102 protein-coding genes are annotated in these 115,343 nt (G+C 50.3%); 22 read left to right on the top strand and 80 right to left on the bottom strand.

Features of this window, described 5'->3' with window-relative positions:
- Positions 1 to 237: 237 nt before the first annotated feature.
- Entirely contained in the window at positions 238 to 1,422 is a 1,185-nt protein-coding gene (locus JW814_03360; GenBank protein ID MBN2070473.1) for a hypothetical protein, read from the top strand.
- Between the two features lie 10 nt (positions 1,423 to 1,432).
- Here the strand turns inward: JW814_03360 and JW814_03355 are convergent, their stop codons facing one another.
- From JW814_03355 to JW814_03140, 44 genes are all read right to left on the bottom strand, one after another.
- Positions 1,433 to 2,914 (bottom strand): hypothetical protein, encoded by a 1,482-nt coding sequence (locus JW814_03355; GenBank protein ID MBN2070472.1) that lies wholly within the window; start codon positions 2,912 to 2,914, stop codon positions 1,433 to 1,435.
- Positions 2,898 to 3,944 (bottom strand): zf-HC2 domain-containing protein, encoded by a 1,047-nt coding sequence (locus tag JW814_03350; protein ID MBN2070471.1) that lies wholly within the window; start codon positions 3,942 to 3,944, stop codon positions 2,898 to 2,900. The genes JW814_03355 and JW814_03350 overlap by 17 nt, the downstream gene beginning before the upstream one ends.
- A complete protein-coding gene (locus JW814_03345; protein ID MBN2070470.1) occupies positions 3,931 to 4,557 on the bottom strand; it encodes a sigma-70 family RNA polymerase sigma factor in 627 nt (208 codons plus the stop codon). The genes JW814_03350 and JW814_03345 overlap by 14 nt, the downstream gene beginning before the upstream one ends.
- 254 nt (positions 4,558 to 4,811) lie before the next feature.
- Positions 4,812 to 6,605, bottom strand: a complete 1,794-nt coding sequence (bamA, locus tag JW814_03340; protein ID MBN2070469.1) for an outer membrane protein assembly factor BamA — start codon at positions 6,603 to 6,605, stop codon at positions 4,812 to 4,814.
- Positions 6,602 to 10,678 carry a translocation/assembly module TamB domain-containing protein gene (locus tag JW814_03335; GenBank protein ID MBN2070468.1) on the bottom strand — a complete coding sequence of 1,359 codons (4,077 nt, stop codon included), beginning with the start codon at positions 10,676 to 10,678 and terminating at the stop codon, positions 6,602 to 6,604. Before JW814_03335 ends, bamA begins: the two co-directional genes overlap by 4 nt.
- A gap of 106 nt (positions 10,679 to 10,784) precedes the next feature.
- Positions 10,785 to 11,849: a magnesium/cobalt transporter CorA gene (gene corA / locus JW814_03330; GenBank protein MBN2070467.1), complete on the bottom strand. Its 1,065-nt coding sequence runs from the start codon at positions 11,847 to 11,849 to the stop codon at positions 10,785 to 10,787.
- Between the two features lie 113 nt (positions 11,850 to 11,962).
- Positions 11,963 to 12,313, bottom strand: coding sequence for a DUF1622 domain-containing protein (locus tag JW814_03325; GenBank protein MBN2070466.1), 351 nt, complete (start codon positions 12,311 to 12,313; stop codon positions 11,963 to 11,965).
- Positions 12,314 to 12,338: 25 nt separating this feature from the next.
- A complete protein-coding gene (locus tag JW814_03320) occupies positions 12,339 to 12,914 on the bottom strand; it encodes a YeeE/YedE family protein (GenBank protein MBN2070465.1) in 576 nt (191 codons plus the stop codon).
- 12 nt (positions 12,915 to 12,926) lie between these two features.
- Positions 12,927 to 13,445, bottom strand: a complete 519-nt coding sequence (locus tag JW814_03315) for a YeeE/YedE family protein (protein ID MBN2070464.1) — start codon at positions 13,443 to 13,445, stop codon at positions 12,927 to 12,929.
- Positions 13,446 to 13,457: 12 nt separating this feature from the next.
- Entirely contained in the window at positions 13,458 to 14,912 is a 1,455-nt protein-coding gene (locus JW814_03310) for an MBL fold metallo-hydrolase (GenBank protein MBN2070463.1), read from the bottom strand.
- Positions 14,913 to 15,046: 134 nt separating this feature from the next.
- Positions 15,047 to 16,837: an SLC13 family permease gene (locus JW814_03305; protein ID MBN2070462.1), complete on the bottom strand. Its 1,791-nt coding sequence runs from the start codon at positions 16,835 to 16,837 to the stop codon at positions 15,047 to 15,049.
- A gap of 193 nt (positions 16,838 to 17,030) precedes the next feature.
- Positions 17,031 to 18,083 (bottom strand): methylated-DNA--[protein]-cysteine S-methyltransferase, encoded by a 1,053-nt coding sequence (locus JW814_03300; GenBank protein ID MBN2070461.1) that lies wholly within the window; start codon positions 18,081 to 18,083, stop codon positions 17,031 to 17,033.
- 193 nt (positions 18,084 to 18,276) lie between these two features.
- Entirely contained in the window at positions 18,277 to 18,732 is a 456-nt protein-coding gene (locus JW814_03295) for a nuclear transport factor 2 family protein (GenBank protein ID MBN2070460.1), read from the bottom strand.
- Positions 18,729 to 19,475, bottom strand: coding sequence for a DUF1722 domain-containing protein (locus tag JW814_03290; GenBank protein ID MBN2070459.1), 747 nt, complete (start codon positions 19,473 to 19,475; stop codon positions 18,729 to 18,731). Before JW814_03290 ends, JW814_03295 begins: the two co-directional genes overlap by 4 nt.
- Before the next feature lie 63 nt (positions 19,476 to 19,538).
- Entirely contained in the window at positions 19,539 to 20,174 is a 636-nt protein-coding gene (locus JW814_03285; protein MBN2070458.1) for a class I SAM-dependent methyltransferase, read from the bottom strand.
- A gap of 54 nt (positions 20,175 to 20,228) precedes the next feature.
- Positions 20,229 to 21,413: an aminotransferase class I/II-fold pyridoxal phosphate-dependent enzyme gene (locus JW814_03280; GenBank protein ID MBN2070457.1), complete on the bottom strand. Its 1,185-nt coding sequence runs from the start codon at positions 21,411 to 21,413 to the stop codon at positions 20,229 to 20,231.
- Between the two features lie 93 nt (positions 21,414 to 21,506).
- Positions 21,507 to 22,757: a P-loop NTPase gene (locus JW814_03275; GenBank protein MBN2070456.1), complete on the bottom strand. Its 1,251-nt coding sequence runs from the start codon at positions 22,755 to 22,757 to the stop codon at positions 21,507 to 21,509.
- On the bottom strand, positions 22,757 to 23,635 hold the full coding sequence (locus JW814_03270) for an ATP-binding protein (GenBank protein MBN2070455.1): 879 nt from the start codon (positions 23,633 to 23,635) through the stop codon (positions 22,757 to 22,759). Before JW814_03270 ends, JW814_03275 begins: the two co-directional genes overlap by 1 nt.
- Complete coding sequence (locus tag JW814_03265) at positions 23,635 to 24,513, bottom strand: ATP-binding protein (GenBank protein MBN2070454.1); 879 nt, start codon at positions 24,511 to 24,513, stop codon at positions 23,635 to 23,637. The genes JW814_03270 and JW814_03265 overlap by 1 nt, the downstream gene beginning before the upstream one ends.
- Before the next feature lie 11 nt (positions 24,514 to 24,524).
- The gene (locus tag JW814_03260; protein MBN2070453.1) at positions 24,525 to 24,881 is read right to left on the bottom strand and encodes a DUF5320 domain-containing protein; all 357 of its coding nucleotides are present in this window, start codon (positions 24,879 to 24,881) and stop codon (positions 24,525 to 24,527) included.
- Between the two features lie 17 nt (positions 24,882 to 24,898).
- Positions 24,899 to 25,261 carry a NifB/NifX family molybdenum-iron cluster-binding protein gene (locus JW814_03255; protein MBN2070452.1) on the bottom strand — a complete coding sequence of 121 codons (363 nt, stop codon included), beginning with the start codon at positions 25,259 to 25,261 and terminating at the stop codon, positions 24,899 to 24,901.
- Position 25,262: 1 nt separating this feature from the next.
- A complete protein-coding gene (locus tag JW814_03250; protein ID MBN2070451.1) occupies positions 25,263 to 25,664 on the bottom strand; it encodes a NifB/NifX family molybdenum-iron cluster-binding protein in 402 nt (133 codons plus the stop codon).
- Between the two features lie 259 nt (positions 25,665 to 25,923).
- On the bottom strand, positions 25,924 to 27,276 hold the full coding sequence (locus tag JW814_03245; GenBank protein ID MBN2070450.1) for a sigma 54-interacting transcriptional regulator: 1,353 nt from the start codon (positions 27,274 to 27,276) through the stop codon (positions 25,924 to 25,926).
- Between the two features lie 162 nt (positions 27,277 to 27,438).
- Entirely contained in the window at positions 27,439 to 28,686 is a 1,248-nt protein-coding gene (locus JW814_03240; GenBank protein ID MBN2070449.1) for an ABC transporter permease, read from the bottom strand.
- A gap of 60 nt (positions 28,687 to 28,746) precedes the next feature.
- Positions 28,747 to 29,985 (bottom strand): ABC transporter permease, encoded by a 1,239-nt coding sequence (locus JW814_03235; GenBank protein ID MBN2070448.1) that lies wholly within the window; start codon positions 29,983 to 29,985, stop codon positions 28,747 to 28,749.
- A 5-nt stretch (positions 29,986 to 29,990) separates the two neighbouring features.
- On the bottom strand, positions 29,991 to 31,262 hold the full coding sequence (locus JW814_03230) for an efflux RND transporter periplasmic adaptor subunit (protein ID MBN2070447.1): 1,272 nt from the start codon (positions 31,260 to 31,262) through the stop codon (positions 29,991 to 29,993).
- Positions 31,263 to 31,459: 197 nt separating this feature from the next.
- A complete protein-coding gene (locus tag JW814_03225) occupies positions 31,460 to 32,854 on the bottom strand; it encodes an O-acetylhomoserine aminocarboxypropyltransferase/cysteine synthase (GenBank protein ID MBN2070446.1) in 1,395 nt (464 codons plus the stop codon).
- Between the two features lie 190 nt (positions 32,855 to 33,044).
- The gene (locus JW814_03220; protein ID MBN2070445.1) at positions 33,045 to 34,208 is read right to left on the bottom strand and encodes a 4Fe-4S dicluster domain-containing protein; all 1,164 of its coding nucleotides are present in this window, start codon (positions 34,206 to 34,208) and stop codon (positions 33,045 to 33,047) included.
- A gap of 4 nt (positions 34,209 to 34,212) precedes the next feature.
- On the bottom strand, positions 34,213 to 34,491 hold the full coding sequence (locus tag JW814_03215) for an ArsR family transcriptional regulator (GenBank protein ID MBN2070444.1): 279 nt from the start codon (positions 34,489 to 34,491) through the stop codon (positions 34,213 to 34,215).
- A 17-nt stretch (positions 34,492 to 34,508) separates the two neighbouring features.
- The gene (locus JW814_03210; protein ID MBN2070443.1) at positions 34,509 to 36,500 is read right to left on the bottom strand and encodes a CoB--CoM heterodisulfide reductase iron-sulfur subunit A family protein; all 1,992 of its coding nucleotides are present in this window, start codon (positions 36,498 to 36,500) and stop codon (positions 34,509 to 34,511) included.
- The gene (locus JW814_03205) at positions 36,497 to 37,792 is read right to left on the bottom strand and encodes a CoB--CoM heterodisulfide reductase iron-sulfur subunit A family protein (GenBank protein MBN2070442.1); all 1,296 of its coding nucleotides are present in this window, start codon (positions 37,790 to 37,792) and stop codon (positions 36,497 to 36,499) included. The genes JW814_03210 and JW814_03205 overlap by 4 nt, the downstream gene beginning before the upstream one ends.
- A gap of 6 nt (positions 37,793 to 37,798) precedes the next feature.
- Positions 37,799 to 38,179: a hydrogenase iron-sulfur subunit gene (locus tag JW814_03200; protein ID MBN2070441.1), complete on the bottom strand. Its 381-nt coding sequence runs from the start codon at positions 38,177 to 38,179 to the stop codon at positions 37,799 to 37,801.
- 16 nt (positions 38,180 to 38,195) lie between these two features.
- Complete coding sequence (locus tag JW814_03195; GenBank protein ID MBN2070440.1) at positions 38,196 to 38,447, bottom strand: sulfurtransferase TusA family protein; 252 nt, start codon at positions 38,445 to 38,447, stop codon at positions 38,196 to 38,198.
- Between the two features lie 16 nt (positions 38,448 to 38,463).
- Entirely contained in the window at positions 38,464 to 38,889 is a 426-nt protein-coding gene (locus JW814_03190) for a DsrE family protein (GenBank protein ID MBN2070439.1), read from the bottom strand.
- A 165-nt stretch (positions 38,890 to 39,054) separates the two neighbouring features.
- Positions 39,055 to 41,157 (bottom strand): response regulator, encoded by a 2,103-nt coding sequence (locus JW814_03185; protein ID MBN2070438.1) that lies wholly within the window; start codon positions 41,155 to 41,157, stop codon positions 39,055 to 39,057.
- Entirely contained in the window at positions 41,158 to 42,039 is an 882-nt protein-coding gene (gene phnD / locus JW814_03180; protein MBN2070437.1) for a phosphate/phosphite/phosphonate ABC transporter substrate-binding protein, read from the bottom strand. It abuts the gene before it with no gap.
- A 113-nt stretch (positions 42,040 to 42,152) separates the two neighbouring features.
- Positions 42,153 to 42,491 carry a cupin domain-containing protein gene (locus tag JW814_03175; protein MBN2070436.1) on the bottom strand — a complete coding sequence of 113 codons (339 nt, stop codon included), beginning with the start codon at positions 42,489 to 42,491 and terminating at the stop codon, positions 42,153 to 42,155.
- A gap of 14 nt (positions 42,492 to 42,505) precedes the next feature.
- Positions 42,506 to 42,925, bottom strand: a complete 420-nt coding sequence (locus JW814_03170) for a nuclear transport factor 2 family protein (protein ID MBN2070435.1) — start codon at positions 42,923 to 42,925, stop codon at positions 42,506 to 42,508.
- A 25-nt stretch (positions 42,926 to 42,950) separates the two neighbouring features.
- Positions 42,951 to 44,078, bottom strand: a complete 1,128-nt coding sequence (locus JW814_03165) for a Fic family protein (GenBank protein MBN2070434.1) — start codon at positions 44,076 to 44,078, stop codon at positions 42,951 to 42,953.
- 397 nt (positions 44,079 to 44,475) lie between these two features.
- Positions 44,476 to 45,225, bottom strand: a complete 750-nt coding sequence (locus tag JW814_03160) for a tetratricopeptide repeat protein (protein MBN2070433.1) — start codon at positions 45,223 to 45,225, stop codon at positions 44,476 to 44,478.
- Positions 45,225 to 46,457 carry a nickel pincer cofactor biosynthesis protein LarC gene (gene larC / locus JW814_03155; GenBank protein MBN2070432.1) on the bottom strand — a complete coding sequence of 411 codons (1,233 nt, stop codon included), beginning with the start codon at positions 46,455 to 46,457 and terminating at the stop codon, positions 45,225 to 45,227. The genes JW814_03160 and larC overlap by 1 nt, the downstream gene beginning before the upstream one ends.
- A 99-nt stretch (positions 46,458 to 46,556) precedes the next feature.
- On the bottom strand, positions 46,557 to 47,333 hold the full coding sequence (larB, locus tag JW814_03150) for a nickel pincer cofactor biosynthesis protein LarB (GenBank protein MBN2070431.1): 777 nt from the start codon (positions 47,331 to 47,333) through the stop codon (positions 46,557 to 46,559).
- Positions 47,315 to 48,316 (bottom strand): tRNA dihydrouridine synthase DusB, encoded by a 1,002-nt coding sequence (gene dusB, locus JW814_03145; GenBank protein ID MBN2070430.1) that lies wholly within the window; start codon positions 48,314 to 48,316, stop codon positions 47,315 to 47,317. The genes larB and dusB overlap by 19 nt, the downstream gene beginning before the upstream one ends.
- A gap of 15 nt (positions 48,317 to 48,331) precedes the next feature.
- Positions 48,332 to 49,165, bottom strand: coding sequence for a hypothetical protein (locus tag JW814_03140; GenBank protein MBN2070429.1), 834 nt, complete (start codon positions 49,163 to 49,165; stop codon positions 48,332 to 48,334).
- A 128-nt stretch (positions 49,166 to 49,293) separates the two neighbouring features.
- Between JW814_03140 and JW814_03135 the strand changes: the two genes are divergently transcribed.
- Complete coding sequence (locus tag JW814_03135; GenBank protein MBN2070428.1) at positions 49,294 to 50,157, top strand: alpha/beta fold hydrolase; 864 nt, start codon at positions 49,294 to 49,296, stop codon at positions 50,155 to 50,157.
- A gap of 22 nt (positions 50,158 to 50,179) precedes the next feature.
- On the top strand, positions 50,180 to 50,566 hold the full coding sequence (locus tag JW814_03130) for a hypothetical protein (protein MBN2070427.1): 387 nt from the start codon (positions 50,180 to 50,182) through the stop codon (positions 50,564 to 50,566).
- A 13-nt stretch (positions 50,567 to 50,579) separates the two neighbouring features.
- Here the strand turns inward: JW814_03130 and JW814_03125 are convergent, their stop codons facing one another.
- The 12 genes from JW814_03125 to JW814_03070 form a co-directional block, all read right to left on the bottom strand.
- Positions 50,580 to 51,245 (bottom strand): MtnX-like HAD-IB family phosphatase, encoded by a 666-nt coding sequence (locus tag JW814_03125; GenBank protein ID MBN2070426.1) that lies wholly within the window; start codon positions 51,243 to 51,245, stop codon positions 50,580 to 50,582.
- On the bottom strand, positions 51,242 to 52,807 hold the full coding sequence (locus JW814_03120) for a S41 family peptidase (protein MBN2070425.1): 1,566 nt from the start codon (positions 52,805 to 52,807) through the stop codon (positions 51,242 to 51,244). The genes JW814_03125 and JW814_03120 overlap by 4 nt, the downstream gene beginning before the upstream one ends.
- Positions 52,808 to 53,002: 195 nt before the next feature.
- Positions 53,003 to 53,650, bottom strand: a complete 648-nt coding sequence (locus JW814_03115) for a dTMP kinase (protein ID MBN2070424.1) — start codon at positions 53,648 to 53,650, stop codon at positions 53,003 to 53,005.
- 98 nt (positions 53,651 to 53,748) lie between these two features.
- A complete protein-coding gene (locus tag JW814_03110; GenBank protein ID MBN2070423.1) occupies positions 53,749 to 55,134 on the bottom strand; it encodes an MATE family efflux transporter in 1,386 nt (461 codons plus the stop codon).
- A gap of 110 nt (positions 55,135 to 55,244) precedes the next feature.
- Positions 55,245 to 55,856 (bottom strand): CDP-alcohol phosphatidyltransferase family protein, encoded by a 612-nt coding sequence (locus tag JW814_03105; GenBank protein ID MBN2070422.1) that lies wholly within the window; start codon positions 55,854 to 55,856, stop codon positions 55,245 to 55,247.
- A gap of 110 nt (positions 55,857 to 55,966) precedes the next feature.
- Positions 55,967 to 56,665 carry a 16S rRNA (cytidine(1402)-2'-O)-methyltransferase gene (rsmI, locus tag JW814_03100; GenBank protein MBN2070421.1) on the bottom strand — a complete coding sequence of 233 codons (699 nt, stop codon included), beginning with the start codon at positions 56,663 to 56,665 and terminating at the stop codon, positions 55,967 to 55,969.
- A 60-nt stretch (positions 56,666 to 56,725) separates the two neighbouring features.
- Positions 56,726 to 57,757: a low-specificity L-threonine aldolase gene (ltaE, locus tag JW814_03095; GenBank protein ID MBN2070420.1), complete on the bottom strand. Its 1,032-nt coding sequence runs from the start codon at positions 57,755 to 57,757 to the stop codon at positions 56,726 to 56,728.
- A gap of 98 nt (positions 57,758 to 57,855) precedes the next feature.
- Positions 57,856 to 58,134 (bottom strand): integration host factor subunit beta, encoded by a 279-nt coding sequence (locus tag JW814_03090; protein MBN2070419.1) that lies wholly within the window; start codon positions 58,132 to 58,134, stop codon positions 57,856 to 57,858.
- A 468-nt stretch (positions 58,135 to 58,602) separates the two neighbouring features.
- Positions 58,603 to 59,355, bottom strand: a complete 753-nt coding sequence (locus JW814_03085; GenBank protein ID MBN2070418.1) for a 7-carboxy-7-deazaguanine synthase QueE — start codon at positions 59,353 to 59,355, stop codon at positions 58,603 to 58,605.
- Positions 59,352 to 59,930 (bottom strand): DUF366 family protein, encoded by a 579-nt coding sequence (locus JW814_03080; protein ID MBN2070417.1) that lies wholly within the window; start codon positions 59,928 to 59,930, stop codon positions 59,352 to 59,354. Before JW814_03080 ends, JW814_03085 begins: the two co-directional genes overlap by 4 nt.
- A gap of 1 nt (position 59,931) precedes the next feature.
- Positions 59,932 to 60,660 (bottom strand): 7-cyano-7-deazaguanine synthase QueC, encoded by a 729-nt coding sequence (gene queC / locus JW814_03075; protein MBN2070416.1) that lies wholly within the window; start codon positions 60,658 to 60,660, stop codon positions 59,932 to 59,934.
- On the bottom strand, positions 60,653 to 61,033 hold the full coding sequence (locus JW814_03070; GenBank protein ID MBN2070415.1) for a 6-carboxytetrahydropterin synthase: 381 nt from the start codon (positions 61,031 to 61,033) through the stop codon (positions 60,653 to 60,655). The genes queC and JW814_03070 overlap by 8 nt, the downstream gene beginning before the upstream one ends.
- A gap of 247 nt (positions 61,034 to 61,280) precedes the next feature.
- Here JW814_03070 and JW814_03065 point away from each other — a divergent pair, with 247 nt between their 5' ends.
- Together JW814_03065 and JW814_03060 are read left to right on the top strand one after the other, a co-directional pair.
- The gene (locus JW814_03065; protein MBN2070414.1) at positions 61,281 to 65,168 is read left to right on the top strand and encodes a hypothetical protein; all 3,888 of its coding nucleotides are present in this window, start codon (positions 61,281 to 61,283) and stop codon (positions 65,166 to 65,168) included.
- Positions 65,165 to 66,445, top strand: coding sequence for a tetratricopeptide repeat protein (locus JW814_03060; protein MBN2070413.1), 1,281 nt, complete (start codon positions 65,165 to 65,167; stop codon positions 66,443 to 66,445). Before JW814_03065 ends, JW814_03060 begins: the two co-directional genes overlap by 4 nt.
- A gap of 87 nt (positions 66,446 to 66,532) precedes the next feature.
- On the opposite strand, the gene JW814_03055 is transcribed toward JW814_03060, so the two are convergent.
- On the bottom strand, positions 66,533 to 66,739 hold the full coding sequence (locus JW814_03055) for a cold shock domain-containing protein (GenBank protein ID MBN2070412.1): 207 nt from the start codon (positions 66,737 to 66,739) through the stop codon (positions 66,533 to 66,535).
- A gap of 352 nt (positions 66,740 to 67,091) precedes the next feature.
- Here JW814_03055 and JW814_03050 point away from each other — a divergent pair, with 352 nt between their 5' ends.
- Genes JW814_03050 through JW814_03040 form a run of 3 tightly spaced genes read left to right on the top strand, consistent with a single transcriptional unit; the run spans position 67,092 to position 70,920 of the window.
- The gene (locus JW814_03050) at positions 67,092 to 68,435 is read left to right on the top strand and encodes an FHA domain-containing protein (GenBank protein MBN2070411.1); all 1,344 of its coding nucleotides are present in this window, start codon (positions 67,092 to 67,094) and stop codon (positions 68,433 to 68,435) included.
- A gap of 5 nt (positions 68,436 to 68,440) precedes the next feature.
- Complete coding sequence (locus JW814_03045) at positions 68,441 to 69,169, top strand: metallophosphoesterase family protein (GenBank protein ID MBN2070410.1); 729 nt, start codon at positions 68,441 to 68,443, stop codon at positions 69,167 to 69,169.
- A gap of 5 nt (positions 69,170 to 69,174) precedes the next feature.
- The gene (locus JW814_03040; protein MBN2070409.1) at positions 69,175 to 70,920 is read left to right on the top strand and encodes a serine/threonine protein kinase; all 1,746 of its coding nucleotides are present in this window, start codon (positions 69,175 to 69,177) and stop codon (positions 70,918 to 70,920) included.
- Here JW814_03040 and JW814_03035 read toward each other — a convergent pair.
- Together JW814_03035 and rsgA are read right to left on the bottom strand one after the other, a co-directional pair.
- Complete coding sequence (locus JW814_03035) at positions 70,892 to 72,025, bottom strand: glycosyltransferase family 9 protein (protein MBN2070408.1); 1,134 nt, start codon at positions 72,023 to 72,025, stop codon at positions 70,892 to 70,894. The two genes, JW814_03040 and JW814_03035, sit on opposite strands and share 29 nt — an antisense overlap.
- Positions 72,026 to 72,150: 125 nt before the next feature.
- On the bottom strand, positions 72,151 to 73,080 hold the full coding sequence (gene rsgA, locus JW814_03030) for a ribosome small subunit-dependent GTPase A (protein MBN2070407.1): 930 nt from the start codon (positions 73,078 to 73,080) through the stop codon (positions 72,151 to 72,153).
- Between the two features lie 174 nt (positions 73,081 to 73,254).
- On the opposite strand from rsgA, the gene JW814_03025 reads away from it, so the two are divergent.
- The 6 genes from JW814_03025 (at position 73,255) to JW814_03000 (ending at position 80,628) form a co-directional block, all read left to right on the top strand.
- Positions 73,255 to 73,719, top strand: a complete 465-nt coding sequence (locus tag JW814_03025; GenBank protein ID MBN2070406.1) for a PTS sugar transporter subunit IIA — start codon at positions 73,255 to 73,257, stop codon at positions 73,717 to 73,719.
- Positions 73,716 to 74,060: a hypothetical protein gene (locus tag JW814_03020; GenBank protein ID MBN2070405.1), complete on the top strand. Its 345-nt coding sequence runs from the start codon at positions 73,716 to 73,718 to the stop codon at positions 74,058 to 74,060. Before JW814_03025 ends, JW814_03020 begins: the two co-directional genes overlap by 4 nt.
- Positions 74,061 to 74,200: 140 nt before the next feature.
- On the top strand, positions 74,201 to 78,847 hold the full coding sequence (locus JW814_03015; GenBank protein ID MBN2070404.1) for a sigma 54-interacting transcriptional regulator: 4,647 nt from the start codon (positions 74,201 to 74,203) through the stop codon (positions 78,845 to 78,847).
- The gene (locus JW814_03010; GenBank protein ID MBN2070403.1) at positions 78,840 to 79,037 is read left to right on the top strand and encodes a hypothetical protein; all 198 of its coding nucleotides are present in this window, start codon (positions 78,840 to 78,842) and stop codon (positions 79,035 to 79,037) included. The genes JW814_03015 and JW814_03010 overlap by 8 nt, the downstream gene beginning before the upstream one ends.
- A 21-nt stretch (positions 79,038 to 79,058) precedes the next feature.
- Positions 79,059 to 79,886 (top strand): hypothetical protein, encoded by an 828-nt coding sequence (locus JW814_03005; GenBank protein MBN2070402.1) that lies wholly within the window; start codon positions 79,059 to 79,061, stop codon positions 79,884 to 79,886.
- A complete protein-coding gene (locus tag JW814_03000; GenBank protein MBN2070401.1) occupies positions 79,873 to 80,628 on the top strand; it encodes a Nif3-like dinuclear metal center hexameric protein in 756 nt (251 codons plus the stop codon). Before JW814_03005 ends, JW814_03000 begins: the two co-directional genes overlap by 14 nt.
- Positions 80,629 to 80,724: 96 nt before the next feature.
- On the opposite strand, the gene JW814_02995 is transcribed toward JW814_03000, so the two are convergent.
- Positions 80,725 to 83,970, bottom strand: a complete 3,246-nt coding sequence (locus JW814_02995; GenBank protein ID MBN2070400.1) for a PD40 domain-containing protein — start codon at positions 83,968 to 83,970, stop codon at positions 80,725 to 80,727.
- A 432-nt stretch (positions 83,971 to 84,402) separates the two neighbouring features.
- On the opposite strand from JW814_02995, the gene JW814_02990 reads away from it, so the two are divergent.
- Both JW814_02990 and JW814_02985 read left to right on the top strand, forming a co-directional pair.
- On the top strand, positions 84,403 to 85,353 hold the full coding sequence (locus JW814_02990) for a FecR domain-containing protein (GenBank protein ID MBN2070399.1): 951 nt from the start codon (positions 84,403 to 84,405) through the stop codon (positions 85,351 to 85,353).
- Between the two features lie 35 nt (positions 85,354 to 85,388).
- Positions 85,389 to 87,032 (top strand): protein kinase, encoded by a 1,644-nt coding sequence (locus JW814_02985; GenBank protein MBN2070398.1) that lies wholly within the window; start codon positions 85,389 to 85,391, stop codon positions 87,030 to 87,032.
- Between the two features lie 10 nt (positions 87,033 to 87,042).
- On the opposite strand, the gene JW814_02980 is transcribed toward JW814_02985, so the two are convergent.
- On the bottom strand, positions 87,043 to 88,131 hold the full coding sequence (locus JW814_02980; protein MBN2070397.1) for a ketoacyl-ACP synthase III: 1,089 nt from the start codon (positions 88,129 to 88,131) through the stop codon (positions 87,043 to 87,045).
- A gap of 466 nt (positions 88,132 to 88,597) precedes the next feature.
- Between JW814_02980 and JW814_02975 the strand changes: the two genes are divergently transcribed.
- Positions 88,598 to 88,900 (top strand): RNA-binding protein, encoded by a 303-nt coding sequence (locus JW814_02975; protein MBN2070396.1) that lies wholly within the window; start codon positions 88,598 to 88,600, stop codon positions 88,898 to 88,900.
- Between the two features lie 163 nt (positions 88,901 to 89,063).
- Here JW814_02975 and phoU read toward each other — a convergent pair whose 3' ends face one another.
- The 10 genes from phoU to JW814_02925 form a co-directional block, all read right to left on the bottom strand.
- On the bottom strand, positions 89,064 to 89,741 hold the full coding sequence (phoU, locus tag JW814_02970; protein MBN2070395.1) for a phosphate signaling complex protein PhoU: 678 nt from the start codon (positions 89,739 to 89,741) through the stop codon (positions 89,064 to 89,066).
- A gap of 21 nt (positions 89,742 to 89,762) precedes the next feature.
- On the bottom strand, positions 89,763 to 90,545 hold the full coding sequence (locus JW814_02965) for a phosphate ABC transporter ATP-binding protein (protein ID MBN2070394.1): 783 nt from the start codon (positions 90,543 to 90,545) through the stop codon (positions 89,763 to 89,765).
- Entirely contained in the window at positions 90,542 to 91,888 is a 1,347-nt protein-coding gene (gene pstA, locus JW814_02960) for a phosphate ABC transporter permease PstA (protein ID MBN2070393.1), read from the bottom strand. The genes JW814_02965 and pstA overlap by 4 nt, the downstream gene beginning before the upstream one ends.
- Positions 91,889 to 93,049 carry a phosphate ABC transporter permease subunit PstC gene (locus JW814_02955; GenBank protein ID MBN2070392.1) on the bottom strand — a complete coding sequence of 387 codons (1,161 nt, stop codon included), beginning with the start codon at positions 93,047 to 93,049 and terminating at the stop codon, positions 91,889 to 91,891. It abuts the gene before it with no gap.
- A gap of 42 nt (positions 93,050 to 93,091) precedes the next feature.
- The gene (locus JW814_02950) at positions 93,092 to 93,934 is read right to left on the bottom strand and encodes a phosphate ABC transporter substrate-binding protein (GenBank protein MBN2070391.1); all 843 of its coding nucleotides are present in this window, start codon (positions 93,932 to 93,934) and stop codon (positions 93,092 to 93,094) included.
- Positions 93,935 to 94,028: 94 nt separating this feature from the next.
- Positions 94,029 to 95,129 (bottom strand): putative porin, encoded by a 1,101-nt coding sequence (locus JW814_02945; protein MBN2070390.1) that lies wholly within the window; start codon positions 95,127 to 95,129, stop codon positions 94,029 to 94,031.
- A 202-nt stretch (positions 95,130 to 95,331) separates the two neighbouring features.
- Positions 95,332 to 97,110, bottom strand: coding sequence for a HAMP domain-containing protein (locus JW814_02940; GenBank protein ID MBN2070389.1), 1,779 nt, complete (start codon positions 97,108 to 97,110; stop codon positions 95,332 to 95,334).
- Position 97,111: 1 nt separating this feature from the next.
- A complete protein-coding gene (locus JW814_02935) occupies positions 97,112 to 97,801 on the bottom strand; it encodes a response regulator transcription factor (protein MBN2070388.1) in 690 nt (229 codons plus the stop codon).
- Between the two features lie 184 nt (positions 97,802 to 97,985).
- Entirely contained in the window at positions 97,986 to 98,414 is a 429-nt protein-coding gene (locus JW814_02930) for a prepilin-type N-terminal cleavage/methylation domain-containing protein (protein MBN2070387.1), read from the bottom strand.
- A 191-nt stretch (positions 98,415 to 98,605) separates the two neighbouring features.
- A complete protein-coding gene (locus JW814_02925) occupies positions 98,606 to 99,913 on the bottom strand; it encodes a hypothetical protein (GenBank protein ID MBN2070386.1) in 1,308 nt (435 codons plus the stop codon).
- Between the two features lie 232 nt (positions 99,914 to 100,145).
- On the opposite strand from JW814_02925, the gene JW814_02920 reads away from it, so the two are divergent.
- Complete coding sequence (locus JW814_02920; GenBank protein MBN2070385.1) at positions 100,146 to 101,039, top strand: EamA family transporter; 894 nt, start codon at positions 100,146 to 100,148, stop codon at positions 101,037 to 101,039.
- A gap of 83 nt (positions 101,040 to 101,122) precedes the next feature.
- On the opposite strand, the gene JW814_02915 is transcribed toward JW814_02920, so the two are convergent.
- Genes JW814_02915 through JW814_02895 form a run of 5 tightly spaced genes read right to left on the bottom strand, consistent with a single transcriptional unit; the run spans position 101,123 to position 105,421 of the window.
- Entirely contained in the window at positions 101,123 to 102,412 is a 1,290-nt protein-coding gene (locus JW814_02915; GenBank protein MBN2070384.1) for an alanine racemase, read from the bottom strand.
- 34 nt (positions 102,413 to 102,446) lie between these two features.
- Positions 102,447 to 103,754, bottom strand: a complete 1,308-nt coding sequence (locus tag JW814_02910) for an ATP-grasp domain-containing protein (protein MBN2070383.1) — start codon at positions 103,752 to 103,754, stop codon at positions 102,447 to 102,449.
- Complete coding sequence (locus JW814_02905; protein MBN2070382.1) at positions 103,747 to 104,742, bottom strand: GNAT family N-acetyltransferase; 996 nt, start codon at positions 104,740 to 104,742, stop codon at positions 103,747 to 103,749. Before JW814_02905 ends, JW814_02910 begins: the two co-directional genes overlap by 8 nt.
- Positions 104,723 to 105,127, bottom strand: a complete 405-nt coding sequence (locus tag JW814_02900) for an S-adenosylmethionine decarboxylase (protein MBN2070381.1) — start codon at positions 105,125 to 105,127, stop codon at positions 104,723 to 104,725. Before JW814_02900 ends, JW814_02905 begins: the two co-directional genes overlap by 20 nt.
- A 39-nt stretch (positions 105,128 to 105,166) precedes the next feature.
- Positions 105,167 to 105,421 carry a hypothetical protein gene (locus JW814_02895; protein MBN2070380.1) on the bottom strand — a complete coding sequence of 85 codons (255 nt, stop codon included), beginning with the start codon at positions 105,419 to 105,421 and terminating at the stop codon, positions 105,167 to 105,169.
- Between the two features lie 478 nt (positions 105,422 to 105,899).
- Here JW814_02895 and JW814_02890 point away from each other — a divergent pair, with 478 nt between their 5' ends.
- Both JW814_02890 and JW814_02885 read left to right on the top strand, forming a co-directional pair.
- Complete coding sequence (locus tag JW814_02890) at positions 105,900 to 107,339, top strand: sigma-54-dependent Fis family transcriptional regulator (protein MBN2070379.1); 1,440 nt, start codon at positions 105,900 to 105,902, stop codon at positions 107,337 to 107,339.
- A gap of 215 nt (positions 107,340 to 107,554) precedes the next feature.
- Positions 107,555 to 108,931, top strand: coding sequence for a B12-binding domain-containing radical SAM protein (locus tag JW814_02885; GenBank protein MBN2070378.1), 1,377 nt, complete (start codon positions 107,555 to 107,557; stop codon positions 108,929 to 108,931).
- Positions 108,932 to 108,979: 48 nt separating this feature from the next.
- Here JW814_02885 and bcp read toward each other — a convergent pair whose 3' ends face one another.
- A complete protein-coding gene (gene bcp / locus JW814_02880; protein MBN2070377.1) occupies positions 108,980 to 109,450 on the bottom strand; it encodes a thioredoxin-dependent thiol peroxidase in 471 nt (156 codons plus the stop codon).
- Positions 109,451 to 109,492: 42 nt separating this feature from the next.
- A complete protein-coding gene (locus JW814_02875; GenBank protein MBN2070376.1) occupies positions 109,493 to 110,089 on the bottom strand; it encodes a hypothetical protein in 597 nt (198 codons plus the stop codon).
- A gap of 251 nt (positions 110,090 to 110,340) precedes the next feature.
- On the opposite strand from JW814_02875, the gene JW814_02870 reads away from it, so the two are divergent.
- The gene (locus JW814_02870) at positions 110,341 to 111,975 is read left to right on the top strand and encodes a hypothetical protein (GenBank protein ID MBN2070375.1); all 1,635 of its coding nucleotides are present in this window, start codon (positions 110,341 to 110,343) and stop codon (positions 111,973 to 111,975) included.
- Between the two features lie 87 nt (positions 111,976 to 112,062).
- Here JW814_02870 and JW814_02865 read toward each other — a convergent pair whose 3' ends face one another.
- Complete coding sequence (locus JW814_02865) at positions 112,063 to 113,532, bottom strand: RNB domain-containing ribonuclease (GenBank protein MBN2070374.1); 1,470 nt, start codon at positions 113,530 to 113,532, stop codon at positions 112,063 to 112,065.
- 109 nt (positions 113,533 to 113,641) lie between these two features.
- Positions 113,642 to 114,253, bottom strand: coding sequence for a CPBP family intramembrane metalloprotease (locus JW814_02860; GenBank protein ID MBN2070373.1), 612 nt, complete (start codon positions 114,251 to 114,253; stop codon positions 113,642 to 113,644).
- Between the two features lie 403 nt (positions 114,254 to 114,656).
- Between JW814_02860 and JW814_02855 the strand changes: the two genes are divergently transcribed.
- Entirely contained in the window at positions 114,657 to 115,283 is a 627-nt protein-coding gene (locus JW814_02855; GenBank protein ID MBN2070372.1) for a hypothetical protein, read from the top strand.
- Positions 115,284 to 115,343: the final 60 nt, after the last annotated feature.

Raw genomic sequence — 115,343 nt, 5'->3', positions numbered from 1 at the left:
TGACCAGTATAAATGACAGCGCTAGGGAAGAAGAATATCTACAAATATCCACTCCCCCGCTTGAGCGCAGAGAGTACCAGATTACGACAGGAATGGCAAGAAGATGAAAGATGGAGAACTTGACCGTCAAACACGATATAGCTATTTTATAATCGGCTGGCGGGGAGGAGAGTTTCCCGCCTCAAGCGTCTTTCCTCGATCCTGATTTTTGGCATTCACACTGGAAGGACCAAAGACATGAAAAGATCTCCCGGTCCGATAGATGTTTTCCTCCTCCTTCTTTTTTTCATTCTCCACACTGACTCATGCCTGTCACGCACGTGGTATGTCACTATCCCTGGAGGCGGCGACGCACCGACAATTCAGGCCGCGATAGACAGCGCTATCGCGGGAGATATCATCCTCGTCGGACCCGGGACTTACACCTGGACCAACCAGGGGACGGGTGATTACAGGGGGATGGTGAGATTTCTCGAAAGAGACCAGCACCTGACTCTTAAAAGCGAGATGGGCGCCGAAGTGACGATTATCGACGCGGAATACCAGAACAGGGTCATCTACTGCCACGGACTTGCCAACATCACTGTCGATGGCTTCACACTGACGCGGGGCGATGCTCCCGACTTCGGTGACTACGTCGGCGGAGGGTTCTTTACACATAAAGCGGCCGAAGTGGTAAAAAACTGCATATTTTACAGGAACAGGGCTGAATGGGGAGCTGGTATTTCCTGCGTCGTTAATGAAGGCTTCTTCAGGGCCGAGAACTGCGTATTTATCGAAAACGACGCCTCACGTTTCGGAGGAGGCTTGGCTCTCGCCAACGGGGATGGTACGATAGATGTCTCCGACTGTGTATTCATCCGCAATACCGCTCTCAATGAAGGGGGCGGCCTGGTGATGTTCAACTGCAGGGCCGACGCGTTCGACCTGACATTCTACGGAAACGAAGCGGAAAACGGCGGCAGCGCGATCTGCATACGCGAAGAGGCATATCTCGATCTGGTCAACGCGACGATCTGCCATAACCGCTCGACGGGCGGTGGAACTGTCTCCTGCTGGTACACAGGTGAGATCGATCTTTCCATGACGATCATCGCTTTCAATTTCGACCCGCCATTCAGCTTTGAATCAGGGTCGGCCGGCAGTATAGGTTGTTCAGATATCTACGGCAATCTCGAGAACAACAATATTCCGGCAGAATTGATCGACGAAGGAACAAATATCAGCTTGAACCCGCTTTTTTGCGGTTCATCCGGATCGGGCAATTATTATCTCCGGAGCGATTCTCCATGCTTTCCACTTAACAGGCCTGATGGTCTTTTCTGCCCGGTGATCGGAGCATGGCCGGTCGGGTGCGGATCGATATCTGCCGAAAAGGCTTCATGGGGGAAAATCAAGAATATTATCCACCGTCAGCGATAGGGTCGCATGGTCATCGATCGATTATCCTAAAAACTTCGAAATCTTCATTGATATAGACTCTCTTGAGGTTTTGCCCCCCACTGTTGATGATGGGAAGCAGGATATCGCTGTCGCGTTCAAATGGGCCTTTTATCAGATAACCTGCTTTTACCTCGGAGGCGAGGGCGAGCAATTCTTCGATCGATTCCATATCATGATACACCGTCGCGGTTCTGCCCGTATAAAGAGAAAGTACCCGTGGCTTGCCGATAATAAAGATATCCCCTGTGTCAGTCTCACCTCGGATAAAATCAAAAAGCTCAACCGATGCGCGGCAGTACGGGCCTTCTTCGATGGGACCGAAATCTGCTTTGGAAAAAGCGCCGGAGTACGTGATCAGCAGGACAGTTGCTATCAACATTACGCCTGTTCTCTCTCTTCCAGTTATCCGCAGAAGAACGCGGAATGCGGAAAGAGCATAAAAAATATAGATCGGGATCAGTGGCATCATATACCTGGATCCCCCATATCCCGGAAAGATCAGAATCGGACAAAGATAGAGAAAGAGAAATATCTCGATCGTCCATCGATCGTGACGAGGTCTCCCTTCCATATCCCTGCCTGCCTCTGTAAAGAAAAGATTCATGATGAACCCCGCCACAGCCGCCAGCAGAAAAACAAGGGAGATAATCGAAGCGGATAGATCGGAGTATCCATTGACCCAGAGTTCTCCAAAGGATCTGGCGTATCTTGCCGCGTTAGCCGTTAACGCGGCAAGATCGAACGACATCTGTCTGAAATACGAGGAATCGCTATGGAAAATATGCGCCTGAAATACCATAAGAGTAAAAAAGAAAACAATCGATATGACAGATGATACCGTTATCTTCCTGCCATTGACAAGGTTAAGGATCAGAAGCGAAGGGATCAGGACTATCCCTATGCTTCTTGTTCCGTAAGCGAGATAGCATACCAATCCAGTAAGAAGAGCAAGGGGCACCATCTTCCCTGCTGAACGGCTGAAACGCCCCCTTGACGAGACAAGCAGCAGAGCCAGGTAGGTAAAAAAAAGAAACGGGATCTCGGTAAGGACATTATCCTTGAATTCCCAGAAATACCTGTTGAAAGCGATAAGGGCTACAAGGACTGCCGAAGAGGCGAATGAAAGTCTTCTGTTGAAGAACAGGTATAGAACAGCAAGAAAGAGAAGAAACACCGCAATGTTCAGCATCTTCATCGCTCGCAGATCGATCCTTCCGCTCACGCAGAATGGAGCAAGCATGGCGGGATAGACAGGCGGGTATGTTTCCGGAGCAAACAATCTCAGCGAGGGATTCTGGATATATCCGGTGTCATTATAATCCCTGCCTCCGGCGATATTCATCGCGTGATGTATGTACATGCTGAAATCACCGCCCCAGTCATGCCCGTCCCTGATCGTAGCGGTATAGAAGATGCCCGTGACGATTATCAATCCCGCTATTATCACCGACTTTTTACCGGTTTTTAACATCCTCTGTCACTCTATTCCCTGAAATGTCATCCACCTTTATCCGCACTGTCAGAAATCCTCCCCCTGCCTCTGTCACCACTGTCGATATCTTTTTGCCTTCCCTTAATTTCTCAATCTCAACGAGTAGCAGCTCATAGTTTTTCTCCGGGACCCTGGCGATAAGATACACCGCCGCGCCGGCGCTGTCAGGAGAGCTGACCCCATCCGGGGGCCGGACCTCGATGAGTTTTCCTTCTACCGAACCTATCATTTTGCGCCAGCTTTCAACGTCAAACCTTCGGGGCTGTCTTACCATCCTGCTACCCGACGACAGACTTCTTGTCGGTGATTTTACCTTTTCAACCGATTCTTCTTCAGTCGAAGCTGATCCGGCGTCTTTTTCAGACGATCTAATTCCTTCATTCAGGGGATCCTTCCCGCTGACCTGAGATCTATCGTCCGTATGAGCCATCTTCAGTTCGGACTTCTTCCCCTTATCCTGAGCTATCTGATCCGGTACCGTAGCTTGTCCGCCTTCGATTTTTTCGAATGTATCCTCTTTATCGTGGTCAGCAGGCTGCGCGGCGGTATTTTTTTCCCTCCGGGCCTCCTTCTGAGTACTCCCCTTTTCCGATCCACCTGTCCGCGTCTCCGCGCCCGTCACTGCCTCGATCGCGGCTGAAGAACCTCGATCATCGACCGGCTCTTCTTTCTGACTAAATTGAGAGACATAGAAGATCAATATCACCGCTGCAGCCACCCCGGCGAGTTCCAGAGGCAATTTGATCCTGACTGGCGAAAACATCCGGCGAAGCGCTCCACCGAAAGAAGGTCGCCTGGTAAGCCTGTTGTTTATGCTTTCAATAAAATGAGCGGGTGGGTCGACCCTTTCCATCTCAGCCATTATCCCGGCGATCTCCACCATCGAATCGTGGATATCCCTGCAGCCGGAGCAACCTGAAAGATGGGATTCGATCTCTTTCATCTCCTCTTCTGACAAGACCTTATCAATATACTCCGACAGTTTTTTCTCTATTTCACCGCATCTCATCGCTTATCATTCCTTTTATTACTTCCCTGAGCTTGAGCCTCGCTCTTGAGAGGCTGGATTTGACGGTGCCGGCTTTCAGTCCGGTGATATCACTGATCTCCTGGTACGATGCTCCCTCCATATCCTTAAGTACAACGACAAGCTTCTGCGATCCGGAAAGAGTATTGATCGCGTTTTCGATCATTTTCGCCATTTCTTTTCTTCCGATCAGGGACAGAGGAGAAGGAGAATTGTCCCTGATTACTTCTTCGGATCCTACCCCCGTTCCATCCCTGTCTTCTATACTCACCTTTTTCATCCTTGACCTGTATTCCCGCGACGCTAACCGGTTTTTACACGTATTGACCGTGATCCTGTAAAGCCATGTCCTGAAACTCGATTCGAATCTGAATTTCCCAAGATATCTATGGACTTTTATGAATACTTCCTGGGCACAGTCATCCGCATCATCATAATCGCCAAGCAGCCTGAGACAGAGGCTGAAGACGACGCGCTGGTGAAGTATTATCAGCCTGTCGAAAGCGCCCTGTTCTCCGTCCAGAAAAGCCAGAGCAAATCTCCTGCTTTCATTTTCTATGTCAGCATCCTGATGCTCTCTGTCATAACCTGGCAATCGCTTCGCACCTCAGCGCCGCGCCATCTCAAGCCGGCATATTTTATCGTTCTGCCTTTTCAGACCTGGAACTTTTCATACCCTTTTGATTCTACCTGATAAGAAACATTTTGAAAACGGGCATCTTCTCATGTTCCTGTTCCATTCTTTTGACAGTATAAACCTCTAAAAGGTTCCCCTCCATGACCAGTCACAGACCGAATGATCCGGTTGTTGGAAAGGGCTGGATCCTCTGAAACCGAGTCTCCAGCCGCTTAAAATGCCTGTCCTATGCTGAAGTAGATCCTGCCTGCCGGTTCACCATCGCGTCGATCGAGATTGACGCCGTAATCACACCGGACGATTCCCAGCGGCGTGTTGGCACGAATACCGATTCCTGTATTATAGCGGATATCGGCTGTTCGAAAATCATCTATCCTGTTCCAAAGATTACCCGCGTCGACGAAGATCACACCCCCGAGCATCCTGTAGATTACCCTGCGAATCTCAATCAGGTTGAACGCGAGAAGAAATTTACCTCCAAGGGGATCCTTTTCTTTATCAAGAGGCCCGACCATTCGATAGTCGAACCCTCGCATTACGTTTGGACCGCCCAGATAAAACCTTTCGTTCAAAGGGATCGACAAGGATTGCCCGAACACACCCATCCATCCGGTCTCAATTGAAGTGGCTATGACTGTCGACGCGCCTGCCGGGTAAAAATATTTAAAGCGGCCAAGCAGTTTCCAGAAATCCTCGGTACCGCCGAGAAAAGAACCGGCGATTTCGCTGCTTGATTCTAGATAGACACCCTTATTCGGATTAAACATATTACTGCGCGTATCATAACTTAACGACAGTTTGAGGCTTCTGATGTCATTCTGAAGCTTGTCACGATCATATGTCACATCGACATTCGACAGGTTTGATTTCTCATATCTATAAGCTAGAGAAAAAAGGGAACGGTTGAGGATCTTCCTGCCGACAACGAGGCGGCCTCCGGTCCGTTCGATATCATATGCCGGTTCTTTTCGATACTCGTACAGCAGGTTGAGATCGGTCTTCCACCGCAGCCCCAATATCCTTGGTTCACTGAATGACAGAACCGCTCCATAGCTTATAAAACTCAGATAAGTCGATATTCCGGTTTTGCGCCCTGTGCCGGCTATATTGTTATTATTGAACTCGATTCTTGTCCTTCCCTGTTCGACAGACCCATACCCAAGATAAAGATTCAACTCGACCGATTCGCTCTCTTTCAAATCTATAATAACATCCTTTAACATCGAGTCCTGATCAGCTGCCGGTACGGGATGGATGAAAACTGACTGGAAGAGACCTGTAAGGTAAAGCTGCCTCTGGGATCGAAGAAAGTCAGAGCGGCTGGCGAGATCACCTTTCTTGAACGACAGTTCTCTCGTTACTGTTTTTCGTTCAGTTTTTTTCAGATTTTCGATGCGCAGATCATTTACACGCGATTGGAAATGCTCCTTGATCGTAAGATCTATCAGAGCTCTGTGAGATTCGACATTGATCCTGATATCAGGATGGACCTGCGCGTCCAGATATCCGTGATCGGCGTAAAAGGACAGGATCGAAAGGATTCCATCGTTGATACGCCCTCGCCTGAATGGATCGCCTTTCTGGACAAGCGCTTTATTAAGCAGGAGAGTATCACTGAAAGCTTTTGAACCGAAAATACTAATACCTTCAATATGTGTCAATTCTCCCTCGAAGACCTCTATCCTTATATTCACCGTTCCCGCCGTCGAATCGGCGACTACCTGGAAATCGGAGATCGCTGCTTCCAGAAACCCGCTCTGCCTGTAAAACAGGAGCAGATTTTCCATGTCGCCCTGCAAAATTTCCGGATAATAATAGGAACGTGAATAAAAATGATGGGGACGAGTCAGGATCAGGCGCATGAGTCTTTTATCGCTGTATACCTCGTTTCCAGCGAATTCCACCGATCGTACCTTAAATTTCTTCGCGGCTTCCACACTACCGGTCTGAATAACAATCACCAGAAGCCCGATCGACACGCACAATATCAATTTCTTTTGTCTCATTTAAAATGCAACCTGTATTTGAAATCCAGACCAGATCTGCCCAACTGATCGGTCTCCCCCTGCAGCGACAAACGCCCGGTGAAGTGATAATCAAGCCGGATGCTCTGTTCGTTCAAATGTCCTATGTTCGTCCGATAAGTGACTTCCGCCTTTCCTGTCAGTTTCTTGGACGCCAGCAGTTCAGGACCCCACGAATTATCGAAACGAAAAAGATTACCATCGATTGTCACCTGATCGAGTCCGAGCATTCCTCCGATATTCCTTGATATATAACCGGTCATCCGCTTGCTTGAGAGTTCCTGAGCCCGCTCGAGAAGGACACCTTTCAATGTCGTCGGTTCGTTTCCTACACCAGGATCGGTAAGCTGGGTCCTTGTCACGCCCAGAGTAAGAAGTGAAACAATATCGGTCCTATCGAGAGGCGGGTCAGAGGTCAGTTCCACCTTCGTCTCATCGAGGGTCCCGGAGACTGAAAGCGTCACATCATAAGTAGTGACTTCCATCGCCCGGTAACTCTTGATTGTCGTTCCCGCGACAAGGTCGATCACGGGGTTAAGTCTGTCCGGGTCGGAAAAATCGAGTATGCCTCTTGATATCGTCAATTTTCTGTCCAGAAAAAGAAGATATCCCCTGGCCACCGAAACCCGTCCGTTGATAAGCGGTCTCTCGATATTTCCGATCAGGCCGACCTCGGCACTCATGCGCAGACGCGCCAGATTATTATCTATCCAGATCTGATCACTACCTCGCACACGGATATTAAACCGGGTCTTATCAATAAAGTCGGGAAATTCCCGATCTGGTCTTTCAATCGATCTGGCGAATGGCAGGATCGACTTCGGTTTGAAATTCGCCAGGAACTGCGTCTCACCCAGTATTATATCACCTTCAAGTTTATGATACCCTGCTTCCGTCCTTAAGGTCAGATCGGCAGTTTTTATTTTCGCCTTAATGGAGCGCGGCCGATCGATCCCCAGATCGCGGATTCCGGACTTCAGGTCCAGGGAGACAGGCACACCTTTTTCATGCGATATTTCACCTGTGGCATAGATCTCACCCCCGTTCAGCCAGATCGAAAAAGTGTCGATAAAGACCGTGTTCTGCCGGAACGAAAGATATATCTGGCCCTTTGTGAGTGTCTCCTCCAGCCACACTGGCTTCACAGTCAACTCGCGGCAGGAGATCCTCCCGTTTATTACCGGGTATGATGTCTGTCCACCGATGGAAAGAGCGGCATGGAGATTTCCTGACAGCCGGTCAAATAGAGGAATAAAGGGCCTGATAAGTGAAAGATCGATATTTGATATATCCATTTTCATCTGGATCGAGTCGCTGTTTATAACTCCATGCCCTTCAGCCGTTCCATGATCTGACAGGGAAAGAGAGAGTTTCGTCGCCATATCGTGCTTCCCCGCATAGACGGCGGAACCGAGCAACCGGAACGGGACTTCCATGACTCTTCCGCTCAGATCATTTATGGTAAATGTCGAATCGACGATCGACGCATCAAGGCTTAAAGAATCGATCTCCGGATTATCATTCCTCAGCCGCAACGATCCCTGGCTGACCGCTATCTTTCCATGGGGTCGTGGAGACCCTAGAGTACCATCCCATCCAATATCGACCGCGCATCTGCCCTGAGCGCTGATGGATGGCATTACCGCCATCATCAGCAGACTGAGATCGATATCATCGACGATAAATACGCCCTTAAATGGGCTTCCATGCAGAAGAGAAGGTCTGCCACTTTCAGTGGGCAGTAATCCAGCCGTCGCCCGTATCGACGCGCGATGAATCGACTGGCGTAATTCAAAATCCCTCAACTCCAACTGATCGCGGTCGAGTTTTATCGTCCCATAGAGGGAATCGACAGTCACATCCCTGAATCGAGGGTGGAGTAGCTTAAGCTTCAGGGATGCTTCCGGTTCAAAAAGGTTTCCCGATGCTTCAAGTTCAAATCCGAGATCCCCGGCGATCCTGTCTCTTTCACCAAGCAGTATATCGATTATTTCCAGATCGATCTGGTCTCCCACTGCGCTCACCGAGTAGCGGCCTTTCTCCTGAATCTCGAAGGAAGCGTTCAAAGTTCCAGAGATCCGCCCGGCATCTTCTGCGCCATCTGCCCCGAGTAAAGCTCCCGAACTGTCAGGAGTATCCTCGATCGTCAGCCCGATATCGCAAAGTCCTTTCCTGTCCTCTATGAAATATTTACAATTTCCCCACCCCTCCAGACCATCCCTGCGCAAGACCATCGATGATACATCGATCTCCCGCCCGGTCATCGAAGCTATGAGCATCAGGCTATCGAGTCTCACGTTATTGAACCCCGGATGATAGAGTTGTACACTGGTCTCACCCGTGGTGTTATCGGGATAATCGCGTAAATGGCCGCTGTAAGATAACCCTCCCGAAAGGGACAAGATCCCGAAAGGTGGAGACAGTGTATCTATCTCACTCGAAATACCGCTAAAATACAACTGTGACACCCGCAATCCTTTTTCTCCGTAAAAGATCGAACCTGATAGAGTATCGATCGGAAAATTTCTGAATAAGAGATTTCGCGCGGCGATATCAGCGCTTATATCGGGAGATTTGAATCGGCCTTCGATAAGGCCATGCATTTTAAATTCACCGGAAAGGTCTGAGATATTGAAAAGAGCAACGATCGGTTCTATACGCTTTACATCAGCAATGAACCTCCCACTCACCTTTTCATCAAGCAGTTCAAGTTTCGCTGACAGGTCTGCTCCGTCCTGCTTTAATTCCAACTCGGCTTTCCCCTTACCTATAGTCCCTTTAACGCGAATATCGTCCTGGGGGATCGATCTGTAACTTAAATGGCTCAGGCTCAGACTGACGCTGGAATGCCATGAACCCGGATCGCCAGGAAGACCGGTTGCAGATAACGCCCCTCCCACCTTTCCACCGTATGGTAGAGGATCCGAGTATATGACCAGAGCTATCTGATGAAGATCCAGTCCGGTAAAAAGAAGATCAATCCCCGCGCTTGACAGAGAATCGGTCCTGATACTTCCTTTGCATGACGCGTTTCCTCCGAATATTTCCATTTCCATATTATCGAGGCATAGCGAATCGGCGCAGACGCGGGCTTCCACCTTTATATCAGGCACTTTCATACCAGCAGTCTCAAGATCCGATATATCCAGAGAACACCTTATCCGGGGCATCGGCAGCGACCCGTCGACTCTGGCAGTGACGAAAAGATCACCCTTCATGGAGCGGTACTTCTCCGGCAGGAATCCAACCAGGAGCGGTGATATATTGCCTAGATCAGCGGCAAGATGAAGATCCGCTGCAACGGCAGTCACCCCATCATCGATCTCAATGGCCCCCGATCCGGAAATATCAGCACCAGCAAATTCCACGCTGAGAGAATCCAGTCTTGCTTTCCCGGCACCCGCGTTACCATCAAGAAAGAGACGGTTGAAGGGAATCGAGATCCCGCCGCGCTCGATCGCGCCATCATGACATCTAAGATTAATATTATAATTTTTCCCGTCTCTCCGTTTTGCCGTAATACTGATATTGCTTGCGAGTGTATTAAACCCATTTTGAGTCTCGTCGCGGTACCTGATCCGTCCATCCAGAATATTCAATTCCCCAAGATCGACTTCAAACACATGAGTGGACGCTCCGTTTTTCTTCCTATCAACCTTAATCGCCTCTGGCAGATTGTCGCGCCCCGTGCTATCGCGGTGGACAAAAAGATTAACGCCATCAAGTTTCACGTCCTCGATCAGCAATTTTCGTTTGAACAGGCTACGCATCGTGTATGAGACGAGAAGTTCATCGATATTCAGAAAAGTGACCGTATCGCCCTTTTCCACATGAAATATCCTGGCGTTATTGAGCCTCAGACGCGAGATCAGGTTTGTCTCAAGGCTCCCGATACTAACCTCGCTTCCCAAGGCACCTTTCAAACGGGAGACAGCGATGCGCCGGACTACACTTTCACCCGGGTGGATTGTCATAAAGAAGAACAATGCTGCTGGAATTGAGAAGAGAAGGAGCACTGCTACCGATACTTTTTGCCAGGCTTTCAGATGCGGCATTTCATATGATCCCGTTGAGATTCAATCGAGCATTCATCACGCTCCAACCCCAACCTAAGAGGCATGTAGCGGAGAGGCTTATAAAGGTCTTTACTACCGGAAACTGTCAGAGCCATTTTTTCTTCTTGAAGTATACCACCATCCCCGCGATCACGGCAATTATTACCCCCCACACAGCCGGATAGGCCCATGATATTTTAAGTTCCGGCATCGATTCGAAGTTCATTCCGTAGATCCCGGCTATGAAAGTTATGGGTATAAAGATCGTCGCGATGATCGTCAACACCTTCATCACTTCATTCATCCTGTTACTGACGCTTGACATATAAATGTCAAGAAGGCCTGATATCATATCGCGAAGAGACTCTACCGTGTCTATGACCTGTATGGTATGGTCATATACATCGCGAAGATATATATGTGTCGAATGTCTTATCAATTTCGATTCAAGCCGTTCAAGGCCGCTTATCACTTCTCTCAGGGGCCAGATCGATTTTCTGATAAATATCATCTCGTGTTTGATCGCCTGTATTTCCTGAAGGTTTTCGGGATCAGGATTCTCGACGATGACCTCGTCCATCGCCTCCATCCTGTCGCCGACTTTTTCCAGTATGGTAAAGTAATTGTCTACCACGATATCGAGAAGGGTATAGGCGAGATAATCAGCTCCCTGTTTGATTATACGGCCCTTTTTACCGCGTAATCTTTCCCTGATCGGTTCAAAGACATCACCTTCGCGCTCCTGAAACGAGATGACGAAATTTGCCCCGAGTATCAGGCTGACCTGCTCGGAAAGAAGTTCGTCATTTTTATCATCATAGGAAAGCATCCTTAAAACGATGAAAATATAATTGTCGAAATCGTCGAGTTTTGGACGTTGCCCCACGCTGATGATATCTTCGAGTACAAGAGGATGTATATCGAAACGCTCCCCGAGCTTTTCCAGCATCTCGACGTCATGGAGCCCATCGATATTGATCCAGGTCACTGTCGGTTCATCCTTGAATGGAAAGCAATCCTCGATCTTTTCGATCTTCTTTTCCTGGAATTGATTTTCGTCATAATCGATCAACGATATTTTTACTTTATCTATTTTTTTATCGCCATGAAAAACGAGAGTCCCGGGGGGAAGACCCGCTTTTTTATGCGTTTTATTGAACAGTCTTGGCATCGATAATTCCTTCCTTTCTTTTTATCAGCCCCGACACTTGCTATATCTGAATGATCAGCGAACAGATTCCCGTATTTTCCTGTCAATCCGCTTTATTCAATCATCAAGAGTCTTTATTGCTGCTTTCCGTTGTTTGACGGGGAAAATTCGGCGACTTCTCTCTCAAGAAAATAACTTATCACGGTACGGATCAGGACTATACTTCCCAGGACCGCCATGTCATTGAGAGTGGGATGGGTGATCGTGCCGATGATATCCGCGGCAATCATGAATTCGAGTCCAAGAAGCAGATAAGAACCCAATTGATGTCTCAGTTTCTCTCTCTCATGATAGATCGATCTCTGCCTGAAACGTCTGATCTCAAGCCTGATTAGACGGAATATTATCAGGATAACTCCCCAGGCTATTATAGCGACTCCGAACATGCCGATGATCATGGATGTGATATGTATGATTTCATTCATTTATCCACCCTCCACACGAAAAGATTCACAAGCCTGCCGACTCTATCCAGACCATGACAAGAGTCAATAAAACTGCCATCGGAATGACGACGATCCAGTCATTGACCTTGAATAATCCAGGCAGGGTGACAGTTCCAAAATCGCCCTTCTTAAGGATCCCCTCTTTAACTCTGGGATATATTGACGCGAATATTCCGGCACCAAGCCAGATACCGGTCAAACCGCCTGCCGCCGCGTCCAGGTATCCGTTGCCGACAGCTCCCGCTATCGTTCCGGGACAGTACCCCAGCACTGCAAATCCAACACCGAAGATCAGCCCCCCGATGGCACTCATCCCTATCGAACCTGGTTTTGGTTGCAGCCTTACCCACCCAAGATTTTTCATGGTATAAATCCCGATCATCCCGGTCGCTACGGCGGACAACATTATTTTTATTACTGTGAAATCCTCAAGAAGCAACTGACCGATAATCACATCATATTTTGTGGCCCCTCCTTTTTGAAGGAGAAACCCGAATATCATACCGAAAAGGAGCCCCCACAAGAGCTGGGACCGGCCTACTCTGTTCTTCCCCGGCTTATCCTGTTTGTTTTTTTCCATCCTGCCCCCCTGTCATCCGATAAGATTGAAAAGTAAGAAAGCAGCGGCAATCCCGCCCACAAAGAAACAGACTGCTGATATCCAGCTGGAGAGAGCAAGCTGCAGTGTTCCACTGATTCCGTGTCCGCTGGTGCAACCACCCGCCCATCTGGCGCCGAATCCCAGGAAAATGCCACCGATTACCGCCATAATCACTCTCGGCACGGGCGCCGGGCCAAATACAGAGATCCATCGCGAGGGGACCCATCGCAACTGAAAATCTCCTGATAACAGGGACGAGAGAAATGCGCCGAATACGATCCCTAGAACCAGCATCCATTCCCAGTCGATCACCGGCTTGACTTCCTGATAATACAATTTTTGCTCTACTTTTTCTCCTCTGAAGACCTTTTCTATCATCCCGCTTGTCCTGGCAAAAGCGGTTGAACATCCGACCGGTTTTTTAGAGATCACAAAGGTCAACCAGCTCAGGACACCTATACCGATGCCGACCGCGTAGGGCGACCATCTCGTTTCAGTCAACCATTCCATCTCTCCCTCCGATCACTTTGGAACATTCCAGTGTTGACTGGTACCCATGTACCCGGTGAAAAAGCGCGATCCGTGCGGATTTTCGCAGACTCCGCAACGTTTTGTATGACCAGCGGCGCTGTACCCGGTCATGCCGCCCGCCACATTATAGATCGACTTGAATCCCTTCTGACCCAGTATGCTTGCTCCAAGACTGGATCGATGCCCTGTACTGCATATAAGGACAGTCGGTTTTTCCGGGTGAAGTTCCCTGAACCTGGTCCGCAATTCCGGAGCGGGGATATTTACAGCTCCTTCTATGTGATTATCCTCAAATTCCCTGGGAGAACGCACATCAAGCAGGACGATGTTGGAAGTCCCCGTCGCCATATCGTGAAGGTCCTCAGCGGAGATCAGGTGAAGATCGCTCGTGCGAAGCCCGGCGACAGCCCAGGCGAACATGCTGCCATTCAGATACCCGACGATACGGTCGACTCCCACGCGCCGGGCCCATGTATTCGCATGAACCGCTTCAGAATATGACGCTGCGACCAGGAGAATATTCTTGTCGGTCGGCAGCACCCATCCGGCAAAGGTCGGAAAATTCCCGCCGAAATCAATATGCCATGAACCTGGAATATGCTGGCTGCCAAAGGAATCATAACTTCGGGCGTCGAGGACAATAATGCCCGGGTCCTGCATTTTTTTGTGAAACTGGGCGGGATCGAGTTCCCGAAGAACTGGAAGTTCAGAGATCATGGCTGGTCCCTGCCGGTTGATGTCGCTGCATCGGCTGAAATGATCCGGCGCGGGAGGCATGTCGGTGGTGAGAGATCTTACGAAATCGGACTTGTCAACGATCTGCAGCGCCGCGTTGTACAGGCGTTCGTAACCGATAGTAGTACGCCATTTGGCCCCCATCGCGCGTCCACACAGCGAACCGGCACCGTGGGCCGGATAGACTTCGCAGTAATCGGGGAGTCTCATCAGTTTTTCGTGAAGGCTATGAAACAGTTTCCCGGCGAGTTCCTCGGCTATATCGGGAAAGAGATCCGGGCGGCCTACATCACCGACAAAGAGCGTATCCCCCGTAAAAACGCCCAGAGGTCCGTCGCCGCGAGACTTGTCGGTTACAACGTAACTGATATGCTCCGGCGTATGCCCGGGAGTCTCCAGGACCTTAAGTTCCATATCCTCCAGTTCGATTATATCCCCTTCCGACAACCCGACGTGATCGAACCTGCATTTTCCCGATTTTGGCGCGTATATCTTCGCTCCCGTCCTCTCGGCAAGATCGATATGCCCCGATATAAAATCGGCATGAAGATGCGTTTCCAGGATATGAGTGATATCCACCCCGAGAAGCCGCGCTTCGTCGATATAAAAATCCACGTCGCGCTGCGGATCTATGACGGCGCATATTTCCTTGCCGGCGAGAATATACGAGCTGTGGGCTATCTTGCCGATGAAATAGTGTTTTAGCAGCATTTTTCCTCCCTTTGCCCGGGCCACATCCGGTATATAATTTTTCTTCTACGAACCGAAGACAGGGGATTCTTCCCCTCGGATCCATCTGGTTCATCGATACCGCTATTACTCCACCACCCTTTTTTCGCGTTTATCTACATGTATAACAGATAAAAAACACTGACCACAACCACCAGGAAAAGAATCGTCATTCCGCCACCTGCTTTGAAATAATCAGAGTTTTTGTATCCCCCCGGTGTCAGAAGCATGGCATTTACCTGATGGGTCGGAAGCACGAAGGAATTGGCCGCGCATACGGCGACAAGAAGCACGAGCGGCCTTGGATCGAGACCGCCGATCCTTGCCATATTGATCACCAGCGGCGCGAGGACGACCGTGGAAGCGACATTGGACATGAACAGTGAAAAAAGAGTCGAAAGTACCGCTATCGTAGCGAGAAGAAAAACCGGATGTCCTCCCTGGACTACTCCCATTACTTTTATCGCGAGAAATTCCGCCGCGCCTGTTTTCTGCATCGCCATTCCGAGAGGTATCAGCCCTGCGATGAGAAAAACGACTTTCCATTCAACGGCTTTATATAATTCATCGATACGGATGACCCGGGTCAGAACCATCGCGACAGCCCCGGAAAAGAGGGAAAATGATATTGGAAATCCGGCAATCGTCAGACTGATCGAACCGGCGAAACAGAGTCCGGCTATCCATGCTTTGCCTTTTCTTTTTTCCTCGATCTCGAAAGGTGTAATAACTACAAAATCATCCTGCATCTTCAATCTCTGCACATTCTCCCACAGGCCATGGACGACGAGCGTGTCACCCGCTTTGAATTTCTGGTCGGAGAAATCACCTTTCACCTCGTTATCTGAACGAAAAAACAGGACCGGCTCTACGGAATACTGTTTCCTCAGAGCTACCTCCCGGAGAGTCCTTCCTATCAGGGAAGATCTCGGCGGTATGATGATCTCCGCGAAACCTACAGACTCTGAATCGCTTAACCGCTCGAATCCATCGAGCTTTTCATGAAACCGAAGCTGAAAGTCGGCGGCAAAACGTTCTATATCGACTATATCGCCGAGAAGCGCCAGTTCATGTCCAGTTTCAAATCGCGTATTTCTCCATGGAGCATATTCGACATCCTCTTTTTTTGATACTGCCAGGATATGAAGCGAATATCTGCTCCAAACGCCTGAACTTTCATTTGTCAGTCCCACGAGCAGGCTATTTTCAGGAATCGAATATCTGCAGACAGTAAAAGGCAGATGCCATGTATCGATAAGTTTTTTCTGGTGCGACACGCTCTCTTTTCCCGACCCACGATGTGGAAGGACTCTGCTGCCGAACAGGAAAAAAAAGAGGATCCCTGTCGCCAGGAGGATCAACCCGGCCGGAGTCACTCCGAAAAGGCCGTATGGCTGAAGTCCCGCGCTTCGAAGAAGGTCATTTAACAGGATCAGTGGCCCCGAAGCGACCATGGTCAATGTGCCTCCCAGGATAGCGGCAAAACCGAGAGGCATGATCAGTTCTGAAGCCGGGATCTTTTCCCGTTTTGAAATATGCAGTACCGCCGGTAAAAAAAGCGCGGCAGCCCCTACGTTCTGCATGAACGCGGATAAAAGCCCGACTGAAAGAGATACAAGCCCGATGAGCTTTCGCTTGCTGCTGCCCACCAGACGCAGTATGAACGCCGAGAAACTGTTCATGATACCGGTTTTTGCCAGGCCATTTCCCATTATCATGACAGCCATCATGGCGATCACCGCGTTACTTGAAAACCCTGAAAGTGCTTCCCCCGGAGTGAGGATACCGGTCCATCCAAGCGCTAGCATGCACAGTATCGCTATAAAATCTATTCGAAAAACTTCGAAAATGAGCAGAACGACCGTGGCAGTCAGGATAGCCAGAACGGTCAGTATCTCAATCTCCATCTTTTATTTCCCGCTGATGACGCTTTCCGGAATAATGAAACACAGTATAAACTCCAGAGATCGATTCATTCCCCAATTGCTTGATTTGCGGCTTAATACCCCTTTATGATTGACAGTATTCCCGTAAATGTTACTGCTGTCCAGTGAAAAAACTTATTGTCCGGCTGGATAACATGCGGCTGTTATGACAAAATCATCTCCCCATATTGGATCTTTCGAAATCAAGAAGCCATTTTTTCCTGTGCAACCCTCCTCCATACCCTGTAAGACTTCCGTCGGAACCGATGACCCGGTGGCAGGGAATCACGATACTTATGCGGTTGTGGCCATTGGCTGAGGCTACAGCTCTGACAGCCCTGGGATTTCCGATCGCTATCGCCTGTTCCCTGTATGACCGTGTTTCTCCATAGGGGATCTCCCGCAGGGCGTTCCAGACCGATTTCTGGAATTCTGTCCCGGGGGCATCGATAGCGACTGTGAATTCCTTTCTGTTTCCGGAGAAGTATTCCTTTATCTCGACAATAAGCTGGTCGAGGTGATGGTTTTTCCCGGGAAGGATTACGGCATCAAGTCTCTTTCGCAACTCTATAAATTCCGTCTCCAGCATCTTCCGGTCTGTAAAGTCCAGTAGGGATACTCCCCTTTCACTTGCGCAGGCGAACATCGGGCTGATCGGAGTGGTAAAGCGTACAATATTCAAAATCGATTTTTCTTTTACACTTGTGGGAGAGCCTCCGAATATCGAACGATAGCTTTCGTTAAAGCCGCTAAGCGACTCATACCCGCTGTCGAATGCTGAATTGGTCACTGTCTCCCCCATTTTTATGCTGTTGAAGGCGGTGTTTATTCGAAGCATCCTCTGGTAGGAGTGAAAAGTGATATTATGATACCTCTTGAACCATCTTCTGATCCTGGCCGGATCGATGCCTCTCTTCCTCAGATCGATATCCCTTATCCGCAGATATGGATTTTCCCGCAGGTCGCTTATTATTTCGCTGATATATGCCGGAGTCGCTCCGAGTCTCTCGATCGGATTGCAGATCTTGCACGGTCTGAATCCATTCTGAAGGGCTTCCTCCGCGGTATCGTAAAAGTCGACATTCTCCGGCAGAGGTTTCCTTGCCCTGCAGGATGGCCTGCAGAATATCCCTGTCGTTTTTACCGCGGTAAAAAATATTCCTTCATAGGTAGATTCTTTTCTGCCTATCGCGTCATATTTTTCCTGAAATGTAAGATTTTTCGTCATCTTTGTTTCCTTTAGCGCGCCGCGCCGTCAAATCTCCCGGTCTGTGATACACCGGTTTGCAATCTAACATCACTCTTTGACAGCTGCTACCGGAAACTTGACAAGTATATTCGCCCGCGCCCACCGCAGGGGAGAAAGAGATCATTGAGCAGGCGGAGAAAGGATCAAAGCTCATGAATCCGCAGATCTGCAGCTAATCCCATACATACAACCACCGGCCGTCCACCTGGCGTTTCCAGACGGTGTGAAAGATCCCTTCGCTTACCGTCATATCTCCATCCTGACCGGTCTCCTCATACCGATACCTCCCAAAAGTATACCCAAGGTCCCCCGAGACCGAGACATCGGTAAAATCAGGTTCCCATGAAAGTGTCACTTCGCGCTCACCCTGACTTTCAAAATATTCCTCTATCGCCTTTTTGCCTTTGATAATTCTGCCTCCACGATTCAGTACGGCGCTATCTGCGGCGAAAGCAAGAAAAGCCTCTTTCACTCCCTTTTCTCTGGCCATTGCGGCAAATGCCTTTTCCGCCGCGACTATCTCTTTCTTATATCTTTCCACTTCGCCTCCATTATTTTCCAGACCGCACGACGCGACTGACATAAAGATCACTACGAGCGACAAAGCCGAAACAAAATGATTTTTCATTTTTCTCCTTTGAATAAAACAGGCGCTTTGAGACCTGCGCCCCGCTGATCGATCCACGCCCCGAGCTCACCGAGCGCCGTTGAAGAGATCAGATACTTCTTGTTCCCGCTGACAGCCAGCCTGCGTATCTTACCAAGAAGACCCTTCATCGACCATCTACTGATCCCGGACGCGTCACCGTCATATATATCGGAGACATACCCCCACATATGCTCAAGAGCGTTTCTTATGCCTCCCTGCCCGGGTCTTTCTCTCAAAATCAAAACGAGTTCTCTGGCCAGGATCCGATGACGGGCGCTGGTATTTCCAGCAGCGACCTTTCTTCCGATCTCCCTGTATAAATCTATATTTCTGGCCATGACAGAATATTTATGATGAGACCACAGCATGCCGGCTGACCGGGGAAGCTCTATCCTCCCGCCGCCTGCCTCCTGATACTTTTTCATGAGAATAAGATATTGATCGAAAGGTTCATCTATAAAGACCGGTGGCCAGATACCCTTGTTGCTTCTTGTCCTGACCGGAGTCTTCTCCCTGAAACCTCTCAGCTGCATCTCCGATGACAGGAGCCCGTGCCTGGACCGAAGTGCCCAGCCATAACGATTCCAGCGAAGCGTCTCCGGATGCTTTGAATAGCCCTTTTTCCCGTTTACGATTATAGATACTATTGCATGAAGTTCCCTGTGTTCACCAAGGAGGCTCTGGCGGCTTAAGTACCCGGGATCGATATCCCATATTCTCATTCCTGCCTCCGTAAGGAGGCTGGGTTCCTGGCCATGATAGATGCCCTTCCCGCACGGAACGGACTATCTTTTTTCGGCGATCATCAGGTACTGATGGAATCTTGAATCGCGTATCGTGCACTTAAGGCTGTACTTTCCAAGTTTACTCGAGATCGTATCGACAGTCTCTTCGGTGTTTTTCTTGTGGGTCCTTCCCTCTTCACCCAAAATACCGTCGAGTATGGAAAATCCTGTCTCGGTAAAATCGGATATCAGAAGTTTTCCGCCTCTCCTCAATACTCTCGATATCTCGGGAAGCGCCGCATCAGGGTCATCGAGATGATGTAGTACGTTGACCATCGTGACCAGGTTGAAAGAATCATCTTCAAACGGAAGCGTCCTGTTATCGACGACCTGGAACTCAAGTCTTGAATCGACACCCGCGGCGATCGCGTTCATGTGAGCATCACAGAGTTCTTTCTCGGAAATATCGACCGTAATCACTCGATGTCCACGGCTGGCTATCTCTATCGCGGTGAGACCCTGGCCTGTACCAAGATCAAGGACAGGTCCGATAAATGGCTCGGCGGCATCTATGACAAACTTGGCCATCCCTTTTTTGTCGATACCATGATCGAGGTATATCCGATCTCTTTCGGCCTGATATTTTTTATACTCTTCTATCGCTTCAGGCGCGGGTTGCGCCAGTCTCCATATCATCCCATCTCCATTTGCGTAAACAGTTCAGGCCTTCGATATAACAGTATCCGCGCATTATATCTTTTCCAGGCCCTGCGTAAGATCGGCCAGTATCTCATCGACATCCTCGATCCCTATCGATATCCTGACCAGTCCATCGGTGATCCCCGCCTGTTTCCTTATCTCCGGCGCCATGCTCGCGTGGGTCATCGCCGCCGGATGCTGGATAAGTGTCTCAACGCCGCCGAGACTGACAGCCAGTACGCAGAGATGAAGTGAATCCATAAGGATCTTTCCTGCCTTGATCCCTCCCTTGAGCTCAAAACTTATCAGCGCCCCGGGACCATCGGACTGTCTCTTATGTATCTCATATTGAGGATGGGATTTCAAGCCCGGATACATGACCCTGTCGACTTTCGGGTGTGAATCGAGGAATCCGGCCACTTTTTCCGCGCTTCTGCTCTGGTGCTTCACTCTGAGCGAAAGTGTTTTGATACCTCTGGCGACGAGGAAAGAATTGAATGGATCTATCGTGCCGCCAAATGCGTTGGACATTCGCCTTATATGCCTGTAGCTCTCCTCATCTTTCGCCACGACCATCCCCGCCACTACGTCGGCGTGTCCATTGATGAATTTTGTCATCGAATGGATCACTATATCAGCTCCATGTTTGAACGGCCTCTGGAGGATAGGGCTCATGAAGGTATTATCGACTGTCAGCCTGGCATCATTTGAGTGCGCGATATCGGCGATCGCCGCGATGTCTGAGACAGCCATTGTCGGATTGCCAGGAGTCTCGATATGAATCAACGATGTCTCCGGCCTGATCGCGTCTTTGATGGCATTCAAATCGGTAGTATCAACAAAAGTGGCGGATATGCCGAAGTTGCCGAACTGTTCTTTCAACAGGCCCACGACTGGACCGTAGACCGATTCGCTGCAGATCACATGGTCACCCGAATGAAGGATCGAAGCAAAGGCAAGGTGGAGCGCTGCCATACCGCTTCCGCATCCGATACCTCCGAATCCACCCTCAAGGATCGCTACAGACTGTTCTACCGATTCGACAGTGGGATTAGCCAGTCTCGTGTAGATATATCCCTTCTCCCTGCCGGCAAAGAGGTCTGCTCCATGATCAGCGTTGCGAAAACTGAATGTCGAAGTCTGGTATATGGGAGTAACTACTGTTCCCGTCTTGTCTGGAATAAGGCTCGAATGCACACACTGCGTATCCTTCGACTTCTCTCTGATATCCTTCATCGGTAAATCTCCTTTCACGGGATCGATCAACTCGATCAAATTTTCCAGTCTATCTCCAGACCAGGCGCAAAATCCCATTAATCCTTTTAGAAATCAGTGCCCTCCGCATCCTCCCCCGCTTCCGCATCCTCCCCCATCCTCATGCCCGCAGGCGTTAGCCGACGTACTAAGATCTCCATTGAGGTAAAGGCCGACGACCCTGGCCGGTTCTTCCTGCGGAGCTCCCGTCACGACATCGATGCCGTACTGATCGAACAACTGCCTCGCTTTTGCTCCAAGACCACCGGTGATAAGCAGGTTCGCTTCCTCACCTTTAAGCCACTTCGGAATCACGCCCTCCTCATGCGGAGGGGGCACCTTTTCGAGAGCCGATACTATGCTGTTGTCGGAACAATCTATCTCGTAAAACATGAATTTCTGCGCGTGCCCGAAATGCGCGCTTACCGCTCCGTTATCCACCGGTACAGCTATCTTCATCCTCCCTTTGCCATCATCGCATGACGTGCAGCTTCCGCATGTCGAAGGTTTCCCCGTCATAACTCTTTTTTTAAGCAAAAGCAGAGGAGTTATCAGGGCGGAAAAAAGCTTTCCCGTCTCGGTCTCCGGATGGCTTAGAATAAAGGGCTGGCCGCTGTCTCCGGCGAGAGTGACTTCAGGGTCCACCGGCACCGAGCCAAGAAACGGGATACCCATATCCTCTGCCATTTCCTTACCACCACCGCTGGTGAAGATATCGGTGTGTTCGCCACAGTGCGGGCAGACGAAACCGCTCATATTCTCTACCACACCAAGGACCGGCAGATTCAACTGCCTGCAGAAAGTCACGCATTTCCTTACATCTATCAGGGCAACGCTCTGAGGTGTAGTCACGATCACCGCTCCATCGGCGTCAGGAATCAGCTGCGCTACCGACAGAGGTTCATCTCCGGTCCCCGGAGGAGAATCGATCACGAGATAATCAAGTTCACCCCATTCGACGTCGGAAAGAAACTGGCTTATTACACCCATCTTCATCGGCCCTCTCCATATCACCGCTTCATCGGAATGCCTGAGAAGAAAACCAAGAGACATGACACGCAGATTATCTCCTACTTCGAAAGGTCTTATCGCCTCTTTACTCCCCTCAAGGCTCATATTCTCGATTCCAAGCATCTTCGGGATGCTCGGTCCATGAATGTCGACATCGAGAAGTCCTACTTTCTTTCCGGCGGAAGCAAGGGCGACCGCAATATTTACCGCGACCGTGCTCTTTCCGACTCCACCCTTGCCCGAAAGAACAAGGACCTTGTGTCTGATAAGGCCCATTCTTTTATTCAATTTTTCCTGATCGGGTTTCCCGCTCATCATTCCTCCAGTTCCAAAGCTAAGGCTATATTGGTCCACATTTCTCTGATATCGGAAGCTGCCTGGCCATCGGAGAATTCCACGACGCTTTTCCCCGCTATCTGCGCCAGTGTGACATCGATATCATAATGTACCCTGCCGGCAAGTTCCAGTTCCTCGTCTTTAATAAAGCCAAGTATTTCATCGGTCATATCAAGGTTAATATCATATTTGTTTATCGCGACCAGCACCCTGGCCCCAAAATGCCTGCCGATACTTACGACTCTTTTAAGATCATGAAGTCCCGACATCGATGGTTCAGTCACCACAAGAACAGCGTCGGCACCCGTTATCGACGCTATCACCGGGCACCCGATCCCGGGGGAACCGTCCACCAGTATCGTCTCCGTTTTATTTTTCTTCGCTATCTGTCTTGCCTGGTTACGTACCAGAGTGACCAGTTTCCCGGAATTCTCCCCGCCGGCGCCGAGCCTCGCATGTACCATCGGTCCATACGGTGTATCAGAGATGTACCATTCTCCATTCTCATCGTCGACCATCTCGATAGCCTTTGCGGGACAGAAATATGCACATACTCCACATCCTTCACAAGCGATTTTATCGATTGCGTATGATCCATTCTCTTCTGTTATCGCGTCATACCGGCAGAGATCGAGACATTTTCCGCATCCGGCGCAGATCTCAGGCGAAATAAGAGCTATTTTGCCGCCGCTGAACCGGGTGGTCTCCCTGGTGACCGGAGCCATGACAAGATGCATGTTCGCCGCGTCGACATCGCAATCAGCGATCACTACTCTGCCGGCAAGGCCGGCAAAGGAAGCGGCCACGCTTGTCTTCCCTGTCCCACCCTTTCCACTTATGATAACCAGTTCTTTTATCATCGAGCCGACCCTGTCCTTTCTTCGAGCTTTTTCAAGAGTCCATCGATGACAGAGGCAAATTGACCTGATTCATTTACGATGATATCCCCTCTAGAATATATCCTCGCTACTTCCATCGATTCGGGAATAGCAGCGAGGATCTCGATCCCTTCTCTCGCGCAGAACTCACTTACTCCGGTGTATCCCGTCCCCGACCTGTTGATCACCACTCCGACCGGGACATCGAGTTCTTTTACAGTCCTGCAAGCCAGCTCGAGATCATTCAATCCGAAAGGAGTCTGTTCAGTAACGAGCAACGCGTAATCGCTTCCCCGGACCGTTTCTACCATCGAGCAGGCATTTCCAGGAGGAGCATCTATAACGACCCATTTCTTTTCCGGAATCATCTTTCGTATGTCCCTTATTACAGGCACAGGCATCGCTTCATTGAGATTGAGTACCCCATGAATGAATTCGACGACCTTCCTGCCATCGGGAGCGTCAATATACGCCTTTCCACTTTCAATCTTTCCTACATCCCTCGGAGATTCCGTTATCGCCCCTGTCGGGCAGGCATGGAAACATCCTCCACAACCATGGCATAACTCTGGAAAAAGCAGGACCTTGTCGAGGATCATCGCGATCGCGTTAAAATGGCATATTTTCCCGCATTCGCCGCAACTGTTGCACTTTTCATCCTCTATCACCGGAACAGGGATCTCCACCCTCCGGATCTCTTCAATCTCCGGTTTTAAAAAGAGATGCCCGTTCGGTTCCTCGACATCGCAGTCCACATATATGGCGCTTTCGCCGCGAAGACCTGCCCTCGCGGCAAGGTTCACCGCGACAGTAGTCTTCCCGGTCCCTCCCTTGCCACTGGCCACAGCAATTTTCATCTATAGCACCTTTATTTCTTTTTATCGTTCAATGATTCCAGGCGCTTTTTGATAGCATCGAGTTCCTTCTGCAGGATCTCAGCCTCCGCGCTCAGCATCGACTTCTCATCACCGGCAGTCTCTTCAGTATATCGATATCCGCGCGGCCCGGGATATCCTCCATACCTGCCCGATCTTCTTCCCCCTGGTGTTCTCTGACCGGCGTTAAAACGATTCATCCTTCCTGCTCCAGGACCACCACCTCTTCGCAGTCCCATGCCTGACCCCGCGCTCATGAATCCAGGCTGATCATTACCGCTGCAATATCCAGCTCCGCGTCCTGTCATCGGGCCTTCCCCGGCAGGTCCTTTTCTATCTCCTCTAGGCATACTGATCATCTCCTTTTTCAGGTCCAGTGGCTTTGGACATCCGGACCATCTGTCTCGTCCAATTCTCCGGCAAGGTATCTGCCGACGACTTCATTGACTTTCCCCTGGGCACTTAAAACAACTTTTATCTTCGCCGCAGCAAGTGTCGAGAAAGCTTTCGGTCCGCAGTGCCCGGTGATGACTGTCTCAACGCCTTCTTTTGAAAGCATCTCCGATGTCTTTATCCCCGCGCCCTGCGCCGCGGAAGCAGATGAGAGGTTTGAGATCGATTTATATCCACCGGTCTCAGTGTCATAGACCATGAAATATTGCGCCCTGCCGAACCTCTGGTCCATTTCGCTCTTCTCGCTCTGCCCCACGGAGGTAATTGCTATCTTCATTTTACTCCTTTCTTCTCCTTCTCCCCGCGAAGGAATCTGCTCGGCCCCTTCTCTGGCAGCGACCCCTTCGCCGGCATCCCGGCATAAGAAAATCCATCTCTCCGATAGAACCGCTCGAAAGTGCGGTAACTACCTCGCTGATACCTGCCGAAACCCATGGGATTATCGAGATCCCGAGAGATTCGATCAATTGTGCCTGCCTGTTTGATATCGCACCGCAGACAAGGATATCTATCCCCAGCGCTTCGAGCTGCCCTTTCCTTTCAGCAAGGGAGAGAGTACTTACATCGAATTCCCTGCTTGAAATATCGCCCTTTTCGCCTATATCCATTACAGCCAACCTGCAGGCTGAATCGAATACAGGTGAGACACGACCATTCCATATTGTAATTGCTACTTTCATTGCATTTTCGCTCCATCGTTATTATACGCACAATGTATGCCACTAAATTGTATTTCTAAATTGTTCGTCTAACAAAATTAATTACAAAGTGTTATACATTTATGAGTTTATGGCATGGTTGATCTATAGTTGCATTATTGCAATAATATGCGCTCGTTTACAGTTGCACCAACGCAACTGTAGATCGGTTTGGACATTATGCCAGAATCTGTCTATACAGGTGATGATCCCTCTCAGCTCCGGGACTGCTGCCGAGTTTCTACTTATCGGCGGCCTTATTGCTTCGCCCATCCCCTGGAGGAAGTTCGATCCCGAGACGCTTTATCTTTCTCCAAAGGGTCGTCTTATGGATTCCCAGTTCTTCCGCTGCAGCGGAGCGGTTCCATCCGTTGCGCCTCAACGCATCGACAAGAAATCTTCCCTCCAGTTCTCGAAGATCATCTATCGTCCCGCTGCCGCCTGCGCCTGTCAGGGGCCGTAGATATTCAGGGAGTGCATCGACCTTGATAGTCCCCTGCCTGCATAGTATAAAGGAATGCTCTATGATATTCTCGAGTTCCCTGACATTTCCGGGAAAATCGTGCTGCATCAGAATCGCCATGACCCTCGCCGAGACTCCCGAGATGTTCCTGTTTCTCAACCTGTTGAAACGGCAGATGAAATGATCCGTCAGAAGGGGAATATCCTCTCGCCTCTTTTTCAGTGGAGGTATATCGAGTTTCACGACATTTATCCTGTAGTAAAGATCCTCCCTGAAAGTCCCCTTTCTTACCATAGATTCAAGATCGCGGTTTGTCGCAGTTATCACCCTTATATCGGCTTTTACCGTAACGGTGCTTCCCAGCGGCTCATAGACCTTCTCCTGCAGGACCCTGAGAAGCTTCACCTGCGTCGCGGGCGAAAGATCTCCTATCTCGTCGAGAAAGACAGTGCCTCCCTCGGCTACGGCGAACCTGCCCGGTCTGTCTTTTTTCGCGTCGGTAAATGCCCCCGCCTTATAACCGAAAAGCTCCGCTTCAAGAAGCGAGTCGGGAAGGGCTCCGCAGTTTACCGTTACAATAGGTTTTTTCTTCCTTTCGCTCAGATCATGTATCGCTCTCGCGAAAAGCTCTTTACCCGTACCGCTCGCTCCGGTTATAAGCACGGTGCTTTCGCTCTCCGCTATCTCCGGCATGATATCAAAGAGCCTGCGCATCAGGTGGCTCCTGCTGATTATATCCTGAAAACTGTGCTGTCCCTCAAGGGCGCTTCTCAACTCCTTGATGACCGAAAGATCCCTGAAAGTCTCGACCCCTCCGATCACCTTGCCGCCACGGTCCCTGAGAAGCGCTGTTGAAACACTGACAGTAACGGTCTCTCCGTCAGAGCGTACGATCACGATCTCCTCGTCGATGACCGGCTGTCCGTTTTCCATCGTCCTTCGCATGACGCAGTTGCTCTCGCAGACTGTCGTTTTGAAGACCTCGGCGCAGAACTTGCCGATAGCATCGTCGCGGCTGATCCCGGTAATCCTTTCCGCGGCAGCGTTAAAAGAGGTCACCCTCCAGTCAAGCCCCACGGTAAAGACTCCGTCTGTTATACTGTCAAGTATGATATCTGTATTTGATGTCATGGCACTGTAAATATATCGCCGATTCAGAATTTCCGCAATGACTATGATTGCAATATTGCTACTATACTGGATGACGGTGAGGCAGGTGTACCTTCAGGATCAGCGACCGGCGGGATCAGGATACCGGACCGATCAACTCACGTAAACCGGGCGGATCATCTTCTATTCATAATGCAGAGCATCGATCGGATCGAGCTTTGAAGCGCGCATCGCCGGCCAGAATCCGAAACCGACCCCGACTGCTGTACAGAAGATTATACCGACGATAGTCCATTCGAAAGGTATATGGGCGGAAAAATCGGTCACGACACTTATGATATTCCCCAGTGCAAATCCCAGGGCGACTCCTATAATACCTCCTATATTGCAGAGGATGACAGCTTCCATAAGAAACTGAAGCAATATATTGCGGCGGCGGGCTCCAAGCGCTTTCCTGATCCCGATCTCTCTCGTCCGCTCGGTCACCGAGACAAGCATGATATTCATTATTCCTATACCGGCGACGATCAGCGCGATGATCCCTATCATGAAAGAGCCCGCCTTGATACTTGCCGTTGTATCATTAAAAGTCTTTATATTGCTATCATTTGTAAAGATCGTAAAATCATCCTCCTCGTGAGGTCTCAGGCCTCTCTCCTTTCTCATCACTACTCTCGTCTCATCGAGGGCCTGCTGCAACAGATCAGGAGTCCTCGCCCTGACCGTTATATTGACCGAACGCTCCATCCCGTCAGGAGCACGCAGTCCATATGTCTTAACGAACCTCGATATCGGGATTATCAGGTACTGGTTGAAACGGCCGCCTATAGCCGAACTCTTGTCCTCGAGGACCCCGACGACCCTGAATTTGCGTCCGTCGATCTTGATTGTCTTGTTCAGGGGATCGGTCCAGGGAAAAAGCTCCTGCGCGACACCAAAGCCGAGCAGAACAACATTTCTTCCCACCTTGACATCTTCCTGGGACAGATTTCTCCCGAATTCGACGTAGTGCGTATTGTTAGTCGTATATTCGGGGGACCCGCCACAGATCATAAGATTATTGTTCGTCTTTTTATCCCTGTAAGACGCTATATGATTATATCCCCAGAGTTCAGGCCCTACCAGATCGACGCTTTTCACCTGTTCGCGGATCGCGTTGGCATGTTCTATCGTCGTGGGGCGGCGTTGCTGGATCTTCCGTCTCTCCGCTTCGCTGATAGCCCCGGCGGCAGCCTGCTTCTGCACCTGAAATGTCTGTGTGCCAAGGACACTGATCTCTTTTTCGATCGACGTCTGAACAACCGAGATACCTGTCATCACCGCTATAATCGAAGCGACGCCGGCGATTATCCCGACCATCGTCAGAAGCGATCTGAACTTGTGAGCTTTTATCGCCGACAGTGCCATTTTCAACGCTTCAAAGACAAACATTCTCAAATCACCTTTTTCATCCGGCCTCCGCCGGCCCGGAGCAGTTTCCTCTTCCCGCCCTTATTCGTACTGCAGCGCGTCGATCGGATTAAGCTTCGACGCTCTCATCGCCGGCATGATTCCCGACACGATTCCCACTATGAACGAGATCGCTATCGCGGCCATTATGACAGGAAGAGAAACTGACGCCGGCATGACGAGGCTGTCAATCAGAGCGGCGACAACGTAGGACAAAAGCAGGCCTATCCCCCCACCTATCAGGCAGATAAAACATGATTCGAACAGAAACTCTGTAAGGATTATCTTCCTACGCGCTCCGAGCGCTTTCCTTATCCCGATTTCCCGCGTTCTTTCCGTCACAGAGACAAGCATGATATTCATCACCCCTATCCCGCCGACGAAGAGGGAAAAACTTGTTATTATGAAACCTATAAGGATAACGACGCCCATCACATTGTTATAGGCGTTCATCAGGCTGTCCATGCTGTTGATTGAAAAATCATCTTCGTCTGTCGGCCCGAGCTTGCGGACCTTTCTCATCTCTCCCGTAAGTTCATATCTGAACTCCTCGATCCCCTCCTGGCTTGAAGCCTTGACAGCTATAGTGAATCCGCGGTTCCTGTTTCCATATGCTTTCGCGAAGCTTGTGATAGGAACGAATATCTGTCTGTCGAAATTGGGGCCGCCGAAAAATCCTCCGGATCCCTGCTTTTCCATAACTCCGATAACGGAAAAACTGTGCCTTCCGATCTTGATATCCTTGTGAAGCGGATCGGCCTCCCCGAAGAGGTGTTCGCGGATCTCCCGCCCTATCACGCATACGGATTTTTTGTTATGAACATCGGTGGCGCTGAAGAACCGGCCGAATTCCGGCACACCGCTCGCGACAAGCATCTGCTTGTCTGTCGTGCCGATAATCGTAACGTCTTCCAGTACGTTCGATCTGAATTTGACGTTCCTGGCCGTTCCGGTCGATGGATTTACAGCTTTCGATCCGGTCAACCTGCGGGCGAGCAGTTCGCTCTCTTTATATGTGATCCGGGGCCTGTTGCGATATCTGAAAAAATCTCCCGTTATTATCCATGGCATCCTCGAGACATATAATACGTCAGAACCTACTGCAGCAATCGATTCTCTGAAGTTGTTACCAAGCCCGTTAGATACCGTCATAGTCGTAGCCACGGCGAGGATACCTATTACGACTCCGAGAGTAGTAAGGATCGCCCTGCTTTTATTGGCCATTAAAGCCCTGACAGCGACACCTAACGATTCGGCAAGTATAAAACGGAAGATCTTCATAGTTTTTATTCCCGTTCGCCGCCGGTCTCTTCCTCTACCTTGACTGCCATCCCGTTTCCAAGCGTCTGGCTTATCGCCCTGTAACTTCCAGTGACTACCTTGTCCCCCTCAGATATCCCCGCAAGGATCTCGATATGAGTCTCGCTCTGGATACCCGTTTCAACCTGCACCGCCCTGGCTGTCCCCTCTTCTATGATAAAGACGACAGAGACGAATCCATCCCTGTCCGGCGTATATTTCACGGCAAGAGTGCTGTCTGCCGCTTCCTTGTCATTATTGCCTTTTTCCTTAAGCTGGTCCGGAGTCCTGACAGTGACGCACTGGATCGGTACGCATAGAGCGTCATCACGCGTCTCGACAATTATATCGGCGCTTGCCGTCATGCCGGGCCTCAGCTGATCGACCGAATCAGTTATTGTCAGTTTTACTTCGAATTCCGTCTTCTGTTCAGTCGTCCCCGCGGCATTTATCCTGGCGCTGCTCGCTATCTCCCTGACGATTCCATGAAAGATCCTGCCGGGAAAAGCGTCTATTTCAATATTCGCGCTATCTCCAAGAGCCACGTTAACGATATCGTTCTCATCTACATCGACGAGAGCCTCCATGATCGCAAGGTTGGAGACGATCATGATTACATCTTCCTGAAACTGCGATCCGAGGGCTATTTCCCCGACTTCCTTGTTCAACGTACTTATTGTCCCGGCCATAGGGGCGTATATAGTCGTCTTGGAAAGATTGTCTTCAGTCTGTTTTACAGCTGCCTGAGCCTGGTCTACAAGTTCGAGAGCGGATTGATACCTCGCTTTCTCGATCTGTACACTTGACCATGCCTGGTCATAGACCGCCTGAGACTCGAGATTCTGGCTTACAAGGCTTTCTATCCGCTTGAAATCGACCTGCGCTTTGGCCAGGTTTTCTTTCGCGAGGTTGGCGTTCGCCTTCACCGAACGCAGGTTCGCTTCAGTCTGTTCGAGAGCTGCTACATACCTTTCCTGGTCGAGCCTGACAAGGAGGTCTCCCTTCTCGACCCAGTCACCTTCCATCACTCCGAGATATGTTATCTTCGCCGCGACATCAGCGCTGATCTTCACCTGGGTCCTTGGTTCTATCTTCCCCGTCGCCGTCACAGTCTCGACCATATTCTCTCTTCCAGTCTCAGTCACCTGGACCGATGTCATCTTTTCGCCGTTTCTCCCAGCGGCGATTATAATGACAGCTACTACTATGACAGCGATAATCGCCAGCCAGATAATGCTTTTCTTTCTCGACAGAGCCATAACCCGTTACTCCTTTATAAGTGATGTTTGCCAGAATCGATTCCGCGACGCCCTTTACGGTCTCGCCAGACACCGATCACATATTGTTATACGCTGGCCCGGGAAGATATGTTGCATCGTAAAAAACAGCCGGGAGCAGATCGCACCCGGCTGCATGGCAGGTATCGTACTGAAGATCAGAGAGACCCCGTCCAGCCCTAGATCTTGGCAAGGGCCTGATCAAGATCGGAGATAACATCATCGACGTCCTCGATACCGAGCGCCAGACGACAGGTCGAGGGCTTGATCGAGGCAAGAGCCCTTCCTTCCTCACCCTGCTGCTGGTGCGTAGAGATCGCGTTCAGCGTGGCGACAGTCTTGACCCGCCCGAGATCAGTAGCACGCCAGATCATTTCAAGCGCGTCATAGAATCTCCTGGCGTTCGCGGAACCGTCCGGAGTCTTCTCGGCTATCTCGAATGCGAGCATGAATCCGTACATATTCTCATCCGTGTCGGCAAGTTTCATATATTTCTTTGCCACTTTATGCGCCGGATAACTGATCAACCCGGGATAGTGAGCAGCGTCGACCTTTGGATGCGCTTCGAGATATTTGGCGACCTTCAAGGCGCTTCGGCTCATATGGGCCATCCGCATACGGAGATACCTCAGGTCGCTTAAAGCCATTATCGCGTTCATCGGACTCAGCGCCGGCCCATTATCCCTGTACGGCCAAAGTTTTGTCCATGTCGCGAAATCTGCCTTCATCTCATCACAACCGACCTTGCTGACTATATTCTTCTTTGAGGTAAGCGTCCCCGCTATCCCGAACCCGCTGCTGCATATGACCTTCGTAGCAGACTGGACCACAATGTCGGCACCATGCTCGAGAGGACGGGTCAGAGCGGGCGAAGCGCATGTCGCGTCGACTATAAGTGGCACGCCGTTCGCGTGGGCGATCTTCGCGACTTCGGCTATATCGAATATGGCGACCTGAGGATTGGAGGGGAACTCGCCGTAAAGGAATCTCGTCCCCTCGTCGACGTTCGATTTCCACTCCTCAAGATCGAATGGATCACGGATCCATCTTACGTCGATACCCTGTTCGACTCCCCTTCGAAGAGCAAACTGCTGAAAGGTCCCTCCGTAAACCTTGGCCGACGCGACGAAGTTCGCGGGAGGGAGAGAGTCGTCTTTTTCGAGAAATGGTTCCGTCGCCGTACGTATCGCCGCCATCCCTGAGGAAATCGCGCAGCAGCTCGCTTCCAGATCGGTCCCGTACGTCTCGAGCAGGGCTATCGTTTCCTCTAGAAAATAATTCGACGGATTCGCTATCCTCGTATAGCACCAGGTAGGGATCTCATAGGCCAGAGCGGCTTCCATCTCGGCACTGTTATAATATGCCTGCGCCGTGCTCATGTAGATCGGTTCTATGATCGACGCGCTGTTATATGTATGAGACGTGTCCGGGTCATACAATCCATGAGTCGCGACAGTATCGAATTTCTTCGTCTTGGCGATCCTGATCTTCTCCGATCTTTCTTCCATCAGTTTTTTGCCGTATTCGAGCCACTCTTCTCTGGAATAAGACCAGAGTTTGCATCCCTCTTTCATGGAAACCCCTTTCCCTGTATCCTCGTTTATAAAATCAACTACTATCGACTATACCATCAGGCGGGAAAGTATATCAACTCTGCTCCCGCGTGTAAAGATTTTGATGCCAGTAAACAGACTCGCCTCATAAGATCAAAGTGGATGATCAGCGATCAGCCGCTGATTGATTACAAAAACATATGCAGCCGGATCACCCGCCGTTTTTTTGACGATCGGCAGCAAGGTTTACGAGGTTGGTAAAATAAATGGCAAGTGGACGGTAAGCCAGATGCGACCATTTTGAAAATGGGACTTCGACAAGAAGCATCGGCACAAGAACCGCCAGGTGGATGACGTAAGTGTAATAAGAAGCGTGTACATAACCGCTTATCCTGAAGATGTGCAGCATGATCCCTGTCAGGGTCGTGAAGAAAAGCATTATAAGGAAGACCCAGTCGGTTTTATGGGAATACTTGTGTATCTCGCCGCTCTTGCGCAACCTGTTGACAGACCATACGATAATAGCGAGCAAAATGCCGAAGGTCGCATAATATCCAAAGAAACGCTGTGGATGATAAAAGGGGTGTATCTTCTCCGTCTGGAACCATGGGAGAAAGAGGACGATCATCGTGAACATGATCGTGTACCCCGACATCAGCAACCAGTGAAGGACCCAATACGATCTTCCCTCGCATTTTGAGAACCTGAACTGCGTGCCAAAATGAAAGAAGAGGTTCCATGCCTCCCTGATATACAGGTGAAAGGGGACCCGGACCTTTTTTCTGTTCCTTATCACGATCTTCAGGTACATATTGAAAATATTCGATATCAGGAAGAACGATATTATTCCCGCCATTACCCAGTCGCCGGTCTCGATCACCCTTACGAAAGTCTCCCCGTTCATCCCGCTGACGAAATTATTTATCATCACTCCACCCTCTTCATTTATCAATGTGGCCGGATCAGCGGTAAATGGCAGGAAAAAAGCAAAAAGCATGATCACCATGGCGGATATCAGGGCCAGGGAACCGATTCCCCATGCTTTTGAGGTATAGAATCTTCTCGACAATCCCGTCCAGTCGTAACTGGCCGTAAGGTATCTTCTCAAGGCCATCATTATCTCGCCGGGATTCGCCTGGCGCGGGCAGGTCTCGCTGCAATCGCCGCAATAATAACAGAGCCAGGGATCAGAAGACTTATGTATCTCTTCTTCCATTCCAAGGACTGTGTACCTGAGCAGCCGTCTTGGAAATGTGTTGTCATTTTCAGACAAGGGGCAGACAGCTGTGCAACTGCCACAGTTGTAGCACGCGTTGAAATCGACGCCGCCGAACTTCTTTATCTCATCGGAGAATTCCGGCCTGATCATCACCATCTCGCTATCCCTCTGTCTTTCTGTACAAATAATATTCGTCCATATCATCCATGCTTTCAACCTCGATCTCGTTGAATTTTCTCATCGTCATCAGGTGATATGTGACTTCTGCCTGCTTGAGACCGGTCTCGGAAGCTATCGCGGGGATCGTCTTAGGTTCCGAACCAAGAGATGTCAGGATCTTTTTTCTGATCCCGCGCATCTCTTTCAGCCCCGCGTTGAGCCCGTCCGGAACCTTCCTGGTTTTTTTCATCTCGTCCACGGTAGATCTCTTGTCGTTCATTACTGACGATCCTCCGGTCACTCCGACAACGCGTCTATCATCGAAATGATTTCACTGTCGCTGAATCCTGTCAGCTGGATAGCGTTCACCGGACATACCGGCAGGCACATACCGCAACCTTTGCAGGTCGAGGTGTTTACCACGGCTACCGTCTTACCCTCGTATTCTTCCCTGTCGATCGCGTTGAACGGGCAGGAATCTAAACAATTGCCGCACCACTCGCAGAGTTTTCTGTCTATCTTCGCCATCGTTGGTTCCAGTTCGATCTCGCCGGAACTGACCAGCGCGTGCGCCTTGATAGCTGCAGAGTTGGAAGCATTAAGAGTCTCAGTGATATTTTTAGGGCCTTGCGAGGTTCCGGCGAGGAATATACCATCCATCACCGTTTCGACAGGTTTAAGTTTCGGGTGTACTTCGTTAAAAAATCTGTCTCTCCCGACAGGCACCTTCATTATCTCGGCTATGGAAGTATCGGAACGCGGCACCATCCCGGTAACAAGGACGACAAGATCGGCTTCCACTTCCATCTCCCTGTCCTCGGTCAGTACATCCCTGACCTTTACCGTGGTGACGCCTTTTTCCTGTGCTACCACGGGAGGCGCGTCATCGAACGACTGCAGATAGATATCCCCGGCGATCGACGATTCCTCGTACAGGATCTCTAGCTTGCCATACGTCCTGACGCCCCTGGTGAAATGAATATTATTGATTCCGTCAAATTTCTCACGGGTGAGGATAGAAGCGTGGATGGCAGATGCGCAACAGTACCTCGAGCAATATTTGTTGTCTCCTTCAAGCGCTCCCGTCTGGCGGCTGCCGACGCAGAAGATCCAGGCGATATTCCTGATCTTCCTGCCATTGTATAACAGCGTGCCTTTCCTGACACATCTGGCGCCTTCTTCCTTTCCATCACATTCTATCTCCAGCAAACGCCTCATCTGTTGAAAAGTGATCACGTTTTCTATTTCGCCGTATCCAAATTCGCCCTTCGAAGGCTGATATGGATCGAACCCTGTCGCCACAATCACCGAACCGGCTTTTATATCCTGAAATGTTTCTTCAGCATGAATATCGATTTCGGGACATATCTTCACGCATTCGCCGCATCCGGTACAGTTTCTCCTGTCCAAAACAGGTACTGCCGGCATCCGGCCGGCACTCCTGTAGATGGCTTTTCTCCTGGTCAGCCCAAAATTGAAATCATCCTCGACGAAGACCGGACAGATATCTATCGCCTTCGATAACCTTTCCTCGAAATCGCCTGACAGTCCCGCGCCCGATCCCGGTACTATTCCACGGGGTTTGATCTTCAACCTTATATCAAAATTGCCCACGCTACCCGCCCTGGAGACAACGTCACACCCGGTATGGAGCGTGATATTATCGTTTTTCACTATTTCCCCGTAGAAATCACCGATTACTTCCCGCCCTTTTTCATCGGTAGGAAAGATCTCCCCCCACTGGGATACTCTTCCACCGACAAAGTGGTCTTTTTCCACAAGATATACCCTGGTGCCTGTCTTGGCGAGATCGAGAGCGGCTCTCATCCCCGCTATGCCCGCCCCGACGACAAGAACCACGTTTTCCGACGAGATCACCGGCGAGATGAGAGGTTCTGAGAGCTTTGTCCGCGCGATTGCCGCCTTAACGCTCTTTATCGCCTTTTCAGTGGCCTCCGCCGGTTTGTCCGAGTGGGCCCAGGAGCCTTGTTCCCTGATATTGGCCTGTACATAGTTATACTTGTTCATGCCCGCTCGTTCGGCAACATTCCTGAACGTGAAGAGATGCAGCTTTGGTGAACATGACGCTACTACCAACCCGTCGAGGTTCTGATCTTCTATATCGCGGATCATTTCCTGCTGCGTTGAATCGGCACAGGCAAACATGGTTATCTTCGCCAGAGCTACGCCGTCGACATCCTTTACCGCGTCGCGCACCTTCTCGACATCGACATAATCGGAGATATTCGAACCGCACTGGCAGATATATACGCCTATCCTTTTATTCATGATCTCCTCTTGAGATACCCGAGAGCCTCGGAGGCAGCCGCGCCGGATGAGATTATCGAATCGGGTATATCCATCGGCCCCGATGCGGTGCCTGCGACAAATACACCCTCTATGCTCGTACAGGCCGGATTCCTGAGCATGTCGACCTGCTTGACATAACCGAATTCATCGAGTTCCAGCGCTTTATTATTGAAAAGGTCGCCCGCTTCCGGGTTGGGGAGCATTCCGACCGAAAGTACGACGAGATCATGGGTAGCTTCCTTGACCCTGCCTTCTCTCATATCCTCATACCTGAGAACCAGGTCGCCGTTCTCCTTTTCCTCAATAGTCCCTACCTTGCCTTTCACATACTCGACACCCATCCCGATGCTCTGCTGGTAAAACTCCTCGAATCCCTTTCCAAAGGCCCTGATATGCAGATAGTAGACGGTGATATCTGCCATCGGCAAGGCACCCATCAGAAGTTGACCCTGTTTTGCCGAATACATGCAGCAGACCTGTGAACAGATGGGATTGTTCATTGTCCTGTCACGCGATCCGACGCACAGGAGATACGCTATGTTGTCAGGTATCTTCCCGTCTTTCGGCCTCAGTACGTTATTGAACGGCCTTGTAGGCACAAGTTGTCTTTCCATCTGCATCGAGGTAATGACGTTTTTGTACCTGCCAAGCCCGTACTTTTCGATGATATCCGGGTCGAAAAGCCTGAAACCGGTGGCAATAATCACAGCCCCCGCTTTCACTCCCGTCTTCCGAGTCTTTTGCGTAAAATCTATCGCGTCCGCGGGACAGGCTCTTTCGCAGGCTCCGCAGAGTATACAGTTTTCCAGATCTATCGCTGCTATTCTCGGATTAGCTATGCTGAAAGGGACATACGCCGCTTTTCTTCCAACGAAACCATACTGATACTGGTCTGCCGTTATCGACGGGCAGGCTTCCTCGCAATCCTGACAACCTGTACACTTCTGTTCGATGACATACCTTGGATGCCTTGTCAGTATACCGGAAAAAGTGCCGTCAGAAAGCCTTTCGATTCCGGTGAACTCGCTGAAGGTGCTTATTGTGATATTCGGATGCCTGGCTGTCTCCGATACCTTTGGGGTCGTTATGCACGCGGCGCAATCCAGAGTCGGGAAGACCTTGCTCAGGTGGATCATCTTTCCGCCAATCGAGAGGTCTTTCTCCACGAGGAGTACCCTCTGCCCTGAATTGGCAAGATTCAGAGCCGACTCCTGTCCGGCGATTCCGCCACCGATCACCACTACATCGTATTCTTTCGCATCCGGAGCCATCGAGTATTATTCCAATCCTTCCAGGTATTTCGAAAAGCCTGATACCTGCTTGACGAATGCCTCGGAACAGACGGAGCAGATCGCCGCCATTCTCAATCTCGCTTTGTCTATCCCTTTCTCCTCCATCAGATCGTGGGTCCTTGCCACTATCGCCGCCGTCTTTTCAGTACAGGTCTCACTGAAGGGACAATCTGTCCCATCGGCGGCTATAAATACCCCGTCGAAACCCCGTTCGAACCCTCGCATGATCCAGGCGGGTTTTATGCCGCTGGAGCAAGGCACACTGATAGTATGGACGGTAGGCGGGTAATGCTGCTTCAGCAACCCGGCAAGGTCGATAGCGGGGTCTGATATCTTTTCAGTCGAAAAGACCAGGATACTGGCCATATCTCGCTCCTGTACCTTATCCTTTTCTCATGAATATGCTGAAATATCCTGAATCTTCTATGGAACCAAGATATTCATGTCCTTTTTTCTGAGCCCACTTGGGGATATCTCTCTGTGTAGCTTCGTCTGAAGAGAGTATTTCCAATATCTCTCCCGAAGCGATCTCTCCCACAGCTTTCTTGGCGGCGAGCAGAGGCCCGGGGCACGCTGTCGCTCTGGCATCAACGACCTTTTTTACAGACAGGTTTTTCAGTTCTTCCTTTTCCATCTCTGGCTCCTTCGCACTAAATGAACAGATGTATATCCGATTCTTCCATTGAAGTGATACATTCTCCTATTCCAACGATTCCGTCGACGATATTGTCGAAATCTTCAAGCTTCTCTCCACCCCATATTTTACCGGCAAGACCGCAGACATAGATCTTGACGTTGGCAAGTTCTTTCGCCGCTTTGAAAAATTCCATCCATGGCATCACATTGAGTCTTTCGAGAGACTTGAGGAAATCATCCCTCATCGCCTCATTTTCGGCCATGCCGATCTTTTCCGGCGTATCACTCATACCTTTGATAAAAACCCTCGCTCCCTGGAGCAGGACAAAGATATCGATATCCATATCATCGGCGGCGGCACCACTGACTATCACTCCCGCGGCTGTGAGCCTGTCGATGCTCCCCGAAAACAGCCCTATCGTCATCTTCTTGTTTTCCAAATGATTCTCCCTTCCCCATTAGATACGAAACCGAAGAAATCCTCTATTAACTAACACATCAATCTTCATTTGTCAAATATCGCCATCAATCCATGACTGCCGGGGAAGGAACAGCCCAAGGGAGGGGACCGTTAATGAGGAATCATCATAAAGATATACCGGACCCTATCCCTGTCCCGTATCCAGCAGAGTCGACAGTGACCGCTCCTTGTCGAGGACCTCTCTTACTTTAATCGCCAGATCGACCGGTCTGAACGGTTTCTGAATAAATCCGGCGTTCAGTTCGGCGATCTCACTTCCTGTAATATGTCTTTGCGTGTATCCGGAACAGAAAAGGATAGCTGTTTCGGGAAATCTCTCTTTCATGATCCCGACCAGTTCCACCCCACCCATCACCGGCATGACGACATCTGTCAGGATCAGGTCGATACCGCCGGCAAGCGAATCGACGATCTCCAGAGCCGTTTTACCATCTTGCGCCTCAAGCACTTCATATCCGTAATGCCTGAGAGAGATCGTAGCGACCCTGCGGACATCCTTGTCATCCTCGACTACGAGGATCCTCTCATCGCCTCCCGTGATCTCTATCTTATCAGCTGAGACACTGCCTCCTTTTTCCGAAGATTCGAGCGAAGGCCAGAGGATCCTGATGACAGTACCTCTGGCCGGCTCACTGTATGCTGATATCTCTCCGCCATTCTGTTTTACGATTCCATAGACAGTCGATAACCCGAGACCGGTCCCTTCTCCCGTCTTTTTCGTCGTGAAGAAAGGATCGAATATTTTCGATCTTGTCTCCCGGTCCATCCCCACTCCATTATCGCTCACTGATATCATAAGATATTCGCCCGGCCTCTGTTCGTGTGAGATCGATTGACGATCTGAATCGAAGACCTGTCTGGCCGTCTCGATTATTATCCTTTTCCTCCCTCCCGAAAAGGCTCCATCATTAAGAGCATATTGCGAGTTCATTATCAGGTTGAGTAATATCTGTTCGATCTGGCCCGGATCGGCCTTGATCGGTGATATACCACCTTCCAGTCCAAGTTCTATCGATATATCGTCGCCGAGGATCCTGGTGAACATCTTCTCCATTTTTTCTATAAGCCTGTTTATGTTGATCGTCCGGGGCTCGATTATCTGCTGCCTGCTGAAAGCGAGAAGCTGGCGGGTCAGGTCGGCTGCGTTACCGGCGGCGTGGGCGATCTGCACAAGGTCCTGAAATCCCGTATCCCTTTCATCCATATCTTCCATCGCCAGCTCGCAATGACCTATGATCACAGAGAGAAGATTGTTGAAGTCGTGAGCGACTCCCCCCGCCAACCTCCCTATCCCTTCAAGCCTCTGGGACTGGTTCAATTGCTCCCTCAATGATTTTTCTTCGGTAATATCTTCGTTGAATCCGATAAAGTGAGTTATTTCTCCATCTTTATCGGTTATCGGGCCGATCGTTGAATATTCACAGATCCATTCTCCGGTTTTCTTTCTGTTAAGGAACTCTCCCTGCCAGATCTCCCCCTTCGAGATTGTATCGACAAGCCTTCTGAATTCTTCAGGGGATGTCTTCTCGGAAAGAAAGGTCGAAGCTTCCCTGCCTATCGATTCCTCATTACTGAACCCTGTCTGTTCGCTGAATCGTGGATTGACGTACTCTATTATCCTTTCCCTGTCGGTGATCAGAATGGAAATCGGGCTCTGTTCGATGGCATTCGACAGGACATTCAGCCTTTCAGCCTGTTTTCGAAGCCTTACCGCGGCCGATCGCTGCTTGACGGCGAGCCATGCTATGAAGAATATAGCCGCTGTCGAGATAAGGACGATCGCTCCGAGAGCCCTGTAATAACCGGCAGCCTCACTATATACTGAAGAGAGGTCGATCACCAGATGCAGGGTGGCCGACCTGTCATATGAGTATTCGATTCTCTTCGATACTATCTGCGTTCTGGCCGGATTTTCTCTCTTTTTGAAATCGCTTATCAGAAATCCCGTCCCGCCGGCCAGCCTCATTTCTGAAAAATCTTCCCTGTTGAATCTGGCCCATTGGCTGAGAAAAGCATCCGCTCCGGTATAATCGTATTTCTGAAGGTGGTGTCTTACATGCTCGGTCAGAAACTCGATCTCCGAATTGACCCGTTTCATTTTGGCCGACATCAACGAATCTTTCCTGTTGATAGCAAATGACAGGGAGATTGTAATAATTGCGACGAGATACCCGGCAAGGCTGAGAGCGAAAAAGAGTCCTTTTTTATCCGATAATCCGGATCTCATCTAGTCGCCGTTCTTTTCGAGGAAATTTATGATCGCGCGAAGCTCGTCATAATCCGAGTCATCGACTCCCGAGATATCTGTCATCCCGCCATGGATTGAAGTCATGACGGAGACTCCCCGCGGCGTATCCTTCATGGTGGAAAGAAGATCACGCAGATCGGAAATCAATTCCGGCGAAAGGCCTTTCCTGGCTATAAAAAGATGCTCATGGATCGGAGGCGTCGTCCCTATCGCTCTTAGACTTTTTCCCATTAAAGATAGGTAGACCTCTTCCTTGACGGCGCCGGCGTCGAAATCACCTGCCAGCACTCCCCTTGCCACGTTGACATGGCTGCCCGCAAAAACAGCATTGCTCATGAAATCGTCTCTTTTCAGATGTTGCAGTATCAGGTAGAGGGGCACCACATACCCCATCGTTGAATTTCTATCGGCAAAAGCTATCCTTTTCCCTTTCAGCTCGCTGATATCCTTGACAGGGCTTTCTTCCCTGACGATGATCCTTCCCGTGAAAAAATCCGTACCTGATGTCTCTATCGCGCCAAGAAGAGGATGTCTCCCGAATTTATCTACGAGTTTTATATACGAGTTCGGACCGATATAGGCGATATCGACCTTTCCATCGCCTATACTGCGAATATGGTCCTCGTAATCCATTCCTATCTGTAAAACCACCTCGGTTTCCAGTTCTGATTCGAGATACCGGGCGAGAGGAGTGAATCGTTCCCTGGTCTCTTTAAAAGAAAGATAGGGGTGTACGCCCAGGACGAGCCTTTCCGCCGCCAGCGGCCTGGAAAATGACGTAATTGTGAGGGCAAAAAAGATTATAAAGGCAGAAAGACTGATCTTTATAAAGACCGAGGGTGATCCAATCTGGCTCTTCATACTATCCTTCATTCTGATAGTGATGTCATCAGCCTGTCTGGCCCGGCAAAAAGAATAGCAGCATGTGAGCGCTATATCAACAGATAATAGCCGCGGGCCACCATTCCTTATATTCACAGTAGTTTTGTCGCTGAATCCGGCCTTGGGACCTTTATCACGAGGACTCTGAGTAATTCAGCGCTTTCGTTATACCAGCAATGCGGGATCCCCGCGGGACTGTCTATCAGGGTATCAGGACCGAACTCTTTCTTCTCCCCTCCGATCTCCACTACGCCCCTGCCCTCGAGAACATAAAAGATCGCGTCTACCGGAGTGATATGTCTTTTTAACGCTTCTCCGGGCCCCAGAGTCATGTGGACTACCTGGGCGTGTTGAGTGTCATATAATCTGCTGGCTTTGATACCATGAGGATTCTCCATTCCCGGCGCTGCCAACGCGTCAACGGTATTCATTTCCTCTCCTTTGTTTAACGCTCCGATTTCAGTGTTTTCCCATCTATCTCGATCATTGTCTTTGAGTATGATGATTTCTCAACGATCCTGCCGCTTTTAAAAACCAGAATATCGATACCTTTTCTGACTTCCTCCCCGCCCCGGTAGCGGTCGCTGAACGCCGGTCCCCTGTAGGTCCATCTGAAAAGTGCTTTCTGCGCAGTCTCATCGATGAATATCTCTTCCTTAACGAATTTAAACCCGCCGTTATCATCGAACCATTTTCTCCATGCCAGAAGAAGCTGCTTCTTCCCCTTTATTCTTTTTCCGTCCCAGTGCTCGAAGACGATCTTTTCAGCGAACGGTTCGATCACACCGGAAAGATCGTACCTGTCCCAGGCATCGAGCCACCTGTCGAGGATCGCTTCGATATCCCCCCTTGAAAGCCTGTCCATATATCTCCTTTCACGCCACTGAAGGCTATCGAGGGAAGCCTCCACATTTTCTCAGTAATTCTTTCCTTGCTCTGAGAATTCCTCGTGATCGTTCAATAAGCCCCAAATCGACGAGCCTTTTCAGGTCCCTCGCAATAGTCTTCTCACCTGTCCCTTCATAAGCTTTCGCGACCCGGCGCGTCAGATATCTGATTGATGAGGAAGATACCGGCCCTTGCTCTCTCGATATCTCTATCACCAGTATCTTTTGCCTTTCCGCCTTTTTACCTTTCTCCCGACTGAACTTTTGCCGGATATGATCCTCCCACACTGTCTGCTCACTGTTAAGGAACAATCGTTCCAGATATCTGCCAGTCACAGATATAAGCCCCCCGATGGAATATGTCATAAAAGGTATCAGGTCACCCGAAGGCAGGGGATCCGAGTAGAGGTTGGCCTGATAATCCCTCTGTGTCCTGAAATAGTACTCGTTCAGAAGGTACAAAACAGATTCAGGTATCCCCGAGGCGGAGAGTATCTGGAATTCGACGATCCTGGCGGTGCGTCCGTTTCCCTCACTGAACGGCAGGATCCACGAAAGATATATATGTGCCAGCATACCTGTCAGGAGAGCGCTTATGATCCCCTCCCCGAGAGGAAAAGATTCTCTTATCGATGATAATCCCGAACATAACCTTTCGAGAAGATACCGGCAATCTCGTGCCGGAACACCCTGGTAGCCGGACAGATCTATCTTCCCCTTCCTGATACCTGTCTCTCTTCCAACGTATCCTTTCCCGGAATCATTTTTATCGACTTTTTCAAAAAGAGACCGATTAAAAGCTATAATATCCTCGGGGGTTATATCCCATCGTCTGCCTGGACTGCCGTTTCTCTCCTCCACCGATGCGAATGTTTTTCCAAGGGAGGCCAGTTCATCCCTCTGCTTCTGGTTCCCGATACCGGTCAGTGCTGAGCGATCCGTGAGATTGCGGATTTCATCAAGCGAAAGGCTGCTCCCGTCGAGAGAAGCGCATCCAAAGAGTCCCCGCGCTCTGGCATCCGAGACAATCGCGGAGACCTCGTCCGGATCAGCGGGAATAGACCGGATGACAGATGATCCGTACTCAGCCTTTCCGAGCATCTCCCAGAGGTGTGGAGGCATCTTTCGCATATCAACCTCAAATTTGATCCAGGGATGAGTTGAAAGGTAATCAAAAGTCATTTTTGTCCATATCTTAGGGTTTTATTATGTCTATATATATCTTTTATTATTAAACAGTTATTCTATTTTAGAATATATATTGTACTAATTATTGGGTGAGTTTATGTCTTTTACTTGAAGATGTCAATAAAAAAACGCGGACAGGCACGATTTCCCCCGATTGTTGCAAATCTCTGTTCCATTAGCATCGGTCGGCCAGCCCGCGTGAAATCATTATTTTTTTATATGGGTCCGTCTTTCTTCAGAGAACCCCTCTGAGTAACGGATTTCTTCGGTCGCGTTATTGATAATCGTCTGGAATGGAAAATACTTTACGTATTTAATGATTGGTTCGTGATCGATCCGGTCATCTCATGTCGCGAAGCGACTGCAGACGCGATTTCGCCTCTTCCATCCACTGTCCTTCTTCGCTTGCCCCGATATATTTTTCCCAGCATTTTTCCGCGTCCTGGTAATCGCCCGATTTCTCATAAACGACCGCGAGGGAAAAGAGCGATTTGAGGTGAACCCCATCAATAACAAGGGCATCCTGGAATGATCGTTTTGCTTTTACATAATCTTTCATATGAAAATATGAAGCCCCCAGAGCATAAAAATATTCCGGATTACCTTTTTCCCTGGTAACAAGGGTTTCAAGAACCTCGGCGGCATCTTTATAGAGGGAGAGTCTCTGGTATGTAACGGCGAGGTTGAACGATGCGTCGGGAAAGGAAGGATTGATCCTGAGCGCTTCCTGGAATATTCCGACAGCTTCCCTGAACCTGCCCTCCGAGACAAGACCGATACCATCATTATACTTTCTGACCGCTTCCAGCCTCCTGTCGAACTGGGCCAGATCGCTCCGGCTCATAGGGATCTTCACACCGGAACCGTTTTCAGGCGGCGCAAGATCACCGGCCCCGTTATATCCGGCAAGCTGCTCCGCCCGATCCCTGTCACCATAGTATGATTCAGCTATCGATCCCCATGTATCATCGGCACCGACCTTGTGGGTAATCACTTTCTCATAGACCTTCCCCGTCCTCAGTTGTCTGGTCGAAGAGCAGGAGAGGAAAAAAACAAGGCATATCGCCGATATCATGGTGGCCGTCCTCATCACTTCACCCTTTTTCCTATCCTGACCGGAACCTTTTCGCCTTTTCCTGACAGACCCTGACATGCTTTAGCCGATTCGTATATCGCGCCTATCGGCTCACCACTACTGATCGCCGCAACCCTGCACGATTCATACTCAGGCGATACGCGGACCGTACCATCGGGCAGACGGGCGCATTTCAGTTCGATCGTCCCATAAGGCGTTTCTACTTTCCCTTTCCACCTTTCCAGTTCCGCTCTCTGCTCGATACTGATCCTCATCCCTATCGTCGAACTCTCTGAGAATATTATAGAGACGATCTTCTCTCTTTCTTCCGGTTCACAGAGCACGGTCAGAAGAGTCCCCGGCCTGTTTTTCTTCATAACGACCTGGGTCAGATATACATCAAGAGCATTCGCGTTAAAAAGTCTCTCCTGAAGATATCCGAATATCTCCGGATTCATATCATCGATCGTCGTTCTAATGACCGCCACCGAAGCTCCCTTTGCGGTTCTTTCAGCCTCCATTATCCTCAACCTGCCAGGTCCATCGATTGATTCTCTCGTACCGACCGAGTACACTGTCCTCCCGATCAAAAAAGACTCCGTGGGAGATAATTCCGAGGCAAGGGCTTTCATGATCGCAGCTCCCGTGGGAGTCACTATCTCCCCTTTCTCGCCGGTCATCGTGACAGTCCGGCCGCTGAGAAGTTCGACAGTCGCAGGCGCGGGCAGCGGCAAGAGCCCGTGGGATATCGATATCATGCCTCCTCCAAGCCTGAACGGCCTGTGGTACAGTTCGGGGCTTCCGAGTTGATCAAGCGCGACAGCAGCTCCTACTATATCGACGATCGAATCTACCGCGCCCACCTCGTGGAAATGCACCTTTTCCATCGGTACTCCATGAATCTTTCCCTCAGCTTCCCCGAGAACCCGGAAGATCCTTGAAGCTTTTTCCTTGATATCAGCGTCGAGGCCGCTTCTCTTGATCATTGAAAGTATCTTTCTGAGATCTCTCGATCCTGCCGAATCGGCGCAGACGACCCTTGCCCTGACGGCTGATATCCCCTGCCGTTTTACCCTGCCATAGACGATCTTGAAAGGCTCAAGCCCCGGCAGGCTCGAAACTGCCTCCGCAACTTTTTTGGGATCAGCTCCGAGGGCAAAGAGACATCCAAGAAACATGTCGCCGCTTAATCCGGCCGCGGGGTCTACCAGAAGTATCCCCGGATTTTTTTTGATTTTACTTTTCAATTCATCCCCCATGTTAGAATCCCCGCTCCCGCCACCGCTTACCGGATCGATCTCCTACCATCGGTCGGGAACATGCAAGTCATTGCGATCAGGTCAGGATCATTCTCCTTTTTCCGTCCGGTCTCCCATGCAGATCTTCCTGCATATCATCGCGGCGGCGTATGCCGCGCCGAAACCGTTATCGATATTTACGACTGTGACTCCACCCGCGCAACTGTTCAGCATCGCAAGCAGAGCGGCAAGCCCTCCGAAACTCGCTCCATATCCCACGCTTGTCGGTACAGCGATGATTGGTGATTCGGCTATACCTGCCACCACGCTCGCAAGCGCCCCTTCCATGCCGGCGACGACGATTATCACATCCGCCTTCCTGATATCCTCCCAGCATGAAAAAAGACGATGGATCCCGGCCACGCCGACATCGTTGAACCGATCGACCTGACAACCGAAATAATAAGCGGTGAAAGCAGCCTCTTCAGCAACGGAAAGGTCTGAAGTCCCGGCGCTTACAATCGCGACTCTGCCTTTCCTGCCGATCTCCTTCTGAACAACGGCAAAAAGAGAGGCTTCACTGTGAAAGACCGCTCCCGGAATCTTTTTTCCTATCCTCGAGAACGTTGAGGCATCGCATCTCGTCGCCAGAAGATCTGCTCCCTGGTCGATGATCTTTCCCGCTATTCCGATTATCTGCTCGTCAGTCTTGCCCTGGCAGAAGATGACTTCAGGCACTCCCCGCCTCAGAGCCCTGTGGTGATCGACCTTGGCATATTTTATATCCTCGTATGGTAGGATCCTTAACCTGTCCACCGCTTCTTCGGCAGTCATTTTGCCAGATGCGACCTCTTCGAGCAGTCTCTTTATCCGGTTCTCTTCCATCTTTTTTTAATATCCTCCCTGAGATCTGAAAATATTTCCAATACCTCTTCGGCAAGTCCCGCTACGGCGAGTCTCCGCCTGTAATCCTTCATTCCCTCATGACCCCTGAGAAACCACCGGTAGAACTTCCTCATCTCGAGAAGCCCGAGCCGGTCACCTTTCCATTCTATCTCCATTCTGAACAATCGTTCAAGCAGATCGACCGTTTCGTCCATGGAGACTTCCCGTGCCTCGCTCCCCCGAAGCCTCTCCTTTATCTGGCGGAATATCGATGGCGCGCCAAGAGCTCCCCTTCCTATCATGACAAGAGCGCAACCCGTCGATTCCACGATCTCAAAGTAATCATCAACACTTTTTACGTCGCCGTTCGCTATCACCGGAATCGATACAGTTTCTTTCAATCTTGCTATAAGCTCCCAGTCCGCCTTCCCCGAAAATCCCTGGCTTCGGTACCTTGGATGCATCACTATCGCTTTCACTCCGGCATCTTCGACGACCTTGCCCGCTTCCATATAATTCTCTTCCATACGGTTCCAACCGCTCCGTATCTTTGCCGTGACAGGAAGATCGACAGTTTCGACAACTGCTGCACATATCTTTTCCATCAGGCCAAGATCGCGCATGATCGCCGATCCACCGTTTTTTTTAATTACTTTTTTTACCGGACAACCGAAATTCAGATCTATAAAAGCGAAATCCCCGCCCGCCACGACCGCCGCGGCTTCGGCAAAAACTTCCGGTTTCGATCCGAAAAGCTGGATCCCCAGGGGAACTTCACCGTTCATCCTGTCGATGATCCTTTCCGTTTTATCCCCACCCCTGGCCAGGCCATCGGCGCTTACCATCTCCGTCACGCAGAAATCAGCCCCAGCTTCCCCACAGAGCAGCCTGTAAGGCGCGTCGGAATAACCGGCCAGCGGAGCCAGGCAGACCCTGCTTACCGTGAAAAGGTCGTCCATTTTTCCCGGGCTCTCAGGAACCAACTTGCTTCTCCCTGATCAAAGGCTGTGAGGAATAAGAAAGATCACCAGGCTCAAGGAAAAACCGGCCAGCACGGATACAGCGAAACCTTTCCTGCCGATCCTGTCGGCGTCCTCACCTTTTCCTATAAAACTGCTCCAGGAAAGGATTGTCACGACAGCCCATAACAGAAACATTATCTGCGTTTTATTGTCGGTTATATCATATCCGAAGGGGAACCCTTCCCATACCGGTCCGAACCTCTGCCTGTTGAGAATAAAACCAAGGGGCCATCCACCGATGAATGTAAAGAAGATCAGCCACCTTACCATCAAGATCGTCATCTTCTTACTCTCTCCCGCGGATAAGATTCCGATAGCCGAGAGAGCCGCTTCTATCATGAAGAAAAAAGCCCCGAACATGAAAATCACATGAAAGACCAGTACGGCCGAAGAGACTTCCCCCTTGTATTTTATAAGAAGCCCGGCACTCTTTTCTTCCGGGATCCTAATCACTTCCCCATCAGAGGCGAGAGCTTCAAAATAGTACCGGAGCCTTTTCCCTTTGGACATTCCGGGAAGTACTCCTACCCAGTCACCATCGCTTGATCTTTCCATATTTTTTCTGATCCCGTCCTCCTCACCAGGCAGCGAATACACGATTTCCAGGCCCCGTATCTCAGCGTGTCCCGAAATTGTCTCGACGATCAGGACAGGCGTACCCTCTCCGACCTGCTCGAATACGCTCGTGTGACTCAGAGTCACTTCACCGGCGCTTACCTCAAGCATATCGGGTCGGTTCGTCGATATTCTCCTCGCCACAAAGAGAAGCACAACCGTCAGTAATATCCCTGTTATTATTCTTTTTCTCAAAAGCCGACCTCCATTATAGTATCACTTAAGAGATAATACTTTACCACCGCGTTCTTTGCAAGGATGGCATTTGAAAGCCCGATAAGGTATATTGCCATTTGAACGGTTTTTCGAAAGGACGATATCCGGTGCAGGGCAAGCAAGAAAAGATACGACTGTACGAGAAAGAGATAAGGATCAGCGCTCCGGGAGGGACCACCCTCTTTGCCGACCTGAGAAGCTGCGCACCCGAAGAACCAATGCCACTTATAATAATCTCACATGGATTTCTCGGATACAGCCGCTGGGGGTTTTTCCCTGTTGTCTCGAAACGCCTCTCATCCGATCGATTTCACACGCTTATATTCGATTTCTCCCATAACGGCACGGACCGGGCGACAGGCATGATCACAAGACCGGAAGAGTTCGCGGCAAACACCGTGTCGAGTGAAATAGCCGATCTCGAGGCTGTCTGCCGTTTCGCGGCCTCCGGTCTGCTGCCTGTCAATATAGACAGGAACCGTATCGGACTGCTTGGTCACAGCCGGGGAGGCGCCGTTTCCCTTCTCGTCTGTTCCTCGATTCCCGGTATAAGATCCCTCGTCACCTGGTCGTCGCCATCCAATCTCGACAGATATTCACAGAGGCGCAAGGAAGAATGGAAACGGACCGGCAGGCTCACTTTCAGGGATCTCAGGGCTGAAGGGGAACTCTGGCTCGACTATTCATATTATGAAGATATAGACAGACGAAAAAAATTATATGATCTTCCGGAAAGAGCTTCCAGGCTCTCAATCCCGTATCTTATTATTCATGGCAGGCGGGACGCGGCAGTGACTCTGCGGGAGGCTCAAAGATTTATCTCGCGGGAAGGATCGAATAATATAAGAATGGAGATCATAGAAGGCTGCGGACACACTTTCGGTGTTAGAAACAGCCCGGGCACCCTGGTGACGGAAGGTCTGGAAAAGGCTATTTCCCTTACGACAGCCTGGTTCATGAAGACCTTATGATATATTTCGAGGAGGAAAGAGAATGTCGACGCGCGTTACGGTGATAATATTGATCGCTCTGGTCATCTTGGCCATAGCGGCCCTTTTCATGCTGAGAGGCGATATTTCCAGAAAGGTCTATTACCGCCAGGGAGAGGCGATCTCCTCGGCGCTTACTCCCCAGTTGAATGAAAAATATGGAGAGGATCTTTCATATACGCTCGATAAATTCTGGAGTTGTTACAAGAGCGGGATCGTCACGCAAAATGACCTGACCGATGTAATGGAGAGGATGAAAGATCTTCGATCGGAAGAAGAGATCAGCGATCGCGCCATCTTCGATCTTATAGGATATATAAGCAGGCTGTACACTGACGCCATGAGAAAGCACCACGAAGACATTATGGATGAGACCGAGCCGGGCGCGTGAACAGGATGTTTCATTATTCCCGGTAAAGGTGGCTGGTAAGTTCCCGCTCGACATCCCGGAAATTACTGAATTTTACGTGATCGAGTTTCTTCTGCCTGCAGTGGGAAAGAAGATCATCCTTTGCGAAAATGATGTCGGCGTGTTCAGCCGGGCACCGGTCGCTATAACCGTTTCCTATATATACTGTCTTGTATCCCTTCTTTTTAAGCTGATCAAGATGAAATTTCTTGCAGTTGCCGCACAGGGTACAATCGCAGGTATTGAAATATGGGAATTCGATATTCGATATCTTCCCCTCGTCGAAGACGACATGGTTCGCCCTGTAGTCAAGATATCCAAAACCCCTGTCCATCAGCATCGAATCTATATAATAATCGAGTCCGTCGCTTAGAATAACGAACTCAAAATCGTTTCTGTCGCAGAAATCGATGAAATCCTTGAAGTAAGGATCGAAACTCTCCTTCTCTATGAACCGGTCGAGATCTTCCCTTCCGGCATCGATCAGTTCGAGTTCCTTCAACAGGCACTCTCTTGATGAGATCAACCCGATCTTCCATTTTTCGAGAGTGTCTTCCCAGAGGGCCCTGTCGCGCACAAACTTTCCGAAAAAATGATGGCCCACATCCCTGACCGTGATCGTACCGTCAAAGTCGCAGACGATTGCTGTTTTTTCGTTCACTTATCCTCCGTTGCGGCTGCTTTCCGGTGTTCGGCAACATAGGAGAACATCTTGTCGAGAGTTCCGGCCTGCCTGAACATTTCGAGGACCTTTACGACTTCCTCATCCCTGTCGAGGGTCGCTATATATGCTCCCTTTGTGCCATAGAGCTTGCGGAATATCTCGCGTCTGATCGCCCTCCTTATATAATCGGAATTCTCATCGGTCCATTCTTCAGATGTATTTTCTATTTCCTTTTCCGCAAGGTGAGCCTTGAACTCCTCTACCACGCTGTCATCGACCACGAAATCCTCTCCCACTACGTTATATGCCGTATAATGGACCGCGAAGCTGAAGAAAACCGACCTGATCTCGAGTTTTCTCTGGAATTCAGTGAACTCGGGGAGCTCTATCTTCCAGTCGGGAGATATCCCGCCGCCGCCGTATACCACCCTGCCAGATGCGGTGTAATATTCCTTTTCAGAATCTTCGTTCTTTATGACATCACCGTTCTCATCGTAATCTTTGTGTATGCATCTGCCGCTTGGCGTAAAATACTTCTGCGTCGTCAGCTTTAACGCGTCGTGTTCTCCCACCTTGAAGACTGTCTGGACCGATCCCTTTCCAAAAGAGGTCTGGCCGACGATGACTGCTCGATCCCAGTCCTGGAGAGCTCCGGCAACGATCTCGGACGCCGAAGCACTACCTCCGTTGATCAATATGACGATCGGGTAGCTGCCATGGAGATTTCTAGCGTTTGAATTAAATTTCTGGTTGCTCTCGGGAATACGGCTTTCCGTATAGACGATAAGCTTGTTCCTGTCGAGGAAGAGATCCGAAACCTCGAATGCCGCCGAAAGAAGCCCGCCGGGATTACCGCGAAGATCGAGAATAACCCCTTTGGTATTCTCTTTCTCGAACTCTCTTAGAATACTGCTCAGTTCGGCGGCGGTCTTTTTGGCGAAACGTGCTATCCTTACGTATCCGACATCATCGAGTATCGTCGAATATGTAATACTCGGGACCTTGATTATCTCGCGGGTGATCGTAAACGGAATAGACTCATCAAGCCCCTCGCGCCCTATCTTTATGTTGACCTGGGTACCCGGCCTTCCCCTGAGTTTTTTGACAGCATCCTCGGAACTCCACCCCTTGGTCGATTCCCCCTCTATATCGACAATCTTGTCTCCCCCCTGAATGCCGAGTCTCGAAGCGGGAGTATCGTCTATGGGGGAGATCACCGTGGGATAATCTTCCCTTACGACGATCTGAATACCCAGACCGCCGAATTCACCTTCCGTATCGATCATAAGGTTTTCGTACTCCTGCTGATCGAGATAGACGGAATGGACGTCAAGTTCTTCGAGCATGCCCGCTATAGCGGCGTCTATGAGCTCCTTGAATTCCTTTTCCTCGACATAGTAGTCAAGAATCCTGACCATTACGTCCCGGAAGCGATTAAGATGTTCATATTCAAGTTCCTCGTTCTTTTCCCGCTGATCGGAGGCCCACACGAAGAATGAGCCGGCAGCTATTACGATCAGGAAAACCAGTGTGATGATGACTTTTTTATTAAACTTCAAAATAGAGACCTCCATTATGTCGTTCGGATGTCACTGTCATATCCTGATCAGAGCGATCGCCATCCCGGACCGATCCGTTTTAATCCCTTTTTCAGGACTGCTGAATAAAAATATATACCCCGGCCGCGGGTTGAACAACCATTTTAATACTCCCCGCCGACGTATGCTTCTTTTCCGGGTTTTTCCTCAACCCTTCTATGATTGTACGTCCATGCGAGCCCTGATGTTCCGGAAAACAGAGTCGACGACTGAATCAAGGGGAAGAATAGCGTCGATGACTACGATCCTTTGTTTCTCTCTGCCCGCGATCCTCAGATAACCTTCCCTGACCTTCTCGTGGAATGCTATATCCTCTCTCTCGAGCCTGTCTCGTTTTCGAACCCCGTTCGATTCTCTCTTGTCCGGACCCCTTCTGAACCCTTCTTCGACGCCCAGATCGAACAGAAATGTCAGGTCGGGAACGGCCTGGCCGACGGCGAACCTGTTAAGTTCGATTACAAGTTCCTCCCCAAGTCCTCTCGCCCAACCCTGGTATGCTACGGACGCATCCATAAATCTGTCACAGATAACTATCCGGCCTTCTTTTAAAGCCGGTTCGATGACCTGTTCGACAAGTTGAACCCTGCTGGCAAGGTATAAAAGCAGTTCAGTCCTCGCCGATATCTCTTCCCTGTCCGGATCGAGAAGGATACTCCTGATATCTTCAGATGTGACAGTACCTCCAGGTTCCCTGGTCAGTACTATTTCTACCCCGTCGTCAGCGAAGAGTTTCTCGATCCTCGCGGCAACGGTGGATTTTCCAGAGCCTTCGATACCTTCGAACGTTATGAAAAGGCCTCTCATTTTCTTCTCCAGGTCTGAAAGATCCTCTCTCCCTTTTTTTTGTGACCCTCGACCCACCCTCCCGCGCTGATCGCTCCGGGGACTCTGGCCTATCTTTATCAGGTGGTATTTCCCGCTATCAGCGATTTAATTCTGACGCGAAAGCGCCTGGCACTGAGAAGCACTTTCAACACTTCATCGATGATCGCGGCGATCCATAATCCCGCGAGAGACAGGCCAAAGACAAAAGCAAGATTGAATCCAAGGAGCACTTCGATCAGAAACACGCCTCCGAATGCCAGGTACATCGGGTAGCGGTTTTCCCCGACGCCTCTAAGGCTGAAAGAGAGAATATATGACATCGCCTTGGGAATCTGTACGATAGCAATTATCTTCAGGATCTCAATACACAACGGAATGACATCAGGGTCGGTAGTAAAGAGTATCGCTAAGTATTTTGCCCTGAAAAAGATCACTGCCGCGAGAAAAATCACAACGCAGAGGACGATCCCCTGAAAGGTATGAGCCATCTGTCTCGCGCGTATATACTCCTTCGCTCCGTACCGCTGCCCGACAAGCGTCAGGGCTCCCATACCGAAGGCGAGGTACATGACGGCAAAAAGCCTGTGAAATGTCAGAGCAACGATGTGGGCCGCCGCCGCGGTTGGACCAAGACGATTGCTGAAACCTATTACTATCGTTATTCCGGTCATCCAGGCAAGCTGCTCAAGAGTGCTCGGAGTCCCGGTCTTTATGATCCTCCAGATGCTGCTTCGTTTTATAGATCGAAAATCATATGATTTGAAGGTCAACACGCTTTTTCCCCTGAGAATGACACTGTAGGTAAAGAAGAAGCCTGTCGTATGGCCTATAGCCGCCGCGTACGCCGCTCCCCGCACGCCGAGTCCGGGAAAGAACCAGACGCCATATATCAGACAGACGGCGAGAACGAGATGAATACCGTTGACCAGAAGGCCTACGATCATCGAAAGATGGGTATCTCCAGCTCCACGGACAATTCCTATCGCCACGAAATTCATCAGGATGAAAGGAGCGAACCAGGAAAGCACCCTGAAATAATCGACGCTGATCGCCGTAACGGCCGGGGAGGCTCCCAGTAGCGTCCTGAATATGACCGGAGAGAGATAATACCATATCAGGGCTATACCGAAGGCGGGGAACATCGCCGTAAAAAGTGTCTGTCCGAGAAAATGATCAGCCTCTTCTCTCTTTTTTTCGCCGAGGAGCCTGTTGATAAGGATCGTCGCGCCAAAGACGAAAGTAAGAAGGATCGTGCAGGTGAAGAGAATCACCTGGACTACTCCTCCCACGGCGGTAAGAGCGTCTACTCCGGTAGCTCCTAGCCCCGGGTAGTAGCGTTGCATCGACCGTATGGCAAGGTGGCCGACGAGCATCGGTTCGATCGTCCACATGACGACCTGCGCGCCGAAATCTACAATAATTGGAACTGATGTCTTGAGGATCGACCAGAATCTCGGTTTCATTTATAAGCTCTGCCTTACCGGCCTGCTGCCTTTAACTTGATTGTCCGATCGGTCAAAACACATTACCGGTGAAACAGGCGCGGAGACAGGGAGAACCGATTCAACCCGTGTCAATAGGTACCGCTTTCACCGGGGGTCGTAAGATCCCTGACATGCTTTACTCTCTGAATGAATGTCAGGACACTTAATACGGCAAGGACTACAATTATCACTTCCAGGACGATTCCGCCGAAGATCAGCCCGGTAATGAGCAGGGCGACCCTTTCCGGCCTCTCGAGTAAGCCGACCGAGCAATCGAGCCCGAGGCCCTCTGCTCTCGCCCTGGCGTAACTTGTAAGGAAAGAACCGGCAAGAGCGATCAGGGAAAAGAAGATCATAAGGTTATTGACAGGCGTCTTTCCAAAATAATAGAAGACGATACCGATGAAATATACAAGTTCGCTTACCCTGTCCCCCGTAGAATCGATAAAAGCGCCAAAAAGTGTTGTTTTCCCCTGACTGCGGGCGAGGGATCCATCGACAGCATCACTCAGGCCAGAGATTATAAGTACAAGCGCTCCAAGGCCCAGCCTGCCCATACCGACCAGCCAGCCCCCGATAAAACTGAGGAATATGCCAAAGAGCGTAATACCCATCGGAGTTATTCCGGCATAGACGCATAAAGCAATCACCGGAGAAAGCAGTCTCCTCAATTTTTCCTTAAAATCATGTTTTGCTGACAAATCGTACTTCCTGCAATAAAATATCCCAAATGCTCATACCTGAAACTTCAAGGCCCATATTATGAATCCCCAGGATTTCCCTGTCAAGAAATTACACTTACGGGGTCATCTCATTTTTCCGCGTCCTCTCCCCTGCTCCTTCCCTTTATGACAAGTGTTATCTCACCTTTAAGTTTTCTCTCTCCGAGGTTCGAGATGATCTCCGCGGCGCTTCCCCTTAGGACTTCTTCATAGATCTTCGTCATCTCCCTCACTACGGCGACTTGCCTCTCCCCGAGCTGGGAATCGATCGCTTCGAGAGCTTTTATGATCCTGTGAGGTGATTCGAAGAAGATCGAGGTCCCCTGAGTCTCTCCAGCCTCTTTAATGATCTTCAGACGCGCCCCCGATTTTCTCGGCAGATACCCATAGAATGTAAATCTGTCCGGGGGGAACCCGGAAAGCAGAATGGCGGTCGTCACCGCGCTTGGGCCGGGGATCACTGAATATTCGAGATCCTCCTCGATCAACCTTCTCGCCAGATAATATCCGGGGTCCGATATTCCCGGCATTCCGGCATCGGAAACGAGAGCTATCTTCATCCCATCCTTGAGTTTCTCGATTATCGAAGGGGTGATCTTCTCTTTGTTGTGGTCGTGGTATGAACGAAGGGGGATCTCGATCTGGTATTTTTTAAGAAGGATCCCGGTCTTTCTCGTGTCTTCAGCGAGAAGCATGTCGACCGACCTGATCACTTCGACAGCCCTCGCAGACAGATCGTCAAGATTGCCGATCGGCGTTCCGACGAAATAGAACTGGTATTTCCTCATTACTTATGATCCATCTCTGTATTGCCGACGCTCCCGGTGGGAAAATCGAAGAGAATCCATTTAAAGGACCGATGCCATCACTTTCTCAAAATAATCTATATCTTCCGGTTTGATGTCGAGATGCGTGACCATGCGGATCTTTCTGTCACCAAAAGCGAGCAGCCTGATCCCGGATCGCTCCAGCTTTCCGGTGAAGTCCTCGAAATCGATACTCTCGTCCTCTACCCTGAAGATAACGATATTGGTTTCGACCGGAAACGACAGCTTCAGCCCGGGGTTCTTCTCAACCGCGGCACCTATCCTCGACGCGAGAAGATGATCATCGGCAAGTCTCTCGATATTGTTGTCCAGCGCGAAGTGACAGGCCTGGGCGAGTATCCCCGACTGCCTCATCCCCCCCCCGAGCCTCTTGCGCCAGTATCTTCCTTTTTTGACCGTCTCCTTGTCCGAGATCATTATCGATCCGACCGGAGCTCCGAGCCCCTTGGAAAAACATATATTGATCGAATCAGCCAGACGGCCATACTTTTCGAACGAGATGCCTGTCGCGACGACAGCGTTGGCAAGCCTCGCCCCATCCATATGGATTCTCAGACGATTCTCCCTGGCGAACCGCGAAACCGATTCAAGCTGATCGATCGGATAAATCCTCCCTCCGCCCCTGTTGTGGGTATTCTCAACGGAAATAAGGGATGACCTCGGATGATGGATATTGTCCGGCCTTACAGCTCCGGGGAGTTCATCGGCGGGGAGAAATCCTTCCGGACCATTCAACGGGTGCAGCTGCAGCCCACCGATAACTGAGGCTCCGCCCGCCTCATAATTGAATATATGGCTGTTGCGATCGAGTATTACTTCATCTCCCGGACTCGTCTGTGTAAGCAGCCCGAGAAGGTTGGCCATTGTTCCGCTCGGGACATATACCGCGTCTTCCTTGCCGAGAAGCGCGGCCATCCTTTTTTCAAGACTGATCACAGTCGGATCATCCCCGAGGACATCATCTCCCACAACTGCTTTGGACATTGCCTCTCTCATACCTGAAGAAGGCCTCGTCACAGTATCGCTTCTTAGATCGACGACGCGATCAGACATTATTCACCTGCCTGGAGTAATCGGTTGAATAGAGAACGGACCCCACCGGATTTACCGGCTGTGGCTGGAAAATCAGAAATCCGTCAGCAGTCCAATGATCAGGACTGGGCTACCATATCTTTCAACTCGCGCGAGACTTTGAATACGGGGACTTTTCTGTCTGGAACCGGGACAGGCTCACCGGTACGCGGATTTCTCGCCATCCTTGCCTTGCGTTCCTTGACTTTAAAAGTACCGAATCCACGAATCTCGTAATGCTTCCCTTCCACAAGACCCTTGGAAATACAGGAAAGAAAACAATCAACCGCTTCAGCGACTTCTTTCTTTGTCAACCCGGTCTTGCTGGAAATGTCCTCTACAATCTCCGCTTTTGTCATCTGTGCCCTCCTCCTTAATTCCAAGAGGGATCCTGATTCCCCTCCGCACTGAAAAGAATACAGCTATCAACTTAAGCCTAACGCCTTACTTAACAACGAATAGAACGTTTGTGTCAAGTGATTTTATTTTTTAACCATGCTGGGCTTCCTCTTCCGGGTAAGGTCCCGGTCTGATACCCCCAATTGCAGGAACGCAACTTCAGGTTGCAAAAAGAAAGAAGATGGCAATCTACCCTCCGGGACTCCCGGGGAACAATAGGGAATGATACGGATCTTTCAGGCAAAAGCGCGTTTTACGCGATGAAGCTGACAAATCCTTTGCTGGCAAGGGATAGTGCTTTTTAATCGATTTAAGAATAATATCTGGTATGCCTATTGCTGTTCATCTGAGATGCTGCGAGGTGGTCGCCGCCTCACGAACCCGACCCTGCATCGTATCATCTCGCGGCACTTTTTTTCTCCGCGCTTCTAGGGTAATCCGAGAATATGATGACACTGTGGAATCACTCTCACGTCACTGAGGAAAGCTGAAGCTTTTTCATGGCAATCGATGATCATACCGGGAAGGGGGGGCCGGGCCCCTGCCGAAGGGGTCGCCGGCTGTATGACCAGAGGTGTTCCCCTGTCAAATCCCGAGACGATCCTGACGGCCGCAGTGAACTCATTGATATCAAGGCTGTCGGTGATGACTATCTTGCAGAACATCCTGGCAGTGGCAAAAACGGGAAGGACCCTTTCATATACGGGAAAAAGATCTCCCCCTCCACAGAGAGAAGGAAGTTTGATATCCAGTGAGACAAGATCGACAAGGGGAGCGATTACTCGCGCTGCCTGCTCGGGAAGGCCATTCGTCTCGAGATAGACCGGCAGATCGCTTTTTCTGAACAACTTGAGAAATTCTGCCAGGAAATCCGGCTGTTCCAGCGGTTCCCCCCCTGTGACGCTTAACGAATGTATCCCCTGCTTTCGGGAGGCAATAGAGACTGCCACCCGCGCGATCTCTGAGACACCGACCGGATTGTCTATCCTTCGGACCGATCCCTGATCATAAATGAGGCATTCTGCCGGATCTCTCTTCGAAAGGGGAGTATCGCAATAAGAACATTCAAGACCACATCCTGCAAGCCTGATAAAAAGCTGCATTACTCCGACATATATCCCCTCACCCTGAACGGAGGTAAAAAGCTCTGTCACATTGCCGCTCTTTCCATTTTCGCTCATACCCCCCTGACCTTCCTGACGGCGAGTTCGACCGATTCGCATTCATACTTGTACGCGTCGAGGACCATCCTGGCCAGTTTCCACGGATCGACCCCGAATTCTCCGAGTCCGGCGGCCGGAACGGGAGCACCTTCCGGATCGATATTTACTCCACAGTGAAAGAGGGCCGAAGTAGGACTGAGCGTTGCTATCGCCACCGTTATCTTTCTGTCGTCCTCGAAAATATCATCTCCGTCTCTCCTGAAAGTCCGTTCCGGGGCAAGTCCGGAGAGGACCTCCATGATGATAGTCACGAACAACCTCAGCCTGTAATTCATCTCGGCCAGGGGGACCTGGAAGTGTTCGCATATAAAATGAAGCATCCCACCCGCTACTATTGTACTTCCATTCTCGGCATCTTCAAGATCGACGAGGTTCTCTCCCCTGACATAACATGCTCCCGAAAAGGCGACGATCCCGTCACCACGTATTTCCGCGATCTTTCTGATAAAATGGCTTCGAAGCTGGCTTCCGTCATAGTCGATCACCCTGTCGACGATCGATGTGGATATTAACCTGTACTCTGTTTCCTTCAATTCAATTCTCCCTTGAAAATCGGACTCTTTCCGCGGCAGAGGTGCCCTCTATCGCCTTTCTCAACCTTACGCAGGATTCGCAGGTCCCGCACATCGTTTCATCGGCGTTATAGCAGCTCCATAAAAATTCCCACGGTATATCAAGAGTTATCCCCATTGCCGCGATCTCTCGCTTCTCCATCGAGACTGTCGGCGCGATCACTCTGACGTCGGCGCCGGCTCCAAGTTCCAGCGCCCTGTTGGCTGCTTCAATATATGAGGCACTGTTGTCGGGAAAAGTCGATGCCTCTTCAAGGTTGAATCCCGTGACTATTACGGCGCATCCGCTGGCCGCGGCAAAAGCAGCGGAGATATTGATGAATATACCGTTCCGGTTCTCGACCCAGACCGCCCTCGAAGCATCGAGCCGCTGCTTCGCTCCCGCTCCCGAATACTCCGGTATCTCTTTGTCACTTTTTATAATAGCAGATGAAGATATTCCTGACAGCCATGGAAGAGCGACCTTTTTCATCTCGATATGGTAAAAGTCCGTGATCGCTGCCGCCGCATCCTCCTCCCGCGCGAGGGCTTTCTGGCCGTAATCGAAGAAAAGAGCGAGCTTCGGAGTATACTCATCTAATGAAAGAGCCAGGGAGACAGTCGAATCCAGGCCACCGGAAAGAAGGATAACGGCTCCCGGTCCGGGGGGCATCGCTTCTTTGTTTGTATCATGATTTTCTCTTCTATTCACGATACCGCACCATATCAGAGTGTGTCTCCCATAGTTCCACTTCAGTCAATCTTCCCCCGGGGATCTTCAGGTCTTTCTGAAGGAGCCTGTATATCTCGGCTGCGATATTCTCCGATGTCGGATTGATCGAATCAAACGGAGCGATCTCGTTGAGATGGCGGTGGTCGAACAGGGGAAGGATCACCGTTTCCATACCCGATTTCAGTTCGAGATAATCGACAGTGAGACCTCTTTGATCGATCTTCACGAATTCGTAATATGCACGGAGTACCCAGTTATGTCCATGCATTCTTGAGCAGTCCCCGTCATACCCTTTTAATGAATGCGAAGCGCAGAAATGTATCTCCGTCGAGATCGAATAGACAGCTGACATCCAGATCACCAGAACCTTTCAGATAACAGGCAACACGTTCAACATAAACCAGTTACGCCAACCGATATCTTTCTGCCTGTGGACAGTCCCCGGTCCCTGATAATCTACATCTTAAGCCTGTGCATATCAATAATTAATGAACGATTGAAAATTTTCGTCATATGGTACGTATTTCGCTTAAAAATCGATGGGCAGCTGTAAAAATGAGGTCAGAGCATAATATCCGGTTCAAACCATGGAGATAGAATTGTTTCTTACACAGGAGAAAGCTCTTAAACGGATACAGCAGGATCGTCTGAAAGGCGATCTCAAAAAAGCATTCCAGCGCTCTGTCGACGCTCTGTCAAAATGGCCGGATGACTTTGACCTGGCTATCGAAGCGATTCAGCTTTCGTTTGACATCTCCGATTTCAAACAGTCCGTCTCCCTTATGAAAGGGGCGATAAGGCATCATCCAAAAGCAAGGAACCAGATCATTGAAATGGCCAGGGAGACCTTGCAGCGGAATTTCAATCCTTTCCTTGCAAGTTTTATAATAGAGATGCTGCTGAGAAGTAAAAATATCGAGCGGATCCGGGAAATGCTGCGCCTCTTCTCTGAAGATTTCATTCAAAGCCTCGTTAAAAGATCCGAGACGAGATCTAAAGGGCTTCGGGAAGAATCGCAGGGTAAGGGATCACAATATACAGACAATGAGCTTCTTCTCGGGCTCCTCCACATGGCGGCCGGACGGTTCAGGGAGGCCGCGGCACCCCTTGCCCGGGCCCTTGACAACTCGCCTGAAGACGCTGAACTCTTCGGGATTCTTTTCATAGAGATCGAAAGAGCTTATCCCGATCATGCATTCGTGAAATTTCAGCTCGGAAAAATATCAATCCTGCTCTCCCATCCTGAAAAGGCGGAACCTAGGTTCTTCCAGGCAATAGAACTCGACGACCCTCCACTCGATGAACTCCTTCTGCTACTGGGCTCATCCGAGTCACAATCGGAGAATCACCTGCTTCTTCTCGGAGAGATACTCATAAGGTCGGGCTCCGATGACGAGGGCGAACGCAGAATAAAGGAATATATCGAAAAAACACAGGAAGGGTGGAATATCGAATCTGCCAGCGACCGGATAAAACAACTCTTCCCGGACAGGACTGACAGCAGGTTATTCGCCTTTGACAGGCTGTCTCACCTGCCCGAAAAGTATTATGGAAACAAAAAGATCGTCTTCCTTCTCTGTGAGATAGCGGAAGATCTCGGACGGACCAAAGAGGCTGTCGAACAGATGGAGATACTTTTTGATTTAGATCGGGACTCGTGCGGGGATATCGTCAGATGGATCGAGGAAAGAGATGACGTCAAAAACACCGCTCCATCGCAGAGACTTCTCGCGCGCCTGTACATACACCTTGAAAACTTCTCACAGGCATCCTCAGCCGCCATCCTGTCGGCAGAGATGGATCCCGCTCTGATAAGTTCACTCCTCGATATCATCGAAGAAGGGATCGAATCATCCGGAGACAATAGTACCGAACTTCTCGCCGCAAAAGTCGAACTTCACGCCTTGAGCGGAAACTCCGAGAAAGCGGAACAGTTGATCGGATCTCTTGAAGGAAATGATCAGTTCAGCAGTGAGGACCTCTTCAGATTGACCGGCAAGATCATTGAAAAATCGGGAAGCAACCTCGACAGGATCATCTCCATCCTCGAACTGGGTCTGCGCAAGGAAGATGTCAGTGGAGCCACAGCCTTCATTCTCGAGTTTTACAGGAATAACCCCGACGCGCATGACGAACTGCGCCTGAGAATAGAAACCCTCCTTCCGGAAGATGACGGCAACTGGGAAGAAATGGTCAAGATCATCGATCTGATCTCCGAGACTGAAGATCTTTCCAAACCGTTCAGGGTCCTCCGCGCGAAAGCGGACTTAAGGACCGGAAGGATCGAAAAAGCGATATTTGAATTCGACCAGCTCATGATGTTCGGAGATTCGGCCGGACTCGATCTTGAATCGGAATATGAAAAGGCCGCGGTAAGAGATCCCGGAAACACGACTCTTAACCTCGCTCTCTATCAGCTTCACCTCGATAACGGCCTCTTACTGAAAGCGGCCCACTATCTGTGCAAATCTCTTGAATCCGATCCGGGACAGATAAAAGACGTCATTGAAAGGTTCGACAGGCTTGTTGAAAAAGAACCGGGTAACAGGGAAATCTGGGAAGAACTTCTCAGATCCGCCCTGAATGTGAACCATGTCGATCTGGCCAAGGAAATACTCAGAAGAGCTATCGCCCGGCTGCCGAAAGAAGAGACAGCGGCGCTTCATGTATACGGAGCAAGGATATCTATGGCGGATGGAAAGGCTGTCGATTCACTACGATGCCTTGCCATGGCTCTGACTGGAAAAGAGGTCGACCTCAGATCGATCCTGGAGGAACTCAGCCGGATAATCGACAAGGATCCGGGCAACCCTGAAGCGAGATACCTCGTTGCTGACACTCTGCTCCGGATGGGCAAAGAGAATGAAGCGATGATCGAACTGGAAAAATGCCTGGAACTTTCCCAGGGATATTCCACGAAGATCAGGACGAGACTGGAAGAACTTCTTCCTTTAAGTATAAAACCATGGCTCTTTTCGAAACTTCTCGGCCTGATAGCATGGAAAGAGCAGCGCATGGAAGACGCGTACCGGTATTTTAACGGGGCTCAGAACGGACCTGTCGAGTTTCTCCGGGCCCTCGATCAGACAATCAAAAATATCAGGGAAGAAAGTCCCGATAACAGAAGACTTACATCGATCTATGGCCGTTCACTCGCTTTGCAGGGAAAATACGATGAATCTGCCGATCTCCTTTTCCAGCTTTTCAAGGAAGATGAGACGACTTCGAGCAGGATCATGGAGATCGTCCTTGAGATTCTGAGCAGGGACCCCGTGGAGTTTCACGCCTGCAGGCTATCGGCAAGGATCAACATCGCCATCGGTGAAAAAGAAAAAGCCCTCGTATCGGTCCTCAATATCCTAAACAGCGACAGCACTGATCTCGATAGAAAAAAAGATGCCGCGACCGAATTTCTCGAGCATTTCGACCTGGACGTCAGTTTCATTATCCACTACGCGGCCCTTAAAAGTGAACTTGGCGATTATGACGAGTCGCTGGCCAGATACAGGGAAGCTCTCAATATAGATCGATCTGCCTGGCAGGAGATCCTGACTTCATTTGACGCTACCCGTTGGCCGGACAGTGTTTTCGCGGCAGCTCAGATCCATCGCGCCGAATGCCTTCTCGAAGGTGGAAAAAGCGCGGAAGCATTCGCCGCTCTCGAAAAAATCAATGGACATACTGACGACATCCTTCAAAAGATGACTGAAAAGACCTTCGATATAATCGATCAGGATAAAAGACCGGAGTATTATCTATTCGGCAGCCGTCTCCTCGTAGAGGCGCGAAGGCCGGAAAAAGCGGAAGATCTCGTCCGCGAGGGTTGCGCTCTCTTTGATGTCAAAAATGCCACTGACCTGCTTATATCTCTGGCCGGCTTTTTCGAAGATTCCGGTCATTCGAAAGAAGCGGCCAGAATATTCAGCGAGGTACTCGGTGATTGCGGCGAGCGTGAGACGATCCTCAGGCGCATAGAAACGATCCTGACCGGTTCGGCCCGCGCGGAAATCTCGAGAGGACTCTCACTTCTGAAAGAGGGAGAGGTCGATGACAAGAACCTGGAGAGACTCTCACGGACAGCGCTTGATCTGGGAGATTTCGGTTCAGCTCTTAAATTCATAAGACGCTCGTCTATCCCGGAACCTGAAAGAAAGATACTTCTGGCAAAGACGTACCTCTATATGGACAAACCGGTCATGGCATTATCCCTTGCTGGTTCCATCAGCCGGCTGGAAAAATGGCCCGATCCGGCAGCGGCAGAACTCCTCCATATCGTGGGAGTCGCGAGCGAGAGGGTCGGAGATTTTGGAAGAGCGGCAACGGCATTCGCGAAACTGATCGGACAGGACGAGGCATCTGATCTCAACAGGGAAAGAGCGGAAAAGAATTACGCGAGATTTCTCGAATCACAATTTGAACATAAGGTGGAACTACTTGAGAAGACCGGAGACCTTTCTCCGGTTCCAGACGAAAGGAACTTATCATGAAGATTTGCCCGCTTATCACACAGGCATCGATTCTCGAAGGTCCCGACAGGGAACTCCTTGTCAGGGAGGCTGATGACCACGATCTCAACACCGAAGTGGAAGAGACAGAACGGGAAGACTCCGGAGATGACATCTTCATGAATCCTGATTCCGACCAGGCCTCTCTGGCAGAGGAGGAATCCGGATCGCTTCAGCAGGAAAAATCTGTCCGCTTCCTCGCCAAGTCATTCAGAGGACAAGTGAACTGCCTCGGCGAAAGCTGTAGATTCCACGATGATGAAAAAAATGAATGCAGGTTCGAGATATTGCTCAGCGGCGAAAAGGCCGAAGACCAGCGATACGAGGAGATCGAGTCAATCAGGAGCGAGATCGAAAGATCCTGGGATTTCCAGAAACAGAGTACGTCGGATATTCTATCGATGTTCAGGCAGATGGAAGAAAAAACCGATCTGATGCGCGATGATCTGAGCGGATCGATCAATGAAAAGCTGGCACAGATAAAATCGATGATCTCTGAAGTCAACGAAGAAAACAAGATCATCATAGAAAGCATCGCTGATACTCTCGCGGAAAAGACAGGTGAAATCGAAGATACTCTGAAATCGAACGAGGGCAGTCTTGCCAGTTTCAAAGATGAGGTCTCCAGCTGGAAAGAGAATATAGACAGAAATATAAGTACTATGGAGGAGACTCTCGATGAAAACAGGAGACTCGTCGGTGAAGTGACGCAGAACAATACGGAGATCCTCAAAGTGATCGAAAACCAGAAAAGTACCCTCGACGAAGAGGAAAGAAGGCGCCATCTCGCAGAAGCCCGGAGGCTTAACAACGCCGGGGTCATGAGTTATCACAACGGACAGTATGAACAGGCTCTCGACCTTTTCAAAAAAGCCGTCGAGATCGACGACTCTTTCACCGAGGCTTACAACAACCTCGGACTTACCTATACCGAGACGAGCCAGGAAGAAAAAGCGACTGAAAGCTTCAAGAAAGCGATCGAGCTCAATCCGGAACTCAGTGCGACGTATAATAATCTCGGATACGTCTTCTACAGGATGGGGTCATTTGTGGAAGCTATAGAGATGTACAACGAGGCTATTGGAAGAAGCAGCGACAGCAGCTCGGCATGGACAAACCTTGGCAACGCCTACTACAAGCTCGACAGGACTGATGAAGCTCTGGACGCATGGAACAAGGCGATAGAGATAGATCCTACCAATGAAAAAGCGAAACGGAATCTCAAGCGTTTTCACGCTGAAGTGTCCGAATCGGAATAGCCGCCCGGACCTGAAGTGCTCACACAAAAAAGGAGGCGCCATTCGCCTCCTTTTTTGTCAGGCCACTCTTTTTTAACCTGCCTGTGCCTATACCTTCTTCACGTTCTTCGCGTGATACCCCTTAGGCCCTTCGATCAATTCGTATTCTACCGATTCCCCTTCGCTGAGTGTCCTGAATCCGTCTCCATCTATATCTGAATAATGAACAAAAATGTCTTTCCCGTCCGATTCCTGCATTATAAAACCATAACCCTTGTTCTCATTGAACCACTTGATCTTACCTGTCTCTGCCACCGATTACCTCCTTTTTCAGCGCAGATCCGACAATCATGCCGCCGCGATGAATCTGCCACCGTTGATACCGGCAGCCCTTAAGCCCTCCGATTTAACCTGCCTTAGTTTTATAAAGTTAAATTCAACCGGCGCATACTATCACATACGACAGGGAAATTCAATCTGAATATCCCACCGGACACCGCCTATCCCCGTTTTTTCTTCAGATTTGCAATATTAGAGGGAGGTTTACTGCCCCCGATTATGATCGATGGCATATCTCATTGTTTAATAGCATGTTACATTCATAGTCTCTTGGCACTTTTCTTGCGAATAAGACTAAAGTAACTATAATTCAACGAGGATCCAGAAAATGTCGCGCTTACAGATACCTTATGACAAGGTCATAATCAATCCTACAGACTTCGAACCGGAAAATTTCGACTCGACGATGCGTCAGCTTCTTGACAAAAGCAGCAACGTGCCGGTCGTCGTTGAGATATTCAATGAATATATCCAGTACCTTCTCTTTATTCGTGACGGACAGTTTTACTGGGCCTGCACAAGCGGACCGGACTGTTTCGAGGGACTGAGCATAAGGGATTTCTTCTCACGCCTTCAGCGTACTCAATATCCCAAGGTCGTCGCTTATGAAACAAACATCCTTCTATATCATTCGCTCCTGGTCTTCATCCAGAAAAAACCTGACCTGAAAGTCAGTTCGAGTCTCGTCGATCTCGACGACCTGCTAGACAGGACCGAAAAGGAACAGTCCAATTCGCTTATTACAGCCCTCCAGCCTAACAATTTCATGATGCTCAGGTACAAGGAAAGTAAACCGGTAGCCTGTTACCACGGCATGGTGAACCGTTCCAAGACCCCCGATAAGCGCGAAGAGTTCCTCGTCAAGATCTATACGCTGACTACACACGCGATCTTCGAGATCAATCTGTTTACAGATCTCGTCGTGACTCATTCTGAAGACGCCAGACGTATTCCGCCTGAATACCAGGGTTCGATCGTCTCGTTTTTCATGAGCCAGCCTCCAAAACTCATTGTAAAACTGAAGGACAGGCCCCTGAAGACTTACACCTTCTCAGGCAAGCAACTGACGATCGGACGGCTACCCGATAACGATATCGTGATCGACAACCTGAGCGTCTCACGCAAACATGCCGTGATCCACGCGTGGAAATCGGGTTACCATATTAAAGATCTTGGAAGCAAGAACCACACTTATCTCAACGGTCAGCAGGTCGACAGTGATGAACTGAAGAACGGTGACCGGATCACCATCGGAAAATACCAGATACACTTCCAGATACCTGCAGGTGACGAGGTTCAGGGAAACAACCTCGATCAGACCGTGATCATACCGAATTTTCACTCCGCTCCCTCCCGCGCGATATCCGCCAGAAGTAACGACGCAGCGCCCGGACTTCCTCCAAAACTATTCAGGAGGTCCGACCAGGAAGAATACGTCCTGAATACGGAAAGCACAATAATAGGCAAAAGCAGCGATTCGGATATCAGGCTCAACGGATTGTTCTCTCCGAGAGTAAGGGCAGAGATCAACAGGTGCGGATCGGATTATATCATCCGCAAAGCGTCGGGTCGCAGGGATATATCGATAAATGGCGAGAAGATGAATGAAAAAGTACTCGAAGAAGAGGATCTGATCGCTATCGGCGCGGAAGAATTCGTGTTCAAACGGTAATCAATATGAAGATCATAGTCTATTCTGATATCCACGCCAATATCGAGGCTTTGGAAAAAGTCGTGACGGACCTGGAGGCCAGGCGTCCCGATCTCACCGTATCTCTCGGAGACGTGGTAGGGTATGGTGGCGATCCATCCGCGTGCGTGGAACTTGTCGAGAGACGTTCTGATATCAGGATATGCGGTAACCATGATTTCGCTGCCTCTCGAAGTTCAGGCGGGGAAAGATTCAACATCACCGCCGCGCTCTCGATCGAATGGACAAGGAACGCCCTGAGCGAGGACGAGAAATCGATCCTCAGGGAATATCCGGCGATGGAATCGCGCGACGAGTGCCTGTTCGCGCATTCTTCACCATCTGCTCCTCTTGAATGGGAATATATATATACGATCTCGCAGGCAGAGCGGATCTTCCACGAATTCAGCGACAGGTTCATCTTCATCGGACATACGCATATTCCCGGAGTGATAAGCTTCGGGGAGGACACGGGAGCACGGGTGGAAAACGGAACGTCGATATATATTGAACCGGGAAGGAGGTATCTTGTCAACCCGGGAAGCGTGGGTCAGCCCCGTGACGGAAAGAACGAAGCGAGTTACGCGTCCCTCGACTTCGCCGAGAAAAGAATAACGATACACAGGGTGGCGTATGATATCCTCGGCGCCCAGAAGAAGATCCGGAGCCAGGGATTGCCAGAATCTCTCGCGTCGAGACTCGCGACGGCAAGGTAATAATGATGGAAAACAGGAACTATCAGATACTGAACACGATCGCCACGGGGGGGACTTCCGTACTTTACAAGGCGATCCAGAAATCGCTCGACAGAGAAGTCGTCATCAAGAAACTGCATTCCCACCTTACATCGGACAGGAATTTTACCGGAAGATTCGAACTTGAAGCAAAATCCGCCGCGAGCCTCGACCACGAGAATATAGTCAGGATCATAGATACCGGGACTGCCGGAAACAGTTATTATATCGTAATGGAATATATCAATGGATCGACTCTTAAGGAAGTCCTGGAAAAAAACGGTCCCCTGGGGAATGATCTGACCCTTCTGATAGCCAGGGAGATATGCCTCGGGCTTGATCACGCTCACCAGAGGGGGATCATCCACCGCGATATAAAGCCGGCCAATATCATGATCACCAATGAAGGACAGGTCAAGATAACCGACTTCGGTCTGGTTAAGTTGAGCCAGGCGCATCTGGAACAGACTATCGCCGACACCCTTCTCGGCACTCCCCTTTACATGTCGCCTGAACAGGCGATAGGCGAGGGAGTCGACGGAAGAAGCGACCTCTTTTCCCTCGGGACTATATGTTATGAAATGGCTACGGGACATCAACCGTTTTCCGGAGCAAACTATGCTGCCGTCATTCAGAACATAATCAACAGTTCGATCAAAGCGCCCTCGAAGATACGGAGTTCCATAAGCCCCGAAGTGGAATCTATCGTGATGAAGGCTCTCAACAGGGAACCGTCAAAAAGGTACGGTACGGCTCTCGATATGGCCCGTGAGATCGAAACGATAATCGGGCGTGAAAAGATCATCGAAGCGAAAAACATATTAAAACGGCTTGTAGCGGGGAGACCGAAGCTACCGGAGACAAAGGTGAAAAAGAAGAGGAACAAAACGAAAAGAAAAAAGATCCTTTCTACTTTCATGATAGCAGCGGCACTTGCCGTCAGTTCTTTCTATCTCTATTCCAACCCTGATCTTCTTTCTAAAGCGAGAGAATCGATCTACGAATTTACCGGCAGGTTAAGAAAACACGACGCGCAGGGAGTCCTTCCCGCCTCTTTGCCGCCGGGAATCGGGATCGATGGAATTTATTCCACTATCGCGGATACGAGTGCTGTCATAATTCAAGGACAACCGGTCCCGGCCGAAACGGTTTATATCGAAGTGCCGGTCTCTCCCCTTCCGTCGACATTCACGGCAGCTGATTCAGCATCTCCCCTCCAGGAGGCCGCGGCAGAAATACAGGAGCCTGCCGGCACAGACGAACTGGTTTCAAAGATCGAAGAACCAGCTGATCCGCGGGAAGAGGAAACAGCGGGATTCATCGATATAATAGTCGAGCCTGAAGCCGATATCGTCATCGACGGAATATTCCGGCTTTCAGGTAACAGGTACGGTCCTTCCGAGATAGAAGCGGGGACACATTCGATCAGCTGTAAACAGAAGGATTTTACTGAATATACGGAGACGATCATCATCACCAGGGGCGAACTTTCCCGCAGAAGGATATATCTCGAAATGAAAAGCGGAGATCTTCTTTTCGCCACCGCGGCAGGAATCAGGGTCTTCATAAACGGTAAATTCATGGGAATTACGCCGCTGGCCGGCAAAATATCGCTACCGACAGGAAAACACCTTATCGACCTTAAGAAGACCGGCTATAAGGACTGGTCGAATGAAGTGTACATTCCGGCGGATGAGACGGTCACTATGAGGATCGACATGGTATCTCTCTGATTCCCGACAATAGAGAGCTTATTACTCCAAACACTTCATCCTCGCCAACAGACGAAATATCCCCGTCTCTTGATTCAATCGCCGTAACGGAGCAAGAAGCAGGCTTCCACCTTAAACTCTCTGTCGGACCGAATATTGCGACAACACGCGCCCCTGAAGCACCGGCGATATGCATGACTCCGGTATCATTGCAGATAGTGACAACCGATCTTCTCATGATCTCCGATAAAAGCCCTGCCTCCGGTGAAGAAAGAAGCAGGGGAATTTCCCCGTACTGCTCGATCAGCCGGTCTGATGCCTCAAGATCAGAAGGCCCTCTTACCGCGATTACCGGTATCTGGTATTCTTCAAGCAGCTTTCGGCCGACACTGGCGAATCTTTCAACCGGCCATCTGTTCTTCTCTTTTCCGGCACCTGGATGGATCATCGCGAATCCCTTCTTTTTGGGATCGACCGCCGCCATGATCATTTCCGCCTCTCTAATCTGGGAACCGGTCGGAACGATCACTGAAGACAGGTCATCATCCTCGATCCCCACAGATCGAAGGGGAAAGAGGTTATGCGTCCCTTCATGCATCCCACCGATTTCGGCCTCGGTCGGGAGAGGAAGTTCGAGGTGGTAATAGAGTGAAGAAAGACCGTGCCCGAACTTTACATCCGAGCACCCGACCCTGACAGTTGCTCCACTGATCGCGGCAAGGATCATACTCGTCACCGAAAAAGATACCGTGTTAAGGACGATCACAGCGTCAAAACATGCTTTGCGCAGAGCTCGTACGAAACCGAAAAGGGCGAAGATATTGGAAGCTCGGAGTTTCTTCGGCCAGACGATCAATTCATCGATATATGGATTGTTCTGCATTACACCTGAATTCACGTCAGACGCAAGAAAGGTGATCATGGCTGTGGGATATCGTTTTCTCAGGGCTCTAAGGGCGGGAACGGCAAGCAGCATATCCCCCATTTGGTCATGCTGCCTGATAACAAGCAGCCTTTCGATTCTCATGGCCCGGAACTCTCCCGGAGAAAGTCTTCCGCCGGAAAAAACGCCGGAGAAGAGCCTGGCGAGGATGACTTTAAAGCGTTTTTCTGATTTTCTGGTCATTTCAGTCAGATTTTCTGGAACCAACATCCTTCTTTTTCGTAATAGATGATAGAGAGCGGATCAAAATCCCACCACCTTCAATCTCTCCTTACCACTGGAGCGGCCCCCAACGGCCGCTCCTTCTTTTACTGGGTCCTGTCGGGCAGTTCTTCAAGTATCCTGAGATAACTTTCATACCTCTCTCTTGAAATATCTCCCCGTTCCATCGCTTCCTTTACACCGCATCCAGGCTCATGGCTGTGAGTACACATCGAAAACCTGCATTCAGGAACAAAATCTCCGAAATCCCTGAAACAGTCTGAAAGAGTTTGTTTTGACAATCCCCAGATACCGAATTCCCTGATCCCCGGTGTGTCACCTAAATATCCTCCTCCCACGATCGGGTGGAATTCGAAATGTGTCGTCGTGTGCTTTCCCTTTCCTGTTTTTTCACTTACAATTCCCACCCTGATATCAAGCCCCGGTTCAAGAGCGGCCAGAAGCGATGTCTTTCCTGCTCCGGATGGTCCCGCCATCATCGATCTCACTCCGGTCATCAAAGTCCGAAGCCTATCGATCCCCCTGCCGTCGAGAGCACAGCACCAGATCACTTCATACCCCATTCTGACGTAAGGTTCGACTTTTTTTTCAGTCTCATCGAGTTCTGTGGACAGATCTATCTTGTTAATACATATCAGCGGAGTGATATTGTCACATTCAGCCGCCACGATCATCCTGTCAAGAAGCCTTATGTTCAACTCTGGTCGAAGTATCGAATGAACGAGGAATATGAAGTCGATATTCGCTCCAAGGACCTTTATTTTCTTCCTTCCCGAAGAATCCCCCCTGGCAAATATCGATTTTCTTTTTCCCACAGAGGTGATGACACCGGTCGGTCCGCTTGTCCCCGATCCTCCCTCTTCCTTGAACAGCACATTATCTCCGACAACGGGAAGAGTCTCTTCCGGGCTTTTTCCTATCCTGAAGCGCCCTCTCACCGAACACCTCACTTCGCCGGATTCGGTGGCGACATAATAATCAGCCCCCTTGACCCTTATCACAAAGCCTTCAGGCAAACAGATCCCTCCGATCGTTACCAATCCGATTTTCCAGAAAAAGGACATATATCGGCATAAAAACGATTTTATTATCAAAGAGTAACAAAAAACTATTGTAATCTAAAGCGTAAATTGCTATACAAATATAGACTTGTAGGTATTATACCGGTCGGTTTGAAGGCAAGAGAAGAAATGGAATCAGAAAAACTCGCTTCGTTTTTCGAAGAAGATCTTTGTTTGTTTCATCTGCGCTCGAAAAAGAAGAACTCTGTTCTTCAGGAGATGGTGCGCCATCTCAAGAAGACTGGCAGGGTCTCTGATGAACAATTCATAATGGAAATGCTTAAAAACCGTGAAAGCCTTGGAAGCACCGGGCTTGGGCTGGGCGTAGCCTTTCCACACGGCAGATCCCTTGCCATTCGGAAGCTGACTGTCCTTTTCGGCCAATCAACGGCGGGGATCGATTTCGAAGCTCTCGATGGCAGACCAGTAAATGTCTTTTTTCTGATCCTCGCCCCTTCCGACAAAGGGGCAGATACATATCTGGCTCTTCTGAGCGAATTGATCGCTCTGATCCAAAAACCGGACAAACTCGACAGACTTCTAAAAGTAAAGGATTTCGAATCCCTGATCGATATCCTGGATGGAAAAGAATGAGAGAAGAATTCAGATTACTGATAGGCCTTCAGGATATAGACGTAATGATCAAGGAAGCCAAAGACAAATCGACTTCAAAAGAGTTGAAAAGCATGGGATTCCAATTGACAGGGCTTGAAGAACTTAAGGCAGCCAGGGCTAAAATAGCGGGAAAGATACCTACCGCTCTTCTGAACAGATATGAAAAACTCGCCAACCATTTCACGGTAGCGATCCTTCCAGTCACAGGCGACAAGTGCCTCGGTTGTTTTGTGAAACTGCCGACCTCTTTTTTTTCGTCGGCGTACAGCCATGAACTCCTGACCTGTGAAAATTGCGGCCGCCTTCTTTATATCCCATGATGATCCTGTCTGAGGATCTTTTCATACCCCCCTTCTGCAGATTTTATTTTTATTCCGGCCTGATCTTCCACTTGTACTTTTTTTTGATTTGAGGTAAAGTATCTTTACAGGTCAAGAATTCTTACTGGACAGGTTGAACGGTGAACAGAAAAGACGGAAAACAGGACTTCATTTCCCGTTATACAGTGAAAACCCGCCTTGCCGGATTCCCAGACTGGAACGGATTCGAGGTGACAGATTCCCTGAGCGGAAGAGATTACCTCCTGTTCGACCTTAAGGACGCGAAAGCGGCGGACCTCTCCCTGAGCGATCTTAAGATGAGAGACCATCTTTTCTCGAGGCGGTCAGAGTTTTTTCCCGCGACACTCTCGCTTCAGGAAAACAGCGAAGGAGTCTTTTTTCTTCTTTCCTACGAAAAGATATCATCCCTGGCTGATCACCTCTCCCGGATAGGCCCCACCAAGGCACTGTCAACTCTTAAAGCTCTCCTCTCAGATATTATCAGCACCGAAGCTTCCGGCCTCTTTTTCAATGACCTCTCACCCGGATCGGTGATCGTAATCGATGATTCTCCCGTTATACTTCCAATCTCCTTCCTTCTTCCGGGAGAGATCATCTCCAGAGAATCATTCTCCGCCAGGACGAGGGAATTCGATCCTCTTATAAATGACCTTAACGGAGTCGGGGAACTGCTTCATTCATTCAAAGAGTATCTGCCACCTGAAAGCTCTTCCGAATGCGCAAGGCTGGCTGAGAAGCTATCATCTCTTTCCTCAGAGGTTACCCGCGATGAATATTACGGTCTGATCACAGAGACAGCTTCATTTCTCGATCTCGACGAAAAAGATATCCCTCCGTATTTTCTGAAAAAACATCCCGGGACGCCGTATCTCTCTGAAATGGAAAGGCTCGGACAGATCACCTCCCGGGCGAGGGAAGGAAGAAAACAGATGGTCCTGATCGAGGGCGCGGACGGAGAGGGAAAATCATCCTTTCTTGAAGAAGCCCTCCGGAATATAAAAGACAGGTGGGACTTTAATGACGGCAGGTTTCTCAGCGACCAGGATATATGCGGCGATCTTGCTCAGGATGAAGACTCAAAGAACCCCGTTTGCATGATCATCGACACATCCATCCAGGAACCGATCTTCTACAGCCAGATACTGAAGACTCTTTCCGCCGGACTTGACCGGTGGGATATAGCCATTATCTCCATCGGCGAAGACGCGACCGGACCTTTCAGAAAAAGTCTCCAGGATGAGGGCAGATCCCATGACTTTCACGTCAATACCCTCGAACTTCCAGCCCTTGATAACGACAGAAGAAGAGAGATCATCGCAGACGCTCTACCTGACCATTTAAAAGAGGAATTTAACGATTCGGCCCCGGCAGGGATGACAATCTCTTTTTACGGACTGTTTTCCAGGGCTCTGGCCATGGACTCGGCCGGCACTGACAGGAAAAAGACAGTCAAATCGCTGATCGACGACCTGACACCGGAAGAAAGATCAGTACTGGATTTCATCGCGGCTTTCAGGTTCAGGGTCCCTCTCTCTGTCCTGAAAACCATATATTCCACTGAAGAAAAAAGATTTTACGAGATCGTTCAGCGCCTGATCTCTCTCGGATTATTGAGCGTTACGGCTGAACGGTCGATTCTGCTCGAGAGAAAACTCAGTCTCTGTTTCAGCATAGGCAGCAGAAACCTGGCAGAGAAGATACTTGATCTTATCCCGGCCACGAGAAAGAAAGAACTGCACCGCAATATCGCTCATATCCTCAGGGATAACAGGAATACTCCACTGGCTTATACATTCTACCATCTTGTCGCGTGTTGCGAGGATACTGAAGCTTCTTTCAAGGGAATGGAGATATTTCATCATCTGCTCGAGATAAAAAGTATAAACGCCATAAACTGTTTCAATGAATATTTCATGAAAAAGAAGCTCGCCCGCCATCTTCCTCCCGAGATGCATTTCAAGCTGTATCTTGAACTTGGCGATTATTTCTCCCTGATCGGAATGGTCGATAAAGCCGAACAGCTTTACAGAAAATGCCGTGAAGAGACTACGAGGAACGGAGAATGGTACAAACTCAGGGCTCTTGCCACAAAGGCTGTAAGAAGAGAGTGCGATATCCTTGAAAAGAGAGGAGAATTCAAAAAAGCTGAAAGCCTTCTTAAAAGCGCTCTCGACATGCATGGAGAACATATTCTCGCGAGTGAAAGAGCAAAGCTGTACAACGATCTGGCCTGGGTCCATTACCGGCTTGGACAACTCGATGAATCCTGGGAAAACTGTCTGATCGTGCACAAGATTGTCGATAAAAAACAACACCCCAGGGAACTATCCGAATCATTGAGCCTTATGGGAGCGATAAACTGGAACAGGAGCAAATACGAGGACGCGCTTGATTGCCATAAACGATGTCTTGTCATTCGGGAGGAATGCAATGACGAACAGGGTGTCGGCGCGACTTACAACAACCTGGCTCTCGTATACAGGTCAATGGGAAGGATCAAAGAGGCACTTGATAATTTCACAAAATCGATGAAGATCAAGGATAAAAGCAACAACCTCCCCGGCCTGGCGATCGGCCATCTCAATCTTGCACTCGCATATATGGATCTCGAAGAGATAGAAAAATCCGAGAAGAGCTGCGATAAAGCCCGCCTTCTGGCGGAAGATCTCGGAAATCAGCAGCTTCTCGCCGAGATATTCGGAACACTCGGTGAAATTTATTACCTGAAAGGCGACAAAAGCTCGGCTAGGGAGTATTACTTCAAAGATCTTCATATCTGCCACACCACCAAATCGATAAGGGAAAAAGCAATCGTCTTTCGAAGACTCGGAGACCTCTCTCTGACAGAGGGGAAACTTACCGAGGCGACCGAGCTGCTTAACCAGGCCAAAGAGCTTAACAACAGGATCGGTTCAAGACTCGAGACGATCCTGCTGGACCTGCTCGAGGGACGGATCCTGCTCGCCGAGGGAAAACGCGAGATAGGCAGGATGAAACTTGAAGGAACAAGCTTCGAGCTGTCTCTTCTCGGCAGGAAAACTACCGCGTCATCTGTCACGGCGGAGATCGGCGAGCTCTATCTCGATGAAGGTAATGAACATCTTGCCCGGGAATACCTGCTGAGATCTATTTCGCTGATAGGCGAAAGTGAAAGACTTCCGAAACAGGTCCGACAGCTTCAGGACAATCTGGAAGAAATAACGAGGAAAGAGACGGGGCAGATACACACAGATTCGTCGCGATTCAGAGCGCTTTGCAGGGTCATCTCCTTTATCAGGACGATCAGGGAACCAAAAAAGCTGTACGACACTATAACCGAATCGGCAAAAAACATAACCGGGATGGAAAGAGCGGCTCTTATCCTGCAAAATGAAAATCATAACTCTTTCAGAATAATATCAAGCATCGGGGAATTCGAAGGAGGCTCGGACCTGACCGATAACGATATCATCGCTATTCTGAATATATCAAGGCAGCTCGGATACCCGCTCGACATATCGAGGTCAAATATACCTGAAGGAAAAGTCGGCAAGGGATTTCTGAAAAGGCACCCGGGGATAATCTGTACGCCCTTGTGGATACAGGACGAGATGACTGGATTTCTTTATCTCGATTCGAGGCAGAAGGTCGAGGAGACAAGCGACGAGGAACACAGCTTTCTCGTTGCTTTCAGCCAGCAGATCGCGCTCGGGATGGAGGGAATATTGCTTGAAACGAGGCTCAAAGAACTGGAAAAATCCCAGGTGGCAATGACTCCGGTCAGCGTTCCGGGACTGAAGAAAAGAGTCACCTTCAAGGATGTCGTGGGAAAATCTCCGGCTATAAGGCAGGTCTTCGAACTTGTAGAGAGCATAAAGGACATGGATACGGCCATTCTGCTGACAGGACCGAACGGCTCGGGAAAAGACCTGATAGCAAAGGCTATTCACAGCGCCGGGCCGAGAGGTTCCAAACCATTTCATCATATCAACTGCGCCGCGTTTCCAAGGGACCTGCTCGAAAGCGAACTTTTTGGACATGAGCGCGGTTCATTTACAAGCGCCCACAAACAGAGCATAGGACACTTTGAAAAAGCAAAAGGCAGCACCATATACCTTAACGAGATCGCCGAGATACCCCTGCCTCTTCAATCGAAACTTCTCAGAGTCCTTGAGGAACAGGTATTTTTCCGCGTCGGTGGAAACAGGGAGATAGATGCCGACGTACGGATAATAACGGCGACCAATAGAGACCTGAAAAAAATGGTCGGCCAGGGGACCTTCAGGGAAGACCTGTATTACAGAATAAACGTTTTTCCTATAAGGATCCCCCCTCTCAGCGAAAGGAGAGAGGATATACCCCTTCTGTGCGATCATTTTCTCAATAACCTCTGCAGGCTTTACAATATCCCAACGAAAAAGATATCTCCCGAAGCGATGACTTACCTTATCGAGTATGATTGGCAGGGAAATGTCAGAGAACTGGAAAATATGATCAAGAGAATGATAATAATCTCCAAAAAAGATACGATCCTTCCCGAAGACCTCCCCGAAAACATCCTTGAACACACCGAAACCGTACACGCTCAGGCTCTGAGCACTCTGGAAGACGTCGTTCTCTCACTGTTGGACAATCTTGAGTATTCAGCGAGCGATCCGATACTTCCAAAAGTAGAAGGGTCGATAATCAGGAAGGTCGTTGAAAAAACAGGAGACAAACAAAAAGCGGCAAAACTCCTCGGCATCTCGAAACCGACCCTGTATGCCCGGTTGAAGAAATATGAATAGAAAAACTGCCCGACACGGGTCCCCCTTCATAAAAATGATCATGGTGGTATTCATACTGCTTCTTTTGATATATATCCCCCTTAAGATCTATATAGCGAGATCTGAAGGGCCGGGTGAGGTCCCCGACGGCGCGACCCTCAGGATATATCTGACCGATCAACTTCATGGATACAGGGAACCTTGCGGATGAAAGAAGGATATCTATTCAGGGATGGCCCGGTGGGCCTCCTTCATCGACAGCCGGCGCGCCATTTCCCCGGTGCTCCTTCTTGATACAGGCGACTTTTTCCGCCCGGAAAAGACTCCGGACGACGAGATCGATTACCCGTATTTCTTCGAAGGAATGAGACTGCTCCGATATGACGCTGTCAATGTCGGCGCCAACGACCTGCTTTATGGCCGCGAGATCATCGCTAAAGCTGCAAAGGACGCAGACCTGCCCCTTCTCTCGTCCAATATCATCGACCGCCGAAGCGGAGATCTTCTCGCCGCCCCATTTATGATCAGAGACCTGGGAGGGAAAAAGACTATTCTCGGGCGAAAAGGTGCTATCCGGACCGGGATCTTCAGCCTGACCGACCGGTCGTTCTTCGATATGATAGAAAACGCCGAACTCGATAACTACAATATAAAGGAACCGGCAGTCACCGCCCTTGAAGCTGTATCGAGACTCAGGGGAAAAAAATGCGATCTCATTATCGCGATCAGCCACCTCGGATGGGAAAAGAGCGTCAGGCTAGCGGAGACTGTTCCGGGGATCGATATCGTAATAAACGGTCACAGAGGCCATGACGGAACGTTTCAACAACGCACGGGGTCCACTCTCGTCGTTGACACCGGGTTGCACAGGATATCACTGACCGAAATAGAAGTCAGATTCACCAACGGCAAGCTTCTGACCAGGGCGTCGGACGTGGGAGGGGTCGCCCTGAGGATGCCGGGACGAAAGGACCTTGCCGGACTTGAGGAAAGATACCTGATGGAGCTTGAACAAAAAGGGATCGAAGACAAAAGGGAGAATACAGTTGAAGTTGAGTAAAATCACGGGGCTTCTCGATGAGACTCTGGACATCGCGTCCTTCAGGGCGGATTCCTCGCTGAACGGACTTCAGGTAGAGGGGTCGCCGGAGGTCCGCCGGGTCGCGCTGGCCGTCGACGCGTGCGAAGAAGCGATAAGAAAGAGCAAAAACCTGGGAGCGCAGCTATTGATAGTCCATCACGGCCTCTTCTGGAACAGGAACGAGACTATAACGGGAATCATGGCGAAACGGATAAAACTCCTTCTCATCAATGGAATATCGCTGTACGCCGCTCATCTCCCCCTTGATGTCCATCCATCACTGGGTAATAACGCCCGCCTCGCCTCACTTCTCGGCCTTGACAATACATTTCTCTTTGGAGAGTACTCAGGTATCGAGATCGGAAGATGCGGGGTACTTCCGGAAGCGGTATCCCCCAAAAGTTTCTCCGCCAGAGTCCGCAAAGTGCTTCAGGCACCGGTCAGTTCGCTTCTCTTCGGGAAAAGCAGGATCAGGAAGGTCGGAATAGTCTCAGGCGGTGGAGCCTCTCTGACATCGGCCGCCGCCAGATCCGGGTGCGACGCTCTCCTCACCGGGGAAACTTCTCATTCGGCCTACCATGTCGCCAGGGAGAACAGGATCAATCTCTTCTGCGCGGGACATTATGCCACGGAGACTCAGGGAGTCAGGGCTGTTGGCTCATTTCTCGAGGAAAGACTCGGGTTGGACACAAAATTCATCGACCTGCCGACCGGGCTCTGAAAGGACTTCTCTATCGTTTCGATTCCGGCAGGTGGTCTGGCAGGGAAGCTTCCGGATCGGAATTCAACCCGGAAGCCTCCCTGCCTTGTATTTTCGCTATCTGTCGATCTTGAACGGATCGTGCCTGGGCCACGGTCTGGGATCTTCCTCTATCTTTTTCTTAAGGACTTCGATCGCTTTCATAAGCTGAGCGTCGTATCCCCTGGCCATTTCGACCGGATCGAGGTCGATCTCAATATCGGGAGTCACCCCTTCGTTCTCGACGATCCATTTACCCTCGCTATCATAGATACGGTAATCGGGAGCTGTCAACCCTCCCCCGTCTATCAACCTGTGAAACATCGACACTCCGACCAGCCCGCCCCATGTCCTCGTTCCTATCACCGGCCCCATTTTCATCATCTGGAATTCCATCGGGACCATATCCCCGCCCGACCCCGCCTGCCTGTTCGTCAGGCAGGCGAGATGCGCGTTCGGAGCATAAGCGGGATCTGTCTGATCGTGTGAGTATCGCCTCGTCCAATATGAATGGATCTTCTTTGTCAGACGCTGATAGAAGATCGCCGGATCAAGTCCGCCTGCATTGAAACGTCCGTCGACGATAATACCCTTTTTCCTCGACTGGGAATAAAAATACTTGGGAAATTCCCTGGTCGATCCCGTGTATGTATCGGGCAGGTGCAGATATCCTATGGTCCCGCCTGATTCCTTTTCAGCAATACGACGGTTGCCCTCCACCCAATCGAGGTAGCGCAGAGTATATTCACCTCGAAGAGGAACCACTTTTAACTCCCTGGCGCCACTGCGCGAGGGTCTGTCGTTGACAAGAAGGGTCGTCTGGCGATCTGCCAGTCCCTGAAAATGACTGTATATGTTCGCGTCGGTCTTTACTTCCCTGCCGTTCACCGCGATAAGATACTCGCCATCACCGACCTCGGAACCGGGGATTGAAAGGGGAGGGATTATCTCCCTCGTCCAGTCAGCGACGCGGTATACTTTGCCAAAGCGGTAATATTCAGATCCATCCTCCGTTTTCCAATCGACTCCCAGCATGCCGACATTTACCGGTTCGGCTCTCCTTCGGGAATCGCCCCCATAGACGTATGTATGAGACGTATTGAGTTCCCCTATGAGTTCGCCGATTATGAAACTTATGTCCTGCCTGCAGGTCGCACGGTCCAGAAGCCTTCCGTACTTGGCCTTCATCGCCGTCCAGTCGACGCCATGCATGTTCGGCTCGTAGTAATAATCCCGTTCCATCCTCCACGATTCGTTAAATATCTGCTTCCACTCAGCGAGAGGGTCTAGCCGCATCGACAGGCCAGCCAGATCAAGATCGCTGCCCTTGGAATCTGTCGAACCGGCGTCTATGATCCCCGCGTCGCTTCCCCGCCGATAGATGATCTTGCTTCCTCCGGAGGAAAGCGCGTAATCATCGATATCCGAGATGACCGTCTCTTCCTTCCTGGATTCCCAGGAAAATCTGAACAGGTCCCGCCGGCCGAATCCCCTGAACTCAAAACGGTTGAAATCCCCGTCATCCTTGTTCAGATAGTATAATCCCTTTTCCCCGGCTGTAAGCTGACGGTAGTTGCCGGGCGGCAGAGGAAGATGCTCGATCCTCGAATCAAGACCTTCGAAATCGATCTTGAAAAGTCCGTCGCCCTTCTCTTTCTTTTCTTCTTTTTTCGATTTTTCCTCAGCTTTTATTTCGACTTCATCGCTTCTCAGAGGAAGCAGAGGAGGTGCTCCCTTTTTGAGTCCCAGGCAGTATATACCCGCTACGTCCTTGTAGACCATCTCCCACTCGAAATCGCAGAATGTCGGAGTAAACCTTCTGTTCGAAACGAAGAAAAGATAATTGCCATCCTTCGAGAAAGCGGGATGAAAATCGTTGAATAATCCGTTGCTCGCGCAGCGCGCCTTACCACTGTCGAGATTGTAAATATAGATCTGCGTGACGCCGTCGGCATTCATCTTGGAGTAGGCGATATAGCGGCTGTCCGGCGACCAGGTAAAATCATATATCGGTTTAAGGTCCAGGGAGACATCGACATTCTCATATTCTGCCTTGTCCACCTCTGTTATCTTTTTTGTCTCGATATCGATATAGTAGCATCGCAGCGTCTGGTCGGCGAATGCGAGCTTCCTGCCATCGGGTGACCATCGAAGCGTGTGCCTGTATCCGTCAATGAATCCGGTCAGACATATATCGTCCCCGCTGCCATCCTGGTTTGTCAGATAGATCTGAAACTCCCCGCTACGGTCGGAAAAGAATGCCACTTTTCCCCCATCAGGAGACCATACCGCGTCCTTGTCCCTCGCTCCAGGATCATTGGAGAGATTCCTTGTCCCTCCATGTTCGGAAGGTACGGAAAAGACTTCGCCCCTGGCGACCAGAAGAGCCCTTTCGCCCTGCGGTGAACAGTCAATTGACGTGACATCATCACTGACGTCTTTTATATATGGCCGTGCCTCGGGAGCGTCGCTACCGATAACGATATCGACCCTGTCTGTTTTCCCCGTGACCGGATCGAGCATCCAGATATCACCGCCGAGTTCATAGACTATCCTGCCGGTTCCCGCTGAAGGGCGCCTTACGTCATACTCGTTGTGATGCGTTATCTGGACGATCTCTCCGCTTGCCGTATCGTATGAATATATATTAAGGAAACGATCCCGGTCCGAACTGAAGTATATCTTCGATCCGATCCACATCGGGATCCTGTCAGTACCGTCAAACTCTGTAAGTTTTCGGTTTTCATTCTTTTTAAAATCGAAAAGATATATCTCCTGGGCAGTCCCTCCCCTGTATCTCTTCCATGTCCTGTTTTCCCTCGAGACCTTGTTATACGCTATGCTGGAACCGTCCGGTGAAAACGAACCCTGGACCGCCTCGTGCATGATCAATTCTTCCAGCCCGGTCCCGTCTGGAGATATCAGGTATAGCCTGGAGAATCTGCTGAAAGAAGAACGTTGCGAGCTGAAAAGTATCTTTCCCGACTTCGGATGCCACCCGACTACCTCATCAGCTCCCGGATGATATGTCACCCTCGTTATTCCTCCACCGGACGAATCCATCACATAGACGTCGGAGTTACCGTCATATTCTCCGGTAAAAGCTATCATCTTCCCATCGGGAGAAAACTTCGGAAAACGCTCCATCCCGTCATCGACGGTCAGGCGCGAAGCCGCTGCTCCCCCGGTGCTGGCAATCCATATATCCTCTCCCGAAACGAATACGATCATTTCCCCGTGAATGTCCGGAAATCTCAGAAGCGGCCTGGTCTTCTCCCCGGCTGACAGGGAAAAGGACAGGACCACCATCGTCAAAAAAAGCATTCCCGCGATCAAGGATAAAGACGCAAACAGCCGCGACAGGGATTTCTTCGCTATCACTGTAGACGCTCCTTTCGGTTAAAAATGATTATCAAGCCGGGGTAACAGCCTGTTCCGGAGATGTTACCGCAAAACTGCCCCTGGAAGGTCGCCAGGCACACCCTCACCGCAAAAGACAGACGGATTTTACCAGACCACCGTAAAGACAGTCAACAAATTGTATCTTCCCCATCCGCTGATCCTGCCTCGGGTTACTATTTGAGACCTGATCGATTTCGGGGGTCATCAATTATCACACCCTGCGATTTCGCCCCCTGAAAAAAAACAGCAACTTCGCAAGTATCTTTTTGTATTGAATATATAGAGCTATCCCTTATAATCGTCGATGAAACGGGGAATATCATCATATACGTTTTCTGAAAGGTCGGTAGAATCATGAGTAAGACCGTGATTGTCCTGTCAGTGATATCGATTTTCCTTTTATCGGTTTCCGCCGGAGCAGCTCCCGATCATCCCGCAGCTATCCTTCTCTCTTTCTCTGGAGATGTCACGGTCATAAAAAACAGCGGGGAACTGATAAGTGGCTCATTCGGCCTGGGACTGGTCGCCGGGGACCGCGTCAAGACGGGTAAAAACTCTGAGGCGGAGATCCATTTTGAAGACGGGACCTGGATCGAGATCGGCCCGAACAGCACCATGCAGGTCAAGGCCTCGAGAGTAGAAGAAGCTTCACATACAGATATCGGAAAAGACGGATTCAAGGTCGTCCAGAATTTCCTCAAACTGAAGAACGCCAAAGGCACGAGTTCCATAGCGGCGCTGAGATCGGTCGAAAAAGAAATAGAACTCCGGGCAATCTCACCGGGCCAGACAAGGATCCGTACTCTGAACCCACTGTTCAGATGGGATCCACCGGATCAGGAAACTGAACTGTTACTGGTCCTCTATAGCGATGAAGGGATCGTATGGAAAGAAAAGGTCAGAGGATCCGACAGGATTGAATATCCTTCCGGCGCTCCCCGGCTTAATCGCGGAGAATCGTATTCATGGACCCTGGAAACGACAGATCCGTTGATGTTTCCGCCTCTTAGAAGTAAAGCCAATTTTTTCGAGATCATCTCCGAGGAAGAGAACAGTGAGATAGAGACGGCTCTCGGCAGGATCATCCTCGATCAGCTGCCGGGAAAAGCATCATATCATATTATCAGGGCAAGTCTTCTTTTCGACCACGGTCTCACGGAAGAAGCGATAGCCGAGACGATCATGGCGACAGGCGAGGATCCGGGAAATATGGCCCTGCATTCGATCCTCGCGAGGTTGTATACTGAAGTCGGCTCCACCGAGGAAGCCCTTGCCGAGTATGACAGGATTCTTGAAATTCATTAATCTCACAAGCATGGCAAAAACAACTGGCAGACCGGATGGATAAAGAAATAATAGGCGGTTTTAAAATTAAAAGCATCATCGGTCGTGGAGGGATGGGAACAGTCTATCTCGCCCGCGACGAGACGCTCGACCGCGACCTCGCCATAAAGATCCTTAACTCGACAGACCTGGGGCCGGAAGGGAAAAAAAGATTCCTTCACGAGGCAAGAGCCTGCTCGAAGATCAATCATCCAAATATAGTAACAGTCTATTCCGCCGGTGAAGAAGACGGAGAATTGTATATGGCGATGGAACTTCTCGAGGGATCCACGCTGAAGGATATCATAGAGACGGGCCCGCTTCCATGGAAACAGGCCGCAAGCTGGACTATCGACTTGCTTAGCGCCATGAAGAAACTCCATGACGCCGGCGTCATACACAGGGACCTTAAACCGGAAAATATCATCGTCTCGCCCGACAAAAAATTAAAACTGATGGACTTTGGAATCGCCAGGCTGGCATCGAGCGAAACGATATCGATCGACGGCAGTACGATGGGAACTGTCTTCTATATGTCTCCCGAGCAGGCAAGCGGCTCGGCGACAGACTGCAAAAGCGATATCTTTTCCCTGGGCGTGGTCCTCTATCAGATGCTGACCGGAGTCCTTCCTTTCCCGGGCGAACATCCTGTCGCGGTGATGTACAATATAAGAAGCGAACAACCGATTGAGATCGACCGCTCTTCGATAAATATTCCAGACAGGCTGGTCGAGATCCTTGATAAAGCGATGGCAAAGGAACCAGGCGAGCGATATGAAGACTCCGCAGATTTCAGCGAAGCCCTTTCAACTCTGCTGGAAAAAGAATCGGCCGGCCTTCGTCTTTCTCCGGAAGCAGGAAGAAAAAGAAGTATACCCCGGTTTATGCTGCCTGTAATTTTCGTGATGATCCTCGGATTGTCGATCAGCTATTATTCTCTCAGGCAGAACAGCCCCAGTGGAAACCGCCAGCTTGCGCTCAGCCTCAACGAGAAAGCGCAACAATTCGAACGCGACAATGACCTCTCCGGGGCGAAAATAGCATACAGGGACGCGATTATAGCCGATCAGCAGTGGGAGGTGCCATGGAATAACCTCGGTGCTCTGGCCCTTCAGGCGGGCGACCTCGACGAGGCTGATTCACTGTTCAGAAAAGCGGCCGCGCTTAACCCTGAATATGCTCCCACCTTCTATAACCTCGCCACAATATCCTGGGACAGGGGCGACAGTGAAGAAGCCGCGAGGTTCTTCAACAGATCTATAAGGATCGATTCTTTGTTCTACGGAGCGTACAATAATCTCGGAGCCCTCTATATAGAGAAAGCAAAGATTGAAGAGGCGGGTAATATCCTTGATACGGGACTCGCGATGTGGAAGAAGCATCCCTCCAGGCTTCTTGATCTGCGCGCCTACATGCTGAAGAACCGCGGGATCGTCGCGATGAAGACCGGTGAAAGCGGCGCTGAGGATTACTGGAAAGACGCCCTTTCGATCCTTCCTGAAAATATCGAGGTCCACAGGCTTCTCGCCCTCTGGTATGAAAACCGCGGTGAGATCGATAAAGCGCTTTATCACTGGAGATCAGTATCCGATTCCGACAGGAGTGAAGAAAGAACCGAAGCGATCAAGGCGCTCGAACGCCTGTCACCAGATCGACCCTGAAAGTGGATAATCAAAGATCAGGGACTCTGTAGACCAGCGAATTTACGTTCATGCCGGCTCCGACCGAAGCCATGACATACGTATCCCCCCCGCGCAGCTTATGGTCGTCGAGATCACCCTTGTATAAAAGATCGAGGATCGTAGGTATAGTAGCCACTGAACTGTTTCCAAGCCAGGAGATCGTCATCGGCATCACAGAAGAGGGGAGGCTTTTGACCTTGTACATCTTCGCGACCCGTTTGAGGATAGCTTCGACCATCTTGCCGTTCGCCTGGTGAAAAAGGAACTTGTCGATCTCTTCTATCTTCAATCCTATTCTATCTATGCATTTTTTTACGACTTTCGGCACTGTCATCAGGGCATACTCGTAGACGCTTCTTCCGTCCATCTTCAGAAAGAGTCTTTTCTTTTCAAAATCGCTGCGGTTTGATTTGCCCATGCTGAGGTAATACGCCTGTTTGACCGCGTCCGTCCTTGAAGAATGTGAAAGGATACCGGCAGGTTCACTGCTTCTATGGCCTTCGAGAACCACTGCTCCAGCTCCGTCCGAATAGATCATGCTGTCGCGGTCATGCGGATCTGAGATCCTCGATAGCGTTTCGACGCCTACCACAAGCGCTTTTCGCGCGTCGCCCGAGCGGATGAAATAATCAGCCTGGATCATCCCCTGAAGAAACCCGGGGCATCCGAATACTACATCGTACGCCACCGCGTCCGGGTTTTTTATTCCAAGCCTCTGTTTTACCCTCGACGCAAGGCTCGGCACTATATCGAGACTCTGGCTGTCTTTTTTCACATCGCCGAAATTATGGGCGAGGATTATATAATCCAGATCCTCACCGTCTGTCCCTGAAGAATCAAGAGCATTCTTCGCCGCCGAATAGGCTATATCGGAAGAGACCAGATCATCACTGACATACCGTCTTTCGATTATATTGGTTATTCTCCCGAAATCATCGATTATCTCATCGTTATTCTTTGTATATTCCTCACCGCTCGGATCAAGAAATTCCTTTTCAAGGAAGTTTTTGTTTGAGATCTTCGTAGAAGGTATATAGCTGCCTGTCCCAGTGATGACTGAATATATTCTTTCGCTCAATTCCCTCTCCTTACAATCATCCCCGTACCACCCCAGTGAAACGGGTCTTCGGTAAAACCGGACCGCCATTGACTCAGCACAACCTTTTTGACGGTACTGTTACTAACAGAATCAATCCCGGCAGGCCGGAAGTCAATCTAAATTTCCCGGGAAAGGGTCCAAAAATCTTTATCAACGGCTTCCTGGGGCAAAAAAACGGGATTCAACGACAACTGAATCGCCCCGATTTCAGCCATTTCTTCATATCCTCAAATATTGCGAAAAATCGCATTTTGTGGTTGTTTTCTGGAATAATTTTATTATATTCTCACCGAAACGGATGGATTCGGGAAGGATTTAGATCAGTTGACCGAAAAAGATGAACGACACCTATCTAGTTGATCTTCTCTATTAGGGGACCTGTTACTATTCCGGAGAAATATCTGTTTGGTTGATATTTTTATTTAGGGCCTATCAGGAGGCTGTAATGAAGATCTACGTTGGTAACATTTCTTTTAATACGGAAGAAAACGATCTCAGGAAAGTTTTCGAAGAGCATGGTTCTGTTGATTCAGTAACGATTATCACGGACAGGGACACTGGCCGTTCGAAGGGTTTCGGCTTCGTCGAAATGCCGGACGACACTGAAGCACAGGCCGCGATCGACAGCATGAACGATAAAGAGTTCATGGACCGCACACTCAAGGTCAATAAAGCGCGCCCTCGCACCGATAATCGCGGTGGCGGCGGTGGCGGCGGCCGTGGCGGATTTGGCCGTGGCGGATACTAGAGCACAGGCTCGATAATAACCGGGTGCTACAGATAGGGTGGCACACGCCGGTCAAAATAAAAAGGGAAGCTGGTAGTCCAGCTTCCCTTTTATTATTTCACCAGGTCTGATCCGCTCTGACCGATCCAGTCAGACAACCGGCGCGATGGAACCTCCATCGAGTCTATTCGGTGCCTGTAAAATAATCCTCCGCCTTGTGGCGGATTATCTCCCCTTCGATCATGTAGATCACATCTTCAGCGATATTGGTAGCCTGATCGGCAATCCTTTCAAGATGCCTTGATATTGAAAGCTGATGTATCAGGTATTCGACATCTTCCGGCCTGTCCTTTATATCCTGGTGGATACGCAGGAAAAAATCCCTGTTAAAAGTATCTACGATCTCGTCCATCCTGCAGACTTCGTGAGCAAGCTGGGAACTCTCCTGCACAAGCGCGTCGAGGCTTTTTTTGAGCATTTCCCTGACTTTCGTCGTCATATCAGAAAAATCATAGAGCGATTTCTCCCTGCCGCTCATGGCAAGATAGAGAGCTCTCTCGGCGATATTCACTGACAGGTCCCCGACTCTTTCGAGATCGTTATTGATCTTCAGGACCGAGATGATCAATCTGAGGTCGATCGCCACGGGTTGGTACAGGGCGAGTACTTTCAGACAGTCCTCTTCAAGCTCGACCTCCATCCTGTCTATATCGATGTCACCGTCGATGACTGCCTTTGCCAGATCGGCGTCTCGCTTTTCGAGAGACTTGACGGCTTTCGAGAGGCTTTCCTCTACAGTCGTGCCTATGATAAGTATCGATTTCTTCAGGTTCTCTATCTCTTTGCCGATATGTCTGGACATCTCGCCCCGACCTCCATTCTTCTATCCGAATCTCCCTGTTATATAATCTTCCGTCTGCTGCTCATCAGGATTTGTGAATATCTGGCCGGTCTCCCCGAACTCCACCAGGTCCCCTTCATAAAAGAAAGCTGTCAGATCTGAGACGCGGGCGGCCTGCTGCATGTTATGCGTTACTATAAGGATCGTATAGTTTCCCTTCAGTTCATCGATAAGTTCTTCTATCCTTGCCGTAGAACGTGGATCAAGCGCTGAGGCCGGTTCATCCATGAGGAGGATCTTCGGCTTTACCGCTATGGCCCGCGCGATGCAGAGCCTCTGCTGCTGTCCCCCGGAGAGTCCCAGGGCATTGTCACCGAGCCGGTCTTTTACCTCATCCCATAGAGCAGCCTGCTTAAGGCTTTTTTCCACTATCTCCGAAAGTCTCGATCTGTCCCTGGTCCCATGGATCCTCGGACCGAAAGCGATATTGTCGAAGATGCTTTTTGGAAAAGGATTCGGCTTCTGAAAGACCATCCCGACCTCTTTACGAAGAAGGACGACATCGACTCCCTGTGAATAAAGATCCTGCCCCTCCAGGTTAAGGGTCCCCTCTGCACGGCATCCCGGTATCAGGTCGTTCATCCTGTTGACAGCCCTCAGAAAGGTGCTCTTGCCGCAACCACTCGGACCGATGATCGATGTCACAAGTCCTTCAGGGATCTTAATATCGACCTTCCTGACAGCCTCGTTCTCTCCGTAGAAAACTGAGAAACCTTCTGAAGAAAGCAGATCTTTCTTACCGGGAAATTTCATTGTTCCTGTCATCCTCTCAACCTTTTCGATATCCTGGCCCTCATAATAATAGCCGCCAGGTTCAGTAAAAGTACCATGATCACAAGCGTGAAGACCATTCCATACTGCACGTGCCTGATCTCGTCGACCGCCTCGTGTTCAGTGGCGAGATTGTATATATTCCAGGGCAGAGCAGGAGTCGGCTGGGAAAAAGTCTCGAATAATCCGAGAGGTTTCCCGACGCTTACCGCAGCTGTAAAGATTATCGGAGCTGTTTCACCTGCCGCTCTTCCCAGGCTTATGATAGTGCTTGTAAGTATTCCGGGCATGGCCGCGGGAAGGATGACAGTCATAATTGTATACCACTTTCCGGCTCCGAGGCTCATAGATGCTTCTCTGTATCCCCTCGGAACGGAAAGGACGGCTTCCTCTGAAGCTCTGATAATCGTTGGAAGAATGAGTAAAGCAAGCGTCATCGATCCTGCCAGAACGCTTTTTGAACTTGAAACATGCATCGTATTAATAAAGAAGGCGAGCCCGAAAAGGCCGAAAACGATGCTGGGAACACCGGCAAGAGAGCTTATACATGTCCTTAAAAGACTGACGAACCGGCTTGTTCCGGCGTATTCCGCGAGATATATCGCCGTTATGATTCCCAGGGGTATGGCAAAAAGCATCGCTCCTACAGAAAGGTAGAAGGTACCGAGCATCTCCGGCCATATCCCGCCGAAAAAATGAGCGTCTTTCGAAGTATCAAAAAGGAAACGCCAGTACAGGGTCAATTCCGGCTTCATCATCTTTTCTATATCAGCTTCAAGTCTTCCGAAGATCGGCTGAAGAGAAGTTCCGGCGAAAAGATCCTCTCTTGGCGTCTCCACCTTTCTCCCCATCCGTGAATCGTCAGAATAGTCGTAACTTTCTACATAAAGAAGATGGTGAAGCTTTACAAGGGTACGGTCCCATCTTGTCTGCCCATATTGTTTTCTTGGCAGAACATTACTTTTTTCTCCCGCTCTGGGACCAAGCAACTCGGTTATCAGTTTCTTCAATTCGGTAAGATCAGATCTGTATTGTCTTCTGAAGGCGCTTCCCGACTCCTGCATCTCTACCTCGAAAGAATCTATCAGGTCATAGACCGGCTGCCGCGCTATCATCGCTTCGCGCAGGTCTCCGGCAAGATCACTGGTTTTTCCCCGTCCGAACTGTTCGCGCTGCATCTTGCGGTACTCTACCGTTCCTCGAAAAAGAAAGGCTTTTGAACCACGTATGATGATAGGCTGAAGAAGGATGACAAGCGATACAGCCATGATGATAATGGCGAATAATCCGACTGAAGTGAATGAACGATCGAGAAGTTTTCGCGTCCCTACGTCCATCTACGCCACCCTCTTCCGAGATCTTCGCACTATCATCTCGCTTATAAGGTTTGATACGAAAGCTATTACAAGAAGACACAGAGCCATCGCGAACAGAACGTGATATCTCGCCGATCCGGTTACATGGTCTGCTTCCCCCATATCGCCTGCTATCGTAGCCGTCAATGTTCTGACCGGTTCGAGAAGGTTGAACCATGGTTTCGGTATCCTCGACGCGTTACCCGAGGCCATCCAGACGACCATCGTCTCCCCGATCGCCCTCATCACGCCGAGAATCACTGCGGCAGTGATCCCGCTTTTTGCCGCCGGCATGACGACCTTGAGAAGTGTTTCAGCCCTTGTCGCGCCGAGGGCGTAACTTCCTTCTCTAAGCTCTCTCCCGACCGCGTTGAGGGCATCTTCAGAGACCGAGACAATAGTAGGCAAAGCCATAATGCCGAGGACGACCGACGCGTTGATCGCGTTTGTCCCGCTCGATATCACGAGTCCGTTGAGAAATAAATAAATCCTGCTGACCACAAGGAAAGCAAAGGCCGCTGATCCGGAAGCGATGATTATCCTCGCTGCCAGTCTCATCCTTCTGCTAAAGAGGTTGCTCAGCAGATCGCTGACAACGATGACAAGGATGATATTTAACGGCACCAGTACGATAAGTGCCCCGACGGATAACAGTGAACCGCCTTTTTCCTGAAGCATCGGAGCGAAGATCACCAGCGCGAAAAACCCGTATACGACAGAGGGGATCGCAGCCAGCATCTCTATGACCGGTTTGACGATCTGTTTCATCGAAAAGGGAAGTATATCACTCAGGCAAAGGGAAGCAAGCGCGCCGACCGGCACGGAAAAAAGCACCGCTCCCAGAGTCACGAGACCGCTGCCGACAAAAATCGCCAAGGCACCGAACTCGGCGGTTTCTCTGGATGGATACCACTTCGTACTGGAAAAAAATTCCCTGAATCCCTCGAGTTGGAAAAAAGGCACCGCATCCCTGATGATAAAATAAAAGATAAACAGAAGGGCGATAAGGGAACTCGAAGCGACAAGGACAAGTATAGAATGGCCGATACGGGAGCCTATCATCCTGATACGCTTTTTCCTGGCTCCCATCAGAAGGCGGCTCCCGAACTCCCTGTTCTCTGAATTTATCCCTGCTTCGGCCATCTACTTTCCCTATACGCGATCTGATCCGCGTGACTTTTCGGCCTAGTACTTCGTTACGGGTATATAACCGATCTCTTCGATTATCTCCTGGCCTTTCGTAGAGAGATAGAGCGTTATGAAGGCGTGAAGATGCGATCCAAGTTCAGGATACTTGTTCGTAAACATGAAAAGCGGCCTTGATACAGGATAGACACCCGAAGATATCGTGTTACGATCAGGCATGATACCATTGATCTTGAGCGCCTTGACGGTACGATCCACGAAACCAAGTCCCGCGTAGCCAATCGCCGCGGGAGTGCTCTGCACTCTCTGGCGTACAGCTCCGTTGCTGCCGACATACTCGGTATTCTCGTAGATCTTTTCCTTGTTCATCACGAGATTCTCAAAAGTTTCGTAGGTTCCGCTGTTCGTTTCACGGCTGATCCTTACGATCTCGACGTTCGGGCCGCCGACATCTTTCCAGTTGTTTATTTTTCCCGTGTAGATATCCCGCACCTGCTCTACCGAAAGATCCTTCACGGGATTGCTCGGATGTACTATTATCGGCAGCCCATCAACCGCTATGACATGAGCTACCGGCATTCTGCCCTTATCCACGGCGGCGCTGAATTCATTCAGCTTCATGAAGCGGGACATGTCCGCGATATCGCACATGCCGTTGATCAGGCTCTTCGCTCCATTACCGCTTCCTGATTCACTTACCGTGATGTTGACATCGTTATGAAGGGACATATAATACTCGGCGAACGCCTTGGCGATCGGCCCCACAGTGGTCGACCCATCGATGATGATCTTCTCCTCGGCGAAAGCGCTTCCTGATATCAATCCTGCCATCATGACGATAGCGAGTGATAAAAACGACAGTTTACTGAAAAACGATCTCATTTCATTCCTCCTTGTTCCATTTATAATCTCTCACCTGGATTAACGTTTCATTAGGGAATTGTTAATTTTTTGTTAGCATTTCCCTCCATTAAATCTAGAATTTAAGAGCCAGGTCGACCATCAATCTCCTGTATTCGATCTCTTCATCTATACCCTTGTTGTTCAGGAATAAACTCACACCCATATCGACCTTCTCGGCAAGTCCGTAACCGAACCCAAATTCAAATCCGTTACCGTCAGTGCCTCCACCCCTGAAATCAGAGTCGGTAAAGGCGCCGATCACAGCATTATCTTCGACTTCACGATAATTAACGGCTAGCTTCAGGTTACCCTTTCCCTTTCCGCGTTTTATCGTTGTTCCAAAGAGATACCCCTGATCAAGATCGTCAGCAGCTGTATTGGTGACGTAATTAGCATAAAGCAAAAGAGCCGTTTTGTCCAGTTTGATCCCGAATTCGCCAAGGACTTCGAATTCGTTGAAATCACAGGCATAGAGAAGATCACCCCCGTCAGCTATCGCCGTATTCCCGAAGGCGTCCTCACTGTCAAAAAATACGGGCGTTACCTCAGCCTCGATGTTGTAATCGTAGTATCCCGCTCCGACGATCACGTGAAGATTGTCAGCAGGCTTTACCTCGAGCACTCCCTGAGCTCCAGCCATCCAGTAATCATCAGATGAACTGTTTTCTTCGACATAGAAGAAACCGGTGCCAAGCATCACTGTCACCTTATCATTAATATCACCTTCAAACCTGGCTGCGAGTCCCTCGGGATTAAGATCCCCGTCCCATATCAACTCGGTCTTCTGTACCTTCTCGAAGGGGAGTTTCATCTTTCCCCCGATAAGATTCAGCCCCTTGACGGCGGTCGGGTGATAATCGAAACAGGCAAGATCGAGATTCCATCCCTTGGTCGACCAGCCGCTATCGAGAGTCTCGTTGGTCGATACCGGATCGTCTGAACCACTGGCAAATCGGAATCCGACCGAGATCTCTTCGCTTATCATCGCCGAGACCATCAACCTTGCCCTTATTCTCCATCTTGTCCGATCCTCATCCTTTGACTCGTCCTGAATCAATTCGTGACGATGCCGGAAGTCCCCGCTCAATTTGATATTGTCAAACCAGTTGCCTGATTTAGACGCGACAGGCAACATCAGAATCAAGACTGCCATGGCAAGGATATTTTTCCTCATTATTTCACCTCTTCCTTAAAAAGACTGCGACGCCCGGCTCTCCGGACGCTAAAATTTCCTTTATATTTCCGACCAGCCATTATTTATACTCCCGGCCCGGTTCATTTACGGTACTGCTTTCAGAGACCTCGGCAGTGAATATAGATACGACGCATTAGCTGCTTATTAGGGAAAAGTTAGAAATTTATGAGGATGTGGATTATCAGGATGAAAGAGGAATCTCGATTTTGAATATGCTTCCCTTGCCGGGCTCGCTCTCCACGGAAACTCTTCCATCGTGGACCTGTACGATATGTTTTACTATCGAAAGGCCCAGTCCCGTTCCGCCCAACTTGCGGCTCCTTGCCTTATCTATTCTGAAGAACCTCTCAAAAAGTTTCAGGCTGTACTGCGGTTCAATACCACAGCCCCGGTCGATCACGTCTATTACGAGCCAACCGTTCTCTTTACAGGCTTTTACGGTCACCTTGCTTCCTTCTCCGCTGTAATTCAACGCGTTATCAAGAAGATTGATGATCGCCTGTTCAAGAAGCGCTGGATCAACCATTGCCACCAGGTCATCCGGGCAATTGACTTCTATGATTATATTCCTGGCGTCAGCTTTGGAAGAACAAAGGTGCCTTGCTTCATCTATGACCTTTCCGATATCTGTCTTCTCGAACCTTATCTCACCGGATTCCTCCTCTTTCTCCACCTGCGCCAGCATCAGAAGATCAGCTATTATCCTTTTCATGCGATCAGCCTGCCGGTCGATTATCGCAAGGAATTTCCTCGTATCGGACTTGTTCTCGATCGCGCCATCCATAAGAGTCTCTACAAACCCTTTTATCGCTGTAACCGGTGTTCGCAATTCATGGGACACATTGGCGACAAATTCACGCCTTACATCCTCCAGCTTCTTTATTCTGGTAACATTGTTAAGAGCTATTACCGCGCTGGAGCGGTTCCCGTCGATACTCATCATCGTGACTCCTCTTGCCTGAACAAAAATATCGGTTCCATTATTATTGATGATAAAATCAACCTCTGCAGGCCCGGAGCCACCAAGAGTGTCAATGACAAATTTCTGAAGCTGCCTGTTTCTTACCAATTCCTGGATACTTTTGCCAACCGCCTTATCGACAGAAATACCTAGAAGTTCTGAGGCGCCCGGGTTTATCCTGATAATCCTCTCATTCCTGTCGACGACCAGTAGCCCTTCCGGTATAGCGGAGAAAACAGCATCCTGTTCACTTTTCTGAAGCTCTACCATATCGATCCGGTCACTCAGCGATGAAGCCATGTTGTTGATGACTCGGGACAGTTCGCCGATCTCAGCCATTCCATGCGCAGGGATCCTGTAATCGAGGTCTCCGGAATCGAAATGTTTTATGCCTTTTTTCACTTCCTCGATTGGAGAACTTATTCTTCGGGCCGCGAAAACACTCAACAGACCGGCGATCATTGCTGTAATTATCCCCGCCATAAAAAGGTGTTTGTACATCGTCGACAGGCTGCCTTCGATCTCTGTAAGTGGAATCGAAGCCCTTACCGTGCCTTTTATCTCTCCACCCACGTCAAGCGGTATGGCGACATAAATAAAATCCTGGCTAAGCGTAGCGCTGTGCCTTTTCGAAACTCCCGTAGAACCTGACAGCGCTTTTAATATCTCGGGCCTGTCAGAGTGATTTTCCATTCTGGCAGGATCATCCTCTGAATCTCCGATCACTCTTCCCTTCCGGTCAATCACAGTTATTCTCATGTCCGATCTCTCCCCATAGATATCACAGAGTGAATCGACATTTGTCACGATCGGACCTGACATGAGATCGGCAAGATGTAATTTAACCATTATCGCCCGTTCTTCGAGGCTTCTGGTAATGTCTTTTTCGTGGAAATCCCTGACCGCTTTTGACGAATACCATGAGACCAGAATCAGGGAAAACAAGATTATCAATAAATAATAAGGGAGAACATGCCAGATTATGCTCTTCTTCTTCATCCTATATCTCCCTGAACCTGTAACCGACTCCCCTGACAGTTTCGATTGTCCTGCCGAACGATCCGAGCTTTTTTCTCAAACTGACTATATGGACATCCACTGAACGGTCGGTAACGGGGTAGTCTTCACCTCGAGCCACATCGATCAACTGGTTCCGCGTAAAGACCCACCCGGGTCTGCGCGCAAGCTGGTGAAGAATAAGAAATTCTGTGGATGTCAGGGAGACCTGTTTACCTTTTATAAGGACCTCGTGTTTTCCCGGATGGATAACGATATCCTTCTTCGAAATCACTTCGTTCATCTTGGGTATCAGGTTTTTCTTTCGCCGCAATACAGCCTTGATCCTTGCGACAAGCACCTTCGGGCTGAAAGGTTTGACAATATAATCATCCGCTCCCAGTTCAAGGCCGCTCACTATATCGGATTCATCTCCCCTGGCTGTAAGCATGACTACCGGAATTGTGGATGTCGCATCGTCATGCTTCAGTATCCTGCATACTTCGAGTCCATCTATCCCGGGGAGCATCAGATCAAGCAGGACCAGATCGGGAGAGATTTCCCGCGCCACCCTGACAGTATCCTCTCCCGTATCTACACGAGTAACCTTGTATCCGTTAAGTTCGAGATTGTACGCGACAAGTTCGAGTATATCCTCCTCATCATCAACGACCAGTATATGCTCGTGGGGCATCACAGACCTTTCCGGATCGGATCGTGCGTAACAATAATGATTGAATATTATACTGCCAATATTAGAATAATGTTAAGACAAAGTAATATTATTATTAATATTCTGTTTTGAGAAGTGTAAAACTGAAGGATCCGACTTGAGATTCGCACAGATCAAAAAAATCAGTTCGCCGGAAGATCTGTTTTCATTGCCCGCCCTTAAGAGTAAGTACGGTAGCATCATTTCCGAATCCGGTGATCGTATATCCGTCGCGGATCCCGTTGTTGACGTTAGGCAGATATCCGATCTGCCCACTCCCGGCAGCTACGCCGTTTATCGGTTCTGAATCGTTGCTGGTGAAGGGATTGAACAATGTATGTCCTCCGGGAAGCATATCAATAAGTGTGTTTCCGCCCGGAGTAGTGTCCGCGTCGACATCACCGGGATATAACCCCTCTGACATCACGCTGAAATCCTCCGCTGCGAGCTGAACAGTGTGGCACCCCGATTTTACAGTTGCTTCCTTTGCCCTGGACTGCATACTGGCATAGTTGGGAATCGCGATCGCACTTATAATACCGATTATTACAACGACTATCATAAGTTCGATCAGTGTAAATCCACTTTTATTCATGACTCAACCTGTCCTGACGCATTATCCTTTAAATCCGGTCCCTCTTAAATTATCTCACCTCAGCGCGGGATCGCTTACTTCGCGCGCAATAACACCAAAATGCAATATCTATTCCAGATACTTTCCGGCTTATTGCCAGACGGTATGATCAGGAACGACACGTAACCCGGGGGAATTTTAAATAACGACGGTCAATCCCGGCTGTTGTTCCATCCCCAGGCATGAGGCCATTTTGAAGTATCATACCTCACTACTGTATGGCATGTATTGCAGGCTGTTGACCTCTCTGGACTGCTTCCCCCGTGTTTTTCAGAGAATTCTCCGATATCCTCGACTTCGCCTCTCGAATCCTCGTGGCAGACGCCGCAGCTCCCGATCGTCTTTACCAGCCCGGTATATCCCTGGTACTGGAGGGGTTGAAGATTATCAGCATCAAGCTCCGAAGGGTACATCGCGTGGGGTGAATTATGGCATGCCGCGCAGTTGACCGAGCCGTGGCCCGTCGCGTTGCGGAAAAGCGTCCCTTGAGGTTCCATCCCCGGCACTCCGGAATGGCACTGGCCGCAGGAAGGTTCTCCAGCCCATGGAATCCTGCCCGCTTCGATCGAAGAAGCCACATGGGCGAGGGTTCCGTGACATGTCTGGCAATTCCCGTCTGTCGCGGTGTGATTTCTGCTTCTCATGCATTTTGTGATCTCGCCCGGGTGGCATTGATAACAGGACGCTTCACGCGTTGAATGCGCTCCATGGATCGCTTCGGAAAGATATATGCCCGCAGCGCCGGCCCCCTGGGTGCCAAGAGCCGGACTCCCATGACACGACGCGCAGAGAAATGGTATCGAATCTGCCAGGCCGGTCTCGTGAAGACGGTCATGATCGGATATGATGTCAGACCAGGCCTGCTCTCCGTGGCATTGCGCGCAATTTATCTCGTCCGAGACGGGGACTGTGGCCCTTGTCGTCGCGACGACCGCGCCCTGGTCGTTTTTTACAGTTATAACAGCGACCTGATATGGATCCCAGGTCCCTGAATCATAGACAGGAGTCACCGGTACGCCCTCGGCGATAAAATGCCCCGCCGCTGACTCCATCTCACCGAAAAGTCCCTTGCCTGCCAGCCCGACATCGACCGGCGGAGCTGTGAAACCGGCGAAGGAACGGAAGATATCCGCGGCGTTGTCCCAGAACTGGCCGTAATCTCTTTTTCCGTAAGAATATGTATTGACGGCAAGATAATACTCGACCGTCAGGCCAGATGTAACGACCTGAGGGGGATCGCCCCTTTTAATCACCTGCGCCCAGATATTATTGTAAGGAGGAAGTATGACCGCTTTGTCATAGGTGTCGTTGAGGCAATGCATGCCGAGATCGTTCCAGGCGAAAACTACATATTCACCGGTCACGAAACCGTTTCCGTCGCCGCTTCCCGGCCCGACAGAATCATCGCCGCATCCGGTTGATATCAGAGCTGCAAGGATCAGTAATACCAAGCGATTCATCGTGCACCTCCATAAAACAGGCCAAGATTGCATTATCATTCTTTTTTCTGTTGGATTGAAAGCGTAGCATCATGCCTGTGGCAGGGTCAACAATATAAGAATAATTATCGATTAATCGTAATTTTTCCGACTTCCGAACTGGCTATTCTTTTTGAAAAACGGGCCACTTTGAGCCCGGTATTCAATAAATTGATATGCTGTCATAAGCTTTGGATGTATATTCCATTCCAGCATGGAAGAAAAAGAAAAACTAAGCAGGAGAGGGCTTGCTCACCTCTCGATCGTATATCTTGTCTGGGGTTCGACCTATCTCGCGATACGAGTCGCGGTAAGGGAAGGGTCCGGATTTCCCCCCTTCACCATGGCGTTGATGAGAGTGATCGCAGCTTCGGCGATCCTCCTTCTCTGGGCTCTTTCGCGCGGAGAAAGAGTACGTCCTTCCCGAAGCGAACTCGGGATCCTCGCCGGAAGCGGGATCCTCCTCTGGGTCGGCGGCAACGGGCTGGTAAGCTGGGCGGAGATGCGAGTCTCATCGGGCCTTGCCGCTCTGCTCGTAGCGGCGATGCCTATATGGGGAGCCTGCATAAACTGCGTTGTCGACAAAAATTTGCCGGGATGGAAGATCTCCGGGGCTATTTTAAGCGGCTTTATCGGTGTGGGAGTCCTCTCCTGGCCCGTCCTGAGCCGGGGGACGACCGCTGACGTACTCTCTGTGATCGCTCTGCTTCTTGCTCCTCTCGCCTGGGCTACCGGCTCGATATGGCTTCAGCGGCGTAAACTCGGCCTTGGCGACCGGGCCATGTCGGGATGGCAACAGTTGCTCGGTGGAGCGGGGCTTCTTGTCTTCGTCATCCTGCGAGGCGAACCTTTCCCCGCACCGACCGCGGAAGCGTGGGCCGCCTGGGGATACCTTGTACTGCTCAGTTCGGTGATATGCTTTACTTCTTACCTGACGACGCTTCGGCTTCTTCCATACCAGGTAGTGATGACCTACGCCTACGTCAACCCGGTCATCGCTGTATTCCTCGGCTGGCTCATCCTGAAAGAGGATGTCTCGTGGTGGACAATCACAGGGGCTGCGCTGGTAGTAGCAAGCGTCGTGGGGATCTTCAAGAACAGAAAATGACCCCGATCCGGGATCTCGCGCCGAACCCGCCGGTCACGCGGCGCGGCGTCCAGAAATATCTCGAAAATATTCCTTTGCCTGCTTTAGTCTTTTGATTGGTCTATGGACGCGACGACAGTCTTCGGCAGTTCCTTGATAAACTCCTGCCTGAGACTGTAGGTATATGCCCCCTGGGTGGGAATAAGAAGCATATCCCCTCGATTTATCGATCTCCCGTGATATGAATAGCCCCAGAGATCATGCGGAGTGCAGAGCGATCCTAGTATGTCGAACCGATGTTCCTCCACTCCCGGTTGTGATAAATTGATCACGGGAAAGAAATCATGCTCGAAACGTTCCCATCCGACAGCGTTGGTACCGGCATCGGTAATTGCGATATCGGGATCCTTCAAATCGACGACTGTCATCAGGATGTGCATGCTGGCATGGCATAACCACCGACCCGGTTCAACACAGATCGCGCAATCTTCCATCCCGGGCAGGTCCCTGTCAATAGCGGCGGAAATACTCTCGACGAAATCCTCTATCTCCCTGCTTTTCAGCAGATATCTCGATCCTGTATCGGGGCCATTCGGGGAAAGAAGGTTCCTCAACGCTCCCGATGGAGTCCCTCCGGCTCTCAGCCATTCCCCATGCTCGGGCCAGTAACCGCCTCCAATATCAATAAAACCAATCTTCCGAAGTATCGACTCGGGGAGTTCCCTTAACGCGCCACCAAGCCTGCCGAGGAAAGCAGTCTGGGCATCGGGAGTAAGGTTCCAGCTTGTATGGAACTGTATGCCCTCGAGCCGCACGAATCGGTGACTTTCCGATCTGACAAAAAAATCGCGCAGTTTTGCCAGGGGAATGCCGAATTTTCTCCACAGCCCGTCTTCTACAGTCGTCAGTCTCACACCGGCTTTTATCGTGCGTGACATCTTCCGCGATATCTCGCCGAGACGATCGAGTTCTCCGAAACTGTCGATAAGGACAGTCACCCTGTCACTGTTATCGAGCGCCGCTGACAACTCGCTATCTGTCTTGCCTGGACCGCTGAACATTATCTTTTTCGCGCCGGCTTTCAGGGCCAGACGAAGTTCCCTTCCGCTTGAAACATCGAGGCCCGCACCCTCGCCGGCGATTATCCCGGCGATCTCAGGCATATTGTTGCTCTTTACAGCGTAATAAACCTCGACAGGTCTGGAAAGGATCGAAAAAGCCTCACGGAACCTGGATAATCTTTTTTTAAGGACAGATGGATCCAGGATATAAAGCGGGGATCCGTACTCCCTCGCTATTTCACGAAAAGACCCGGCTTTCTCCACGTAGCCGCCGACAAAATCTCTCAGCATATCCTCATCCATGGGAGGAGGAGTATCTCGAAGGACGCGCATAAGATCGGGGTGCAGCCCGATCAGATCTTTTTCATCATAGCGGCTGGTGGGACAGTTTTCGTTTTTTTGCATCGTTGATTTCCTGTTCGATCTCGAGTTCAACAGCTTCCCGCACCTGTTTCACCTGGGATCCGACGTCGATCCCGGATAGAGGCCTGAAGATCATATGTCCGATCAGCCAGCTGCCATAATCCTCTGGAGGCAGTTTTATGCTGTCTCCAGGTTTTTTCAGCCAGCTGACTTCGATTATCTCCTGCGGCAGAGTATCGCTCCTGACACTGACCGATCTGAAACGGCCCTCCGAGCGTGAATGCACCCGAAGACCGACAAGATGATCCCACCGTTCCTTTTCCGGCACCTTCACCTCTCCCCCCGCGGCAAAATCGATCTGCGCCGAGATCATATCAAGCCCACTGCTCGACTTTATCATCTGGGGCAGGCAATCCCCCGCCGGGCGAGGGGTTATTTCCAGGAAATACGGCCTGCCGTCGCGAATAAAGAAGTCAGCCATCCCCATGCACCGCCCGAGCCGGAGAGATTCTATTGCCGGCCTGAGCAATTCACTGAAGCGGGAAAGAGTCAGTGGAAAATCGGGGGCGGGTAGTTCGTACGCCAGCACCGTCCCTGCCGGTTCCCCCGGAAGGAGATGCTTTCTCGCCACGCGTACGATATCAAGCTTTCCTTTCGAATGAATAAAATCGACACTGTACTCGGGGCCTTCGATCCACTCTTCGCACAGGACCGCTCCATCGCCAAGAAGACCGTCCCTGTCAAAAGCCGGATCGGGCCTCTTTCGCTCAAGCCCCTGGGATATCACGTCGAAAGCATCCCGCGTTCCCCGCTCATCGAGACACTTGAAAGTAAGTTCGCTTCCGCTGAGGATCGCCGGCTTAAGGACTATCGGCCCGCCGATCGAGAAAAAAAACGATACAGCTTCTTCTGCGCTCTTTACCATGGCGGCTTTCGGACAGTCGACTCCACGTGACTCCCATGCTTTCTTGGAAAGAAATTTGTCGCGGCATCTGATTATAGCATCCTTATCCGAGAAATTATTATACCCCCCGGCCAGTTCCGAGGCGAGAAGAAGCGATTCACAGTCAAAACAGGCCACGCCACCGATCGTCAGGCCGGATTTTTCAAGTGAGGCATCGACCTTTCTCAGAACAGCTTCCCTCTCATGAAGGGGGTGGATAAGATGAAAATCGCCTGGCGTCGCCAGGGGCTGATCACTCGGGTATTCGGAAGGATCGGTCAGAAATACCGATCTGCCGGGAAGATTCTCTTGGATATAACTGATATAGTCGCGGGTAGCTCCGACTACCAGAACGCGCGATTCAGACACATCGATCCTTCCCTTCCGCCGCCACCGTCAACCGGTACCCGGCAGATCGCGTGCTTAGTACGTACAGTGGCCTCGGCGTAAGATGAAACCTCTCCTTCCATCCGAAATCACCGCAGAGAAAGTCAGTCTGGCTGAACCTTTCCTGGCAGCTGACCCGGATATGGTAGAGATTGATAGCCTTGGCGATTCCGGGAAACTCCGGCGAAGTGGCTCCCGCCATTACGGTATAACGGGAATTAAAGACAGCTCCCAGGTCGACCGCCGCCCTTACTCCGCCTATAGTAGCCGTTGTCACCCTGAGCATCCCCGAAGACGATAACCATCCGATCATCTTTTCAAAAGCTTCGACGAACCTGTAATCGGAAAAATAAGAGAGATTCCCGAATTCAGCGATATTTACGCGGAACATCCACTCGATATCGCCCGCTATCTTTTCACTCGGCCCGATGACGATATCGCCCAGAGACCCTATCTCGCGCGAGAGACGTTTCCTCGATTTACCGGAAAAGGTCTTCCAGTATTCATCGAAATCCCAGTTGTAATCGGAAGGATGAAAGAGATACCCCGTTTCATCGATCTCGGCATCGGCGATGCCGGAAGCGATCGCTTGCTCGACATACCGGACAACAGTATTTTCCGGCGCCGCATCCCAGAGGGCTGCCGCCACATCTGCCGAGGAAGAAGGCATGGTATTCTGTTCCAGCCAGGTCTGGCCATTCCAGGTCTCACCGGGAAACGCGCCGAAATAATCCTCTTCCTCGATCCTGCTCAGCGCGAGAAAACCGCAGACCTTCCCGCCCCTTTCGGCCACGACCATATGAAGTGGTCGGCCAAAGCTTTCATGAAAGGAATTCCTGATCTGCCAGCATCCGAAGAGATCTGTAGGGAGAGACAGGCCTATCCACAATCTGGCAGCCTCTTCCAGATCTGTGTTTATCCTGATTTTTAAATTGCCCGTCTTGTCACCGCTAGCTTCTGAGTACAACATTTAATTCGCTTCTGAGGCCACCGAAGTATTTCTGCGCGAATTCTCTCACTACCTCAGGATCGTACGGTTTGCAGCTGAACACGTCCAGATAGACAGCGTTCGACTGGTTGGCGAAATGAGCCGATATCAGAGATGTCTCGATCAGCTGCACCATCGAATAACCCGCCACGCGTTCGTCCTCACCAAAATGCACTACCTGAGTCTCTCCGAAACGTTTCATCTCGATCAGGTCGCACAGTTCGACTACGAACCTGCGGATCAGATCGGCATCCCTTATTGAATCTGCGTCACAATCATAGATATCTATCGCCGAAGCGATCCCCCAGGCATTCCGCCTGATCGCCTCCTCACGTATTACACTTGTCCGCTCGACCGTTATTGACATTTTATCCCTTTCTAAAGTCACCCGTCATCACGCGGGCAACTAATCATCCCAGTCTATATTCCTTTTTTCCCGGCGTTCTTTACGCCTTTTTTTCTTCCTCGCGTGTTCCTTTTCACGCTCGATTCTTTCATCAGTCCCTTTTCTGCCACCTTTGCGGTGGATCCGCGCGTCCAATTCGTCCAGATCAAGCTCTTCATCGGGCAGAAAATCCTCACTCTCAAAGTCGTAATCGTTGTATATATCGTCGTCGCCGTCGTAGATGTCATCATCCCGTCTCTTGAATTCACCTGACATAACAGTCGCTCCTGTACGCCTTTCCCAAAAAAACAGACCGTTCTAAAGCCCCACTTATGGACCTTTAGCCTGATTAATTAATTGATTGACAGTCAACGCAATTAGCGGGCCAATCGGGCGATTTATACATATCACTGTAACGTTATATATTACTATCTGTTACCAAAGGTTTCAAATCAAGCCCCAAGAAATTATCGGTATAATAATACTTTTTATTTTCATTATAAGTATTATTTTACTGCTATTGATCGGAGCTGACTTGATCCGGAGCAATCGCAAATCTGGAAAGTGATTTATTTATAGTATGATTCGGTTTAGCATCCCTATTGATAAAAGGTTATATTCAACAAAACTGGAGCTTGACAAAAGAAGCCATATCGGTATAGTATTACCGATATAATTTTGATTCATATTATGCTGAAAACTCCAGGCTGAAATTTATCGAATTATTTTTATCGGCCCGAAAGGAAGATTCAAAGTGCTGATACGTCTTGTCCTGATAATAAAGGATAAAACACTCGAAAAAGGGATACGCGAATATTTCAACGAGGCGAACGTCCGCCTCGAGAGCATCGGGCACCTGAAGAATCCTTTTCAGAAAGCGCTGCGCACGAACGGAGATATTTTCATAGTATCCTCATCGCTGCTTCCCGAACCTCTCGAGTCGTCGATCTCTCTCCTGAACGACCTTCCCGAAACGCCGACGACTGTCGTGCTCCATGACAGCAACTCACCGGAGGACCACGCGAACCTTATCGCGATGGGGGCTGATGTCGTACTCTATCAGGGATTGCAGAAGAATATACTTATCGAGGCAGTGGAGACGACGATCTATTCGAGGAGAAACCTTGTCGAGCGGCCTATCACGGGAGAAGGTGGCCTTCAGAAACCTCGAATAGAGACTTTGATCGCCCACTCGCCCCAGATGCAGATCCTTATGGAGATGGTAGGAAAGATCATAGGGACAAGCTCTCCGATCCTGCTGCTCGGGGAGACCGGAGTCGGCAAGGAGCACCTTGCCAGGATGATCCATGCCGAGGGCCAGAGGGCCGCGGCTCCCTTTATCGCCGTCAACTGCGCGGCGCTGCCGGAACAGCTCCTCGAGAGCGAACTGTTCGGACATGAGGCAGGCGCCTTTACAGGAGCGGTGAGACAGAGACGCGGCGCCTTCGAACTTGCCCACAGCGGAACGCTCCTGCTCGATGAGATAGGAGAACTCCCCATTCACATGCAGGCGAAACTTCTAAGGGTGCTTCAGGATTATGAAGTGAAACCTGTTGGAGGGGAAAAATCGATATGGGTCGACGTCAGGGTCATCGCCACGACAAACAGGCAGATAGAAAAAGAGATTGAAAAAGACCGGTTCAGAAAAGACCTTTATTTCAGGCTCAGCGTGCTTTCGCTGACTGTCCCTCCGCTCAGGGAGAGAAAAGAGGATATCCCCTTTTTCGTCGAACAGTTCATCGACCGCTTCAGTATGAAGATGAACAAGCTGGTAGAAGGGATCTCCGAAGAAGCGATGGACGCCCTGATCGAATATTCCTGGCCGGGAAACGTAAGAGAACTTATAAACGTCATGGAGAGAGCCATTATACTCTGCCAGGGCGATATGATAACTCTTGGCGACCTGCCCCAGGGAATCTACGCGATCAATCACGACTATCTGTCGATGGACAGGATCGTCGACAACCTCGATCCCGACTGGCGGAACCAGCAGCTGAAAGACGTCAAGACGAGAGTGATAGAGAAAGTCGAGAGCTCATACCTGAAGATGGTGCTATCGGAAACTGGAGGGCGCGTTGGCGAAGCGGCAAGAAGAGCCGGCATCCATCCGCGAGGTCTTTACGACAAGATGAGACATTACGGGCTGCGCAAGGAGGATTTCCGCGGCGACGCAGATAAGCCGGACATTGCATGAAGACTAAGGCCCGCCGCGGTTTGGGCTGACCGTTTTTCAAGTCCAATCAAGCTCAATCGATCACGGCTCCCGCGCTGCGACAAGATCCCTGATATCCTGAACAGACCGGGCTGCAGCATAAAAAATTATTGGAAATAATTATTATTAACGGTATATTCTGTTTTTTAAATAGCATGATAATCAGAACGCCTCTTTCTGCATGGAGCCTCTAAGCAATGCGCCTTCTCATGATCAATCCTTCGAATCCTTACGTAAGCATGGTAAAGATCAAAGAGAGCCGTTGGAACCGCTATCGCGTCTGGAAACCTCTCAGCCTGATGGTCCTCGCGGGAATGACGCCGCCTGAATGGGAAATAACCGTAATCGATGAAAACTTCGGGATACCCGACTATCAATCGATGCCTCGCCCCGACCTTGTCGCTGTCACAGCCTTTACTTCCCAGGCCAATCGCGCCTATGCCGTCGCGTCTTACTTCGAAAAAGCCGGTGTTCCAGTAGTGATCGGCGGGATCCACGTGACGATGTGTCTGGAAGAAGCGATGGAGCAGGTCAATTCTGTCGTAACGGGAGAAGCTGAAAGCATCTGGGGTGAGGTCCTCGAAGACGCGAAAGAAGGCAGGCTGAAGCGCCGCTATGACGGCGGCCTTGCCGCTCCAAAAGATATACCTGTTGCCGACCATGGCATATTCGATTCAGGATACGCGTTCGGATCGATCCAGACGACACGCGGCTGCCCGCTCAACTGCAGTTTCTGCAGCGTCTCGGCATTCAACGGCGTTCATTATCGCCTGAGGCCCGTTGACGATGTGGTTCGCGAATTCGGAAAGATCAAGGAAAAACGAGTACTCGTAGTCGATGATAATATCATCGGCACACGCCCGGAGCATATCGCCCGGGCGAAGGAACTTTTCCGCGCGATGATAGATGCCGGCCTGAAGAAGGAATGGATCGCCCAGACTACGATCAACTTCGCTGATGACGAAGAACTCCTCGATCTCGCCGCGAGGGCGGGGTGCAGCGGAGTCTTTATCGGATTCGAATCGGTCAAGCCGGAAGGCCTGATCGAGGTCGGCAAGAAATTCAATCTTCTCAATAACCGCGACTTTCACGAATCGGTAAAACGGATACACAGACATAACATCCTCGTCGTCGGCTCTTTTATCATCGGCCTTAACGTCGACGAACCAGGTATCGGCAGATATGTAGCAGACTCGGCAAGCCGGTACGGCGTGGACAGTATCAGTGCCCTGTTTCTTACCCCCCTTCCGGGAACGCGCTTATGGGATGAGATGGAGTCCGAGGGTCGAATCGTGCTCGACAACTTCCCGGAGGACTGGAAATACTACACATTGACATTCCCCGTGGCCAGGTATAAAAATTTTTCGCTCGACAGCATCCTCCGGGAAATGGAAGTCTGCACGCGGACCTTCTACAGCCTGCCCCGCATCTTTCTAAGGGTCTGGGACAATGTCTGGCACCGCCGGAAACCATGGATCAGCATAATGGGTAATCTGTCGTACAGGGGAAATATCCTGCTCAGCCGGAAGTTATACGGGGAGTATGTAGATGACGTCTCCCGCAGATTCTCATAAATGATCTCTCTCCACCTTCACCGTCGGCAGCGGGCAGGAGTCCCGGGATCACCGGGCAAGTCTTTTTAGATCCTCCAGCACCTCTCCCGCATGCTCTGCGGGTTTCACCTTTCGGTATACTTTCGCTATCTTCCCGGCAGGATCTATCAGAAAGGACATCCGCACTATTCCCATATATTCTCTGCCGGCCATCTTTTTCTTCTGCCAGACTCCGTACTTCTTGAGCATATCGAGTCTTTCATCTGAAAGAAGCGTAAATGGAAGCTCGTATTTTTGAGCGAACTTAAGATGGCTCGCCACCGAATCCTTGCTGACACCGAGCACTTTGATCCTGAGTTTCTCAAATCGGGGAAAGTCGTCCCTTATCGCGCACGCTTCCTTCGTGCACCCGGAAGTGTCGTCTTTAGGATAAAAATAAAGGAGGATCCACTGGCCGCTGTAGTCTGCAAGCTTGCGGGTATCCCCGTTCTGGTCCGGCAGGCTGAATGCCGGAGCCTTCTGCCCTTCTTTCAAGTCCATTTCATCTCCTCTGCCTGATCCCCGTCATCGACAGGGAAAATTCTATTCCTTTACGAAAAGATGGCGGTTCTCTTCAGGAAAGGCTTCCGGTTCATCCTTGTATTCCTTAAGAAAGACAAACAGTTCTGCCGGAGAAGCTGTCAGAAGGAGTTCCTCTCCATCATCGGCCCTGGAGACGCCGGAGAGCGATGACTTCCCGCTCTCAATCAACTTGCCTACCCATTCCCCGTTCAGTGGAGTCAGGGAAAGCTTCTTTCCCTCAAGTTCGACCCTGCAGACCGAATGTACAGGCATGACGTGCACGAGCCACCACTCGTTGATCCCCTTGCCTTCGGACGGTTCGCCCGCCGACAGATCGACAAAAACAACGCCATCGACTGAGAAATATGTCGCCGCCAATCTCGATTGGACGCCTTCCTCGAATGTTTCTATCGCTTCTTCTGTGAATATCCATGGTTCAGTGTATTTCCCCGATACATCCTCATCCCCCGCGGCGACCAGTTTCCACTGTCCCCTGACGGAAGGAAGATCTATCACCGAGTCGTCGGTGTAAAAATGATTGAGAGACTGAATGAAGCATCCCGAAAAGACGATGCTTATGAAAACCGCGCAGGCAAACAGAATAGATTTTCTAAACATGACGTTTCCTTTCCGCTTTTAAGCAGGAGATTTGCCGCAACCATGTGAAAAGTATAATCTATCTGCCCCGGTAATATAATAACTTTCTATCCGGGCCTGTTTTCAGAATGAGGTCAGTTTATAAATATATACTGGGTAGACAGAAATAACTCCTCGCTGATTGACAATATTATTCAATATTGATAGCATTTACATGATTAATTCCTTTAACTGCTAAATATTGAACGTCCCCTGACTGTGGAGGGATAAAAGTGAGACAGATTATCAGAATCCTGCTCTTTGCCGCTCTTGCCATCAGTTTCGCCTTTTGCAGTACGACGCGCCACAATACGATACCGAATGACGCCCCCCCACCGACCTACATCTACCCCCCGGATAACAGCACGGGGCAGAGCCGGAACCCTACTTTCATCTGGAACCACTACAGGTATGCCGATCAGGGTGTGAACCACTATCTTATCTATCTGCGCTCAGGGCCTGGTGACGATGCCATGATCCTGGATGAAGTCGCCGTCTATGACTCGTTCTACGTCTGCCCCCTGACACTCGAGGAAGACACCGAGTACGAATGGATGATCTATGCCATCGACCAGCATGACGATGCATCGATAGGCCTGTGGTGGCAGTTCACGACCGGATCCGGATTCAACAATCCACCCGTGGCTCCGTTCGACCCCGATCCGGAGGACGGCTCCACAGGCGTGTTCCTGATCGCGACGCTGGACTGGGACTGCTATGACTTCGATGACGATCCCCTTACATATGACCTCTGGTTCAAGGACCTGTACGGTGACAGCACCCTTGTCGCGGACGGGATCGCGGGGCCGCCGTTCGACCCCGATGACCTCGAGCCGGACCGGAGATATTACTGGAAAGTAGTCGCTCATGACGATCAGGGAGGTTCCACTCCCGGGCCCTGGTGGGTCTTCAAGACGATGACAGCGCTCAACAGGCCTCCCGTAGAGCCATGGGTTCTTTTCCCCGACGACGACGCGACCACCGTGCCGCTCGACGTGGCTCTCGACTGGGGCTGCAGCGATCCGGAAGACGACCCGATCACCTATGACGTGGCGATGGGTCTTGCCGGCGGGACTCTCACCGTCATCGGCTCGGACCTGGCCGAGAGTTCCCTTGAGGTAACCGGCCTCGACCCCTTGACCGAATACGAGTGGCAGGTATCGGCGACAGACGATCACTACCAGACGACGCCCGGCCCGATATGGTCTTTCACGACGGGAGACGGCTCACCCCAGGTCTTTGCCGCAATGAGGCTCTGGCGTAATATAACATATAGCAGCGGCGTCATAAGGAATGATTATATCCAGGCCCGTTTCGACAGCGTCTACGCCCCCGACGGGCCGATATACCCGCTGCGGCCGGGCGCTGTCTCGTGCAATTCCTTCGACCTGGTATGGCAGTCTTTCTCCGATCAGTACGCCTATTCGGACTACATTGCCGGATACTTCCTCAATCCGGGCGGTCTTTATACATTCACGGTGACCGCGGGCGACGGGGTCCCGGACCTTACCACATTCCCGATCGCCCTTCAGACCTGCCAGCCGTATATCACCAGCCCCGAGCCGTTCGCCACGGTCTCGATGGACGGCTTCGACCTGGAGTGGCACACCTTCTGCAGCGGAACGATAGATATCACGATCATGGATCTCAACGCCGATTCGACGGGCGTCTATATCAGGACCGAGGATGACGGGGAATATACCTTCACTTCTGACGACCTCGCCCCCATTTCGCCTATGGCCTACCAGCTGATGATCGTACTGATCCGCGAGGAGAAGCAGTACATAACAGCCCCGGGGTACGACGCGCGAAGCTGGGTATGGTCGCGCACGCTCAGCACGCAATATGTGAGCTTGAGCGCTGAATAAATTACGGCGGCAACCCATCTGCCGATAGTAATGCCCGTGTGACATGCCTGTACTTTTGAAATTTTCAGGAAGGACATCTTTTCTCCTTCATCTGCCAACCCTCGCGAAATCGATGAAACCTCTCTCTACGTCCACACCGGTGAGCTCTACACGTACACGCGAGCCGACATCCAGTCCGCTTGAACCGCTGATGAGCTTTCCCTCGACCGGTATCTTGAGAAGCCTTACCCATGTTCCCTTCTCCGAAGCCCCCGTCACGAGCGCTTCGAATTTCTCGTGGATCCTGGGCTTGAGGAGAAGCGCCGCCGCCGATTTGTTGACGAGCCTCTCTACCTTTTCGGCCTCATTCTCTTTTTCGCTGCAGTGTTTCGCCAGAGCATCAATTTCGTCCACGCTATAGGGAGTCGTATCGCCGGAGAGCGCCGCCTTTAAAAGTCGCTGGGTGATCAGGTCGGGATAGCGGCGGTTAGGCGCTGTTGAATGCGCGTAGGCTTTGACGGCAAGGCCAAAATGCCCCGGAGACTTGCCACCTGGAAGTTCGGCGACGTATTCTCCCGGCCCCATCAGTTTGATGATGGCAAGGGAAAGGTCGGGGAATCGAAGAGGGTCGGCAGCCTTCTCCTTCAGGAGAAACCTGTCCAGCGCTTTCGCGTCCGGGTCGCGAGGCAGATCGTATTTATGATCTGCCGCGAGCATCACTATCCGGTCCCATCGTTTAGGTTCACGGACCACGCGGCGGATCGAGGGAAATCCTCTGGAAGCGAGATATCTGGCGGTAATCCCGTTGGCCGCGATCATGAAATCTTCTATGATACTAGTCGCTGCGTTCTTATGCTCCACTCCGAAATCACTAAGCTTTTCGCCCGCGAAAACAGGTCTCGAATTTATTGTCTCGAAACTTAGCGCCCCCTGAGAGTGCCGCAGTTCCCTCATGCGCCGCGCGGCCCGGTCCTGCGAGCGCAGATTCTCATCTAGCCCGTCGACCGCGGCAACAGCTTCGGGCGCATCTTCCTTCCCCTCGAGCCAGGCGGCAATACTGTTGTATGCCAGCTTCGCCTTATTACGCACAAGAGATGGATAGATATCCGAGTCTTTAACCGCTCCGTCATTGCCGATCAATATCTCGACGACTATAGCCAGACGGTCGGAATCGTAGTTGAGCGAAGTGATATCGGTAGAGAGCTTCTCGGGAAGCATCGGAAATATCACGGCCGGCGTATAGACCGAGGTCGTATTGCTTCGGGCGTGGCTGTCGATCGCCGATCCTTTCCTGACAACAGAATCCACGTCGGCGATCGCTACGAAGATCCTGATATCGTCTCCCGCCATGACCTCGGCAACGGTCAGCTGGTCGAGGTCCAGAGAATCATCATTATCTATCGATGACCATAACAGACCGGTGAGATCGCGAACAGCCGTCCTAGCAGCAGTTGCGGGAACCTTGATCCCGTCGAGCTGGGCAAGCGCTTCAGGCGAAAAGTCGGGCAGTAGGCCGCGGTCTATCATCGCCCGCCGGGCGATATCCTGTAATATCTTACGGTGCTCGTTTGAATTCATGTCTGTATCATTCATGTAATATTGCCTTTCCTGTTGAATTTCTCAGAGAATACTCTGTGGGTGTAAGCTTGTCAATGAAACGGCCGTCCCGATGTGATCGCGCCGACCATTAAGTGAGTAATACGATGGTCAGGGCGGCAAAACAGTGGATGATATATACCGGCCATAACGAGCCGGTGCGCCAGGCGAGGTATCCGAAATAAATCCCCGAAAGAACACAGCCAGCTGCTTCCAGTCCCGGCTTGTGGAGATGGAGCAGCGCGAAAGGCATCATCTGTACAAGAACCGCTCCCCCGCCGAATCTCTCCTTTAAGCCGAAGAGGATGAAACCCCGGAACATGAATTCAACGGCGAGCAGATCGATCATGACAAGCGCGATCCGGCTGATCGCCGGCCCCCTCGTCCCTCCGTAAAATCCCCGGAATGCCGGGATCCTTGACGCCGTAACAGCCAGGAGGACTGCCAGAGCGCAGGCGATTGCGACATGTGGCAGCCATATCCTCCACAGGCCGATTCGAAGGCCGAAATCAAGGGGATTTTTGCGGAGGATCAGGATGATCACGAGCAGAGGCAGGATCACGTAGTATGATAAAGTGCCGGGTATCTCCGGCGAGGTTGGAAGGAAACGGCTCGAGATCAGAAACAGGGTCGTAAAGGACAAGACGGTGACACTCAGGCGCTCTTCGATCAGAAAGGCCTTCATCCTCTTTGTCTCATTCATGAATAATCCGCGCATCAACTCCTGACGGTCAGCGCGAGATCGCTCTCCACCCAATGAAAAATACGACCAGGCGCCCATAATTGACTTAACCAAGCTCCGGCTGATCGATAAGACATTTTTTAGCCGGAGGGTTCCTGTCTGATAATCCTAGCAAAAATGGGAGATAAAATAATAGCGCTAAATATATCACTTTTGCCTCAAGCTGTTTTCATGATGACCATTTCTGCGGCACGACCCCCAAGAGATCGAACGACCCGGAAATCCTGACAAGTTGCGGCTGAGTCTGGTCCAGAATTGGAGGCAGGAGTCTATATGCTTGTGGGACTATTGAAAAATGAGTACAATACGCCGTAGTTTCAAAGGTCACGTGGATACAGACTGTCAGATATCGCGGTGATAGGTCATGTTTTTTAGTATTAAAAAAGAAATCCTGATCCTGCTGGCGGTCACCGCTCTCGCCATTTTTTTTTACGGCGAGATCGACTACAAGTCAGCGCCATTCTCCGGCATGGACCTCAAGTACTATCGGGAAATGGCGGCAGCCTCTCCATCGCTGGCAGAATCGATCCCAAGCCCCTGGGGCAACCGGATTCTCGGGCCATGGCTTGCCGGGCTCGCGGAAAACGATATTACCGGATTCAAGTCCCTTACTATCTTTCTATCTATTCTGCTTGTGCTGACCTTCTACAATCTGCTCGTCTTTCTTGGGATCGGACGGAAGACGGCAGTCGTTTCCTCGATCCTTTTCATATTCAGCAAACATTTCTTTGGAATGACTGCGTGGAATTTTTTCCAGGTCAAGGACCTTATCTCACTTGTCTGCCTGACAGCCGGGATCCTGCTGATGTACAGGAAAAGATGGATCTCGCTGGGGGCCGTCCTCCTGGCCGGATCCTTTTCAGGCGAACTTACCCTGGTCATGATCCCTGTCCTTTTCATATGGCTCCTTGAAAGGGGCGGCTTCAGTAAAAACTGGAAAGCTCCGGCCATGGCGTGCCTTCCCGGAGATACTGTCAAATGTTGTGTATGAGATTTTTCTCTGCATCCACGGTCACCTCTTTTAAGCTGCTTTAGCTTCTAATCCATCCTT

The sequence above is a fragment of the Candidatus Krumholzibacteriota bacterium genome, assembly GCA_016932415.1.
Taxonomy (GTDB): domain Bacteria; phylum Krumholzibacteriota; class Krumholzibacteriia; order Krumholzibacteriales; family Krumholzibacteriaceae; genus Krumholzibacterium.
The sequence above is the reverse complement of the archived record's forward strand: the minus strand, read 5'-3'. Positions and strand labels throughout refer to the sequence as shown.

Excerpts from the sequence above, each read along its gene's own strand:
- JW814_03360 (MBN2070473.1), top strand. The coding sequence starts at position 238 with ATGAAAAGATCTCCCGGTCCGATAGATGTTTTCCTCCTCCTTCTTTTT.
- JW814_03355 (MBN2070472.1), bottom strand. The coding sequence starts at position 2,914 with ATGTTAAAAACCGGTAAAAAGTCGGTGATAATAGCGGGATTGATAATC.
- JW814_03350 (MBN2070471.1), bottom strand. The coding sequence starts at position 3,944 with ATGAGATGCGGTGAAATAGAGAAAAAACTGTCGGAGTATATTGATAAG.
- bamA (MBN2070469.1), bottom strand. The coding sequence starts at position 6,605 with ATGAGACAAAAGAAATTGATATTGTGCGTGTCGATCGGGCTTCTGGTG.
- JW814_03335 (MBN2070468.1), bottom strand. The coding sequence starts at position 10,678 with ATGCCGCATCTGAAAGCCTGGCAAAAAGTATCGGTAGCAGTGCTCCTT.
- corA (MBN2070467.1), bottom strand. The coding sequence starts at position 11,849 with ATGCCAAGACTGTTCAATAAAACGCATAAAAAAGCGGGTCTTCCCCCC.
- JW814_03325 (MBN2070466.1), bottom strand. The coding sequence starts at position 12,313 with ATGAATGAAATCATACATATCACATCCATGATCATCGGCATGTTCGGA.
- JW814_03320 (MBN2070465.1), bottom strand. The coding sequence starts at position 12,914 with ATGGAAAAAAACAAACAGGATAAGCCGGGGAAGAACAGAGTAGGCCGG.
- JW814_03315 (MBN2070464.1), bottom strand. The coding sequence starts at position 13,445 with ATGGAATGGTTGACTGAAACGAGATGGTCGCCCTACGCGGTCGGCATC.
- JW814_03310 (MBN2070463.1), bottom strand. The coding sequence starts at position 14,912 with ATGCTGCTAAAACACTATTTCATCGGCAAGATAGCCCACAGCTCGTAT.
- JW814_03305 (MBN2070462.1), bottom strand. The coding sequence starts at position 16,837 with ATGGAGATTGAGATACTGACCGTTCTGGCTATCCTGACTGCCACGGTC.
- JW814_03300 (MBN2070461.1), bottom strand. The coding sequence starts at position 18,083 with ATGACGAAAAATCTTACATTTCAGGAAAAATATGACGCGATAGGCAGA.
- JW814_03295 (MBN2070460.1), bottom strand. The coding sequence starts at position 18,732 with ATGAAAAATCATTTTGTTTCGGCTTTGTCGCTCGTAGTGATCTTTATG.
- JW814_03290 (MBN2070459.1), bottom strand. The coding sequence starts at position 19,475 with ATGAGAATATGGGATATCGATCCCGGGTACTTAAGCCGCCAGAGCCTC.
- JW814_03285 (MBN2070458.1), bottom strand. The coding sequence starts at position 20,174 with ATGATATGGAGACTGGCGCAACCCGCGCCTGAAGCGATAGAAGAGTAT.
- JW814_03280 (MBN2070457.1), bottom strand. The coding sequence starts at position 21,413 with ATGAAGGATATCAGAGAGAAGTCGAAGGATACGCAGTGTGTGCATTCG.
- JW814_03275 (MBN2070456.1), bottom strand. The coding sequence starts at position 22,757 with ATGAGCGGGAAACCCGATCAGGAAAAATTGAATAAAAGAATGGGCCTT.
- JW814_03265 (MBN2070454.1), bottom strand. The coding sequence starts at position 24,513 with ATGAAAATTGCTGTGGCCAGTGGCAAGGGAGGGACCGGGAAGACTACT.
- JW814_03260 (MBN2070453.1), bottom strand. The coding sequence starts at position 24,881 with ATGCCTAGAGGAGATAGAAAAGGACCTGCCGGGGAAGGCCCGATGACA.
- JW814_03255 (MBN2070452.1), bottom strand. The coding sequence starts at position 25,261 with ATGAAGATAGCAATTACCTCCGTGGGGCAGAGCGAGAAGAGCGAAATG.
- JW814_03250 (MBN2070451.1), bottom strand. The coding sequence starts at position 25,664 with ATGAAAGTAGCAATTACAATATGGAATGGTCGTGTCTCACCTGTATTC.
- JW814_03245 (MBN2070450.1), bottom strand. The coding sequence starts at position 27,276 with ATGACATCAAATACAGATATCATACTTGACAGTATAACAGACGGAGTC.
- JW814_03240 (MBN2070449.1), bottom strand. The coding sequence starts at position 28,686 with ATGTTTGTCTTTGAAGCGTTGAAAATGGCACTGTCGGCGATAAAAGCT.
- JW814_03235 (MBN2070448.1), bottom strand. The coding sequence starts at position 29,985 with ATGAAGATCTTCCGTTTTATACTTGCCGAATCGTTAGGTGTCGCTGTC.
- JW814_03230 (MBN2070447.1), bottom strand. The coding sequence starts at position 31,262 with ATGGCTCTGTCGAGAAAGAAAAGCATTATCTGGCTGGCGATTATCGCT.
- JW814_03225 (MBN2070446.1), bottom strand. The coding sequence starts at position 32,854 with ATGAAAGAGGGATGCAAACTCTGGTCTTATTCCAGAGAAGAGTGGCTC.
- JW814_03220 (MBN2070445.1), bottom strand. The coding sequence starts at position 34,208 with ATGGTGATGATCAGGCCGGAATTCTCCGATGAGATAAAGAAGTTCGGC.
- JW814_03215 (MBN2070444.1), bottom strand. The coding sequence starts at position 34,491 with ATGAACGACAAGAGATCTACCGTGGACGAGATGAAAAAAACCAGGAAG.
- JW814_03210 (MBN2070443.1), bottom strand. The coding sequence starts at position 36,500 with ATGAATAAAAGGATAGGCGTATATATCTGCCAGTGCGGTTCGAATATC.
- JW814_03205 (MBN2070442.1), bottom strand. The coding sequence starts at position 37,792 with ATGGCTCCGGATGCGAAAGAATACGATGTAGTGGTGATCGGTGGCGGA.
- JW814_03200 (MBN2070441.1), bottom strand. The coding sequence starts at position 38,179 with ATGGCCAGTATCCTGGTCTTTTCGACTGAAAAGATATCAGACCCCGCT.
- JW814_03195 (MBN2070440.1), bottom strand. The coding sequence starts at position 38,447 with ATGGAAAAGGAAGAACTGAAAAACCTGTCTGTAAAAAAGGTCGTTGAT.
- JW814_03185 (MBN2070438.1), bottom strand. The coding sequence starts at position 41,157 with ATGAGATCCGGATTATCGGATAAAAAAGGACTCTTTTTCGCTCTCAGC.
- phnD (MBN2070437.1), bottom strand. The coding sequence starts at position 42,039 with ATGAAGAGCCAGATTGGATCACCCTCGGTCTTTATAAAGATCAGTCTT.
- JW814_03175 (MBN2070436.1), bottom strand. The coding sequence starts at position 42,491 with ATGAATACCGTTGACGCGTTGGCAGCGCCGGGAATGGAGAATCCTCAT.
- JW814_03170 (MBN2070435.1), bottom strand. The coding sequence starts at position 42,925 with ATGGACAGGCTTTCAAGGGGGGATATCGAAGCGATCCTCGACAGGTGG.
- JW814_03165 (MBN2070434.1), bottom strand. The coding sequence starts at position 44,078 with ATGCGAAAGATGCCTCCACACCTCTGGGAGATGCTCGGAAAGGCTGAG.
- JW814_03160 (MBN2070433.1), bottom strand. The coding sequence starts at position 45,225 with ATGAGGACGGCCACCATGATATCGGCGATATGCCTTGTTTTTTTCCTC.
- larB (MBN2070431.1), bottom strand. The coding sequence starts at position 47,333 with ATGGAAGAGAACCGGATAAAGAGACTGCTCGAAGAGGTCGCATCTGGC.
- JW814_03130 (MBN2070427.1), top strand. The coding sequence starts at position 50,180 with ATGTCGACGCGCGTTACGGTGATAATATTGATCGCTCTGGTCATCTTG.
- JW814_03115 (MBN2070424.1), bottom strand. The coding sequence starts at position 53,650 with ATGAGAGGCCTTTTCATAACGTTCGAAGGTATCGAAGGCTCTGGAAAA.
- JW814_03110 (MBN2070423.1), bottom strand. The coding sequence starts at position 55,134 with ATGAAACCGAGATTCTGGTCGATCCTCAAGACATCAGTTCCAATTATT.
- rsmI (MBN2070421.1), bottom strand. The coding sequence starts at position 56,665 with ATGAGGAAATACCAGTTCTATTTCGTCGGAACGCCGATCGGCAATCTT.
- ltaE (MBN2070420.1), bottom strand. The coding sequence starts at position 57,757 with ATGTCTGATCGCGTCGTCGATCTAAGAAGCGATACTGTGACGAGGCCT.
- JW814_03090 (MBN2070419.1), bottom strand. The coding sequence starts at position 58,134 with ATGACAAAAGCGGAGATTGTAGAGGACATTTCCAGCAAGACCGGGTTG.
- JW814_03085 (MBN2070418.1), bottom strand. The coding sequence starts at position 59,355 with ATGAGCGAAAATGGAAAGAGCGGCAATGTGACAGAGCTTTTTACCTCC.
- JW814_03070 (MBN2070415.1), bottom strand. The coding sequence starts at position 61,033 with ATGTCAGCTGTCTATTCGATCTCGACGGAGATACATTTCTGCGCTTCG.
- JW814_03060 (MBN2070413.1), top strand. The coding sequence starts at position 65,165 with ATGAAGATTTGCCCGCTTATCACACAGGCATCGATTCTCGAAGGTCCC.
- JW814_03050 (MBN2070411.1), top strand. The coding sequence starts at position 67,092 with ATGTCGCGCTTACAGATACCTTATGACAAGGTCATAATCAATCCTACA.
- JW814_03045 (MBN2070410.1), top strand. The coding sequence starts at position 68,441 with ATGAAGATCATAGTCTATTCTGATATCCACGCCAATATCGAGGCTTTG.
- JW814_03040 (MBN2070409.1), top strand. The coding sequence starts at position 69,175 with ATGGAAAACAGGAACTATCAGATACTGAACACGATCGCCACGGGGGGG.
- JW814_03035 (MBN2070408.1), bottom strand. The coding sequence starts at position 72,025 with ATGACCAGAAAATCAGAAAAACGCTTTAAAGTCATCCTCGCCAGGCTC.
- JW814_03025 (MBN2070406.1), top strand. The coding sequence starts at position 73,255 with ATGGAATCAGAAAAACTCGCTTCGTTTTTCGAAGAAGATCTTTGTTTG.
- JW814_03020 (MBN2070405.1), top strand. The coding sequence starts at position 73,716 with ATGAGAGAAGAATTCAGATTACTGATAGGCCTTCAGGATATAGACGTA.
- JW814_03010 (MBN2070403.1), top strand. The coding sequence starts at position 78,840 with ATGAATAGAAAAACTGCCCGACACGGGTCCCCCTTCATAAAAATGATC.
- JW814_03005 (MBN2070402.1), top strand. The coding sequence starts at position 79,059 with ATGGCCCGGTGGGCCTCCTTCATCGACAGCCGGCGCGCCATTTCCCCG.
- JW814_02995 (MBN2070400.1), bottom strand. The coding sequence starts at position 83,970 with ATGCTTTTTTTGACGATGGTGGTCCTGTCCTTTTCCCTGTCAGCCGGG.
- JW814_02990 (MBN2070399.1), top strand. The coding sequence starts at position 84,403 with ATGAGTAAGACCGTGATTGTCCTGTCAGTGATATCGATTTTCCTTTTA.
- JW814_02985 (MBN2070398.1), top strand. The coding sequence starts at position 85,389 with ATGGATAAAGAAATAATAGGCGGTTTTAAAATTAAAAGCATCATCGGT.
- JW814_02975 (MBN2070396.1), top strand. The coding sequence starts at position 88,598 with ATGAAGATCTACGTTGGTAACATTTCTTTTAATACGGAAGAAAACGAT.
- phoU (MBN2070395.1), bottom strand. The coding sequence starts at position 89,741 with ATGTCCAGACATATCGGCAAAGAGATAGAGAACCTGAAGAAATCGATA.
- JW814_02965 (MBN2070394.1), bottom strand. The coding sequence starts at position 90,545 with ATGACAGGAACAATGAAATTTCCCGGTAAGAAAGATCTGCTTTCTTCA.
- pstA (MBN2070393.1), bottom strand. The coding sequence starts at position 91,888 with ATGGACGTAGGGACGCGAAAACTTCTCGATCGTTCATTCACTTCAGTC.
- JW814_02955 (MBN2070392.1), bottom strand. The coding sequence starts at position 93,049 with ATGGCCGAAGCAGGGATAAATTCAGAGAACAGGGAGTTCGGGAGCCGC.
- JW814_02950 (MBN2070391.1), bottom strand. The coding sequence starts at position 93,934 with ATGAGATCGTTTTTCAGTAAACTGTCGTTTTTATCACTCGCTATCGTC.
- JW814_02945 (MBN2070390.1), bottom strand. The coding sequence starts at position 95,129 with ATGAGGAAAAATATCCTTGCCATGGCAGTCTTGATTCTGATGTTGCCT.
- JW814_02940 (MBN2070389.1), bottom strand. The coding sequence starts at position 97,110 with ATGAAGAAGAAGAGCATAATCTGGCATGTTCTCCCTTATTATTTATTG.
- JW814_02935 (MBN2070388.1), bottom strand. The coding sequence starts at position 97,801 with ATGCCCCACGAGCATATACTGGTCGTTGATGATGAGGAGGATATACTC.
- JW814_02930 (MBN2070387.1), bottom strand. The coding sequence starts at position 98,414 with ATGAATAAAAGTGGATTTACACTGATCGAACTTATGATAGTCGTTGTA.
- JW814_02925 (MBN2070386.1), bottom strand. The coding sequence starts at position 99,913 with ATGAATCGCTTGGTATTACTGATCCTTGCAGCTCTGATATCAACCGGA.
- JW814_02920 (MBN2070385.1), top strand. The coding sequence starts at position 100,146 with ATGGAAGAAAAAGAAAAACTAAGCAGGAGAGGGCTTGCTCACCTCTCG.
- JW814_02915 (MBN2070384.1), bottom strand. The coding sequence starts at position 102,412 with ATGCGCGTCCTTCGAGATACTCCTCCTCCCATGGATGAGGATATGCTG.
- JW814_02905 (MBN2070382.1), bottom strand. The coding sequence starts at position 104,742 with ATGTTGTACTCAGAAGCTAGCGGTGACAAGACGGGCAATTTAAAAATC.
- JW814_02900 (MBN2070381.1), bottom strand. The coding sequence starts at position 105,127 with ATGTCAATAACGGTCGAGCGGACAAGTGTAATACGTGAGGAGGCGATC.
- JW814_02895 (MBN2070380.1), bottom strand. The coding sequence starts at position 105,421 with ATGTCAGGTGAATTCAAGAGACGGGATGATGACATCTACGACGGCGAC.
- JW814_02885 (MBN2070378.1), top strand. The coding sequence starts at position 107,555 with ATGCGCCTTCTCATGATCAATCCTTCGAATCCTTACGTAAGCATGGTA.
- bcp (MBN2070377.1), bottom strand. The coding sequence starts at position 109,450 with ATGGACTTGAAAGAAGGGCAGAAGGCTCCGGCATTCAGCCTGCCGGAC.
- JW814_02875 (MBN2070376.1), bottom strand. The coding sequence starts at position 110,089 with ATGTTTAGAAAATCTATTCTGTTTGCCTGCGCGGTTTTCATAAGCATC.
- JW814_02865 (MBN2070374.1), bottom strand. The coding sequence starts at position 113,532 with ATGAATTCAAACGAGCACCGTAAGATATTACAGGATATCGCCCGGCGG.
- JW814_02860 (MBN2070373.1), bottom strand. The coding sequence starts at position 114,253 with ATGAATGAGACAAAGAGGATGAAGGCCTTTCTGATCGAAGAGCGCCTG.
- JW814_02855 (MBN2070372.1), top strand. The coding sequence starts at position 114,657 with ATGTTTTTTAGTATTAAAAAAGAAATCCTGATCCTGCTGGCGGTCACC.